This window comes from Mycobacterium sp. MMS18-G62 (assembly GCF_053877835.1).
Map to the genome: position 1 here is coordinate 4594027 of NZ_CM132662.1, position 115343 is coordinate 4709369.

At 65.5% G+C, this 115343-nt stretch carries 107 protein-coding genes, 1 tRNA gene and 3 rRNA genes (2 of these 111 only partly in view); 65 read left to right on the plus strand and 46 right to left on the minus strand.

Annotation, left to right across the window (positions count from 1 at the left end):
* Positions 1–329 carry the 5' end (the start) of a hypothetical protein gene (locus ACWW36_RS22875; RefSeq protein ID WP_456138246.1) on the minus strand. Its footprint begins 1615 nt before the window's first position, so 329 of the gene's 1944 nt are visible here — the first part of the coding sequence; its start codon is at positions 327–329; the stop codon falls past the left edge of the window.
* A gap of 278 nt (positions 330–607) precedes the next feature.
* On the opposite strand from ACWW36_RS22875, the gene ACWW36_RS22880 reads away from it, so the two are divergent.
* The 3 genes from ACWW36_RS22880 (at position 608) to ACWW36_RS22890 (ending at position 3000) form a co-directional block, all read left to right on the plus strand.
* The gene (locus ACWW36_RS22880) at positions 608–1585 is read left to right on the plus strand and encodes a hypothetical protein (RefSeq protein WP_456138247.1); all 978 of its coding nucleotides are present in this window, start codon (positions 608–610) and stop codon (positions 1583–1585) included.
* A 249-nt stretch (positions 1586–1834) separates the two neighbouring features.
* On the plus strand, positions 1835–2137 hold the full coding sequence (locus ACWW36_RS22885; protein WP_456138248.1) for a hypothetical protein: 303 nt from the start codon (positions 1835–1837) through the stop codon (positions 2135–2137).
* A gap of 71 nt (positions 2138–2208) precedes the next feature.
* Positions 2209–3000, plus strand: a complete 792-nt coding sequence (locus ACWW36_RS22890) for a nitrilase-related carbon-nitrogen hydrolase (RefSeq protein WP_456138249.1) — start codon at positions 2209–2211, stop codon at positions 2998–3000.
* Here ACWW36_RS22890 and ACWW36_RS22895 read toward each other — a convergent pair.
* Genes ACWW36_RS22895 through ACWW36_RS22905 form a run of 3 tightly spaced genes read right to left on the minus strand, consistent with a single transcriptional unit; the run spans position 2997 to position 6103 of the window.
* Entirely contained in the window at positions 2997–3809 is an 813-nt protein-coding gene (locus tag ACWW36_RS22895) for an alpha/beta fold hydrolase (protein ID WP_456142588.1), read from the minus strand. The genes ACWW36_RS22890 and ACWW36_RS22895 overlap by 4 nt on opposite strands.
* Positions 3810–3864: 55 nt before the next feature.
* Complete coding sequence (locus tag ACWW36_RS22900) at positions 3865–4527, minus strand: UdgX family uracil-DNA binding protein (protein WP_456138250.1); 663 nt, start codon at positions 4525–4527, stop codon at positions 3865–3867.
* Between the two features lie 37 nt (positions 4528–4564).
* On the minus strand, positions 4565–6103 hold the full coding sequence (locus ACWW36_RS22905) for a glycosyltransferase family 39 protein (RefSeq protein WP_456138251.1): 1539 nt from the start codon (positions 6101–6103) through the stop codon (positions 4565–4567).
* 375 nt (positions 6104–6478) lie between these two features.
* Here ACWW36_RS22905 and ACWW36_RS22910 point away from each other — a divergent pair, with 375 nt between their 5' ends.
* A complete protein-coding gene (locus ACWW36_RS22910; RefSeq protein WP_456138252.1) occupies positions 6479–6925 on the plus strand; it encodes a universal stress protein in 447 nt (148 codons plus the stop codon).
* A 13-nt stretch (positions 6926–6938) separates the two neighbouring features.
* Here the strand turns inward: ACWW36_RS22910 and ACWW36_RS22915 are convergent, their stop codons facing one another.
* The 3 genes from ACWW36_RS22915 to ACWW36_RS22925 are packed head-to-tail and all read right to left on the minus strand — an operon-like array spanning position 6939 to position 13152.
* The gene (locus ACWW36_RS22915; RefSeq protein WP_456138253.1) at positions 6939–7949 is read right to left on the minus strand and encodes a dihydroorotate dehydrogenase-like protein; all 1011 of its coding nucleotides are present in this window, start codon (positions 7947–7949) and stop codon (positions 6939–6941) included.
* Entirely contained in the window at positions 7949–11521 is a 3573-nt protein-coding gene (nifJ, locus tag ACWW36_RS22920; protein WP_456138254.1) for a pyruvate:ferredoxin (flavodoxin) oxidoreductase, read from the minus strand. Before nifJ ends, ACWW36_RS22915 begins: the two co-directional genes overlap by 1 nt.
* Positions 11518–13152, minus strand: a complete 1635-nt coding sequence (locus ACWW36_RS22925; RefSeq protein WP_456138255.1) for an NAD(P)-binding protein — start codon at positions 13150–13152, stop codon at positions 11518–11520. Before ACWW36_RS22925 ends, nifJ begins: the two co-directional genes overlap by 4 nt.
* A gap of 127 nt (positions 13153–13279) precedes the next feature.
* Here ACWW36_RS22925 and ACWW36_RS22930 point away from each other — a divergent pair, with 127 nt between their 5' ends.
* On the plus strand, positions 13280–14095 hold the full coding sequence (locus ACWW36_RS22930) for a lysophospholipid acyltransferase family protein (RefSeq protein WP_456138256.1): 816 nt from the start codon (positions 13280–13282) through the stop codon (positions 14093–14095).
* A gap of 12 nt (positions 14096–14107) precedes the next feature.
* Here ACWW36_RS22930 and ACWW36_RS22935 read toward each other — a convergent pair whose 3' ends face one another.
* Positions 14108–14992 carry a fructose bisphosphate aldolase gene (locus ACWW36_RS22935; RefSeq protein WP_456138257.1) on the minus strand — a complete coding sequence of 295 codons (885 nt, stop codon included), beginning with the start codon at positions 14990–14992 and terminating at the stop codon, positions 14108–14110.
* 65 nt (positions 14993–15057) lie between these two features.
* On the opposite strand from ACWW36_RS22935, the gene ACWW36_RS22940 reads away from it, so the two are divergent.
* A complete protein-coding gene (locus tag ACWW36_RS22940) occupies positions 15058–16365 on the plus strand; it encodes a cytochrome P450 (protein WP_456138258.1) in 1308 nt (435 codons plus the stop codon).
* Between the two features lie 6 nt (positions 16366–16371).
* Here the strand turns inward: ACWW36_RS22940 and ACWW36_RS22945 are convergent, their stop codons facing one another.
* A complete protein-coding gene (locus ACWW36_RS22945) occupies positions 16372–17052 on the minus strand; it encodes an MBL fold metallo-hydrolase (protein WP_456138259.1) in 681 nt (226 codons plus the stop codon).
* Positions 17053–17149: 97 nt separating this feature from the next.
* On the opposite strand from ACWW36_RS22945, the gene uvrA reads away from it, so the two are divergent.
* Positions 17150–20059: an excinuclease ABC subunit UvrA gene (gene uvrA / locus ACWW36_RS22950; protein WP_456138260.1), complete on the plus strand. Its 2910-nt coding sequence runs from the start codon at positions 17150–17152 to the stop codon at positions 20057–20059.
* A 51-nt stretch (positions 20060–20110) separates the two neighbouring features.
* Here uvrA and ACWW36_RS22955 read toward each other — a convergent pair whose 3' ends face one another.
* Positions 20111–21274 carry a winged helix DNA-binding domain-containing protein gene (locus tag ACWW36_RS22955; RefSeq protein ID WP_456138261.1) on the minus strand — a complete coding sequence of 388 codons (1164 nt, stop codon included), beginning with the start codon at positions 21272–21274 and terminating at the stop codon, positions 20111–20113.
* A 119-nt stretch (positions 21275–21393) separates the two neighbouring features.
* Between ACWW36_RS22955 and ACWW36_RS22960 the strand changes: the two genes are divergently transcribed.
* The 3 genes from ACWW36_RS22960 to ACWW36_RS22970 are packed head-to-tail and all read left to right on the plus strand — an operon-like array spanning position 21394 to position 24742.
* Positions 21394–21864: a lipoprotein LpqH gene (locus tag ACWW36_RS22960; RefSeq protein ID WP_456138262.1), complete on the plus strand. Its 471-nt coding sequence runs from the start codon at positions 21394–21396 to the stop codon at positions 21862–21864.
* A 59-nt stretch (positions 21865–21923) separates the two neighbouring features.
* Positions 21924–23546, plus strand: a complete 1623-nt coding sequence (locus ACWW36_RS22965) for a hypothetical protein (protein ID WP_456138263.1) — start codon at positions 21924–21926, stop codon at positions 23544–23546.
* On the plus strand, positions 23537–24742 hold the full coding sequence (locus ACWW36_RS22970) for a CHAT domain-containing protein (protein ID WP_456138264.1): 1206 nt from the start codon (positions 23537–23539) through the stop codon (positions 24740–24742). The genes ACWW36_RS22965 and ACWW36_RS22970 overlap by 10 nt, the downstream gene beginning before the upstream one ends.
* 3 nt (positions 24743–24745) lie before the next feature.
* Here ACWW36_RS22970 and ACWW36_RS22975 read toward each other — a convergent pair whose 3' ends face one another.
* Positions 24746–25066 carry a hypothetical protein gene (locus ACWW36_RS22975; RefSeq protein WP_456138265.1) on the minus strand — a complete coding sequence of 107 codons (321 nt, stop codon included), beginning with the start codon at positions 25064–25066 and terminating at the stop codon, positions 24746–24748.
* Between the two features lie 55 nt (positions 25067–25121).
* On the opposite strand from ACWW36_RS22975, the gene ACWW36_RS22980 reads away from it, so the two are divergent.
* Both ACWW36_RS22980 and ACWW36_RS22985 read left to right on the plus strand, forming a co-directional pair.
* On the plus strand, positions 25122–26441 hold the full coding sequence (locus tag ACWW36_RS22980) for a hypothetical protein (protein ID WP_456138266.1): 1320 nt from the start codon (positions 25122–25124) through the stop codon (positions 26439–26441).
* Entirely contained in the window at positions 26438–27538 is a 1101-nt protein-coding gene (locus ACWW36_RS22985) for a hypothetical protein (protein ID WP_456138267.1), read from the plus strand. The genes ACWW36_RS22980 and ACWW36_RS22985 overlap by 4 nt, the downstream gene beginning before the upstream one ends.
* Here the strand turns inward: ACWW36_RS22985 and ACWW36_RS22990 are convergent.
* The 4 genes from ACWW36_RS22990 to ACWW36_RS23005 all read right to left on the minus strand — a co-directional run bounded on the left by ACWW36_RS22990 (position 27532) and on the right by ACWW36_RS23005 (position 33009).
* A complete protein-coding gene (locus tag ACWW36_RS22990) occupies positions 27532–27822 on the minus strand; it encodes a hypothetical protein (RefSeq protein ID WP_456138268.1) in 291 nt (96 codons plus the stop codon). The genes ACWW36_RS22985 and ACWW36_RS22990 overlap by 7 nt on opposite strands.
* 24 nt (positions 27823–27846) lie before the next feature.
* Positions 27847–29220 (minus strand): alpha/beta hydrolase-fold protein, encoded by a 1374-nt coding sequence (locus ACWW36_RS22995; RefSeq protein WP_456142589.1) that lies wholly within the window; start codon positions 29218–29220, stop codon positions 27847–27849.
* 87 nt (positions 29221–29307) lie between these two features.
* Positions 29308–32604 (minus strand): bifunctional lysylphosphatidylglycerol synthetase/lysine--tRNA ligase LysX, encoded by a 3297-nt coding sequence (gene lysX / locus ACWW36_RS23000; RefSeq protein WP_456138269.1) that lies wholly within the window; start codon positions 32602–32604, stop codon positions 29308–29310.
* Positions 32605–32649: 45 nt separating this feature from the next.
* Positions 32650–33009 (minus strand): DUF1844 domain-containing protein, encoded by a 360-nt coding sequence (locus ACWW36_RS23005; RefSeq protein WP_456138270.1) that lies wholly within the window; start codon positions 33007–33009, stop codon positions 32650–32652.
* Positions 33010–33229: 220 nt separating this feature from the next.
* Here ACWW36_RS23005 and infC point away from each other — a divergent pair, with 220 nt between their 5' ends.
* The 5 genes from infC (at position 33230) to ACWW36_RS23030 (ending at position 35643) form a co-directional block, all read left to right on the plus strand.
* The gene (gene infC, locus ACWW36_RS23010; protein ID WP_456142590.1) at positions 33230–33841 is read left to right on the plus strand and encodes a translation initiation factor IF-3; all 612 of its coding nucleotides are present in this window, start codon (positions 33230–33232) and stop codon (positions 33839–33841) included.
* A 6-nt stretch (positions 33842–33847) separates the two neighbouring features.
* Complete coding sequence (gene rpmI, locus ACWW36_RS23015) at positions 33848–34042, plus strand: 50S ribosomal protein L35 (protein ID WP_456138271.1); 195 nt, start codon at positions 33848–33850, stop codon at positions 34040–34042.
* Between the two features lie 33 nt (positions 34043–34075).
* Positions 34076–34465, plus strand: a complete 390-nt coding sequence (rplT, locus tag ACWW36_RS23020) for a 50S ribosomal protein L20 (RefSeq protein ID WP_110318797.1) — start codon at positions 34076–34078, stop codon at positions 34463–34465.
* 23 nt (positions 34466–34488) lie between these two features.
* Complete coding sequence (locus ACWW36_RS23025; RefSeq protein ID WP_456138272.1) at positions 34489–35235, plus strand: TrmH family RNA methyltransferase; 747 nt, start codon at positions 34489–34491, stop codon at positions 35233–35235.
* A gap of 63 nt (positions 35236–35298) precedes the next feature.
* Positions 35299–35643 carry a hypothetical protein gene (locus ACWW36_RS23030; protein ID WP_456138273.1) on the plus strand — a complete coding sequence of 115 codons (345 nt, stop codon included), beginning with the start codon at positions 35299–35301 and terminating at the stop codon, positions 35641–35643.
* Here the strand turns inward: ACWW36_RS23030 and ACWW36_RS23035 are convergent.
* Complete coding sequence (locus ACWW36_RS23035) at positions 35640–36863, minus strand: acyl-CoA dehydrogenase family protein (protein ID WP_456138274.1); 1224 nt, start codon at positions 36861–36863, stop codon at positions 35640–35642. The genes ACWW36_RS23030 and ACWW36_RS23035 overlap by 4 nt on opposite strands.
* 4 nt (positions 36864–36867) lie before the next feature.
* Entirely contained in the window at positions 36868–37881 is a 1014-nt protein-coding gene (locus tag ACWW36_RS23040) for an oxygenase MpaB family protein (protein ID WP_456138275.1), read from the minus strand.
* 145 nt (positions 37882–38026) lie between these two features.
* On the opposite strand from ACWW36_RS23040, the gene ACWW36_RS23045 reads away from it, so the two are divergent.
* From ACWW36_RS23045 to argH, 13 genes are all read left to right on the plus strand, one after another.
* A complete protein-coding gene (locus tag ACWW36_RS23045; RefSeq protein WP_456138276.1) occupies positions 38027–38932 on the plus strand; it encodes an adenylate/guanylate cyclase domain-containing protein in 906 nt (301 codons plus the stop codon).
* A gap of 9 nt (positions 38933–38941) precedes the next feature.
* The gene (locus ACWW36_RS23050) at positions 38942–39766 is read left to right on the plus strand and encodes a rhomboid-like protein (RefSeq protein ID WP_456138277.1); all 825 of its coding nucleotides are present in this window, start codon (positions 38942–38944) and stop codon (positions 39764–39766) included.
* Between the two features lie 7 nt (positions 39767–39773).
* Positions 39774–40817 (plus strand): phenylalanine--tRNA ligase subunit alpha, encoded by a 1044-nt coding sequence (gene pheS, locus ACWW36_RS23055; RefSeq protein ID WP_456138278.1) that lies wholly within the window; start codon positions 39774–39776, stop codon positions 40815–40817.
* Complete coding sequence (gene pheT, locus ACWW36_RS23060) at positions 40817–43303, plus strand: phenylalanine--tRNA ligase subunit beta (RefSeq protein ID WP_456138279.1); 2487 nt, start codon at positions 40817–40819, stop codon at positions 43301–43303. The genes pheS and pheT overlap by 1 nt, the downstream gene beginning before the upstream one ends.
* A gap of 69 nt (positions 43304–43372) precedes the next feature.
* On the plus strand, positions 43373–44758 hold the full coding sequence (locus tag ACWW36_RS23065; RefSeq protein WP_456138280.1) for an alpha/beta hydrolase: 1386 nt from the start codon (positions 43373–43375) through the stop codon (positions 44756–44758).
* A gap of 65 nt (positions 44759–44823) precedes the next feature.
* Complete coding sequence (argC, locus tag ACWW36_RS23070) at positions 44824–45873, plus strand: N-acetyl-gamma-glutamyl-phosphate reductase (protein WP_456138281.1); 1050 nt, start codon at positions 44824–44826, stop codon at positions 45871–45873.
* Entirely contained in the window at positions 45870–47084 is a 1215-nt protein-coding gene (gene argJ, locus ACWW36_RS23075; RefSeq protein ID WP_456138282.1) for a bifunctional glutamate N-acetyltransferase/amino-acid acetyltransferase ArgJ, read from the plus strand. The genes argC and argJ overlap by 4 nt, the downstream gene beginning before the upstream one ends.
* A complete protein-coding gene (gene argB, locus ACWW36_RS23080) occupies positions 47081–47953 on the plus strand; it encodes an acetylglutamate kinase (protein ID WP_456138283.1) in 873 nt (290 codons plus the stop codon). The genes argJ and argB overlap by 4 nt, the downstream gene beginning before the upstream one ends.
* The gene (locus tag ACWW36_RS23085; protein ID WP_456138284.1) at positions 47950–49119 is read left to right on the plus strand and encodes an acetylornithine transaminase; all 1170 of its coding nucleotides are present in this window, start codon (positions 47950–47952) and stop codon (positions 49117–49119) included. The genes argB and ACWW36_RS23085 overlap by 4 nt, the downstream gene beginning before the upstream one ends.
* Positions 49116–50042 (plus strand): ornithine carbamoyltransferase, encoded by a 927-nt coding sequence (gene argF, locus ACWW36_RS23090; protein ID WP_456138285.1) that lies wholly within the window; start codon positions 49116–49118, stop codon positions 50040–50042. Before ACWW36_RS23085 ends, argF begins: the two co-directional genes overlap by 4 nt.
* Positions 50039–50533 carry an arginine repressor gene (locus tag ACWW36_RS23095; RefSeq protein WP_456142591.1) on the plus strand — a complete coding sequence of 165 codons (495 nt, stop codon included), beginning with the start codon at positions 50039–50041 and terminating at the stop codon, positions 50531–50533. Before argF ends, ACWW36_RS23095 begins: the two co-directional genes overlap by 4 nt.
* Complete coding sequence (locus tag ACWW36_RS23100) at positions 50533–51735, plus strand: argininosuccinate synthase (RefSeq protein WP_456138286.1); 1203 nt, start codon at positions 50533–50535, stop codon at positions 51733–51735. The genes ACWW36_RS23095 and ACWW36_RS23100 overlap by 1 nt, the downstream gene beginning before the upstream one ends.
* Positions 51736–51763: 28 nt before the next feature.
* Positions 51764–53176 (plus strand): argininosuccinate lyase, encoded by a 1413-nt coding sequence (gene argH, locus ACWW36_RS23105; protein ID WP_456138287.1) that lies wholly within the window; start codon positions 51764–51766, stop codon positions 53174–53176.
* Here the strand turns inward: argH and ACWW36_RS23110 are convergent.
* Positions 53173–53727, minus strand: a complete 555-nt coding sequence (locus ACWW36_RS23110; protein WP_456138288.1) for a hypothetical protein — start codon at positions 53725–53727, stop codon at positions 53173–53175. The genes argH and ACWW36_RS23110 overlap by 4 nt on opposite strands.
* A gap of 8 nt (positions 53728–53735) precedes the next feature.
* Positions 53736–55481 carry an ABC-F family ATP-binding cassette domain-containing protein gene (locus ACWW36_RS23115; protein ID WP_456138289.1) on the minus strand — a complete coding sequence of 582 codons (1746 nt, stop codon included), beginning with the start codon at positions 55479–55481 and terminating at the stop codon, positions 53736–53738.
* Positions 55482–55560: 79 nt separating this feature from the next.
* Between ACWW36_RS23115 and ACWW36_RS23120 the strand changes: the two genes are divergently transcribed.
* From ACWW36_RS23120 to ACWW36_RS23130, 3 genes are read left to right on the plus strand one after another with little or no spacing between them, the layout of a single operon-like run.
* The gene (locus tag ACWW36_RS23120; protein ID WP_456138290.1) at positions 55561–58530 is read left to right on the plus strand and encodes an acyl-CoA synthetase; all 2970 of its coding nucleotides are present in this window, start codon (positions 55561–55563) and stop codon (positions 58528–58530) included.
* A 41-nt stretch (positions 58531–58571) separates the two neighbouring features.
* Positions 58572–59048: a hypothetical protein gene (locus ACWW36_RS23125; RefSeq protein ID WP_456138291.1), complete on the plus strand. Its 477-nt coding sequence runs from the start codon at positions 58572–58574 to the stop codon at positions 59046–59048.
* 8 nt (positions 59049–59056) lie between these two features.
* Positions 59057–59272 carry a Trm112 family protein gene (locus ACWW36_RS23130; RefSeq protein ID WP_456138292.1) on the plus strand — a complete coding sequence of 72 codons (216 nt, stop codon included), beginning with the start codon at positions 59057–59059 and terminating at the stop codon, positions 59270–59272.
* Here ACWW36_RS23130 and ACWW36_RS23135 read toward each other — a convergent pair.
* From ACWW36_RS23135 to ACWW36_RS23145, 3 genes are read right to left on the minus strand one after another with little or no spacing between them, the layout of a single operon-like run.
* On the minus strand, positions 59255–59869 hold the full coding sequence (locus tag ACWW36_RS23135) for a TetR/AcrR family transcriptional regulator (protein ID WP_456138293.1): 615 nt from the start codon (positions 59867–59869) through the stop codon (positions 59255–59257). The genes ACWW36_RS23130 and ACWW36_RS23135 overlap by 18 nt on opposite strands.
* 1 nt (position 59870) lies before the next feature.
* The gene (locus ACWW36_RS23140; protein WP_456138294.1) at positions 59871–60689 is read right to left on the minus strand and encodes an ABC transporter permease; all 819 of its coding nucleotides are present in this window, start codon (positions 60687–60689) and stop codon (positions 59871–59873) included.
* On the minus strand, positions 60623–61387 hold the full coding sequence (locus tag ACWW36_RS23145) for an ABC transporter ATP-binding protein (RefSeq protein ID WP_456138295.1): 765 nt from the start codon (positions 61385–61387) through the stop codon (positions 60623–60625). Before ACWW36_RS23145 ends, ACWW36_RS23140 begins: the two co-directional genes overlap by 67 nt.
* 57 nt (positions 61388–61444) lie before the next feature.
* Between ACWW36_RS23145 and ACWW36_RS23150 the strand changes: the two genes are divergently transcribed.
* From ACWW36_RS23150 to ACWW36_RS23230, 17 genes are all read left to right on the plus strand, one after another.
* A complete protein-coding gene (locus tag ACWW36_RS23150) occupies positions 61445–62056 on the plus strand; it encodes a DNA-3-methyladenine glycosylase (protein ID WP_456138296.1) in 612 nt (203 codons plus the stop codon).
* A 17-nt stretch (positions 62057–62073) separates the two neighbouring features.
* The gene (gene tyrS, locus ACWW36_RS23155) at positions 62074–63348 is read left to right on the plus strand and encodes a tyrosine--tRNA ligase (protein ID WP_456138297.1); all 1275 of its coding nucleotides are present in this window, start codon (positions 62074–62076) and stop codon (positions 63346–63348) included.
* A gap of 393 nt (positions 63349–63741) precedes the next feature.
* A 16S ribosomal RNA gene (locus ACWW36_RS23160) occupies positions 63742–65264 on the plus strand.
* A gap of 401 nt (positions 65265–65665) precedes the next feature.
* Positions 65666–68794 (plus strand): 23S ribosomal RNA (locus ACWW36_RS23165).
* Between the two features lie 108 nt (positions 68795–68902).
* Positions 68903–69017: ribosomal RNA gene (rrf, locus tag ACWW36_RS23170) — 5S ribosomal RNA — on the plus strand.
* Together the 16S, 23S and 5S rRNA genes form the textbook arrangement of a ribosomal RNA operon.
* Positions 69018–69119: 102 nt before the next feature.
* Positions 69120–69947, plus strand: coding sequence for a tetratricopeptide repeat protein (locus ACWW36_RS23175; protein WP_456138298.1), 828 nt, complete (start codon positions 69120–69122; stop codon positions 69945–69947).
* Positions 69948–69954: 7 nt separating this feature from the next.
* Positions 69955–70977 carry an HAD-IIA family hydrolase gene (locus tag ACWW36_RS23180; protein WP_456142592.1) on the plus strand — a complete coding sequence of 341 codons (1023 nt, stop codon included), beginning with the start codon at positions 69955–69957 and terminating at the stop codon, positions 70975–70977.
* Between the two features lie 8 nt (positions 70978–70985).
* On the plus strand, positions 70986–71171 hold the full coding sequence (locus ACWW36_RS23185) for a hypothetical protein (RefSeq protein WP_325334459.1): 186 nt from the start codon (positions 70986–70988) through the stop codon (positions 71169–71171).
* 6 nt (positions 71172–71177) lie between these two features.
* Positions 71178–71987 carry a TlyA family RNA methyltransferase gene (locus tag ACWW36_RS23190; RefSeq protein ID WP_456138299.1) on the plus strand — a complete coding sequence of 270 codons (810 nt, stop codon included), beginning with the start codon at positions 71178–71180 and terminating at the stop codon, positions 71985–71987.
* Positions 71984–72907 carry an NAD kinase gene (locus tag ACWW36_RS23195; protein WP_456138300.1) on the plus strand — a complete coding sequence of 308 codons (924 nt, stop codon included), beginning with the start codon at positions 71984–71986 and terminating at the stop codon, positions 72905–72907. The genes ACWW36_RS23190 and ACWW36_RS23195 overlap by 4 nt, the downstream gene beginning before the upstream one ends.
* On the plus strand, positions 72907–74667 hold the full coding sequence (gene recN / locus ACWW36_RS23200) for a DNA repair protein RecN (RefSeq protein ID WP_456142593.1): 1761 nt from the start codon (positions 72907–72909) through the stop codon (positions 74665–74667). The genes ACWW36_RS23195 and recN overlap by 1 nt, the downstream gene beginning before the upstream one ends.
* A 126-nt stretch (positions 74668–74793) precedes the next feature.
* Positions 74794–75978: a putative cytokinetic ring protein SteA gene (steA, locus tag ACWW36_RS23205; RefSeq protein ID WP_456138301.1), complete on the plus strand. Its 1185-nt coding sequence runs from the start codon at positions 74794–74796 to the stop codon at positions 75976–75978.
* 9 nt (positions 75979–75987) lie between these two features.
* The gene (locus ACWW36_RS23210) at positions 75988–76929 is read left to right on the plus strand and encodes a copper transporter (RefSeq protein ID WP_456138302.1); all 942 of its coding nucleotides are present in this window, start codon (positions 75988–75990) and stop codon (positions 76927–76929) included.
* A gap of 149 nt (positions 76930–77078) precedes the next feature.
* The gene (locus tag ACWW36_RS23215) at positions 77079–78839 is read left to right on the plus strand and encodes a CTP synthase (protein WP_456138303.1); all 1761 of its coding nucleotides are present in this window, start codon (positions 77079–77081) and stop codon (positions 78837–78839) included.
* Positions 78832–79452: an NUDIX domain-containing protein gene (locus tag ACWW36_RS23220; protein WP_456138304.1), complete on the plus strand. Its 621-nt coding sequence runs from the start codon at positions 78832–78834 to the stop codon at positions 79450–79452. Before ACWW36_RS23215 ends, ACWW36_RS23220 begins: the two co-directional genes overlap by 8 nt.
* The gene (xerD, locus tag ACWW36_RS23225) at positions 79449–80396 is read left to right on the plus strand and encodes a site-specific tyrosine recombinase XerD (RefSeq protein ID WP_456138305.1); all 948 of its coding nucleotides are present in this window, start codon (positions 79449–79451) and stop codon (positions 80394–80396) included. Before ACWW36_RS23220 ends, xerD begins: the two co-directional genes overlap by 4 nt.
* Before the next feature lie 33 nt (positions 80397–80429).
* The gene (locus ACWW36_RS23230; protein ID WP_456138306.1) at positions 80430–81545 is read left to right on the plus strand and encodes a flavin-containing monooxygenase; all 1116 of its coding nucleotides are present in this window, start codon (positions 80430–80432) and stop codon (positions 81543–81545) included.
* Here ACWW36_RS23230 and ACWW36_RS23235 read toward each other — a convergent pair.
* Positions 81542–82294: an O-methyltransferase gene (locus ACWW36_RS23235; RefSeq protein ID WP_456138307.1), complete on the minus strand. Its 753-nt coding sequence runs from the start codon at positions 82292–82294 to the stop codon at positions 81542–81544. The genes ACWW36_RS23230 and ACWW36_RS23235 overlap by 4 nt on opposite strands.
* A 138-nt stretch (positions 82295–82432) precedes the next feature.
* Between ACWW36_RS23235 and ACWW36_RS23240 the strand changes: the two genes are divergently transcribed.
* The 8 genes from ACWW36_RS23240 (at position 82433) to ACWW36_RS23275 (ending at position 88569) form a co-directional block, all read left to right on the plus strand.
* Positions 82433–83305 (plus strand): ParA family protein, encoded by an 873-nt coding sequence (locus tag ACWW36_RS23240; RefSeq protein ID WP_456138308.1) that lies wholly within the window; start codon positions 82433–82435, stop codon positions 83303–83305.
* Positions 83302–84117 (plus strand): segregation/condensation protein A, encoded by an 816-nt coding sequence (locus tag ACWW36_RS23245; protein ID WP_456138309.1) that lies wholly within the window; start codon positions 83302–83304, stop codon positions 84115–84117. Before ACWW36_RS23240 ends, ACWW36_RS23245 begins: the two co-directional genes overlap by 4 nt.
* Positions 84110–84811, plus strand: coding sequence for an SMC-Scp complex subunit ScpB (scpB, locus tag ACWW36_RS23250; RefSeq protein WP_456138310.1), 702 nt, complete (start codon positions 84110–84112; stop codon positions 84809–84811). Before ACWW36_RS23245 ends, scpB begins: the two co-directional genes overlap by 8 nt.
* Position 84812: 1 nt before the next feature.
* The gene (locus tag ACWW36_RS23255; protein ID WP_456138311.1) at positions 84813–85556 is read left to right on the plus strand and encodes a pseudouridine synthase; all 744 of its coding nucleotides are present in this window, start codon (positions 84813–84815) and stop codon (positions 85554–85556) included.
* Complete coding sequence (gene cmk / locus ACWW36_RS23260) at positions 85553–86239, plus strand: (d)CMP kinase (RefSeq protein ID WP_456138312.1); 687 nt, start codon at positions 85553–85555, stop codon at positions 86237–86239. The genes ACWW36_RS23255 and cmk overlap by 4 nt, the downstream gene beginning before the upstream one ends.
* On the plus strand, positions 86236–87639 hold the full coding sequence (gene der / locus ACWW36_RS23265; RefSeq protein WP_456138313.1) for a ribosome biogenesis GTPase Der: 1404 nt from the start codon (positions 86236–86238) through the stop codon (positions 87637–87639). Before cmk ends, der begins: the two co-directional genes overlap by 4 nt.
* Before the next feature lie 25 nt (positions 87640–87664).
* Complete coding sequence (locus ACWW36_RS23270; RefSeq protein WP_456142594.1) at positions 87665–88432, plus strand: sulfite exporter TauE/SafE family protein; 768 nt, start codon at positions 87665–87667, stop codon at positions 88430–88432.
* 60 nt (positions 88433–88492) lie between these two features.
* Positions 88493–88569, plus strand: a tRNA-Pro gene (locus tag ACWW36_RS23275).
* Between the two features lie 256 nt (positions 88570–88825).
* Here ACWW36_RS23275 and ACWW36_RS23280 read toward each other — a convergent pair.
* The 11 genes from ACWW36_RS23280 to ACWW36_RS23330 all read right to left on the minus strand — a co-directional run bounded on the left by ACWW36_RS23280 (position 88826) and on the right by ACWW36_RS23330 (position 98364).
* On the minus strand, positions 88826–89404 hold the full coding sequence (locus ACWW36_RS23280; RefSeq protein ID WP_456138314.1) for a TetR/AcrR family transcriptional regulator: 579 nt from the start codon (positions 89402–89404) through the stop codon (positions 88826–88828).
* Positions 89405–89483: 79 nt separating this feature from the next.
* Positions 89484–89627 (minus strand): hypothetical protein, encoded by a 144-nt coding sequence (locus ACWW36_RS23285; RefSeq protein ID WP_456138315.1) that lies wholly within the window; start codon positions 89625–89627, stop codon positions 89484–89486.
* A gap of 1 nt (position 89628) precedes the next feature.
* Positions 89629–90546 carry a dihydrodipicolinate reductase gene (locus ACWW36_RS23290; protein WP_456142595.1) on the minus strand — a complete coding sequence of 306 codons (918 nt, stop codon included), beginning with the start codon at positions 90544–90546 and terminating at the stop codon, positions 89629–89631.
* A gap of 500 nt (positions 90547–91046) precedes the next feature.
* Entirely contained in the window at positions 91047–91694 is a 648-nt protein-coding gene (locus ACWW36_RS23295; protein WP_456138316.1) for a cutinase family protein, read from the minus strand.
* 49 nt (positions 91695–91743) lie between these two features.
* On the minus strand, positions 91744–92142 hold the full coding sequence (locus tag ACWW36_RS23300) for a hypothetical protein (protein ID WP_456138317.1): 399 nt from the start codon (positions 92140–92142) through the stop codon (positions 91744–91746).
* A gap of 204 nt (positions 92143–92346) precedes the next feature.
* Entirely contained in the window at positions 92347–93150 is an 804-nt protein-coding gene (locus tag ACWW36_RS23305; protein WP_456138318.1) for a cutinase family protein, read from the minus strand.
* A gap of 238 nt (positions 93151–93388) precedes the next feature.
* Positions 93389–94849: an FAD-binding oxidoreductase gene (locus ACWW36_RS23310; RefSeq protein WP_456138319.1), complete on the minus strand. Its 1461-nt coding sequence runs from the start codon at positions 94847–94849 to the stop codon at positions 93389–93391.
* A gap of 23 nt (positions 94850–94872) precedes the next feature.
* Positions 94873–95850 carry a hypothetical protein gene (locus ACWW36_RS23315; RefSeq protein WP_456138320.1) on the minus strand — a complete coding sequence of 326 codons (978 nt, stop codon included), beginning with the start codon at positions 95848–95850 and terminating at the stop codon, positions 94873–94875.
* A 760-nt stretch (positions 95851–96610) separates the two neighbouring features.
* Positions 96611–97309, minus strand: a complete 699-nt coding sequence (locus ACWW36_RS23320; protein ID WP_456138321.1) for a cutinase family protein — start codon at positions 97307–97309, stop codon at positions 96611–96613.
* Between the two features lie 14 nt (positions 97310–97323).
* Positions 97324–97593: a DUF2510 domain-containing protein gene (locus ACWW36_RS23325; protein WP_456138322.1), complete on the minus strand. Its 270-nt coding sequence runs from the start codon at positions 97591–97593 to the stop codon at positions 97324–97326.
* A 75-nt stretch (positions 97594–97668) separates the two neighbouring features.
* A complete protein-coding gene (locus tag ACWW36_RS23330; protein ID WP_456138323.1) occupies positions 97669–98364 on the minus strand; it encodes a cutinase family protein in 696 nt (231 codons plus the stop codon).
* Between the two features lie 155 nt (positions 98365–98519).
* On the opposite strand from ACWW36_RS23330, the gene mbp1 reads away from it, so the two are divergent.
* Entirely contained in the window at positions 98520–98762 is a 243-nt protein-coding gene (mbp1, locus tag ACWW36_RS23335) for a microaggregate-binding protein 1 (protein ID WP_456138324.1), read from the plus strand.
* Positions 98763–98812: 50 nt separating this feature from the next.
* Here mbp1 and ACWW36_RS23340 read toward each other — a convergent pair whose 3' ends face one another.
* The 6 genes from ACWW36_RS23340 to ACWW36_RS23365 all read right to left on the minus strand — a co-directional run bounded on the left by ACWW36_RS23340 (position 98813) and on the right by ACWW36_RS23365 (position 104367).
* Entirely contained in the window at positions 98813–99451 is a 639-nt protein-coding gene (locus ACWW36_RS23340) for a class I SAM-dependent methyltransferase (protein WP_456138325.1), read from the minus strand.
* Entirely contained in the window at positions 99448–99888 is a 441-nt protein-coding gene (locus ACWW36_RS23345) for a DUF5078 domain-containing protein (RefSeq protein WP_456138326.1), read from the minus strand. The genes ACWW36_RS23340 and ACWW36_RS23345 overlap by 4 nt, the downstream gene beginning before the upstream one ends.
* Positions 99889–99898: 10 nt before the next feature.
* Positions 99899–100228 carry a DUF732 domain-containing protein gene (locus ACWW36_RS23350; RefSeq protein ID WP_456138327.1) on the minus strand — a complete coding sequence of 110 codons (330 nt, stop codon included), beginning with the start codon at positions 100226–100228 and terminating at the stop codon, positions 99899–99901.
* 16 nt (positions 100229–100244) lie between these two features.
* Complete coding sequence (locus ACWW36_RS23355; RefSeq protein WP_456138328.1) at positions 100245–103154, minus strand: MMPL/RND family transporter; 2910 nt, start codon at positions 103152–103154, stop codon at positions 100245–100247.
* Positions 103151–103579: an MmpS family transport accessory protein gene (locus ACWW36_RS23360; protein ID WP_456138329.1), complete on the minus strand. Its 429-nt coding sequence runs from the start codon at positions 103577–103579 to the stop codon at positions 103151–103153. The genes ACWW36_RS23355 and ACWW36_RS23360 overlap by 4 nt, the downstream gene beginning before the upstream one ends.
* A 113-nt stretch (positions 103580–103692) precedes the next feature.
* Positions 103693–104367, minus strand: coding sequence for a TetR/AcrR family transcriptional regulator (locus ACWW36_RS23365; RefSeq protein WP_456138330.1), 675 nt, complete (start codon positions 104365–104367; stop codon positions 103693–103695).
* A gap of 177 nt (positions 104368–104544) precedes the next feature.
* Here ACWW36_RS23365 and ACWW36_RS23370 point away from each other — a divergent pair, with 177 nt between their 5' ends.
* Complete coding sequence (locus ACWW36_RS23370) at positions 104545–104859, plus strand: hypothetical protein (RefSeq protein WP_456138331.1); 315 nt, start codon at positions 104545–104547, stop codon at positions 104857–104859.
* Positions 104860–104869: 10 nt separating this feature from the next.
* On the opposite strand, the gene ACWW36_RS23375 is transcribed toward ACWW36_RS23370, so the two are convergent.
* Positions 104870–105124, minus strand: coding sequence for a DUF6457 domain-containing protein (locus ACWW36_RS23375; protein WP_456138332.1), 255 nt, complete (start codon positions 105122–105124; stop codon positions 104870–104872).
* Positions 105125–105247: 123 nt separating this feature from the next.
* On the opposite strand from ACWW36_RS23375, the gene ACWW36_RS23380 reads away from it, so the two are divergent.
* Complete coding sequence (locus tag ACWW36_RS23380; RefSeq protein WP_456138333.1) at positions 105248–106597, plus strand: aromatic ring-hydroxylating oxygenase subunit alpha; 1350 nt, start codon at positions 105248–105250, stop codon at positions 106595–106597.
* Positions 106591–108282 carry an FAD-binding protein gene (locus tag ACWW36_RS23385; RefSeq protein ID WP_456138334.1) on the plus strand — a complete coding sequence of 564 codons (1692 nt, stop codon included), beginning with the start codon at positions 106591–106593 and terminating at the stop codon, positions 108280–108282. Before ACWW36_RS23380 ends, ACWW36_RS23385 begins: the two co-directional genes overlap by 7 nt.
* Positions 108283–108295: 13 nt before the next feature.
* On the opposite strand, the gene ACWW36_RS23390 is transcribed toward ACWW36_RS23385, so the two are convergent.
* Positions 108296–108562 (minus strand): helix-turn-helix domain-containing protein, encoded by a 267-nt coding sequence (locus tag ACWW36_RS23390; protein ID WP_456138335.1) that lies wholly within the window; start codon positions 108560–108562, stop codon positions 108296–108298.
* An 83-nt stretch (positions 108563–108645) separates the two neighbouring features.
* Between ACWW36_RS23390 and map the strand changes: the two genes are divergently transcribed.
* Positions 108646–109413 carry a type I methionyl aminopeptidase gene (map, locus tag ACWW36_RS23395; RefSeq protein ID WP_456138336.1) on the plus strand — a complete coding sequence of 256 codons (768 nt, stop codon included), beginning with the start codon at positions 108646–108648 and terminating at the stop codon, positions 109411–109413.
* A 41-nt stretch (positions 109414–109454) separates the two neighbouring features.
* On the opposite strand, the gene ACWW36_RS23400 is transcribed toward map, so the two are convergent.
* The 4 genes from ACWW36_RS23400 to ACWW36_RS23415 are packed head-to-tail and all read right to left on the minus strand — an operon-like array spanning position 109455 to position 113727.
* The gene (locus ACWW36_RS23400) at positions 109455–110303 is read right to left on the minus strand and encodes an enoyl-CoA hydratase-related protein (RefSeq protein WP_456138337.1); all 849 of its coding nucleotides are present in this window, start codon (positions 110301–110303) and stop codon (positions 109455–109457) included.
* 9 nt (positions 110304–110312) lie between these two features.
* Positions 110313–111533, minus strand: coding sequence for a CaiB/BaiF CoA transferase family protein (locus tag ACWW36_RS23405; RefSeq protein WP_456138338.1), 1221 nt, complete (start codon positions 111531–111533; stop codon positions 110313–110315).
* The gene (locus ACWW36_RS23410; protein WP_456138339.1) at positions 111530–112588 is read right to left on the minus strand and encodes an acyl-CoA dehydrogenase family protein; all 1059 of its coding nucleotides are present in this window, start codon (positions 112586–112588) and stop codon (positions 111530–111532) included. Before ACWW36_RS23410 ends, ACWW36_RS23405 begins: the two co-directional genes overlap by 4 nt.
* Complete coding sequence (locus ACWW36_RS23415) at positions 112585–113727, minus strand: acyl-CoA dehydrogenase family protein (protein WP_456138340.1); 1143 nt, start codon at positions 113725–113727, stop codon at positions 112585–112587. Before ACWW36_RS23415 ends, ACWW36_RS23410 begins: the two co-directional genes overlap by 4 nt.
* Positions 113728–113828: 101 nt before the next feature.
* Between ACWW36_RS23415 and ACWW36_RS23420 the strand changes: the two genes are divergently transcribed.
* Positions 113829–114968 carry a thiolase family protein gene (locus ACWW36_RS23420; RefSeq protein WP_456138341.1) on the plus strand — a complete coding sequence of 380 codons (1140 nt, stop codon included), beginning with the start codon at positions 113829–113831 and terminating at the stop codon, positions 114966–114968.
* Positions 114969–114981: 13 nt separating this feature from the next.
* Positions 114982–115343, plus strand: the 5' portion of a protein-coding gene (locus ACWW36_RS23425) for a mycofactocin-coupled SDR family oxidoreductase (protein ID WP_456138342.1). The gene runs 505 nt beyond the window's last position; 362 of the gene's 867 nt are visible here — the first part of the coding sequence; the start codon lies at positions 114982–114984; the stop codon falls past the right edge of the window.

The window sequence follows — 115343 nt, forward strand, 5'->3', positions numbered from 1 at the left end:
TTGCCCATTCCGGCCGTAAACGCTCGATACAACGGATACGTGGCGGAGGTCGGCTGGAACAACCGGAACAGTGTCGACCCACCCGCCGGCGACGGGGCATTGATGACTGTGGGCAGATTTTCGAGCTTTTCGAACCCACCCGTCGCCCGTCCAAGCTCTGCGGCGGCTGCGGCGGCCGCGGCGATGGCACCCGCCGAGGCTCCGCCCACTGACCGCAGGCGATATGTCGTGGCGAGTTGGCACACGGCACGTGGATAGATCACCCCGCTGGTGATGCCTCCCTTCATTACGACGTCGCACTCCAGCGGAGGGTTTTCGGGATAATCCATGAGGCTCTCCTAGCGGCCGAGCCGCGCTGCCAGCCAAAAGTGAGTTTGCTAGCAAACCATATTGAGCGACAAGGTGTTTGGTGTTGCGATCACCGGATCGCCTCCTCTTGGCATCGGTTCGGTAACCGTCACAAATATCACTTGAGTAACTTTCGTAACACCATGACGATCACTCAGTAGCCGCGCTGTCCGAGAGATCCGGGAACAACATGTCACGCACCACGAATCGCCTGGCGGTAACCGCCATGGCGACCGCGGGGTTGCTCTGGCCTGTTCTGGTGCTGAGCTGCACTGCCGCCGCCGACCCGGCGCTGAGTCCCGGTGTGCCGTGTCTCGACATGGTGCAACAATTTGCGGCGGCCCCGCCCAGCATTCCCGAGTCTCTGAACACTGCGGCCTCGGCGCTCAGCGCGCCCGCGCCGGCGGCATCGCTTCCGCCCGTCCCGCTCGAAAGCCTCGTCCAGGGTCTGACCGCCGCGGCGGCTCCGAATCCGATTCCGCCCGTCCCTGCCGCACCCATTCCCGACGTTGCCCCACCCGTTGCCGCCGCACCCATTGCTGAGGCGGCCGGTGTGGTGCCTGCGCCGGCACCGCCCGTTCCGGTTGTCGCCGCGCCGCTGGCGGGCGCGTTGCCGCCAGTCCCGCCGGTTCCCGTCGTCGCGGGCGTTCCACCCGCGCCGCCGGTTCCTCTTGCCGCTCCTCCGGTCGCGGCTGCTCCAGTCGTCGACGCAGCTGCCGTCGCACCGCCGCCCCCTCCGGTACCTGCTGCACCGCTCGAGGCGCCCGCCGAGGTCGCGCCACCCCTTCCGGCGGCGCCCGTCGAAGAGGCCGCGGCCGCAGCTCTGCCACCACCTCCGGTTGAAGAGGCGCCTGCTCCGCCGGTCGAGGCCGCGCCGCTCGCCGCTCCCGTTGAGGCCCCCATCGAGGCCGCTCCGCTTGCTGATGCGGCTCCCGTAGAGGCCGCTTCGATCACCGAGGCCGCGAGTGTCATGCCCGCGCCGGCACCGGCTGTACCGGTCGTACCCGCACCGGCTGTACCGGTCGTACCCGTACCGGCGGTGGCGGGCCTGCCGCCCGTGCCGCCGGTGGCCGTTCCGGTCGCACCGATCGCTGACGCCGTGCCTGGCTTTCCGCTGCTGCCGAGCTCACTGCCGCTGCCGCATGACTTCGTTTGCGAAGGCACCGCATGGTCGGCCAAGAGCACGCCACACGCTGCGGCACGTGCGGGTCTGACGCCGATCCGGCGCGAGTGGTGACGTCCCCGCACTATCTCAAGCGGCACCTTTTGCACTTCCCTCACGTGCGAGTTGCCGCGCAAACAAGTAATCGCCAAAGACGCTGTGACACGGCTACGTTCAGCGTGTAGCTGAGCGCAGGCCTTCCAATTTGCTGGTTGCAGCTGTCTGCATTCCGGCGACTCGCAGCGCTTACCCAGCGCATCGCCAGGGGGTAGGCTGATTTGCAGTTCGGTGAGCGGATTTGGCTGTGGTAGTAGGGGTTTCATCGTGAAGGTTAGGAAGATCGGGGCCGAAGCGGCGATCGCGGGCGTATTGGCATTCACCGCCCTCGGAATGGGATCGGGCGTGGCGAATGCCGATCAGCCCATTCCCGCCACACCGGGTGTGGCGTGGAAGTTGGACCGCGGTCACGGTCACGGCGGCGGGGATTGGGACGGCGGCGACGACTGGAACGGCGGGTGGAACGGCGGTCCGGCGTGGTATGCACCGCCCCCGGCGCCGTGCGGCGTGGGTTACTGGGTGCCCCCGGCGGTGTCGCAGTGGATCCCACCCGCGGTGTGGGGCTGCTGACGAGGTCAACGCCTCGTCCTTGATGGCGGTTTCGACGAGCCGCAACTCGCCGTATTCCGTAGCCTTTCTGCATGACCCGCATTGCGTGCTGCCAGTTTGCGCCGACGTTCGGTGACCACGCAGCCAATGCCCGGGAGATCGAACAGCAGATCCGCACCGCGGTGACCGCGGGCGCCGACGTGATCGTGCTGCCCGAACTGGCCACGTCGGGCTACATGTTCCGCGACGCCGACGAGGCGCGAGCCGTCGCGCTCACCGTCTCCGATTTCGCCAATTGGTCTGCCGCTGCGGGTAATTCGATAGTCGTCGGCGGATTCTGCGAACTGGGCGAGGACGGTGAACTGTACAACAGCGCCGTCATGGTCGACGGCGGCGGGGTCCTTGCGCACTACCGCAAGACCCATCTGTGGGATCGGGAGAAGCTGATCTTCACACCGGGCGCGACGCTGCCACCCGTCGTCAAGACCACGCACGGCGAGATAGCCCTGATGGTCTGTTATGACCTGGAGTTCGGCGAACTCACCCGTCGGGTGGCACTCGACGGCGCCGAGCTGATCGTCGCGCCGGTGAACTGGCCGCTGTTCCCGCGGCCCGACGGTGAACACCCGGGCGAAGTCATCACCGCGATGTCGACCGCCAGGACCAACAAGGTCGCGATCGCGTGCTGCGACCGGGCCGGAGTCGAACGGGACCAGCCGTGGACGGAGGGTAGCGCGATCATCAGTCCGGACGGGTGGGTCGTCGCCTCGGCCGATCCCGGAACGGCGATGGCCATCGCCGATATCGACCTTGCGGCCACCCACGACAAGACGCTCACGGAGCACGTCCACCTGTTCGACGACCGCCGCATCGACCTGTACTAGGCGCGCAGCGTCTCGAAGATCTCGCGGTAATGCAGGTGCGCCATGAAATGCCCACCGGGACGGATGTAGAGCGTCGCGCCGGGGATTCGCTCGGCGAGCCGGTGCGGCCAACTGTGGTTGACCAGTTCGTCCTCGCTGCCGAACCAGATGTCGACGGGCACGGTCAGGTCTTCGGGTGCAAAACCCCACGGCCGCATCCATGCCCGGTACTCCTCGACCTCTCCGGCAGGCTTGCGTAGCGCCTCGTACGTCATCTGTGCGAATGCGGCCAATCCGCCCTCGCGCAGCACGGCGGCGTCCGCAGGGCCCAATTCGCCTGCGGCCATCCGGCCGTACAGCGGGGGCGCGAACCCGGCCATCGACGCCATCACAAGAAAACCCAGCCCAGCCAACCACGGTGCCCGCTGGGACAGCCGCGTGTAGACGCGATCCATCGTCGGCAACTCGTCGAAGACACCCGGTTCGGTCAACGGCAAGGCGCCCGCGATGATCGCCAGTCGCGTAACCCGTTGGTGCAGAACATGTCCCACCGCAGCTGCGTACTGTCCGCCCATCGACCACCCCATCACCGCGAACCGGTCGATCTCGATCTGGTCCAGTAGCTCCGCCACGTCGCGCGCCCAGTCCGTGACGGTGCGGTCCGACTGTGGATCGGACAGGCCGATGCCCGGTCGATCGGGTGAGATCAGCCGCACCCCGGTCTTCTCAGCCACAGATGCCGCAGCGGCGACGTCGAGGCGACAGGCCATTCCGCCGTGTGCGTTGACGATTGGAAAACCACGGGCATCGCCGTATTGCGCGTATCCCATCGATCGTCCGTCCCTCAGCCGGATGACGTGATCGACGGTGGGCTGCACTACACGATCATGTCTGATGACGCAGCAAACCGGCGGCGAACCGCAGATCCGACACCAGGGCGTCGAATGCCTGCTCACGCTCGGACGGCGGGCCGCGCAGCACAGATGACGGGTGAACCGTGACCGCCACCTGTGGGTCGAAATCGAGGTTGGCGACTTCGTCGGCCGCGGGAAGGCGTAGGGCCTCGCCGCGGTGAGCCGTCAGCCGAAATGTGCTGCCCATCAACGACTGTGCTGCGGTCGCCCCCATCAGCACGACGACATCCGGTTGCACCGACAACATTTCGGCGAACAGCCACGGCCGGCAGGCCACCACCTCGGTGCGGCTGGGTGTCTTGTGGATGCGGCGCTTACCGCGTTCGGGCAGCGTGAACTTGAAATGCTTGACCGCGTTGGTGACATACAGCCGTTTCCGGTCGATCCCGGCAGCGTCGAGAGCCTTGTCGAGCAGCTTGCCCGCCGGCCCCACGAACGGCGCCCCGGCCTTGTCCTCCTGATCGCCGGGCTGTTCGCCGACGAGCATCATGCCGGCAGCCGGCGCGCCCGCCCCGAATACCGTCTGAGTGGCGTTCAGATACAAATCACAGCCCTTGCAGCTCTGCGCGGCGTCCGAAAGCTCATCCAAATCCTGCGTATCGGGGACGAACTCGGCGGCACTCTGCTTTGCCATGTCCAACCGGTTACCCGGCATCGGGCACCCTCATTCGCTACCGAGTGGACTTGACGACCTGGGCGAAGCTGAACTGCCAGCGTTCGACGATATGGAAGCCGAGGCCCTGCGGCACCTGGTACGCCGGTGCCCGCCGCAGGCGCGGTCCCGGATCCAGTCCTGGCCCGCTCTGGCGCTCCGGCACGGTGCCATCGCGCTCCGATACCGTCCACAGCACGGTGCACTGACGAACACGGTCTGCCACGCTCCATATCGCGATGTGCGCGTCCCACAACCGGTTGCGTTCGACGGCGCGCTGTCCGCGACCCGGATCGACGAGCTTCGCATAGGCGGCGGGGCGCGCCGCCGTCAACGGCCGGATCGGACCCGGCTTCCACGCCGCGGTGTTGTCGAGGATCAGACAGTCGCCGGGGGAGGCATGTGCGGTGATGACGTCGGCGACCTGACTGAAGTCCATGCCCTCCTTCGCGTACGGGCCGCGCTGCGTCAGCAGGTAATTCGGTGTCGCCGCCAAGGCGAATACGGCCAGCACCGCTGTCACCCGTTCGCGGGTTCGTGCCACAGCCACAAAGCAGACCGCCAACAGCAGCGCCATGGCCGGCGAAGTGAAGCACAGATAGCGCGGGTAGTAGATCGGCGACTGCCACACCGAATACGCCAGCAACACCGCCGTCGGCAGCGCGATCCACGCGACGGCAACGACCACCAGGTTTCGGGTGTCCCGCGCTCGGAACCGGCGAAACATCGCCGGGGCGACGAGAACGAGGGCCGCGAGAACCGCGAACGGGACACTGTCGTCGAAGTACTGCTGTTGCGCGATCTCGAGCACCGTGCCCGCGTCAGGCGGCGAGATCCATCTCACCTGGGCGATCTGCGTGCGGCAGAACACAAGAAACGGCGCCACGATGACCAGCGCGACTCCCGACGAGACGGCAAACCGGACCACCGCCGACCGCGCATCGGCCATCACCGCGATCACCACCGCGTGAGCCAGCACCATCAACACCATGAACACGTTGAGCAACGTCGCGAGCACCAGCGCCGCCGCGTACACCGGCCACAGCGCCGCGGCGTTGCGCCGCACCGCGGTCACCAGGAGCACGGTCAGCCACACCGCTGCGGCTGCCGTCAGCGCATACGACCTCGCTTCGATTCCGGCCCACGTGATCCGGGGGAGTATCGCGAAGACGATGCCGGCGCAGACCGCCACCGTGCGGCTGGAGAACTGCTTGCCCAGCACGACGACGCCGGCCGCCGCGACACCGACGGCAAGGCCACTGGACAGTCTCGACCAGAACTCGGTGGGCGGAAAGATCGCGAACCAGCCGTGCATGACGAGGTAGTACAGGCCGTGTACCGCGTCGATGTTGTGGATCAGCCGCCACAGTTCGGGCACAGACCGGGTCGACGCCGAGATCGTCGCGGCCTCGTCGAACCACAAAGACGGCCGTGCGGCGCCCGCTGCGCAGACAGCCGTCGCGAACACCGCGACCATCGCGGGATCGAATCGTCCGGCCCGAACCCGCTCTGCCTGTTGGACGCGCGCAAGGCGCTGCGGTCTGATTGAAAGATCCACGCGCTCGACCCGTACCCCTTTCAGCGACGGCAAAACGGTAACCTGCGCAAACCCGTCATGCGCGCCGAAATCCGGTTATGGCCGCCGATTTTGACGGCGCCGTAGAGCGTGTGACGACTCTTGTTGTGGCCGTAGCAAATTCGTTGGCCTCGGTAGGAGCATGCGGATTCGCGCTGTGCCGCTATTGATCTGGATCACTCCAGCAACGCCGCTGCGACGCAACCGGCTGAATGGGCAACGGCGTCATGTCCATCACTGTGGGCAGGCCAGCAGGGTCACCGGCGGTTACCATCGGGTGTCGTCAATCGCGCCCCTGGTCAACGGCAACGGGTTACTGTCTCGGGTGGCGATGCAACTGACAGTGGGAGGGTATGCATGAGCGCCTATCAGACCGTCGTGGTCGGCACGGACGGATCCGATTCATCGCTGCGCGCGGTGGACCGGGCCGGCCAGATTGCCGCCGGGTCGAACGCGAAGCTAATCGTGACAACGGCATACTTCCCGCAGAGCGAAGACCAGCGCGCAGCCGACGTCCTCAAGGACGAGGGCTACAAGATGTCCGGCAATGCGCCGATCTACGCAATCCTGCGTGAGGCCCGCGACCGTGCGAAGGCCGCCGGGGCCGAGAACATCGAGGAGAAGGCGATCGTCGGCGCCCCGGTGGACGCCCTGGTCGATCTCGCCGAGGAAGTCAAGGCCGATCTGCTCGTGGTCGGCAACGTCGGCCTGAGCACCATCGCCGGGCGGCTACTGGGTTCGGTGCCCGCCAACGTCGCGCGCAGGTCCAAGACAGACGTCCTGATCGTTCACACCACTCCGTAGTCGCTGCCCCTACTCACGGCTCGCCGTAGAAGCCGCTGTTCGCCCGCCGCAGTGCGGTGACGTACTCACCGCGTTCGCGGGCGGTGGCGTCATCTTCGGCGGGCCACGCGAGCATCCCGCGCACTTCGTCCAGATCCGCGAAACCCTTCTGGCGCATCCATTCCCGTAGTCCCTCGATCAGTACACCGGCATGTTCTGGCCCGTGCCGAAGCAGCGCCGACGCGGTTTGCACGACGTCTGCCCCGGCGAGCAGGTACCTGACCACATCTCCGGCATTGTCGACACCCGTCGTCGCGGCAAGGGACGCGTTGACGCGGCCCCGCAACAAGGCGATCCAGGTCAACGGCAAGCGGCTTTCGGCCGGCGTCGACAGGAGTACGGACGGTGTGACAGACATCGTCTCCGGATCGATGTCGGGCTGAAGGAATCTGTTGAACAGGACCAGCGCGTCGGCGCCCGCGGCATCGAGCCGCTGAGCCATCTGGGCGGTCGCACTGAAGTACGGGCTCAGCTTCACCGCCACCGGCACCGTGACCGAATCCTTGACGCGGGACAGCACATCAAGGTGGCGTTGCTCGACTTCACGAGCGTCGATCTGCGGGCCTCCGGGGAGGAAGTAGATGTTCAGCTCGATCGCCGCGGCGCCGGCGTCCTGCATTGAGCGTGCGTAGGTGGCCCAACCGCCGGGTGTGCTGCCGTTGAGGCTGCCGATGACGGGTACCGCTACCGCACCGGCCGCCCGTTCGAGGTGGCGCAGATACCGGCTGGCGCCGTGGTCGTCCTCGACTGCGGCGGGAAAGTAGCCCAGTGCCTCGGCGTATGCCTCGGCGCCCTGGGTGAACAGTCGGGAGTTTTGGGCAGCCTCGCGTCGGATGTCCTCCTCGAACAGGGAGTACAGCACCACCGCGCTGGCGCCGGCGTCGGCCAGCGCTTTGATGCCGTCGACCGTCCGGCTCATCGGTGAGGCCGCGGCCATCACTGGATTGGCCAAGGTCAGACCCAGGTAGCGGGTGGTGAGGTCCATCAGCGGTCCTTGCGGGCGTCGGACGGAAAATGCTGAGGCCCGCGTTCAGCCATGTCTTCGTAGGTGGCCCAGCGTTGATCGACGGCCTCCTGCGCAAGGGCCAGCAGCCGATCGGCCTCGTCGGGGTCGGAGTTCGCCAGGCTGCGGTAGCGCAACTCCCGGTAGAGGTAGTCGGTCAGGGCAATGCGTGGTCGGTGCGAGTCCAGCATGAACGGAGACTTGCCGGTGGCCCGCACGACCGGGTCATAGCGCGCCAGCGGCCAGTGCCCGCTGGCCACGGCGCGGTACTGCTGGTCGAGACCGTGGCGCATGTCGATGCCGTGGGCGATGCAGTGGCTGTACGCGATGACGATCGACGGCCCGTCATACGCCTCCGCTTCGCGGAACGCCTGCAGCGTCTGCTGTGGATCGGCACCCATCGCCACCCGTGCCACGTAGACGTTGCCGTATGCGATCGCTTGCAGCGCAAGGTCTTTCTTCGGCACGGTCTTTCCGGCCGCGGCGAATTTGGCGACAGCGGCCAGCGGTGTGGATTTGGACATCTGGCCGCCGGTGTTGGAATACACCTCCGTGTCGAGCACCAGCACGTTGACGTTGCGGCCGCTGGCCAGGATGTGGTCCAGCCCGCCTGCGCCGATGTCGTATGCCCAGCCGTCGCCGCCGACGATCCAGATGCTGCGCCGCAGGAGATGGTCGACGACGCTGCGCAGCTCGTCGGCCTGCGCGGGTTCGAGGCGGTTGAGGCGGGATACGAGGTCGGCCACGCGTCGTCGCTGCGCGTCCAGTTCGGATTCGCGCACCTGCGGCGCGGTCAGGATGTCGTCGACCAGGTCCGCGCCGAGGGTGTCGCGGTGTTTCTCGAGCAGCTGCCTGGCTTGCCCCGTGTGAGTGTCGGCGGCCAGGCGCAGGCCCAGGCCGAATTCGGCGTTGTCCTCGAACAGCGAGTTCGACCAGGCTGGTCCACGCCCTGCGGCGTCGGTCGTCCATGGTGTGGTCGGCAGGTTACCGCCGTAGATCGACGAGCAGCCCGTCGCGTTGGCGATCGTCAGCCGGTCGCCGAACAGCTGCGACAACAGCTTGAGGTAGGGCGTTTCGCCACACCCCGCACACGCACCCGAGAACTCGAACAGGGGCTGCAGGAACTGCGTCCCGCGCACGGTGCCGAAATCGACGCGCGACCGGTCGGCCGCAGGCAGCGTTTCGAAGAACGCGATGTTCTGCCTTCCGGCGGGCACGAGAGGTTCGCGCTGAGACAGGTTGATTGCCTTGGTGACTGGAACGCCGGGAGTCGTCGCGGGGCACGCCTCCACGCAAAGTCCGCAACCCGTGCAGTCCTCGACGTAGACCTGCAGTGTGTAGCGGGTGTCGGGCAGGCCGACGGCGTCCAGCGGTGCCGACGGGAAGCCATCCGGAGCCTCGTCGAGCCGGTCTTGGTCGTAGAGCTTGGTGCGGATCACGCTGTGCGGGCAGACGAAACTGCAGTTGCCGCATTGGATGCACGTATCGGGATCCCACACGGCGACGAGGTCGGAAATGTTGCGCTTTTCGTACGCTGTGGTGCCGCTGGGGTAGGTGCCGTCCACCGGCAGCGCGCTGACCGGCAGCGCATCACCGCGGCCTGCGATCATCTCTGCGGTAACGGTGCGCACGAATTCCGGTGCGCCAGCGGGCACGAGCGGTGCGAGGTCGCGCGTCGTGGTGACGTGGTCGGGCACGTCGATGCGGTGCAACCCCTCAACCGCGCGGTCGATCGCCGCGAGTTCACGCGCGACGACGTCAGCGCCCTGATCGCCGTACGTCTTCGCAACGGCATCCTTGATTCGGGCGATCGCGGTCTCGTAGGGGAGTACTCCCGAGATCGCGAAAAAGCACGTCTGCAGAACGACATTGATGCGACCGGCCAGCCCGACCTCCCTGGCGATCCGGCTCGCGTCGACGGCGTATACCTGGATGTGCTTGTCCACGATCTGCTTCTGTACGGGCCGCGGCAGCGCGTCCCAGACGGCGTCGGCGCCATGGCGGCAGTTGAGCAGCAACACCGCACCCGTCGCGGCACGACCCAGCACGTCGACCCTGTCCAGGAACCGGAACTGGTGACATCCCACGAAGTCGGCCTTCGAGACGAGGTACGGCGCACGAATCGGCTCGGGTCCAAAGCGGAGGTGCGAAACTGTTTGGGAGCCAGACTTTTTCGAGTCGTAGACGAAGTATCCTTGTGCGTAGAGACCTTCTTCGGCGCCGAGGATCTTGATGGTGTTCTTGTTCGCGCCGACGGTGCCGTCCGAACCGAGGCCGAAGAACACAGCGCGCACGGTGCCGGGGGATTCGGTGTCGAAGTCGGGGTCGTAGTCGATACTGCTGCCCGAGACGTCGTCGTCGATTCCTACGGTGAAGTGAGACCGTGGCGTCTCGCGGGCGAGCTCGTCGAACACCCCCGCGACCATGGCAGGCGTGAACTCCTTCGAAGACAGCCCATAGCGCCCGCCGTACACACGCGGCAGCGTCGATCGCTCGCCGCGACTGTACGCCTCGGTCAGCGCGCCGACGACGTCGAGATAGAGCGGTTCGCCGAATGAGCCGGGTTCCTTGGTGCGGTCCAGGACCGCGATCGTGCGCGCGGTTTTCGGGAGTGCGTCGAGTAGCGCCTCCGCGGGGAAGGGCCGGTACAGACGCACATACAGCACGCCGACACGCTCTCCGCGCCCAGTCAGCGCCGCCACCGTTTGTTCGGCGGCCTGCGCTGCCGAGCCCATCAGGACCAGCACCCGTTCGGCCTCGGGATCGCCGGTGTACTCGACGATCCGCATGCGCCGCCCGGTTCGCTCACCGAGCTGGCGCATCACGTCGTCGACCACCGCGGGAACTCGTGCATAGAACGGGTTCACGGTCTCGCGGGCCTGAAAATACGTGTCGGGGTTCTGCGCGGTGCCGCGGATGAACGGCCGCTCGGGCGACAATCCCCGCGACCGGTGAGCCCGGATGAGATCCTCGGGAACAAGCGCGTACAGGTCGTCGTCGGTGAGCGTCTCAATGGTGTTGAGTTCGTGTGACGTGCGGAAGCCGTCGAAGAAGTGCACGAACGGCACCCTCGTACGCAGCGTCGCCGCCTGCGCCACCAGCGCCAGGTCGTGCGCCTCTTGAACCGAACCCGACGACAGCAGCGCGAAGCCGGTCTGGCGCACCGCCATCACGTCCTGGTGGTCGCCGAATATCGATAAGCCTTGGGCAGCAATAGATCTCGCTGCGACATGAATCACCGCGGAGGTGAGCTCACCCGCGATCTTGTACATGTTGGGAATCATCAGCAGCAGGCCTTGCGACGAGGTGAACGTCGTCGCAAGCGCGCCGCCCTGCAGCGAACCGTGCAGCGCGCCAGCGGCGCCGCCTTCGCTTTGCATCTCCACCACCGTTGGCACGGTGCCCCATACGTTTTGGCGTCCCCGGCTGGACCACTCGTCGGCCAGTTCCGCCATCGGCGATGACGGCGTGATCGGGTAGATGCAGCACACCTCGTTGAGGCGATAGGCGACTGAGACGGCCGCCTCGTTGCCGTCGATCGTCGCGCGTGTCATCGCGGCTCCTGGACCATGTCGATGGCATGCACCGGGCACTGCTCAAAGCACGTCGCGCAGCCGGTGCATCGGTCGTAGTCGAATCGGTAGCGCTGTCCGGGGCCGAGTTTGATCACCGCGTCTTCCGGGCAGGCGCCGAGGCAGCCGTCGCATTCGAAACAGTTACCGCACGAAAGGCATCGGCGCGCCTCGAACGTCGCCTCGGCGGAGGACAGTCCACCGACGACCTCATCGAAACTCGAAATGCGTTGGGCTGGTTCCAGTTCAGTTTGATCACGTCGAGCGGCGTCGCCGAAGTACCACAGATGCAGCTTGTCGAAATCCGCGATTGGGTGTTTTGCCGACCGACCGGCCGATACCCCACGCAGCCAAGCGTCGATATGGCGTGCAGCCTTCTTGCCGTGGCCGACGCCGACGGTAACTGTGCGCTCACAGGGCACCATGTCGCCACCGGCGAAAACGCCCGCGCAGCCGGTCATCATCGTCGGCGAGACCCGGACCGAGCCGTCGTCGTCGAACTCCACGCCAGGCAGAGTGTGCATGAAGGCCGATTCCGTCACCTGGCCCAGCGCCATGATCACGGTGTCGGCACTCAGCGTCTCGAAGCGACCGGTCGGTTGCGGTCGTCCCGATTCGTCGAGTTCCATGACCTCGACCTGAAGCTCATGTCGATCGAACGCGGTGATTGTTCGCAGCCAATGTATTTGGACGCCCTCGGCTTCGGCTTCGGCGGCCTCGTCATCGTGTGCGGGCATCTGGCCCCGGGTGCGACGGTAGATGATGACGGCGTCGTCGGCGCCGAGTCGGCGTGCCACCCGAGCGGCGTCCATCGCGGTGTCGCCGCCACCGTAGACCGCAACGTGCCTGCCGAGCTCGGGCCTCTCGCCGGACGCCACGCCGCGCAAGAAAGTCACGGCGTCAAGCATCGAACCCGCGTCCTGGGTAGGAATATTCACCCGCTTGGCCAGATGCGCTCCGACTGCGACGAATACGGCGTCGAAGCCGCCGCTGCGGCGTTCGGCGTCCAGATCCTCAACGCGGTGTCCGCACGTGATCTGCACGCCGAGTGCGGCGATTCGCTCGATCTCGGAGTCGAGCACGGACCGCGGGAGCCGGTAGCTGGGTATCCCGTAGCGCATCATGCCGCCGGGTTGGTCTCCTGCGTCGCGGATCTCGACGTCATGGCCGAGACGGCGAAGGTGATAGGCGGCCGACAGCCCGCTCGGTCCCGCACCGACGACCAGAACTCGCTTGCCGGTCGATTGCACGGGCCGGTCGAACTCCCATCCATGCTCACGGGCCGAATCGCCGAGGAAGCGCTCGACCGCATGAATGGAAACCGCGGTGTCGAGAGCGGCACGGTTACACGCGGATTCGCACGGGTGATAGCAGACCCGCCCGTGGATCGCGGCGAACGGATTGTCCGCGACCAGCTGTCGCCACGCCTGTTCGTGACGTCCTTCGCGGGCGTGGCTCAGCCATGCCTGAATGTTCTCCCCGGCGGGGCAGCCGGCATTGCACGGCGGGAGGAGGTCGACGTAGATCGGGCGGCGGTCTCTGTCCGCTCCCGCGCGCGGTTGGCCGTGCAGCAGGTCGGGCAGCGGCGTGAGGTCCCGCCCCGCGGGGGTCATGGCTCCAGCATCCCGATCCGCCATGCCTGGCGAGTAGGGGACAAGGTCACCGGCAACTGCTGCTCTTCGACCCTGGCCGGGTCACGGCCTGCCGTCGCACCATCGCGACATACAGGTAGGAGCAGCCATGACACAAGCTCTTGCACACACAGACGTCGAGTTGTTCGACCGGGGCCTCACCGAGTGGGTGGTCGGACTTACCCGGCCAATTGTCAAGCGCTACTTCCGTTCTGAAGTTCGCGGCCTTGCCAACATCCCGCCGGGCCCGTCGCTGGTGGTGGGCAATCACTCCGGTGGCCTTCTCACACCGGACATGTCGGTGTTCGCCGTCGGCTATTACGACAAGTACGGCTATGACCGTCCGCTCTACACGCTGGCCCACGACATGTTGTTCAACACGCCGGCCGCCGAGCTGTTGAGGCGGACCGGAGTGGTCCGGGCGACTCGCGAGAACGCCGCGGCGGCGCTGGACCGCGGTGCCGTCGTGATGGTGTTCCCCGGCGGTGATCATGACGCATACCGGCCGACCGTGGAGCGCAATCACATCGGATTCGGCGGCCGCACCGGCTACGTGGCCACTGCCCTCGAGGCGGGCGTGCCGATCGTCCCCGCGGTGTCCGTGGGCGCGCAGGAGACCCAGCTCTACCTCACGCGCGGCACATGGCTGTCGCGAGCGCTCGGGTTGAGCGGACTCGGGCGCAAGATCGCCAGGAGCGACATGCTGCCGATCACGCTTGGCTTCCCGTTTGGCCTGAGTGTGCTGTTGCCGCTCAACATGCCGCTGCCCACCAAGATCGTGACCCAGGTACTGCCGCCGATCGACATAGCCGCCCGGTTCGGCAAGCACCCGGATCTGGATGCCGTCGACGAGCACATCCGCTGGGTGATGCAGTCCGTCCTCGACGAGCTGGGCCGCCGGCGCCGGTTGCCGATCGTCGGCTGAGGCCGCTGAGGTCTAGGTGCTCGACGCCTTGGCGATCTCGGCGATCGCCGCGTCCAGCGTCGCGTTGAATTCCTCGTCGCTCTGCTGAGCGGTCAGTCCCTCCGTCAGCGCCCGCGAGAAGCTCGCGATGACGCCGTTGTTGCGGGCCAGGCGCTCGCATGCCTCGTCCCGGCTGTAACCGCCGGACAGCGCCACCACGCGAAGCACCTTCGGGTGGTCGACCAGCTGCTTGTACAGATTGTCGGTCTCGGGCAGCGTCAGCTTCAGCATCACGACCTGGCCGTCGGGGAGCTTGTTGACGCCCTCGAGCAGCGCATCGTTCAGCTGGTCTTCGGCTTCGGCCTTGCGCGGGCTCTTGATGTCGACCTCGGGCTCGATGATCGGGACAAGGCCCTTGGCGATGACCTGCTCAGCGACCTCGAACTGCTGCGCCACGACCGCGTCCAGGCCGGCGCCCGGCAATTTGATGACCGATCGTTCCTTGGTGCCGAAGACGCCGTTCTCGGCCGCGCGGTCGAGCAGCGCGTCGAGGCCCGGCATCGGCTTCATCACCTGCGCGCCGTCCTTCTCCTCGGCCAGGCCCTTGTCGATCTTCAGGAACGGCACGACGTTCTTGACGTTCCACAGGTAATCGGCGGTGGGCCTGCCCTCGATCGTGCGGTCCATCGTCATCTCGAACAGGATCGCGCCCATGATGCGGTCGCCGCCGAACGCGGGGCTGGTGATGATGCGGGTGCGCATCTCGTGCACCAGGTCGAACATCTGCTCGTCGTTCGAGTACGCGTCCTCGGCGATGCCGTAGAGCTTGAGCGCCTTGGGGGTGCTACCACCGCTTTGGTCGAGCGCCGCGATGAAGCCGGCACCGGTCTTGGCCTTGTTGAACTGGTCGTTGTTCATTTCCGCCCTTTCTCCTTCCCAAGCAATCTACTAATGCCACACTCGGGCTGACGGAGAGGTCAGTCATGACGGCAACGATCATCAAGACTCCCATCGCGCCCCGCAAGAACGGCGCGCCACCGCCGGATGTGCCCCTCGCGGACATCGACCTCGGGACTGTGGAGTTCTGGAATTGGGATGACGATCTGCGCGACGGCGCATTTGCGACGTTGCGCCGCGAGTCCCCGATCACCTTCTTCGAGGTCCCCGAGATCGCGGGTTTCGCACCGGGCGCCGGGCACTGGGCGCTTTCGACCTACGACGACGTGCACCACGCCAGCCGCCATCCCGAGATTTTCAGCTCGATCCCCACGAGCACGGCGCTCAACGACGTGCCCGCCGAGATCGCAGAGTTCGTGGGCTCGATGATCAGCCTGGACGATCCGCGGCACCTGCGGCTGCGCAAGATCGTCAACCGTGCGTTCACGCCGAAGGTGGTGGGCCGCATCGAGGACAGCGTGCGCGACCGGGCCCGCACGCTCGTGACGAACTTGCTCGCCAACCATCGCGATGCGCACGCCGACTTCGTTGCCGAAGTATCCGGTCCGCTGCCCCTGCAGATCATCTGCGACATGATGGGCATCCCCGATGAGGACGAGGAGAAGGTCTTCCACTGGACGAACGTGATCCTCGGTGTCGGCGACGACGAGCAGTCCGGTGAGTTCGACGAGGTCATCAAGACGGTCACCGAGATCGCCGAATACGGCGTCGCGTTGGCCGACGAACGCCGGGCCCGGCCCGGCGAAGACCTGACCACGAACCTGGTCAAGGCCGAGGTCGACGGTGAGCGGTTGACGTCGGCGGAGATCGCCTCGTTCTTCATCCTGCTGTCGGCGGCGGGCAACGAAACGACGCGAAATGCGATCAGCCACGGCATGGTTGCGCTCACCCGCTACCCCGAGCAGCGGGACATCTGGTGGTCGGATTTCGACGGTGTGGCCGCCACCGCCGTCGAGGAGATCGTCCGATGGGCTTCCCCGGTTATCTTCATGCGGCGCAATCTCACCGAGGACATCGAGATGCGCGGCATCCCGATGAAGGCCGGCGACAAGATCTCCATGTGGTACAACTCCGCCAACCGCGACGAGTCGAAGTTCGCCAATCCGTGGCTGTTCGACGTGACGCGGGATCCCAATCCGCATGTCGGCTACGGCGGTGGCGGCGCGCATTTCTGCTTGGGCGCCAACCTCGCCCGCCGTGAGATACGGGTGCTGTTCGAGGAGCTTCACCGACAGATTCCCGACATCGCCGCCGTCGAAGAGCCCGCGATCCTGCACTCGGCGTTCATCCACGGCATCAAGCGCCTGCCCGTCGAGTGGACAGTTCCGGCCTGAGCCGGTCTACCAGCCGCGCGCTTTCCACTCATCGAGTTGCGGCCGCTCCGTCCCGAGAGTGGTGTCGTCCCCGTGGCCCGGATACACGACCGTCGAGTCGCCGTAGACGTCGAACACGCGGCTGGTCACATCGCCGAGGAGTTGCTCGAAGTCGCCCTCTTTCCAGGTCTTGCCGACGCCGCCGGGAAACAGGCAGTCACCGGTGAACAGGTGGGTCGCCCCAGTTTCCGGGTCGGCGCCGTCAAGGGCCAGCGCGACCGATCCCGGCGTGTGTCCTCGAAGGTGGATGACGTCGAAGGACAGTTCACCGATCTTGATCGTGTCGCCGTTGGCCAGGATGCGGTCGGGATGGACCGGAAGCGGATCGGCGTCGAGTTGATGCGCGGCGGTCGGCGCACCCGTGGCCTTGGCCACCTCGGCCAGCGCCTGCACGTGATCCCAGTGCTGGTGGCTGGTGACGATCAGGGACAGCTTGGGGGCGTAGCGTTCGATGAGCTGGAGCAGGATCTCGGCGTCGTTGGCGGCGTCGATGAGTAGCGTCTCGCCGGTTTGGGAACACGTCACCAGGTAGGCGTTGTTGTCCATCTGGCCCACCGACACCTTGACGATCGACGCGCCAGGAAGGCTGCGACGGGCCGCGGTTCGGGGCTCCACATGGCCGGTGTAGTTGTCGTCGACGACTGTCATATGGCTCACGGTATCCGGCTTGGCTGGGGGTTGTCGGAGGGGCCACATAGCATGGGCATGAACTATGTCGTGCGGTAGGGACTGAGAAGGGACACAGTTGGCTGACCGCCTGATCGTCAAGGGTGCGCGCGAGCACAACCTGCGCAGTATCGACCTCGATTTACCACGCGATGCGCTGATCGTCTTCACCGGTCTGTCCGGGTCGGGCAAGTCGTCGCTGGCGTTCGACACGATCTTCGCCGAGGGACAGCGACGGTACGTCGAGTCGCTGTCGGCGTACGCGCGGCAGTTCCTCGGCCAGATGGACAAACCCGACGTCGACTTCATCGAAGGCCTGTCGCCGGCCGTCTCGATCGACCAGAAGTCCACCAACCGCAACCCGCGTTCGACCGTAGGCACCATCACCGAGGTCTACGACTACCTGCGTCTGCTGTACGCCAGGGCCGGGACTCCGCACTGCCCGGTGTGCGGGGAGCGGATCGCCCGCCAGACACCGCAGCAGATCGTCGACCAGGTCCTCGCCATGGATGAGGGCCTGCGGTTCCAAGTGCTCGCGCCGGTGGTGCGGACCCGCAAGGGCGAGTTCGTCGACCTGTTCGACAAGTTGCACTCGCAGGGCTACAGCCGGGTACGCGTCGACGGGGTCGTGCACACGCTGACCGATCCGCCGAAGCTCAAGAAGCAGGAAAAACACGACATTGAGGTGGTCGTCGACCGCCTGACCGTGAAGGCCAGCTCCAAGCAGCGGCTGACCGATTCGGTGGAAACGGCGCTGAACCTGGCCGACGGCATCGTCGTGCTGGAGTTCGTCGACCGAGAGGACGATCACCCGCACCGCGAGCAGCGCTTCTCCGAGAAGCTGGCCTGCCCGAACGGCCACCCGCTGGCGGTCGACGACTTGGAGCCGCGGTCGTTCTCGTTCAACTCGCCGTATGGCGCGTGCCCGGAGTGCACCGGCCTTGGCATCAAGAAAGAAGTCGACCCCGACCTTGTCGTCCCGGATCCGGACTTGACGCTGGCCGAAGGCGCCATCGCGCCGTGGTCGATGGGCCAGACGGCCGAATACTTCACCCGGATGCTCGCGGGGCTGGGCGATCAGCTCGGCTTCGACGTCGACACCCCGTGGAAGAAGCTTCCAGCCAAGGCGCGCAAGGCGATTCTCGAAGGCTGCGACGAGCAGGTGCACGTGCGGTACCGCAACCGCTACGGCCGAACCCGTTCGTACTACGCCGATTTCGAAGGCGTGATGGCGTTCCTGCAGCGCAAGATGGAGCAGACCGACTCCGAGCAGATGAAGGAACGCTACGAAGGCTTCATGCGCGACGTGCCGTGCCCGGAATGCAATGGCACACGGCTGAAGCCGGAGATCCTGGCCGTCACCATGGCCTCCGATCGGGACCACAAGTCGATCGCCGAGGTAGCCGAGCTGTCGATCGCGGAGTGTGCGGAATTCCTCAACGGGCTGACGCTGGGGTCGCGCGAGCAGGCCATCGCGGGACAGGTGCTCAAGGAGATCCAGTCACGGCTCGGGTTCCTGCTTGACGTCGGGCTCGACTACCTGTCGCTGTCGCGTGCCGCGGCGACGCTGTCCGGCGGTGAGGCACAACGGATTCGGCTGGCCACGCAGATCGGCTCCGGGCTGGTCGGCGTGCTCTATGTGCTCGACGAGCCGTCGATCGGGCTGCACCAGCGCGACAACCGTCGTCTTATCGAAACCCTGATACGGCTAAGGGATTTGGGTAACACATTGATCGTCGTCGAACACGATCTGGACACCATCGCGCATGCGGACTGGGTGGTCGACATCGGTCCTGCGGCCGGTGAGCACGGCGGCCAGATCGTACACAGCGGCCCATACGACGAACTGTTGAAGAACCCGAATTCGCTCACCGGAGCCTATCTTTCGGGCAAAGAGGAAATCGAGGTGCCGGGGATCCGGCGGCCCGTCGACCGTCGGCGGCAGCTCACGGTGGTCGGTGCGCGCGAGCACAACCTGCGCGAGATCGACGTGTCGTTCCCGCTCGGCGTCCTGACGTCGGTCACGGGTGTCTCCGGTTCGGGAAAGTCGACGCTGGTCAACGACATCCTGGCGTCGGTGCTGGCCAACAAGCTCAACGGTGCACGGCAGGTGCCGGGCCGGCATACCCGGGTCACCGGTTTGGACAAGGTCGACAAGCTGGTGCGGGTCGATCAGTCGCCGATCGGGCGCACGCCGCGGTCCAACCCGGCCACCTACACCGGCGTGTTCGACAAGATCCGTACCTTGTTCGCGGCCACCACCGAGGCCAAGGTGCGCGGGTATCAGCCCGGCCGGTTCTCGTTCAACGTCAAGGGCGGTCGCTGTGAGGCGTGCTCAGGCGACGGCACGATCAAGATCGAAATGAACTTCCTGCCCGACGTGTATGTGCCGTGCGAGGTATGCCACGGCGCGCGATACAACCGGGAAACGCTCGAGGTGCATTACAAGGGCAAGACCATCGCCGAGGTGCTCGACATGTCGATCGAGGAGGCGGCGGAGTTCTTCGCGCCGATCACCTCGATTCACCGGTACTTGCAGACGCTGGTCGACGTGGGCCTGGGTTATGTGAGGCTCGGGCAGCCGGCGCCGACGCTCTCTGGTGGTGAGGCGCAGCGCGTGAAGCTGGCGTCGGAGTTGCAGAAGCGGTCGACGGGTCGCACGGTGTACATCCTCGACGAGCCGACCACCGGCCTGCACTTCGAAGACATCCGCAAGCTGCTCGGGGTGATCAACGGCCTTGTGGACAAAGGCAATACGGTGATCGTGATCGAGCACAATCTCGACGTGATCAAGACCTCCGACTGGATCGTCGACATGGGCCCGGAAGGCGGGGGCGGCGGCGGCTCGGTGGTCGCAGCGGGAACGCCGGAGGACGTCGCGGCCAACACCGACAGCTACACCGGGCATTTCCTGGCGGGGATTCTCGACGTGCCGCGGCCAACGCCCAAGCGGCGCAACAGCCGCAACGGCCGCAAGGTCAGCGCCTAGTCTCTTCGCCGAGACTGCGCACAGATCGCGATCTGGCGCGAATGTGCGATCTCACCGCAGTTTCGACAGGGGCGACGGGAACCGCGGGCTGACGCGCACGCCGCCCAACCATTCGGTCAGCTCGTCGGCTCGCCGCTGCAGTTTCCGTTTGGCGTCGCGCCCCACGTCTTCGAGTAGCCGCACCTCGACGTGGCCGTCGTCGTCTTGGCCCCAGGCGCCGACGATCCGGCCGTTCCACCACGCCGTCGGGCCGCCGTTGCCGTTTCTGTCGAACACCTGATGACGGTGCTCGCCGACATACCACTCGCGCTCGTACCACCCCATCGTCGTGACATCCAAGCCCGGCAGCAGCGCGGCCCACGGCCCGACGTCCGGCTCGACCTCCAGATCGTCGGGCAGCACCCAACCGGCCACGCCGTCCAGATCGACCTCGACGGCGTCGATGTCGTTCAGCGCATGTCGCGCCCACGTCAAGGTGTTGCCGAACCACCACTTGATGTCGTTGACCGTCGCCGGTCCAAACGTCCGAAGCCAACGGCGGACCAGTTCGCGACGTGCAATCTCGGGCGCTGCGGGCTTCGACACCGACCTCAGCCAATCCGCCGCCACCACCCAGCGCGGCCGCGAAACCGTCCACGCACCGTCGTTTGGTCCGCGGACGATGTCACCGCGGACCGACAGCACCGTCAAAACCCTTGGCGCCAAAGGAGTTTCACCACCCCACCGCTTACCCGGCGCATAGTCGTACGTGCCCGCCAGCTCCGGCAGCGCCGCCCGCAGCTCCCTGGCGCTGGCAGGCCCGTGTTCGGACAGGTACCGCAACACCGCCTCGCACGCCGTGTCGAGCCACTTTTCACCGTCGGCCGTGAGCCCCGCTTTCACCGCGTCGGCCGCCAGACGCCGACGCTCGTTGTCGGCCACTCGATCACTGGCACCGGACTGGATCAACGGCAGGTCAACCGCCCGCACCGTCCATAGCGTGCGTCGCATCGCGAGATGCTTGGCCACGGTGCGGCGCTCATAGAGCTCCGCGTCCAGCGAGCCGACGACAAATCCCGGCAACCGCGCCCACAGCGACAAATACGGCGTGGCCGGGTCGGTGGTGTGCAACCCGATGAGGTCGTCGACCACGCCTTCGATCGACCCCGCCCGTTCGCCCAGGAAGTGCCGTCGCGCCAGCCGCGCCCGCCGCTCGGCAACCGTGAATGACCGCATCGCCTGCGAACCGTACCCGCGAGGCCCGACAAAGTTTGGGATCGGTAGCGATCCTGCCGATCTTGACTTGGCCCCACGACGGACGCCATCGGGGCGACGTACGACGAAGGGAAAGATCGATGAATCGAGTTGTCGTGGGTGTGGTCGGACTGGCCGCCGCCGCAACTGTGCTGGTGGGATGTTCTGACAACAAGGGCGGTCCCGCGTCGGGCACGGCCTCAGGGGTGAGCACGGGCGGCAGCACCGAGGTCAAGGTGGACGGCAAGGACCTGGCCGGCCTCGATCTGAAGTCGGTGACCTGCGTCAAGCAGGGCGGCAAGATCAACGTCGCCAGCGGCGCGGTCGGCGGCCAGCAGGGCCTGGGCATCGTGATGACCGACGAGGCCACTCCGAAGGTGGAGTCGCTGGGCATGGTCGTCGACGGCAACGCGCTCGCGGTCTCCAACATGGGTGCGCCGGTCGGCAAGGCCGACGTGAAGGTTGACGGCAGCACGTACACCATCACTGGTGAAGCCTCGGGCGCCGACATCAAGAACCCGATGGCAGGGATGATCACCAAGCCGTTCACCGTGAAGGTGACCTGCAGCTGACCATCCGAGGGGAAGTGACGGGCGTGCTCAGCACGTCCGTCACTTCCTATGATTCAACCGTGACGATCCCCGGCGAGCTCGAGCGTGCTCGCCACCTGACCTTCGCCGCCAACGAGGAAGCGGCGAAGGAGTTGCTGCTGTCCTTGATGCAGCAGATCGAACAGGCCGACCGGGACGATCTGATGCTGGAGGTTCTCGCTCAACTGGGCGAGATCTACCTGGTTCGCACCGCGTACGACGGCGTCGAAGAGGCTGTCCGACGCATCCACGACTGCCTGGCCGTCTACCGGGCTATCCGCGCGGGCACCAACCCTGAGGCCGCGGCACAAGTGACCATGTCCGACGAGGAGATCGACCACATGTTGTGCCGATACTCCCGTCGGGCCGGTTTTCTCCGGACCGGTCTGGCCGCCGCGCACGGCGACCACGAAGCCGCAGAGGCTGGGCTACTAGCCCTCACCGACGAAACCTCGCCCGGTTTCGCGGATCTGGAAGACGAACACAGGTTTCTGATCACCTACGCCCGAATTCTGTGCGCGGTCGCCCTGTGCGACGACGATCTCCACGTGCAGTCGGTTCCGCTCTGGGAGCAGGTGCTCGACGCCATCGAAAACCCTTGCGGAGACAGCGAATTCGATGATCACCTGCTCGTCCTCGGTTCTACCGGCTACGGCCGGTTCTGCGTCGAAACGGGCCGACTGTCCGAGGCCGAGCCGTGGCTGCAGCGCGCGGGCGCCCGCGCCAAGCGTCGTGAATGGAAATTGGCAACGGCCAGAACGCAATTGGAGCGGGCGACGGCGGCATGGGCGGCAAACGATCGTGCACAGGCCCAGAGCCTGGTCCACGGGGCCTATCCGTCGATCGCCGAGCACTTGCGCGCCCACGACGTGTCGCGGTGCTGGCTGTACTTCGGCCTGATCAGCATCTCGGTCGGGGCTTTCGACGATGCCGACGAGCGTCTTGGTCATGCCGAGCGGCACTGGCGCGAAGTGGAGAAGCCGCTTCACATCCACCGCATCCTGTTGCAACGCAGCTGGGTTGACATATTCCGCAACGACTTCGCGGCGGCTCACGAGCGGGTCGCGCAGGCCCGTGAGTTGCTGGACTCCTGGCCCCGCCACAGCTGGCTGCAGTATGCCCGGCTTGACGACCATCTCGGGAGCATCCTGCGCGCAGAGGCGCTGGCGGACCCCGGCACTGCCAAGGCCAAACTCGAGCAGGCCGCCGAACTCAAGGTACCCGCAGCCTTGGCGGTGGACTCGGTACGTCACGCGATGACCGACGCGGACGCGCGGATGCGATGGGCCAACCATGTTTCGGCGCGCATACTCGCCGGCGCCTTCGCGGTCGCCTGGGAGTGGGGTAACACCGAGCTGCTCGGTGAACTCATCGAATACCACAGTGCGCGAGGAAGTTTCAGCACCGAGCCGGACGCCCAGCCGCTCGACTGGACCGAGACCGCGACGGCCACGGTGCCGGTCGAAACGGTTGACGACTATGCCCTCGTCGCGGCTGGCTCTGCGATGGCGGGCGGTGGTGCGCTGACCCGGCTCGGGCCTCTTCCGCCGCTGCGGATGGATCCCGAAACGCCACCGATCCTGAGTCGCTATCGCGGACTGGCATCCGAGCGGTACGGCGCGGCCGTCACTGCCGACGAAGTCGCTTGGTCGACATGGCCGTAACCCTTCTTCTGCGCTTCGCCGACGTCGGCATCGCAACCTATGCCAGCCTGCGGGTCGTCGGCCAGCCATCCAAGACGGTCACCTGGGTGGTCGAGGAAGCCGATCTCGTTGCGGCGCTGGACGACCTGGCCGGCGCGCTGCCGGACCCATGCGGCTCGGAGACGCGGCGGGAGGCCGTCGACCGCGCCATCGCGAAAGGCCCGTTCTCGGCACCCAACACCGAACTGGCGCTCGCTTGCTCCTTGGGCCAACAATTGATTTCCGATGCGGCCTGGCAGTTGCTGACCGACTGCGTGTCGTCGCCGCGCGGCGTCCTATTCGTGTCGCCCAGCGCCCGCATGGCTCGTGTGCCGTGGGCACTGCTTGCGATGCCCGGCGACGACGGCCACCGCTTGATGGAACTCGTCGATGTGCTGATGGCCGCCCCGCCGAACATCGCGAACTCGCCGCGCACGGCCGCCGTGTGGGACAGCCGACGCGACGGCCCGCCGCTTCTGGTCCTCGACCCGCGAGTGCCGGGGCAGCGGCCCGACTCCGCACTCGGCTCGGTGCTGGGCAGGCCATCACCGGACACGCCGCTGGCACGGCATTTCGCTGCGCTGCTTGGCCGCAGAGCCGTGCTGCCCGACGTCTCCACGGCGGTCGAGCTGTTCCGGCGAAGCGACGCGGACCGCGACTGGTTGGCCTTCTTACTCGAGAAGGCGCCAAGCCGGCTGCTGTTCGTCGGCCACGCGACCGCGGCGGACGGAGACGTCGGCCACGCCGACCGGGCGGCCCTGCATCTCGCCGACGCGCGCCCACTCGCCGCGGCCGATCTGATGACCGCGAAGCTGCCGATGCCGCCGCGGGTCGCCCTGCTGGCCTGTGCATCCGGCGGTGACTACCAGTTCGACGAAGCGACCGGTCTGGTCGCAGCGATGATCCTCGGCGGCGCGCAACTGGTGACGGCCACGCTGTGGTCGTTGCCGACCGCGGCCGGCTACCGCCAGTTCGCCCCGAAAACGGTTGGGCCGGAGGCTGATCCGATGGCCGACGCGATCATCGCCGTCGATGATGCCCACGAGGAACCCGACGCGGGACGCGCAGTGAACCGCTGGCAACGGGAACGCATGCGCCAGTGGCGCGACGGCGACCTGGCCGCCAGCCCGCTCTACTGGGCGGCGCTGGTCAGCTTCGCGGTCGACGGTGCCCGGTGACAGTCAGGCCCGCGGCACGCAGACCGCGACCGCCGACTCGTCGCCACGGTGGTAGTAGGTGTCAATGATGTTGCCGGGGGAGACCTTGCTCAGCAGCGTCGCCGGGATCACGGCCCTTTCCCGGGCCGGGAATTGTCCACCCTCGGGCCTGCTGACCATCACATCGAGTTCGATCTCGCGGAAGTCCTGCCGCGCGGCACCGGCTATTCGGATGCCGACGACGACTCCCCGGGACTTCACGACCGACCGTTCCGGGGTGAACAGAACCAACGCGACGCTGAGGAAAACCAGGCCGGAAAGCGAGAGCAACAATGCATCGGACATGCGACGAGCGTCTACTGAGGCCCCGGCTACCGAACCCAACTTTTATGCTGTCCAGATGAGCACGCAAGCGGAGGCGGTGTCGGCGATCGCCGTCAGCCACCCGCGCCGCGCGGTTATCGACCGCGCATGGCGTGAAATCGGCCCCGGCGTCGAGCTGCTCAGCGGCGACGACGGCGGCCCGCTTCGTCGGACCGTGAAGCGCATCATCGACCCGCTGGTGTTGCGGCTGCGGTCGAACACCCACTACTCGGCACCGTTCGTCGACGCCGCGGTGGCTGCCGCGATGCACGAGGCGATCGTCGGTCAGAGCGCACAGTTGCGGGCCGCCGCGGCGTGGTTCGAGCTTCTCAAACGCGAACGGCGGCGGCTGCGTATCACCACAGGCAATGCGCAGGAGCTGTACTTTCCCGTGTGCTTCGAGTTGGCGGTGACCAAAGGGGCACCCACCCAACAGGATCAGGCCGGCGCCGAGGCAGTGCTGCGCGAAATCCACGGAGACCGCGACCGCACGGGTATCGAGGTGCTCAATCAGCACGTGTCGGATCCGCAGGTGATCGCCAAGCTCTCAGATCAATTGGATCGCAGCTGGCGCGACGTGCATGCCGGCACCGAGATCATCGGCCCGTTCATGGCCGGCCTGACGACGGTCCTCGGGCCCGCCGACAGCCATGGCGCGAAAGTAGCGCGGCAGCGCGTGTGGTCTGCACTGATCGCCGACGCGACCCCGTACAACCTCGGCGCGACGGCGCACGGCGACGCCGGACAGCTGCCGTGGTCGATCACTGACATCGGACTCAGTTCCGTTGAGCCGCAACCACAACCGACGATCCTCAGCGGACCGGACAATGATCGCCCGCTGAACCGCAGCGTCGTCGATCGCGTCCGCGCGACACTGCGCCGCGCGATGGACCGAGACGAGTTGCCCGATATCCCATTGCTCTGCGCGGAGGAGGTCGACCGGTCCTGTGCGCCATGGGGTCTGCTGGCCGAGGACAAACAGGCGACGCTGATCGCCGGGATCGAAATTGCCGTCGACCTTGCTCCTCTGACCGAATCCGCCGTCACGCGTTATCAATTGGCCGGCCTGATGCAGGCTCGGCTGCGCAAGGAAGCGTACGTGCTGCACGCTCGCCGCTACCTCGCCGACGGCGGGCCGGTCCATCCGCGCCAGCAGCAGGTGATCGACGATCTGGCAGCGTTCGCCCGGCCGTACTTGAGCCGGTTGTGGGCGCGACTGCACGGGCGCGATGTCTGGCAGGAGCCATGCGACGATGTCGACGACGTCCGCGCTCTGCTCGAAGGAGTGGCCAGGTCGGTGAGCCTTGACCATCGCCAGCGGATCAAGGCGATGCTCGAATTGCAGGTGGCCGGATGAAACTCGTTGCCGATTCCGGACTCTGGAGCACCGGCAGGCAGCTGGTGCCCACACCACTTGTCGCCGTGCTTGAGGTCAGCGGTGCCGTGCTGTCGTGGACGGTCGACGACCCCGCAGATGCAACCACTATCGCCTTCACCGATCTTGGCCGCGCCGACTGGCTGTGGCGAATCGTCGGCGAATCCGGACACAGCGCAGTGGCTTCCGCGCTGGAAGGGCTCACCCCCGACGATGCACAAACCATCGACCTCACGGGCGTCGGCCTGCGGCCCGGTGCAGTCGACCCGCTGCGAAGGCTGGCGGTAGGGCATTGGTTGCGTCGGTGGTGGCCCGCGAGTCAGCGTGACGGCATCGCCACCCTCGACAGTGCTGTGCTCGACGCCGAAGTCGCCCTGCTGACGGCAGGCGCCCAGGACTTCTTCACCGACGACACCTTCGATTCGGACGTGGAAAGCCTTCTGAGACCGCACGCGGCGACACTGAACTTGTATATGCGAGAGGCAGACCCGCGGGTCGTAGAACTGGTGCGGGCCTGCAGTGAACTGGCCGAAGACCTGGGTATCGCCATCGACGCAACGGAAACGGCCGCCGTGACCGGCCGCCGCGATGACTACGCGTTGGCCGCGGGATCGGCAACAGGCCGACGCTCCGGTGCGGTCGCAACGGGAACGACTTCGATCAACTGGTCAGCCGTGCCGCCCGGGATATTCGACGCCGCCGAGGACACCGTCGAATGGCGTATCGATGCGGGTGAGCCGGTGAGCGCCGTTGTGCGGGCCGAACTGACGGGCATGGGTTCGGCTGCAGGCATCGCGGTGCATTTACGTTCAGGGTCGATCAGCGGCGCGGGCATCCTCGACGCCGACGGCGCCTCAGCCTTCGAGCTGGTCGACGAGGATCAGCAGCCGATCACCGAAACCGTTGCATGGGACCATGATTGGCGCACGACGCGGGTTACTGTCGGCGCCGATCTGAACGATTCCGTGGAATCACCCGATATTCGGCAGCGGATCCGGGCTTTCGTGCGGGGGCGACTGAGCCAGCCCCCGAGCGACGCATTCCTGGCCGAGATCCTGGCCGCGGAATCGGATTACTGAGACTCGTTCTGCTCCGTGTGCATCGACTCCCGGATCTCGGCGAGTCGCTCGGCCGCAGCCCGCTGACGTGCGTCGTACTGCTCCTCGACGGTCCGGCCCTCGGGTGACTCCGCGGCGAGCTCGGCGGCGCCGATGGCCGTGCCGTACCGGGTTTCGATCTTCTCGCGCACCGAGTCGAAAGTCGGCACCCCGCCCTGCGTGTAGCCGGTATCGACAGGCGGTGTGGCCTGCGTGGCAGGCGCCTCGGCAGCGGATTCCGGTTCGGGCGTTGGTTCGTCCGGCATGCCGCTCACGGTACTCCCGAGCGGCTACTTCGACGCCGCCTGTTCATACGGTGCCGACGGCGGGGGCGCCGCGGGTGCGGAAGCAGGGGCTGGCGGCGCTGCCGGAAGCGGGACTGTGGGGATGCCCGGCGTGCCGATCTGACTGGCCATCCACGGCAGAGCGGCCGCGAATGCGTGTGCGGCAAACGGCCAGTCATGCTTGCCAGGCTGCATGACCACCGCGCAGCGGATGCCGTTCGCGCTGCCCAATGCGCACAGCGAGTTGGCCGCGGCGGTCTGGTCATTGGGGTTGTTCTTCGTCGGCGCAGCCGGTGGCGCGTTGTTGATGTCGAACCAGCCGGTCACCCCGGCATAGGGACCGTGGCGGGTGATCACCGTCGACGGGTCGAATGCCGCGTAGGCCGCCGCGTTACCACTGAACAGGCGGTCGATGGTCTGGGCTTTGTTCCCCGAATTGGGCGCCATATCGCCTGCGATGTCCTCGAACGCGCTGAACATGTCGGGATGCATCACCGCCAGGTCGACCGCACACGTGCCGCCCATCGACCAGCCGACGATGCCCCAGTTCGACGGCTTGGAGCTCACGCCGTACGCCGAAACCATAAACGGCACAACATCTTTGGTCAGATGATCGGCGGCCCTGCCGCGGGCCCCGTTGACGCATTCGGTGTCGTTGTTGAACGCCCCGCCGGAGTCGACGAAAACGAACACCGGCGCGTTGCCGCCGTGGGCTGACGCGAATTCGTCGATGGTCTTGATGGCGTTGCCCGCTCGCATCCAGTCGGCGGGGGTGTTGAATTCGCCGCCGATCATCATCACCGTCGGCAACTGCGGCGGCGGATTGCTCGCGTACCACGCGGGCGGAAGGTAGACCAGCTCACCGCGGTGTTTGAAACCCGATGTGGTCGAGGGAATGGTTACCGGCACGACGGTGCCCTTGGCCGGTATCGCATGCTGTTTCTGCATCGCGGTCACCGTCACCTGATCCGTCTGGTCGGGCAGCGGCCCGGCGGTCAGCTGATTCCACGCGGTCTGCACGGTGGGGAAGTAGCCGACCCACAGATTCAGCGCCAGGCCAGCGCACAACACGCACATCGGCAGCGCCAGCGCCGACACCGCGCGGCGCCACCACCGGGCGCCTCGCCAGCCCGCGACCAGCACGCCGGCGGCGACTCCAGACAAAGCAACCCAGATCCACAAGGAATGCGGTGCGGGGTTGGTGTCATCGCTCATTCCCTGAGAGGCGACGTACCAGTAGGCCGTCATCGCCAACGCAGCTCCGACCAGCGTGACCCACGGCAGCCAGACGACGCGCCAGCGGCGGTTGCGCCAGCCGATGGCCGCGATCAGCACGACCGCGGCGATGATCTGCACCGTTAGCGGAATCCAGCCGTGCATCAGCGAAAGATGGTGGCGAAACGGCTCGGGTAACGTCACGGAAACAATCGTGGACGCCAATCCTTGGGACTGCCTGTGAGTGGCCTACTAACGCGGTTTGGCCAACGGGAAAGGCAGCGTCTCCCGGATGCTGCGGCCGGTGATCAGCATGACCACACGGTCCACGCCCATGCCGAGCCCGCCGGTGGGGGGCATCGCGTATTCCATCGCCTGCAGGAAGTCCTCGTCGAGTTCCATCGCCTCGGGGTCACCGCCTGCGGCCAGCAGCGACTGCTCCTGCAGCCGCCGCCGCTGCTCGACGGGATCGGTCAGCTCGCTGTATGCGGTGCCGAGTTCGATGCCCCACGCCACCAGGTCCCAACGTTCGGCGACTCCGGGAATGCTGCGGTGCGGACGCGTCAGCGGCGACACGGACGTCGGGAAGTCCTTGTAGAAGGTGGGCGCCTCGGTGCGGTCCTCGACCAGCCGCTCGTAGAGCTCGAGGACCACCGCGCCGGCGTCCCAGTGCGTGAGGTACGGGATGTCGGCGGCGTCGCACAGTTTGCGCAGCGTGGCCAGGTCCGTGTCGGGTGCGATCTCTTCGCCGAGCGCCTCCGAGACCGCGCCGTGCACGGTCTTGACGGCCCACTTCCCGGAAATGTCGACAGGTTCGAATGTGCCGTCGTCTCTGGGCCGCAGGAACACATGCTCGCCGTTGGCGGCCTGCGCGGCGTTCTGGATGAGCTCGCGGCAGCCGTCGATCCACACGTTGTAGTCGGCGTGCGCCTGGTAGGCCTCCAGCAGCGTGAACTCCGGGTTGTGGCTGAAGTCGACACCCTCGTTGCGGAACGCCCGGCCCAGCTCGAAGACGCGCTCGACGCCGCCGACGCACAGCCGTTTGAGGTAGAGCTCCGGTGCGATCCGGAGATACAGATCCAGGTCGTAGGCGTTGATGTGCGTCAGGAACGGACGGGCGTTCGCACCGCCGTGGATCTGCTGAAGGATCGGTGTCTCGACCTCCAAAAACCCCTTGCCGACCAGGGTTTCGCGGATCGCATGCAGCACACCGCTGCGGGCCCTGATGAGGTCGCGTGCCTCGGTGTTGATCGCCAGATCGACGTAGCGGGCCCGCACCCGCGCTTCCTGGTCGGTCAACCCCTTCCACTTGTCGGGCAGCGGACGAAGGCACTTTCCGATCAGCCGCCAGCTGCGGACCATCAGTGACCGGATGCCCTTTCGGCTGAGCCCCATCGTCCCGGAGACCTCGATCAGGTCGCCCAGATCGATGGCGCCGGTGAAATCGGCGGTAGTCCCGTTGTCGAGCATCGAATTGTCAAGCAGCAGTTGCACTTCGCCGGACCAATCGCGAAGCTGGGAGAACAGCACACCGCCGTAGTCCCGAACCCGCAGCACGCGTCCGGCGACCGTCACCGGCGTGTCGTCGGCGGCGTCGATTGCCTGCGCAACGGTGTGGCTGGGCGCTTCCCCGACCGGATAGGCGTCGACGCCGCCGTCCTGCAGCGCCTTGAGCTTGGCCATCCGAACCCGCACCTGTTCCGGTATCCGGGGCTGGTCCTCCTCTTCGGGCAGGTCGACTTGCAGCTCGCTGAGGTCCGGAGCGCTCCCGTCGTGGCGCAGCACGCCGGTCGCCACCAGATTCTCCGGGGCCGAGATGTGATGGCCGGTGTGCGGCTGCTCGGTGCGCCGCGAAAACGGCAGCACCAGAAAGCCTTCGGCGATCACCGAGGCCACTCCGACCCGAGGGACCAGCCGGGCGTCCTCGTAACAGGCGTAGCGCGGCACCCACTCGGGCTGATATTTCATGTTCGACCGGTACAGCGTTTCGAGCTGCCACCAGCGAGAGAAGAACACCAGCAGCCCGCGCCAGAGCCGCGCCACCGGGCCGGCGCCGAGCTGTGCGCCCTGCTCGAACGCCGACCGGAACATCGCGAAGTTCAGCGAAATGCGGGTCACCCCAATGCCTTCGGACTGCATGCACAGTTCCGAGACCATCAATTCGATTGTGCCGTTTGGGGATTGGGGTGAGCGGCGCATCAGGTCCAGCGATACACCGTTGGTGCCCCACGGAACCAGCGAGAGCATCGCGACGACCTCGCCGCTTTGCACGGCCTCCACCAGCAGGCAGTCGCCGTCGGCGGGGTCACCGAGCCGGCCCAGTGCCATCGAGAAGCCGCGTTCAGTTTCGGTGTCGCGCCAGGCGTCCCCCCGCGCGATGACCTGGGCCATCTCCTCGCTGCCGATGTCGCGGTGCCGTCGGATCCGCACGGTGGCACCGGCCCGCCGCGCCCGCGTCACCGCCTGGCGAACCGCGCGCATGTCCGGCCCGGACAGCCGGAAGTTGTCCGGATGCAGGATGGCTTCGTCGCCCAGTTGCAGCGCGTTGAGACCGGCCTGGCGGAAGGCCTCCGCCGCAGTCGAACTGGCACCCATCACGCCCGGTGCCCAGCCGTAGGTCTGGCACAGGGTCAGCCACGCGTGGATGGCCGCCGGCCACGACTTGGGGTCACCGACCGGATTGCCGCTCGCGAGACAGACACCGACCTCGACGCGGTAGGTGATGGCCGCGCGGCCGTTGGGCGCGAACACCACCGCCTTGTCGCGGCGGGTGGCGAAGTACCCAAGCGAATCGTTCTTGCCGAACAACTCGAGCAGGCCGCGGATCGCCGACTCGTCCTCACCGGTGAGCGCGTTCTCGGCGCGCTGCGATTGGAACAGCACGATCGCCGCGACCATCAACGCCAGCGCACCGAACAACCCCAGTAGTGCGTTGACGAAGACGTGCGGATGGCCCGTGAAACTCGAGGAGTCGGCGCCGGCGAACGCGCTCACGCGGTTGAGCGCGTACAGGAATCGATCTTCGCGGGCCAGCGAGCCGGGGGAGAACTCCAACAGCGCCCACCCGATCAGCGTGCCGACCGCCATGCCGACGACGAGTGTGGCGGCCGCCTTCAGCAATGCCCCGCGCCGCACCTTCGCCCAGAACTCCTTGCGGGCCAGCACCAGGGACAGGATCGCCGCAACGTGAAAGCCGATGCCGATGACCTCGCCGACGTCATCGACGACCGACTCGTCGCCGGTGAGCAGGTCGGCGACGTTCCACACGATCGCGGCGACCATGTAGAGCACGAGGATCCACCACGCGATGCGCTTGCGGGCTGCCAGTGCCGCGGCCAGCAGGACCAGCACGAACGCCCACGCGAAGCTGGTATCGGGGAAGTTGAAGATGTAGTCGTTGACGAACTCGCGCGGCACCTTGATGAGCCAGCGGATGCCGGGCGAGACGCTGGCGATCAGCGACAGCGTCGCGATGACGCCGACAGTCCAGCCGGCCGCCGCGGGGACCCACCAGTAACGAGAGGTCCGACGGGTCAAGGTCACGGTCATAGGCCTGCGAGGATATGCGCTGAACCCGCGAAATGGGTGGGAGTACTACCAGACTGGGCCGGTGTACTTCTCGCCAGGACCCTGCCCCGGTTCATCCGGCGCGGCGCTGGATTCGCGGAACGCCAACTGAAGCGTCTTCAGCCCGTCGCGCACCGGCCCGGCGTGCGGACCGAGATATTCAGCGGATGCGGTGACCAGTCCGGCCAGTGCGGTGATCAGCCGGCGGGCCTCGTCGAGGTCGCGCTGTGGGCTCTCGTCCGGATCCTCGGCTGACAACCCGAGCTTCTCCGCGGCCGCGCTCATCAGCATCACGGCCGCCCGGGTGATCACCTCGACGGCGGGAATGTCGGCCAGCTCACGGACGGCCGAGCCGTCCATCCCGGCTGTGTTAGGAACCTCGGTCATGCCTGCTAGACTGGCATGCGCGACCGTCCCGGCGTACGCCAGGGACAGCAAGTGGAGTCCCACTCCCACCGCTCACCCTACCGGTGCAGCGGTCCGGTCACAGGCATCCGATGCCTGTCCTGGTCGGCTTTGGGCCCTGCTTTGAGCAGGGCCTTTCTGTTCGAAATGAGCAGAGTGCTGACGGTGTTTGGGGCTCCTGGAGGACAACATAGGAGGCCCCATCAGCACTGAGACCCGCGTCAACGAGCGCATTCGAGTACCTGAAGTCCGCCTGATCGGACCAGGTGGCGAGCAGGTAGGCATTGTGCGCATCGAAGACGCCCTCCGCGTCGCCGCGGATGCCGATCTCGACCTTGTCGAAGTAGCGCCGGACGCTAAACCGCCGGTCTGCAAGATCATGGACTACGGCAAGTTCAAATACGAGACGGCTCAGAAGGCACGCGAGTCTCGCAAGAATCAGCAGCAGACCGTCGTCAAGGAACAGAAGCTGCGACCGAAGATCGACCCTCACGACTACGAGACCAAGAAGGGCCACGTGGTCCGCTTCCTGCAAGCGGGGTCGAAGGTCAAAGTCACCATCATGTTCCGCGGACGCGAGCAGTCGCGGCCCGAGTTGGGCTACCGGCTGTTGCAGCGGCTGGGCGCCGACGTCGCCGACTACGGCTTCGTCGAGACGTCCGCCAAGCAGGACGGCCGCAACATGACGATGGTGCTGGCTCCGCACCGCGGCGCGAAGACTCGTGCCAAGGCGGCGCATGACGCAGACGCACCCGCCGCGCAGCGCGCCAGCGCTCAGCCCGGCGAAGCACAGACCGATACATCACAGAACTGAGGACATATGCCCAAGGCGAAGACCCACAGCGGCGCTTCCAAGCGGTTCCGGCTGACCGGGACCGGCAAGGTCGTGCGCCAGAAGGCCAACCGTCGGCACTTGCTCGAGCACAAGCCGACCAAGCGCACCCGGCGCCTTGATGGCCGCACCGAGGTGTCGGCCAACGACCGGACCCGCATCAAGAAGCTGCTGAACGGCTAAAGCACCAGCCCGTACGAGAAGAGGACTACTTTCATGGCACGCGTAAAGCGCGCAGTCAACGCCCAGAAGAAGCGGCGTACCGTACTCAAGGCATCGAAGGGATACCGGGGCCAGCGGTCCCGGCTGTACCGCAAAGCCAAAGAGCAGCAGCTGCATTCGTTGACCTATGCCTATCGTGACCGGCGTGCCCGCAAGGGCGAGTTCCGCAAGCTGTGGATCTCCCGCATCAACGCCGCGGCCCGGGCCAACGACATCACCTACAACCGGTTGATCCAGGGCTTGAAGGCCGCCGGTGTCGAGGTGGACCGCAAGAACCTTGCCGAGATCGCGGTCAGTGACCCGGCCGCCTTCACCGCGCTCGTGGAGGTCGCCAAGGGTGCGCTGCCCGAGGACGTGAACGCACCGTCGGGCGAGGCTGCCTGACGCTCACCGAGCGCTCTGCCCGGGTGGCGGCAGCGGTCAAGCTGCATCGCCACGTCGGACGTCGCCGCGCCGCACGCTTTCTCGCCGAAGGACCCAACCTCGTCGAGGCGGCGTTGCGGCGCGGACTCGTTTCGGAGGTGTTCGTCACCGAATCGGCGCTGAGCCGATTCGGATCGATGCTGACCGATGCGCCCGTGCAGTTGGTGACCGAGCGCGCGGCGAAAGCGTTGTCGGACACCGTTACTCCGGTGGGGCTCGTGGCGGTGTGTTCGGTCCCCGAAACCTCGTTGGATGACGTCCTCGCCGAGTCGCCGCGGTTGGTCGCGGTCGCGGTGGAGATTTCCGAGCCGGGGAATGCGGGCACGCTGATCCGCATTGCCGATGCGATGGGCGCCGACGCGGTGGTGCTGGCGGGGCACAGCGTCGATCCGTACAACGGCAAGTGCCTGCGAGCGTCGGCGGGCAGCATCTTCTCGGTACCGGTGGTTGCCGATTCCGATGCGGTCGCCGTCGCTGGCGCGCTGAGCGACGCCGGTATGCAGGTGCTGGCCACTACCGCCGACGGCGAGGTCAGCCTCGACGATGCAGCGTTGGAGGGGCCGACGGCGTGGCTGTTCGGGCCGGAAGCGCACGGCCTGCCAACAGAATTGGCGGACATGGCGACCCATCGAGTCCGGATCCCGATGCCGGGCAACGCCGAAAGCCTCAACGTGGCGTCGGCCGCCGCGATCTGCCTGTACCAAAGCGCACGGGCGCACCGATCCAGCTGACTCCTTGCCCGGCTCTGAGCGACAGGTCGGTTGGTTGTCAGACCGGCATGTCATGGTCTGGCCATGACCAAGTTGCTAGACGTGGGCGGAATCGAGCTGCGATACCTGCTCACCACCTATCTCTTCGATCATGGCCCGGCGACGGTCGGAGAACTCGTCGATGCGCTGGCTTATCACGGCTTCGGTGTCGGCGGGCGGCCATCGAAGTCGGTTTCTGATGCATTGCGTTGGGAAATGGCGCACGGACGGGTTCACCGGTTGCGCCGCGGGCGATATGGGCCGGCGTCGATGCCCCGCGCAACGGAGTACCGGATCCATCAGCGCGTCTTGGCGCTGCACGCCCGCGTCGCTGAATTGTCGCGCGGAGCCGGGCAAGAAGGGTCCTCCCCGGATCTCCCGGCCGCCTAGCCGCCGTTCAGCAGCCCGTTGGCCACATGCGTGATCTGCACTTCGTTGCTGCCGGCGTAGATCATCAACGACTTGGCGTCGCGTGCCAGCTGTTCGACCCGGTACTCGGTCATGTACCCGTTGCCGCCGAACAACTGCACGGCGTCCATCGCCACGTCGGTGGCCGCCTGCGAGCAGTACCACTTGATCGCCGACGCCTCCGACAGTGAGATACCGGCGCCGGACTGCATCGACTCGATCACGCGAAACAGCATGTTACGCACGTTCATTCGGGCGACTTCCATGTTCGCGAGCTTGAGCTGAATAAGCTGGAACTGCCCGATCTGCTGACCCCACAGCGTGCGGCTCTTGGCGTAGTCCACGCACAGCTGCAGACACTCCTCGATCACGCCCAGCGCCATCGCGGCCACACCTATGCGCTCGGCCGAGAAGTTCGCCCGTGCACTGGCACGACCGTCCCCCGCAGAGTTGTCCTCGGTCTCACCGAGCAGCCGGTCGCGGCCCAGCCGGACGTTGTTGAAGAACAGCTCACCGGTGCGCGAGCTGTGTAACCCCATCTTGCGGAACGGCTTTGACTGCACGAAGCCGTCCAAGCCGCGGTCCAGCACGAAAGTCAGCACCTTGCGGTCGCGTTTGTCGACGCCCGCTTCGTCGAGCTTGGCGTACACGACGACGACGTCCGCGTCGGGCCCGTTGGTGATGAACGTCTTCTGCCCGTTGAGGATGTAGTCCCCATTTCCTGAGCCGTCGCGCACCACGTACGACTTCATCCCGCCGAATGCATCCGAGCCCGAGTCGGGCTCGGTGATCGCCCACGCCCCGACCTTCTCATAGGTGACCAGCCCCGGCAGCCACCGTTCCTGCTGTGCGAGAGTGCCGCGCGAGGCGATCGTCGGCACGGTCAGCCCCAGGCTCACGCCCATCCCGGTAACCAATCCCATTGAGACGCGGCTCAATTCGCTGGCGACCACAAACGTCATGCTCGACTGACCGCCCGCTGGGCCCGAGTCGGTCGAACCGTCCCGCATCCGCGCCAACCGCTTCTGCAGCGATTCCCTGGCCATCGTGTCGATGCCAAACGTCGAGAAAAGCTTGCGGATGAAGGGGTAGGGCTCCATCTCGCCACTTTCGAGCTCGTCGATGTGCGGCCGGATCTCCTTGTCGATGAACTCACGCACAGCGTCGCGCACGGCAAGATCGACGTCAGACCATTCGAGCATGAACTCAGGCTGCCTTAGTTCGGCCCCGCGCGGGGCGTAAGCCGGCAAGCGAGAACGTGGTGTGCACCAGCGACCCGGCCCGATCGAGCAGCGATTTGCGCGGGGGGAAGTAGTGCACCGGCAGGTCGCGCCGGTCAGGAGGCGGCGCCATGAATCCCGGCGCCTCGACCAGCGGGGCGTCTGCGGGCACGCGTCCCTGGGCGCGGCGGTATGCGGCCAATGCGCGCGGATGCAGCCGGATCTCATCGGGCACGGCGACGAACGCCAACTCGACCAGCTTGCCGAACAACCGCAGCAGCACCTCGTCGCCCGGTGTCCACCGCATCCCGGCCTTCTCGCGGACGGCTTCGTCGAACAGACCGGCGGCGATCCAGCGCTGCGCGCCGACCATCGGTCTGAAGAGCTGGTCCCACACCGGGGTCGGCATCAACACGAACCACGGCTTGGGAATCCGGATCTTGAAGATGTCGAGTGTGGCCTTGTTGATCTCGAGTTCTTCGCGGCACTTGCGGTCCCAGTACTCGCAGAACTCCTCCCAGCTGTTCGGCACCGGCCGCATGCTCATTCCATACATCCGGTACCACTGCACGTGCTCTTCGAACAGCTGGCGCTTGTCGGCCTCGGTCAGGCCGCCGCAGAAGTATTCGGCGGTCTTGATGATCAGCATGAAGAACGTGGCGTGCGCCCAGTAGAACGTCTCGGGGTCCAGCGCGTGATACCTGCGGCCCGCGGTGTCGATGCCTTTGATCGTCTTGTGATAGCCCTTGATCTGCTGTCCGGTTTGGGCGGCGCGCTCGCCGTCGTAGACCACACCCATGATCGGGTAGACCGAGCGCGCGACGCGCTGCAAAGGTTCGCGCAGCAGAATCGAATGATCTTCGACGCCCGCGCCGAGCCCGGGATACATGTTCTGGATGGCGCCGATCCAGACGCCGAGCATTCCGGTCCGCAGGTCGCCGAAGTACTTCCATGTCAGCGAGTCCGGTCCGAGGGGTCCAGGGGAGGGCGCCATCGCCATGACCTCACGATAATGTTGACAACACATGTTGTCTATCATTTGCCGGGGGTGTCGCGGCGCAGTGTTACCCGGCGGCTACCGCGGTGCCACACGCTTGTGACCAGCCGGTTTATTGGGCCTCGGAAGCGCCACTTACGCTGACGGTGTGGATGTCGAGTCGTTCGAAGAACGATCCGGCGATGTCGGGGAAATCGAAGAAGCGCCGGATCTGCCGCGGCGTGCATCCGGACCGATGGCATGGCTGAAGAACACCAACCACAGCCCCGGTGTGGTCGCCTTCCTGCGGCGCGCGCGCCGAGCCCTGCCCGGTGATCCCGAATTCGGAGATCCGTTGTCCGTCGCGGGTGTTGGCGCGCCGAGCGCAGCGGCTCGCGCCGCCGACCGGCTGCTGGAGCGTGAGGCGGCGTCGCGTGAAGTGAGTCTGGGCGCACTCCAGGTGTGGCAAGCGCTGACCGAGCGAGTGTCGGGCAAGCCGGCCAATCGGGAAGTCACCCTGGTTTTCACCGACCTCGTCGGCTTTTCCGCATGGTCGTTGAGCGTCGGCGACGACGCGACGTTGAAACTGTTGCGCCGGGTCTCCCAGGTCGTCGAGCCGCCGCTGCTCGAGGCAGGCGGACACATCGTCAAACGGATGGGCGACGGCATCATGGCCGTCTTCTCGCATCCCGTCACAGCGGTGCGCGCGGCCATCGCCGCTCGTGACGCGGTGAAAGCCCTTGACGTGGACGGCTACACCCCTCGTATGCGGGTCGGAATCCACACCGGGCGCCCGCAGCGGATCGGTTCGGACTGGCTCGGCGTCGACGTGAACATTGCGGCGCGTGTGATGGAGCGGGCCACCCGAGGAGAGTTAGTCGTGTCACAGGCGACGCTGGAGCGGATTTCCGACGAGGATTTCGATTCGCTCGGTGTGACGGCCAAACGACTTCGCAGGCAAGTCTTTACGGCCAAGCAGGACGGCGTGCCGGCGGATTTGATCATGTACCGCTTGAGAACTCGCAGGCAGTTGGCAGGTGCCGAAGACGACGACCGGGACCCACCGGGGGCATAGTGGTATGCGATGGTGTTCGTTTTACTTGCCCGCGTGACGCGGCTTCGGATGACGCTGGCGTACGCGGCGATCGTGACGTGTATCACCACGACCATGCTCAGGCTGAGCCCGGACATGCAGGCCAGGGTCATTCGCCATGCCAGCACCAACCTGCACAATCTCAGCCACGGGCGGATCGGAACGCTGCTCGGCAGCGCCTTCGTGGTCGACGCCGGACCGGTCTATGTATGGCTTCCCGGCCTGGTCTGCCTGCTGGCGATGGGCGAGCTGTTGTGGCACAGCGGCCGGCTCATCGTTGCCTTCGCGGTGGGCCATCTCGGCGCAACACTGCTGGTGGCCGCCGGTCTGGCCGCGGCAGTCGAGTTCGGCTGGCTCCCCGGTTCGGTCACTCGTGCCACAGACGTGGGCATGAGCTACGGCGCCGCGGGTGTGCTGGGCACGCTAACCGCGGCCATACCGCGGCGCTGGCGGCCCGCCTGGATCGGCTGGTGGCTGGCGGTCGCAGTGGCGGTGGCGGCAGTCGGTCACGACTTCACCGACGTTGGCCACGCGGTGGCCCTGGTGCTGGGCATGCTCGTGTCGACACGTTTCGGCGCACCGGCGCCGTGGACTCGGGCGCGGTTCATCTTGTTGGGGGTCGGGGCGTCGTTCGGATTCCTGGTGCTGGCCAGCACGTCGCTTCTGGTGGCGACCGCCGCCGGTCTGGCGGGCGCTGTGCTCGCCGAGTGTTGGGTCAAGTCACGCATTCGCCGCAATCCCGTGCACCAAGCCGACACTCGAGCCGTCGTGCTGGAAGGAAACGCCTTCGAGGCGCAACTGGCGCATCGCCTATGATCGCCGGGTGGCTGAGCAGCCCGTAGACCTGTCAGAAGAAGCGTTGACCAAAGCTGTCAGCGCGGCCCGGCATGCGTTCGACCTTGCCGCCGACCTCGACGCGCTGGCGCACGCCAAGACCGAACATCTGGGCGACCGCTCGCCGATCGCGCTGGCCCGTCAGGCATTGGGCTCGCTGCCCAAGACCGACCGCGCGGATGCGGGGAAACGCGTCAACGTCGCGCGCGCCGAGGTCCAACAGAGCTACGACGAGCGTCTGGGGGTCCTGCGCGCCGAGCGTGACGCCGCGGTGCTTGTCGCCGAGCGCATCGATGTGACGTTGCCGACGACCCGCCAGCCGATCGGCGCCAGGCATCCGATCACGATCTTGGCCGAACACGTCGCCGACACCTTCCTCGCAATGGGCTGGGAGCTGGCGGAGGGGCCCGAGGTCGAGACGGAGCAGTTCAACTTCGACGCGCTGAACTTCCCGCCCGATCACCCTGCGCGCAGCGAACAGGACACCTTCTATATCGCGCCCGACGGCTCACGTCAGGTGCTGCGCACCCACACGTCGCCGGTTCAGATCCGGGCCTTGTTGGAGCGTGACCTGCCGGTGTACATCATCTCGATCGGCCGGACGTTCCGCACCGACGAGCTCGACGCCACCCACACCCCGGTGTTCCACCAGGTGGAGGGTCTGGCGGTGGACAAGGGCCTGACGATGGCGCATCTGCGCGGCACGCTCGACGCGTTTGCCCGCTCGGAGTTCGGGCCGCAGGGCCGCACGCGGTTCCGCCCGCACTTCTTCCCGTTCACCGAACCGTCCGCGGAGGTCGACGTCTGGTTCGCCAACAAGAAGGGCGGCCCCGGCTGGGTGGAGTGGGGTGGCTGCGGCATGGTCAACCCGAACGTGTTGCGCGCCTGCGGCATTGACCCCGAGGTCTACTCGGGCTTCGCATTCGGTATGGGGCTGGAGCGGACACTGCAATTCCGAAACGGTATTCCCGACATGCGTGACATGGTCGAGGGCGACGTTCGGTTCTCGCTGCCCTTCGGAGTAGGAGCCTGATGCGGCTTCCATACAGCTGGCTGCGCGACGTCGTCCAGGCCGGCACTCCGGGCTGGGATGTGCCCGCGGATGAGCTGGAGCAGACGCTGATTCGTATCGGCCACGAGGTCGAAGAGGTCATTCCGGTCGGGCCTGTCACCGGACCGCTGACGATCGGGCGCGTCACCCAGATCGAAGAACTCACCGAGTTCAAGAAGCCGATCCGTGCGGTCAAGGTCGACGTCGGCGAAGCCGAACCCCGCGACATCGTCTGCGGCGCAACCAACTTTGCGGTCGGCGACCTGGTTGTCGTCGCGCTCCCCGGCGCCGTACTGCCCGGTGATTTCACGATCGCGACGCGCAAGACGTACGGCCGGACTTCCGACGGGATGATCTGCTCGACGGCCGAACTCAACCTGGGCACAGACCATTCCGGCATCCTGGTGCTCCCGCCGGGTACCGCCGAACCGGGCGCACCAGCGGCCGACGTGCTGGGCCTGGACGATGTCGTCTTCCACTTGGCCATCACCCCGGACCGCGGCTACTGCCTGTCGGTGCGTGGCATGGCCCGCGAGATCGCATGCGCCTACGACCTCGACTTCGCCGACCCCGCCGACGTGCCGCCGCTGCCTGCCGACGGTGAAGCACTGCCCGTGACCATCCAACACGGCACCGGAGTACTGCGATTCGGTCTGCGGCCCGTCACCGGCATCGACCCGAAAGCGGTGTCGCCGTGGTGGATGCAGAGGCGGCTGCTGCTCAGCGGCATCCGCGCGATCTCCCCGGCCGTGGACGTCACGAACTACGTCATGCTCGAGCTCGGACACCCGATGCACGCCCACGACCGCAGCCTCATCACCGGCGGCTTCAAGGTTCGCTTCGCCGAGCCGGGGGAGACGGTCGTCACGCTCGACGACATTGAACGCAAACTCGATCCGCGCGACGTGCTCATCGTCGACGACGTCGCGACCGCGGCGATCGGCGGCGTCATGGGAGCAGGCACCACCGAGGTGCGTGACACCACAACCGACTTGATGCTCGAGGCCGCGGTGTGGGATCCCGCCGCGGTATCTCGGACTCAGCGTCGGCTTCACCTGGCCAGTGAATCGGGCCGTCGCTATGAGCGGACGGTCGACCCGGCCGTTTCCGTCGCAGCGCTGGACCGCGCAGCCACGCTGCTGGCCGATATTGCCGGCGGCACAATCGAACCCAGGCTCACCGATTGGCGCGGCGACCCGCCACGGGACGACTGGTCGCATCCGCCGATCAGCATGGCCGTCGATCTGCCGGACCGAGTGGCGGGCGTCGACTACGTCGAAGGCACCACACGAAAGCGGCTGACCCAGATCGGCGCCGACGTGGTGACCGATGGCGACCGCGTGACCGCGACCCCGCCGAGTTGGCGGCCCGACCTACGCGAACCCGCGGACCTCGTCGAAGAGGTGCTGCGGCTCGAGGGCCTCGAAATCATTCCGTCGGTGCTGCCGCTAGCGCCGCCGGGACGCGGCCTCAGCCCGATTCAGAAGCGCCGACGCGCAGTCGGAAAGTCATTGGCGCTCAACGGGTATGTCGAAGTTCTGCCGACGCCGTTCCTGCCTGCCGGCGTGTTCGACCAGTGGGGTCTGCCCGACGACGATCCGCGCCGCACTACCGCGCAGGTGCTCAATCCGCTGGAATCCGACCGCCCGCAGCTCGCCACCACGTTGCTGCCCGGCCTTCTAGAAGCGTTGACACGCAACGTGTCTCGCGGTGCGGTCGACGTGGCGTTGTTCGCCATCGCCCAGGTCGTGGAGCCGACATCGGAAACCCGCGCGATCGAACGAATTCCAAACGACCGCAGGCCCACCGAAGACGAGATCGCCATACTCGACGCGTCGCTTCCGCACCAGCCGCAGCACGTCGCCGCGGTGCTGGCCGGATTACGTGAGCCGGCAGGGCCGTGGGGTCCCGGCCGTCCGGTAGAGGCCCGCGACGCGCTGGAGGCGGTCCGCGTCATCGGCCGTGCGGCCGGTGTCGAGCTGACGCTGCGGGCCGCGCAATACCTGCCCTGGCATCCCGGCCGCTGCGCCGAAGTGCTGATCGGTGACACCGTCGTCGGCCACGCCGGCCAACTGCACCCCGCGGTCATCGAGCGTTCAGGCCTGCCGAAGGGCGCCTGCGCCGTCGAGCTGGACCTGGACGCCATCCCGATCACCGAGGCGATGCCTGCGCCGGCCGTCTCGCCGTTCCCTGCGGTGTTCCAGGACGTCAGCCTCATCGTCGGCGACGATGTGGCCGCACAGAGCGTGGTCGACGCAGTTCGAGACGGCGCGGGTGCGCTGCTCGAAGATGTGCGGCTGTTCGACGTCTACACCGGCCCGCAGATCGGGGAGGGCCGCAAGTCATTGACCCTGGCGTTGCGTTTTCGCGCCGCCGATCGCACGCTGACCGAGGACGAGGCCAGCGCCGCGCGCGAGGCCGCGGTGCAGCGGGCCGCTGAGCTGGTCGGCGCCGTCCAGCGCGGCTGAACGACACCGCATGTTTGCCAGACCTTGGGCGAAAGCAGCCGGTCGTCTTCCGCTCGCATACTGGGGATTATGAGATCGGGCCAGCACCTCGCCCTTCTCCTCGCGGACCCGGCCGGCGCTCCGTTCGGCGGGCAGTGGAGCCTGATGAGCGGTTGGTTGCCGACAGTTGCCCAGGCCCTGACCGCCGTCGTGTTGGTGGTTGCGGTGGCGCGCCGCGCCCGGCGCTGGCTGCAGCTGTGGATTCCACTGGCCGCGCTCATTGGTGCGGTCGTCGCCTACAGCACGAACCGCTACATGACCTCGCAGGGAATGCTCACAAAGCCGATTCCCGTGATGTTGTGGATCTGGCTCTTCTTGACCGGTGTCGCGGTCGTCTTCGCAGTGGCCGGATGGCCCCGCACGCGGTGGCCGTTCAGGGCGGCGTCGGTCTTGTCAGTGCCACTGTGCCTGCTGTGCGTCGCTATTGCGCTGAACATGTGGGTCGGCTATTTCCCCACGGTGCAATTGGCATGGAACCAGCTCACAGCCGGTCCGCTTCCGGACGAGATGGACGCAGCCGCACTGGACAACCGCCGGCAAAGACACGACACCTCCGGACATGGCGCGGTGGTCAGCGTCGAGATCCCCTCCCGCGCTTCTGGATTCCACCATCGGCGGGAACTGGTGTACCTACCTCCCATGTGGTTTGCCGCCACTCCACCGGTGGACCTGCCTGTGGTGATGATGATCGGCGCTGCCTTCAACACACCGCAGGACTGGCTACGTGCCGGTAATGCGGTCGCGACAGTGGATTCGTTCGCCCACGACCATGACGGCTATGCCCCCGTGTTGGTGTTCGTGGATGTCGCAGGGACATTCAACAACGACACAGAATGTGTCAACGGTCCGCGTGGCAATGCGGCTGACCATCTGATCAACGATGTACCGCCGTTCATGGTTTCGCGGTTCGGCGTGCGGCGGCCGGGTTCTGGCTGGGGCGTCGTCGGATTCTCGATGGGCGGCACCTGCGCCGTGGACCTGGCGGTCATGCACCCTGACGTATTCAACGCTTTTGTCGACATCGGCGGCGATATCGGGCCCACAGCCGGCTCGGTCGAGCAGACGACGGACCGTCTGTTCGCTGGCAGCATGCAAGCCTGGGAGACGTTCGATCCGAGGGCGGCGATGCACCGGCACGGGCAATACACGGGCCTTTCTGGATACTTCATCGCGATCTCTTCGACCCCTCCGAGCCGAATGTCCAGCACCGCTGGGCACGGCGCGCTTCGTCACTGCGAGTATCGGGGCGAAGCCGACAACCCGGCGGCAGCGGCGGTCCTGCTGTGTCTGAGCGCCCGCCGCTACGGCATCGACGCGAAGGTGTTCACGGTGGTCGGACAGCACGATTGGATCATGGCGGCCAACATCTTCGCCGGTGCGCTGCCGTGGCTCGCCAGACAGCTGGGCGTGCCGTAAGACCCGGCCTCGGGAACATGCAACGGTATGGCCAGCTAAATTGATTTGCAACGCATTGCATAACCATGCAAAATCGCTGCATGACTTCTGTCGCGGTGGCCGGTGCCAGCGGTTATGCAGGTGGAGAGATCCTGCGGCTGCTGCTCGGTCATCCTGCCTACGCCGACGGCAGGCTCGCCATCGGCGCGCTGACGGCGGCCGCGAGTGCGGGCACGTCGCTGGCCGAGCACCATCCGCACCTGTTGCCGCTGGCCGGCCGGGTATTGGAAGCCACCGACGCCGACGTGCTGGCGGGCCACGATGTCGTGTTCCTAGGGCTGCCTCACGGCCACTCCGCCACCCTGGCGGGCCAGCTTGCTCCCGACACCGTGATCATCGACTGCGGTGCCGACTTCCGGCTGACCGATTCGACGGTGTGGGAGAAGTTCTACGGCTCGGACTACGCCGGCAGCTGGCCCTATGGACTTCCGGAACTCCCCGGGGCACGTGACCGGCTGCGCGGGGCCACGCGGATCGCCGTGCCTGGCTGCTATCCGACCGCGGCACTGCTCGCGTTGTGGCCTGCGCTCGCAGAGGACCTGATCGAGCCCGCCGTCACGGTCGTCGCCGTCAGCGGAACGTCCGGTGCGGGCCGGGCCGCCAAGACCGACCTGCTCGGCTCGGAAGTCATCGGGTCAGCTCGTGCCTACAACATCGGCGGAAAGCACCGCCACACTCCCGAGATCGCGCAGGGCCTGAAGGCGGTCACCGACAAGGACGTCACCGTGTCGTTCACCCCAGTGCTCATCCCGACTTCACGCGGCATTCTGGCTACCTGCACGGCGCGCACCACCACGCCACTATCGCAGCTACGCGCCGCGTACGAAAAAGCCTATGACGCAGAGCCTTTTGTTCACCTGCTGCCCGAGGGGCAACTGCCTAAAACCGGCGCGGTGATCGGCAGCAACGCCGCCCAGCTCGCCGTGGCGGTCGACGAGGATGCCGAGACGTTCGTCGCCATCGCCGCCATCGACAATCTCGTCAAGGGCACCGGCGGCGCGGCTGTGCAGTCGATGAATCTCGCACTGGGCTGGCCCGAAACCGAAGGGCTGTCGATCGTCGGAGTCGCGCCGTGACGAACATCGCCGACTCGACGAGGCTGGTCCGTACCCAGGGTGTCACCGCGCCCGCGGGTTTCAAAGCCACCGGAATCGCCGCCGGGATCAAGGAATCCGGCGCGCTCGATCTCGCGCTGGTGTTCAACGAGGGCCCCGACTACGGCGCTGCCGGCGTGTTCACCCGCAATCAGGTCAAGGCCGCGCCGGTGCTGTGGAGTCAGCAGGTGCTCACGACCGGACGGCTGAGGGCAGTCATCCTCAACTCCGGCGGCGCCAACGCGTGTACCGGTCCGCAGGGTTTCCAGGACACCCACGCCACCGCCGAGGGCGTCGCGGCCGCGCTGTCGGACTGGGGCACCGAGACCGGCGCCATCGAAGTCGCGGTGTGCTCGACCGGACTGATCGGTGACCGGCTGCCGATGGACAAGGTGCTGGCCGGCGTGCAGGAAGTCGTACATGAACTGGCCGGCGGTCTGAGCGGCGGTGAAGAGGCTGCACGGGCGATCATGACCACCGACACCGTGCCCAAACAGGTTGCGCTGCACCACACCGACAAGTGGACGGTCGGCGGCATGGCCAAGGGGGCGGGCATGCTGGCGCCATCCCTGGCAACCATGCTCACCGTGATCACCACCGACGCCGTCGCCGACGCCGACGCACTCGACCAGGCACTGAGGAACGCGACCGCCGCGACGTTCGACCGGCTCGACATCGACGGCAGCTGCTCCACCAATGACACCGTGCTGCTGCTGGCCTCCGGGGCCAGCGAAATCCGGCCCAGCCAAAGCGAACTCGATGACGCGGTGCTGCGGGTCTGCGACGACCTGTGCGCGCAGCTTCAAGCCGACGCCGAGGGAGTCACCAAACGCATCGTCGTCACCGTCACCGGAGCGGCCCGTCAAGAAGACGCACTCACCGCGGCGCGCGTGGTTGCCCGCGACAGCCTGGTGAAGACCGCGCTATTCGGCTCCGACCCGAACTGGGGCCGCGTGCTCGCCGCCGTCGGGATGGTGCCGTTCGCCATCGACCCCGACCGGATCACCGTGTCGTTCAACGGGTATCCGGTCTGCGCCAACGGCACCGGTGCCCCGGGCGCGCGCGACGTCGACCTGTCCGGTGCCGACATCGACGTCACGATCGACCTCGGCGTCGGTGGGGAACAGGCGTCGATCCGGACTACCGATCTGTCACACGCATACGTCGAAGAGAATTCGGCCTACAGCTCATGACGCTCGCCACACCGCTCAAAGCCCAGGTGCTCGCCGCCGCGCTGCCATGGCTCAAGCAGATGCACAACAAGATCGTGGTCATCAAGTACGGCGGCAACGCGATGACCGACGACGTGCTCAAGGCCGCGTTCGCTGCCGACATGGTGTTCCTGCGCAACTGCGGAATTCATCCGGTCGTCGTGCACGGCGGCGGACCGCAGATCACTTCCATGCTGAAAAGGCTCGGAATTGCAGGCGATTTCAGGGGTGGCTTCCGCGTCACCACACCCGAGGTGCTCGATGTGGTGCGCATGGTGCTGTTCGGTCAGGTCGGTCGTGAGCTGGTCAATCTGATCAACGCGCACGGCCCGTACGCAGTCGGCATCACCGGCGAGGATGCCCACCTGTTCACCGCGGTACGCCGCAGCGTCACCGTCGATGGCGTGGCCACCGACATCGGCCTTGTCGGCGACGTCGAACGTGTCAACGCTGAGGCGCTGCGGGATCTTATTGCGGCAGGACGTATTCCGGTGGTCTCGACCATCGCGCCCGACGCCGACGGCGTCGTGCACAACATCAACGCCGACACCGCGGCGGCCGCGCTGGCCGAGGCGCTTGGCGCGGAGAAGCTGGTCGTGCTGACCGATGTCGAAGGGCTCTACACCCGCTGGCCCGACCGTGATTCGTTGGTCAGCGAGATCGACACCGCGGCCTTGACGCAACTTCTGCCGACGCTCGAGACCGGCATGGTGCCCAAGATCGAGGCGTGCATGCGCGCCGTATCGGGCGGTGTGCCAAGCGCACACGTGATCGACGGCCGTGTCGAGCATTGCGTGCTGGCCGAGCTGTTCACTGACGAGGGGACGGGCACGAAGGTGGTATCCGCATGAGCACTCTGGTTGAGCGCTGGTCGTCGGTGATGATGAACAACTACGGCACGCCGCCGCTCGCGCTGGCCACGGGTGACGGCGCGGTGGTCACCGATGTCGACGGCAAGTCATACGTCGACCTGCTCGGCGGCATCGCCGTCAACATCCTCGGTCACCGCCATCCCGCGGTCATAGATGCCGTGACGAGGCAGATGAACACGCTCGGCCACACGTCGAACTTGTATGCCACCGAACCGGGTATCGCGCTCGCCGAAGCGCTTGTCGGCCTGCTGGGGCTCGACGCCCGCGTGTTCTTCTGCAACTCCGGAACCGAGGCCAACGAGGTTGCCTTCAAAATCACCCGGCTCACTGGACGCACGAAACTCGTTGCCGCCGAAGGGGCTTTCCATGGCCGCACGATGGGATCGCTCGCGCTGACCGGCCAGCCGTCCAAGCAGGCTCCGTTCGCCCCGTTGCCCGGCGACGTCACCCACGTCCCGTACGGCGACGTCGCCGCGCTGGAAGCCGTGGTCGACAACGACACCGCGGCGGTGTTCCTCGAGCCGATCATGGGGGAGGGCGGTGTGGTCGTCCCACCCGCCGGCTATCTGGTGGCCGCTCGGGAGATCACGGCACGACACGGCGCGCTGCTGGTGCTCGACGAGGTGCAGACCGGAATGGGTCGCACGGGAGCATTTTTCGCCCACCAGCACGACGGGATCACCCCCGACATCGTGACCCTGGCGAAGGGGCTGGGTGGCGGATTGCCGATCGGCGCGTGTCTCGCCGTCGGTGAGACGGCCGAACTGCTCACCCCCGGCTTGCACGGCAGCACCTTCGGCGGCAACCCGGTGTGCACGGCGGCCGCGCTCGCGGTGCTGAAGGTACTAGCCGACGACGACCTCATCGGGCGCGCCGACGTGCTCGGCAAGACACTGAGCCACGGCATCGAGTCGCTGGGTCATCCGCTGGTCGACCACGTCCGTGGCCGCGGCCTGCTGCGCGGCGTCGTGTTGAGCGCAGACGCCGCCAAACCCGTCGAGGCGGCCGCCCGTGATGCCGGTTTCCTGGTCAATGCCGCTGCGCCGGACGTGATTCGGCTGGCGCCGCCGCTGGTCATCACCGAGGGCCAGATCGACGACTTCCTGACGGCCCTGCCCGGCGTGCTCGACAAGGCGGTGTCATGATCCGCCACTTCTTGCGCGACGACGACCTGACCCCCGACGAGCAGGCCGAGGTACTTGCGCTGGCCGCTGAATTGAAGAAGGACCCGTTGCGCGCTCGTCCGCTCGAGGGGCCCCGCGGCGTGGCGGTGATCTTCGATAAGAACTCCACCAGAACCCGCTTTTCGTTCGAGATCGGCATCGCCCAGCTCGGCGGGCACGCCGTCGTCGTGGACGGCCGCAACACCCAGCTCGGCCGCGACGAGACTCTCGAGGACACCGGCCGGGTGTTGTCCCGTTACGTGGATGCGATCGTGTGGCGGACGTTCGCCCAGGAACGCCTGGAGGCGATGGCGTCCGGCTCGACCGTGCCCGTCGTCAACGCCTTATCCGACGAGTTTCACCCCTGCCAGGTGCTCGCCGATCTTCAGACGCTGACCGAACGTAAGGGCTCGCTGAAAGGCTTGCGGCTGGCGTACTTCGGCGACGGCGCCAACAATATGGCTCACTCGCTGATGCTTGGCGGCGTCACCGCTGGCATGCATGTCACGATCGCAGCGCCGGGCGGATTCGAGCCGCATACCGACTTCGTCGTCGCTGCCGAGAAGCGCGCGCTGCAGACCGGCGGCACCGTCAGGGTGACCAACGTTGCTCAGGCCGCCGCCGACGGCGCTGATGTGCTGGTCACCGACACGTGGACGTCGATGGGGCAAGAGAACGACGGCCTGGATCGCGTGGGCCCCTTCCGGCCGTTCCAGATCAACGACGAGCTGCTCGAACTCGCTGACCCGAATGCTGTTGTCCTGCATTGTCTTCCGGCGCATCGCGGCGACGAGATCACCGACGACGTGATCGACGGTCCGCAGAGCGCCGTGTGGGACGAAGCCGAGAACCGGCTGCACGCCCAGAAGGCGCTGCTGGTGTGGCTGTTGGAGCGATCGCGATGACGTCGGCTGCCACCCGCGCCGGTAGGCAGGCGCGCATCGTGTCGATACTGTCGTCGCAATCAGTGCACAGCCAAAGCGAACTGGCCGAAATGCTCGGCGCCGAAGGCATCGACGTCACCCAGGCCACGCTGTCGCGGGACCTCGAAGAGCTCGGCGCGGTCAAGCTGCGCGGCGCCGACGGCGGCGTCGGCGTTTACATCGTTCCCGAGGACGGCAGCCCGGTGCGCGGCGTCTCCGGTGGGACCGAACGCATGTCGCGGCTGCTGGCCGAACTGCTCGTATCCACCGACGCCAGCGGCAATCTCGCGGTGCTGCGTACACCACCGGGCGCCGCCCACTACCTGGCCAGTGCGATCGACCGTGCGGCATTGCCGTACGTCGTCGGCACCGTCGCAGGCGACGACACCATCCTGGTGGTCGCCCGTGAACCGATGACCGGCGCCGAGTTGGCCACCAAGTTCGAAAGCATCCAACAAAAGGAGATTGGTTAATGTCCGAACGCGTCATTCTGGCGTATTCCGGCGGTTTGGACACTTCGGTGGCGATCAGCTGGATCGGCAAGGAGACCGGCCAAGAGGTCGTCGCCGTCGCTATCGACTTGGGTCAGGGCGGCGAAGACATGGAGGTCGTGCGCAAGCGAGCCCTGGACTGCGGCGCGGTCGACGCAGTCGTCGTCGACGCCAAAGACGAATTCGCCGACGAATACTGCTTACCGGCGATCCAGTCGAACGCGCTCTACATGGATAGGTACCCGCTGGTGTCGGCGCTCTCGCGGCCGCTGATCGTCAAGCATCTGGTCGCCGCTGCCCGAGAGTTCGGCGGCGGCATCGTCGCACACGGTTGCACCGGCAAGGGCAACGACCAGGTCCGCTTCGAGGTCGGATTCGCCTCGCTGGCACCGGATCTCGAAGTGCTCGCGCCGGTCCGCGACTATGCGTGGACACGCGAGAAGGCCATCGCGTTCGCCGAGGAGAACGCTATCCCGATCAACGTGACCAAGCGTTCGCCCTTCTCCATCGACCAGAACGTCTGGGGCCGAGCGGTGGAAACCGGCTTCCTGGAACACCTGTGGAACGCGCCGACCAAGGACGTCTACGACTACACCGAAGATCCGACCGTCAACTGGAGCACCCCGGACGAGGTGATCGTCGGATTCGAAAAGGGCGTGCCGGTTTCGATCGACGGCAGGGCGGTGACCGTCTTGCAGGCGATCGAGGAACTCAACGAGCGCGCGGGTTCTCAGGGCGTCGGCCGGCTCGACGTCGTCGAGGACCGGCTGGTCGGCATCAAGAGCCGCGAAATCTACGAAGCACCGGGTGCGATGGTGCTCATCACCGCACACACCGAACTCGAGCACGTCACGCTGGAACGCGAGCTTGGCCGCTTCAAGCGGACGACCGATCAGAAGTGGGGCGAGCTGGTGTACGACGGGTTGTGGTACTCGCCGCTGAAGACCGCGCTGGAGTCGTTCGTCGCCAAGACGCAGGAGCATGTGTCCGGCGAAATCCGGATGGTGTTGCACGGCGGGCACATCGCCGTCAACGGCCGGCGCAGCTCGGAGTCGCTGTACGACTTCAACCTTGCCACCTACGACGAGGGCGACACGTTCGACCAGTCGGCGGCCAAGGGCTTCGTCCACGTGCACGGCCTGTCGTCGAAGATCTCTGCGCGACGCGATCTCGCGGGTCAGTGATGAGCTGCTTGCGCGAAGAGCATCAACTATGAGCACCAACGAAGGCTCGCTGTGGGGCGGACGGTTCGCCGACGGGCCATCGGAAGCGCTCGCCGCGTTGAGCAAGTCCACCCATTTCGACTGGGTTCTCGCGCCGTATGACATCACCGCGTCAAAGGCCCACGCACGTGTGCTGTTTCGCGCGGGACTGCTGACTGAAGAACAGCGCGACGGTCTGATCACGGGACTCGACAGCCTGGCGCAGGACGTCGCCGACGGAAGCTTCGGCCCGCTGGTCACGGACGAGGATGTCCACGGGGCGCTGGAGCGCGGCCTGATCGACCGCGTCGGCGACGAGCTCGGTGGACGCCTGCGGGCCGGCCGGTCACGAAACGACCAGGTGGCCACGCTGTTTCGGCTGTGGCTGCGCGACGCGGTGCGGCGGGTCTCCGACGGGGTGCTCGAAGTCGTCGGCGCGCTCGCGACGCAGGCGGCCGCACATCCGACCGCGATCATGCCGGGCAAGACGCATCTGCAGTCCGCGCAGCCGATCCTGCTGGCACATCATCTTCTGGCGCACGCACATCCGCTGCTGCGCGACGTGGACCGGCTCGTCGACTTCGACAAGCGAGCCGCGGTGTCGCCGTACGGATCAGGTGCATTGGCAGGGTCGTCGCTGGGACTCGATCCCGACGCGATCGCCGACGAACTGGGCTTCGACGCGGCGGCGGACAATTCGGTCGACGCCACCGCGTCGCGTGACTTCGCCGCCGAGGCGGCATTCGTGCTCACGATGATCGCGGTGGACCTGTCGCGGCTCGCCGAAGACATCATCATGTGGAGCACAACGGAATTCGGTTACGTCACCCTGCACGACTCGTGGTCGACGGGTAGCTCGATCATGCCGCAGAAGAAGAACCCGGACATCGCCGAGCTTGCCCGCGGTAAGTCGGGCAGGTTGATTGGCAATCTCACCGGCCTGCTGGCCACTCTCAAGGCGCAGCCGCTGGCGTACAACCGCGACCTGCAAGAGGACAAGGAGCCGGTGTTCGATTCGGTCGCACAGCTCGAACTGCTGTTGCCGGCCATGGCAGGACTCGTCGGCACGCTGCGCTTCGACGTCGACCGGATGGCCGAGTTGGCCCCGCTCGGCTACACCCTGGCGACCGACGTCGCGGAATGGCTTGTCCGCAGGGGCGTGCCGTTCCGGGTCGCACACGAGGCTGCCGGCGCAGCAGTGCGAGCCGCCGAAGCCCGCGGCATCGGCCTGGAAGACCTCGCGGATGCGGAACTCGCTGAGATCCACCCGCAGCTGACACCGGACGTGCGCGAGGTGCTGACGATCGACGGATCGGTGAACTCGCGCGATGCCCGAGGCGGAACGGCACCAATTCAAGTGGCCAAACAACTCGGCGTCGTTCGCGACACCGCCGACAAGCTGCGGCTCAAACTGCGCCGCTAAGGCGTCACTCCGCCGACGATCGTCGCGGCGAGCGCGACCCGATGGTCCTTCGTCCACGGCGGTCCTAGGGTGGTCCGGGGACTACGCAGGACCTCGTCGGCGCGATCGGTCAGGATCGGGACCGCCTGCGCTTCAACTCGTTTGGCGTCGTACAGATGAACCTTCCATCCCCGCGCGACCGCGAGCTCGGCGAGTATCTGCCGATACATGATCGCGTCGGCGCGGGCCTCATACGGCGCCCGCAGCTGAATGGCGATGTCGTGTGGAAAGTTCGGCGGCCAGGTTCGCAGCGAGATCGACTCGACGGGTTCGGGCACAGCGGCGGCAATGTCATCCAGTGCGGCCGATGCCGCGCGAACAACTGAAGCTCGCACCTTCGCCACAAGCTCAGTCATCGCGGCGACATCGAGACGTCCGCGGTCATAGTGAATCGGGGCGGCGGTCAAGCCGGGCTCGACGAGCTCAATCCGTCGACGGTCGATGACCTTGAAGTCGGCTGACGCCGTGACGGCGACAGCCCATCCGAGGTGATCGGCGATGCCCAGACGCACACCGCCGATTATTCCTCGGCGGCCGCCAGCCACGCTTCCTCGAGTTCGTCTTTACGCGCCTGCAACTCGCGGAGTTCGGTGTTGAGCTCACCCAGCCGGACGTGGTCGGACGCCGCGTCGGCCATCGATTCGTGCAGCGCGGTGATCCGGTCGTCCAGCTTCGCGAGCTGTCCCTCGATCCGAGCCAACTCCTTGCCCGTCCGCCGTTCCCGCGCCGACGCCGACTCTGCGCGCGCGGGCTCAGGCCGAGCCGCGATATCAGATGCCGCTTCCCGGCCCGCCAGATACTGCTCGATGCCGCCGGGCAGCAGATCGCACCGACCGCCGCCGGTCAACGCATAGGTGACGTCGGTGACGCGCTCCAGGAAATAGCGGTCGTGTGTGACGACGATCAGCGTGCCTGGCCAGCCGTCGAGGTAGTCCTCGATCACGGTCAACGTGTCGATATCGAGGTCGTTGGTCGGCTCATCGAGAAGCAGCACGTTCGGTTCGTCGAGTAGCAGCCGCATGAACTGCAGCCGGCGCCGCTCACCGCCGGACAGGTCGGCAACGCGCGCGGTCAGCTTGTCACCGGTGAACCCGAAGTCCTTCAACAGGGTGTCGGCGCTGATTTCGCGCCCGCCCGCCAATTCGGTTATTCGCCGGTGATTTTCGACGGCGTCGAGGATGCGGTCGTCGCCGTCCATCTCGGCCAGCGCCTGGCTCAGATAGCCGATCTTCAGCGTCGCGCCCCGTTTGATCGTGCCCGCAGCCGGTTTCAGCTCGCCCGCCAGGAGTCGCAGCACTGACGTCTTGCCTGTGCCGTTCACGCCGACGAGCCCGATGCGCGCGCCCGGCCCGATGGACCAGTCGATGCGATCAAGCACCACATTCGGCCCCACCTCGAGCCGGACCCGATGCAGGTCGAACACGTCTTTGCCCAACCGCGTGGTCGCAAACCGTTGCAGCACAAGCGAATCGCGCGGTGGCGGTTCGTTGGCGATCAGTTCGTTGGCCGCCTGTATCCGGAACTTCGGTTTCGACGTGCGTGCCGGCGGACCGCGCCGCAGCCACGCCAGTTCCTTACGCATCAGGTTGCGTCGCCGCGCCTCGGTTCCTGCCGCCAATCGCATCCGCTCGGCACGAGCCAACACATATGCGGCGTATCCGCCGTCATAGGCGTCCACGGCGCCGCTGTGCACTTCCCATGTGCGGGTGCACACGGCGTCGAGAAACCAACGGTCATGGCTGACCACCACGAGCGCCTTGGCCCGGCGCGCATTCAAGTGAGACGCGAGCCAGCCGATCACTTCGACGTCGAGATGGTTGGTCGGCTCGTCTAGCACCAGCACGTCGTGGGCAGCCAGCAGCACCTCGGCCAGCGCCACTCGGCGCCGCTCTCCGCCCGATAGCCCCGCCGCGTCCCTGTCCAGGTCGACACCGCCCAGCAGATGCTCGACGACGTCGCGTGTGTTGGGCTCGGCCGCCCACACATGGTCCGGCCGGCCGCCGACGATGACGTCGCGCACGGTGGCGCCGATCAGTTCGTCACCCTGCCGCAGGTATCCGACCGACAGTCCAGAGGTGTGCGTGACCCGGCCCGAATCCGGCTCCCTCGTTCCTGTGAGCACCTGCAGCAAGGTGGTCTTACCGTCACCGTTGCGGCCGACGACGCCGATCGCATCGCCGTCCTCGACGCCCAGGCTGACCCCGTCGAGGAGCGTGCGGGTGCCGTAGCCGACCGTTGCGCGCTCGACGTTGATCATGTTCGCCATCAGCCGCGATGATAGGGCGGCGGCGTGCCATGATGATCGGCGGCAGTCGGGGGACTGACGGCGCAAAGGGGAGTAGGTCGTGGTGGACCTTTCGGCATTTACCAGGCCAGTGGGACGGCTGGTGGCCACCGCGCAAAACGGGCTGGAAGTGCTGCGTTACGGCGGCCTGGAGACCGGCGCGGTGCCCTCGCCGTTCCAGATCATCCAAAGCGTGCCCATGTACCGGCTGCGGCGCTACTTCCCGCCGGATGCGCGGCCAGGGGCGAGGCTGCCAGGACCGCCCGTGCTCATGGTGCACCCGATGATGATGTCGGCCGACATGTGGGACGTCACCCGCGACGACGGGGCCGTCGGCATCCTGCACAACGCCGGCATCGACCCATGGGTCATCGACTTCGGCTCACCCGACAAGGTCGAGGGCGGCATGCAGCGCAACCTCGCCGACCACGTCGTCGCATTGAGCGAAGCCATCGACACCGTCAAAGAGGTGACCGGCCGCGACGTGCATCTGGCCGGCTACTCGCAAGGCGGCATGTTCGCCTACCAGACCGCCGCCTACCGGCGGTCGAAGGACCTCGCCAGCATCGTCGCGTTCGGCGCGCCGGTCGACACTTTGGCGGCGCTGCCGATGAATCTGCCTGCCGCCCTCGCGCCCGCCGCCGCGGAGTTCATGGCCGACCACGTGTTCAGCCGCATCGATATCCCTGGCTGGCTGGCCCGCACCGGCTTCCAGATGCTGGATCCGATCAAGACGGCACAGTCGCGGCTGGAGTTCCTGCGTCAGCTGCACGACCGCGAGGCGTTGTTGCCCCGCGAGCAGCAGCGGCGGTTCCTCGCGTCAGAGGGCTGGATCGCCTGGTCGGGTCCGGCGATCGCAGAACTGCTCAAGCAGTTCATCGCCCACAACCGGATGATGAGCGGCGGTTTCTCGATCCACGGCGACCTGGTGACGCTGTCCGATATCAACTGCCCGGTGCTGGCCGTCATCGGCGAGGTCGACGACATCGGCCAGCCGGCATCGGTGCGGGGCATCAAGCGTGCCGCCCCACAGGCCGATGTCTTCGAATACTGCATCCGCGCAGGGCATTTCGGTTTGGTCGTCGGTTCTAAGGCGTCGACGCAGACCTGGCCGACGGTCGCCAAGTGGGTGAGGTGGCTGGACGGCCAGGGCGACCTGCCCGACGCCGTGACGCCGATGGCGCTGCAACCCGCCGAGCACAGCGAGAGCGGTGTGACGCTCAGCTCGCGCGTCGCGCACACCACGGCGGCGGCTACCGAGATGGTCTTCAGCCTGGCCCGGTCCGCTGCCGACGCGCTCGTCGCGGCCAACAAGTCGGCGCGGACGCTGGCGGTCGAGACAGCCCGCACGCTGCCGAGGCTCGCCCGTCTTGGCCAGATCAACGACCACACCAGGATGTCGCTCGGGCGGATCATGTCCGAGCAGGCCCGCGACGCCCCCAACGGCGAGTGCCTGCTGTACGACGGCCGTGTCCACACCTATGAGGCCGTGGACCGCCGAATCAACAACGTGGTCCGCGGCCTGATCGACGTCGGCGTCCGACAGGGCGTGCACGTCGGCGTGCTGATGGAAACCCGGCCCAGCGCACTCGTCGCGATCGCGGCGCTGTCACGCCTCGGTGCGGTCGCGGTGTTGATGCCGCCGGACGTTGATCTCGCCACCGCGGCCCGCCTCGGGGCGGTGTCCGAAATCATCGCCGATCCAAGCAACCTCGACGCCGCCCGCAGGCTCAATATGCGGGTGCTTGTTCTCGGCGGCGGCGAATCTCGCGACCTGGACCTTCCCGAGCACGCCGACGTCGTCGACATGGAGAAGATCAACCCCGACGTGATCGACCTGCCGGGCTGGTATCGGCCGAACCCCGGGCTCGCGCGGGACCTGGCTTTCGTCGCGTTCAGCAACATCGGCGGCGAACTCATCGCGCGCCAGATCACGAACTACCGCTGGGCACTTTCGGCGTTCGGCACCGCGTCGGCCGCCAACCTCGGCCATGGCGACACCGTCTACTGCCTCACTCCACTGCACCATCAATCCGGGTTGCTCGTGGCGCTGGGCGGCGCGGTCGTCGGCGGTGCCCGCATCGCACTGTCGCGAGGGCTGCGCCCCGATCGGTTCCTACAGGAAATCCGCCAGTACGGCGTCACGGTGGTGACGTACACCTGGGCCATGCTGCGGGAGGTCATCGACGACCCGGCGTTCACGCTCACCGGCAGCCACCCGGTACGCCTGTTCATCGGTTCCGGCATGCCGAGCGGACTGTGGAAACGGGTCATCGAGGTCTTCGAGCCGGCGCACATCGTCGAGTTCTTCGCGACGACCGACGGCCAGGCCGTGCTGGCCAACGTGTCCGGCGCCAAGATCGGCAGCAAGGGCAGGCCGCTGCCAGGCGGCGGCGAAGTCGAACTGGCCGCCTACGACGCCGAAGACGACCTGATCCTCGAGGACGACCGCGGATTCGTCCGCAGGTCCGAGCCCAACGAGGTCGGCGTGCTGCTTGCCCGCCCGCGCGGCCCCGTCGATCCGACGGCCTCTGTCAAACGCGGCGTCTTTGCGCCCGCTGACACCTGGGTGTCGACCGAGTATCTCTTCCGCCGGGACGACGACGGCGATTATTGGCTCGTCGACAATCGCAGCGCGGTCATCCACACGGCCCGCGGCCCCGTCTACGCGTCGACGATCAACGACGCCGTCGGACGGCTGGGGGCGGTGGATCTGGCCGTCACGTACCCCGTCGAGGTAGGCGGCCACCAGCTCGCGATCACCGCGCTGGAGTTGTGCCCCGGCGGCAGCATCCCGTCCGCCGATCTGTCCGAGGCGCTGGCCGATCTGCCGGTGGGCAACCCGCCCGACATCGTCCACGTGGTGTCCGAGATGAAGCTCAGCGCATCGTATCGACCGCTGATCAGCCCGCTCCGAGCAGAGGGAATCCCGAAGCCGTCGCGTAACGCCTGGTATCTGGATCCCGATACGAATCGATACAAGCGGTTGACGGTGGCGGTACGTACGGAGATTGCCAGCGCGGGGCAGTAAGGCGTGATCACTGTTAGGCTCCCCGCTGGTGGCAGGAGGAGATGACATTGCAGACCGGTAAATTGCGTCGCGCAGCCGCGGGGGCGGTGGCCAGCAGCGCTATAGCCATCGGGCTCCTGATGGGCGTCGGATCGACCACCGCGCACGCCGACATCCTCGATGACGTGGGTGCGAAGTACATGGAGGGTGCAGGCGGCGGCCAGATCTCCAACTTCGTCAAAGAGGCGCTGACGCTGCGGGCCCTGGGCTTCAGGCCGTCCAAGTCCAACCTCGATGCGCTCCAAGCCGGCTGGGATTACCTGCCCAACCAGACGCGACTTGTCGACGCGTTGAAGAGCACGATCGCCTACCAGCGCAAACTGCAGGCCCAAATGCAGAACTCCAATAACCCCTCGCAGCCCGGGTACAGCTTCGGCGTCGGCCAGCCGCCGCCCGGTGTGCCCCAGGATCCCACTGACCCTGGTGGCGGCATCTACATCGGTGGCCCTAGCAACACGATCAACCAGCCCATCGGCTAGCGGCGGTCGTGCTCGACGAAAAGCTCCTCAGCATTCTCGTGTGCCCGCAGGACCGCGGGCCGCTGCTTCTCGTAGACGGCGAGTGCCTCTACAACCCGCGGCTTCGACGCGCATACCGGATCGAGGACGGCATCCCGGTGTTGCTCGTCGACGAGGCGGTCGACATCACCGACGATGCCGAACACCAGCGGATGCTCGACTCCGCGTCAGGTCAGTCCGGGTAGGTCGCCGGTCAGGTAGCGCTGCAAGTTCGGCGCGATGGTCTCGGCGATCTGCTCGACGGGCAGCGACTTGAACGGCTCGAGCTCGAGGATGTAGCGAGCCATCACCACACCCACCAACTGGGACGCGACGAACTGCACGCGGATCCTTCCACTTCCCGGCGGATTGTCGACCCGCGATCCGACCTCGGCGGTGATTACCTCCTGCAGGAACGACCGAATGAGGGACGCATCGGAACCCGCCAGTATCGACCGGAGCGTCGCGATGAATCCCTTACCCATCTCGGAATCCCAGAGCGGCAACAGGATCGACGGCAGTGTGTAGCCGATCTGTTCGACGGGCACCGCCCGTAGCGGGCCGATGACGTCCATCGGGTCAATCGGAATGTGGATAGCGGCGGCGAACAGTTGGGTTTTGGTGCCGAAGTAGTGGTGCACGAGCGCAGGGTCCACACCCGCGCCCGCAGCGATCGAACGGATGGATGTCTTGTCAATTCCGTTGCGGGCGAACAGATTTCGTGCGCTGGCCAGGATTCGTTCGCGGGTATCCGACGTCCCGGGCGGGCGCCCGGGACGTTTGCGTTCGACCTCAGCGGTCAATTTACGGCGTCCGTCGGCGCAGTGTCGCAGCCGCCAAACCCAGTGCGATGACTGCACAGCCCATGACGACGATGATGTCGCGGACGGCGGTTCCGGTCAGCTCCGGGTGCGAGCCGACCTGTTGCAAGGCTTCCAGCGCATAGCTGGCCGGCATGACGTTGCTGATCCATTCCAACCAGTTTGGCATCAGTGACCTCGGCACGATGATGCCCGCCAGTAACAGCTGCGGCGCGATCACCAACGGCATGAACTGCACGGCCTGAAACTCGGTGCGGGCGAACGCACTACACAGTAGGCCGAGCCCGACGCCGAGCACCGCGTTGACGATCGCGATGACGAACACCCAGATCGGGCTGCCGGCAGTGTCGAATCCGAGCAACCAGAATGCGGTGATGCACGTCAGCGTCGCCTGGACCGCCGCGGCGATCCCGAATGCGGTGCCGTACGACGCGAGCAGGTCGAGTCGCCGCAGTGGCGTGGTCAGGATGCGTTCCAGCGTCCCGGACGCCCGCTCCCGCTGCATCGTGATCGACGTGATCAGGAACATCACGAACAGAGGGAAAAGGCCCAACAGGATCAGGCACGCGTTGTTGAACCCGGACGGCACACCAGGCCGCGTGGGGACGTTCTGGAACATGAAGTACATCAGCGTGATGATCAAACTCGGCACGAGCAGCATCATCGCGATGGTGCGATGGTCGGCGGCGAGCTGTCGCAGGATCCTCGCGGTTGTGGCGGTGTAGCCCTGAACAGTTATCCGGCTGCGGCTGCGGTGCTGCGCCTGATGATGGACAGAAACGCGTCCTCCAGTGACGTGCATCCTGTTTCCTCTCGTAGTCGGTCCGGGGTGATGTGGGCCAGTAGATGGCCGTCGCGCATCAGCAGGAGATCCCCGCAGCGGTCGGCCTCGTCCATGACGTGGCTGGACACGATCAGCGTTATTCCGCTCCTGGCCAGTGCGTGGAACTGATCCCAGAGGTCAGCGCGCAGCACCGGGTCCAACCCGACGGTGGGTTCGTCGAGCACGAGCAGATCGGGCTGGCAGACAAGCGCGCAGGCCAACGATGCGCGCGTACGCTGCCCGCCAGAAAGGTTGCCGCACAATGCTGTTCGATGGTCGTTCAAGCCGACAGCGTCGATGGCAGCGTCGGCGGCGCCGGAATCCATTCCGTACAGCGCAGCGAAATAGCGGACGTTGTCGATGATTCTCAGGTCGTCGTAGATCGTCGGATCCTGGGGCATGTATCCGACCCGTCGACGCAAGGCGGCCGAACCGGCGGGCTCTCCCAGCACAGTGACCGACCCGGCGGCGAGGATCTGCGTGCCGACGATCGATCGCATCAACGTGGTCTTGCCGCACCCCGACGGTCCCAGCAGGCCGGTGATGGTGCCACGGGCGATTTGGACCGACAGATCGTGGATCGCGGGCCGCTTACCGCGGATCACGCGGAGATTGTCGATGGCGATGACCGGTTCGACACCATGTCGCAGTAATTCATCACTCGATGAAGTCATCATGTGATGAATATGCTCCCGCCGGTGGTGTGTGTCAAGGGCACCGGCAGAATCGCTGAGGTGAGTGCAGAGCTGCTGGCCGTCGACCCGGTGGCCGCGGCGCGGCGGCTGCTCGGAGCGGCACTTACCGGGCGCGGAGTGAGCGCGATGATCGTCGAGGTTGAGGCGTACGGCGGCCCTCCCGATGGACCGTGGCCGGACGCGGCGGCGCATTCTTTTCGCGGCCCGACCGGGCGCAACAAGGTGATGTTCGGCCCGGCCGGGCGGCTCTACACCTACCGAAGCCACGGTATTCACGTCTGCGCCAACGTCGTGTGCGCCACCGATGGAGTTGCGGCCGCGGTCCTGCTGAGGGCTGCCGCGGTCGAGGCGGGCGTCGGGGTCGCACAGGCCCGCCGCGGCGAACTCGTTCGCCCTGCGGCACTGGCCCGTGGGCCCGGCAATCTCTGTTCTGCGTTGGGAATCACCATGGACGACAACGGAATTGATCTGTTCGACCCGAGGGGTCCGGTGCGGCTGACTCTCGGCGAGGAACATGTCGCCGTGGAAGGCCCGCGGGTCGGCGTGAGCCAGGCGGCCGACCGGCCGTGGCGATTCTGGCTGGCTGGCCGTCCGGAGGTGTCGCTGTATCGACGCAGTCCGCGAGCGCCGGTTCCCGGCGAAAGCGATTAGTACGAGAAGATCAACGTGTGGGTACGAACATTCTGGAGGAATTGGACTGGCGCGGGCTGATCGCGCAGTCCACTGACCGCGACGCGCTGGCGGCCGAGCTGGCTACCGGCCCGATCACGGTGTACTCCGGCTTCGATCCGACCGCGCCGAGCTTGCACGCCGGGCATCTGATTCCGCTGTTGGGGCTACGTCGATTTCAGCGCGCCGGCCACCGGCCGATTGTGCTGGCCGGCGGGGCTACGGGCATGATCGGTGACCCGCGCGACACCGGCGAGCGCACGCTGAACACAGCTGACACCGTCGCCGACTGGGCCAACCGCATTCGCGGCCAGCTTGAGCGGTTCGTCGACTTCGACGATTCCCCGACCGGCGCCGTGGTGGAGAACAACCTGTCGTGGACGAGCGAGCTGTCCGCGATCGAGTTCCTGCGCGATGTCGGCAAGCACTTCTCCGTCAACGTGATGCTCGACCGCGACACCGTCCGGCGCCGCCTCGAGGGCGAAGGCATCTCCTACACGGAGTTCAGCTACATGCTGTTGCAGGCCAACGACTACGTCGAATTGCATCAGCGCTACGGATGCGCGCTGCAGATCGGCGGTTCCGACCAGTGGGGCAACATCATCGCCGGCGTGCGGCTGGTCCGTCAGAAGGTCGGCGCGACGGTGCATGCCCTGACCACACCGCTCGTCACGGACTCCGAAGGAAAGAAGTTCGGCAAATCCACCGGCGGCGGCAGCCTCTGGCTCGACCCGGAGATGACCAGCCCGTACGCCTGGTATCAGTACTTCATCAATACGGCCGACGCCGATGTGATCCGGTATCTGCGGTGGTTCACCTTCCTTTCGCCCGGCGAACTCGCCGAACTCGAGCAAGCGACCCAGGAGCGGCCGCACGAGCGAGCGGCGCAGCGTCGGCTGGCCCGTGAGCTCACCACGCTGGTGCACGGAGAAGCTGCGACGGCTGGGGTCGAACTGGCCAGCCAGGCGCTCTTCGGTCGGGGCGAGCTGGGGGAGCTGGATGAGCCGACGCTCGCGGCGGCACTGCGGGAAGCGTCGGTCGCCGAGCTGAAACCGGGCGGCGCGGATTCGATCACTGACCTGCTGGTGGCCAGCGGTCTGTCTGGCAGCAAGGGCGCCGCACGCCGGACGATCGGCGAGGGCGGTGCGTACGTCAACAACGTTCGCATCGACAGCGAGGAGTGGGTGCCGCAGCCGTCGGACTTCCTGCACGGACGCTGGCTGGTGTTGCGTCGCGGCAAGCGGAATATCGCCGGGGTCGAGCGCGTTGGATGATCTGTCGGAGTCGACGCACGCTTGCGTGCGCGCGATGGGCGCTGATTCGAAAAACACGCCCTATCAGGCCATTTGACTCCGAGTTTTCCCTCACGTAACTTGTTGAAGTCGTCGCGACGCGGCCAAGCCGCAGAGCGCGACGGCGTCCCAGAGGGAAACCCCACTTCGGTGGGTTCCTGACCGTCCGCACTACAAGTACGCGGCCAAAAGCCGCGGGCTAGTCGCGCGGCTGGGTGGGTGTGTTGTTTGAGAACTCAATAGTGTGTTTGGTGGTTTTTGTTTGTTGTTGTTTTTTGCCGCACTTCTTTTTCCCGTTTAGGGGTGTGGTTTTTTTGATTGCCAGTTTGACTGGTTGCTTTGGTCAGATGTTTCCTGATTGGCCTTTTTAGGTTTTGTTTGGAGAGTTTGATCCTGGCTCAGGACGAACGCTGGCGGCGTGCTTAACACATGCAAGTCGAACGGAAAGCCCCTTTCGGGGGGACTCGAGTGGCGAACGGGTGAGTAACACGTGGGTGATCTGCCCTGCACTTTGGGATAAGCCTGGGAAACTGGGTCTAATACCGAATACACCTTGCTGGTTGCATGACTGGTGGGGGAAAGCTTTTGCGGTGTGGGATGGGCCCGCGGCCTATCAGCTTGTTGGTGGGGTGATGGCCTACCAAGGCGACGACGGGTAGCCGGCCTGAGAGGGTGTCCGGCCACACTGGGACTGAGATACGGCCCAGACTCCTACGGGAGGCAGCAGTGGGGAATATTGCACAATGGGCGCAAGCCTGATGCAGCGACGCCGCGTGAGGGATGACGGCCTTCGGGTTGTAAACCTCTTTCACTAGGGACGAAGCGCAAGTGACGGTACCTAGAGAAGAAGCACCGGCCAACTACGTGCCAGCAGCCGCGGTAATACGTAGGGTGCGAGCGTTGTCCGGAATTACTGGGCGTAAAGAGCTCGTAGGTGGTTTGTCGCGTTGTTCGTGAAAACTCACAGCTTAACTGTGGGCGTGCGGGCGATACGGGCAGACTGGAGTACTGCAGGGGAGACTGGAATTCCTGGTGTAGCGGTGGAATGCGCAGATATCAGGAGGAACACCGGTGGCGAAGGCGGGTCTCTGGGCAGTAACTGACGCTGAGGAGCGAAAGCGTGGGGAGCGAACAGGATTAGATACCCTGGTAGTCCACGCCGTAAACGGTGGGTACTAGGTGTGGGTTTCCTTCCTTGGGATCCGTGCCGTAGCTAACGCATTAAGTACCCCGCCTGGGGAGTACGGCCGCAAGGCTAAAACTCAAAGGAATTGACGGGGGCCCGCACAAGCGGCGGAGCATGTGGATTAATTCGATGCAACGCGAAGAACCTTACCTGGGTTTGACATGCACAGGACGTGCCTAGAGATAGGTATTCCCTTGTGGCCTGTGTGCAGGTGGTGCATGGCTGTCGTCAGCTCGTGTCGTGAGATGTTGGGTTAAGTCCCGCAACGAGCGCAACCCTTGTCTCATGTTGCCAGCACGTCATGGTGGGGACTCGTGAGAGACTGCCGGGGTCAACTCGGAGGAAGGTGGGGATGACGTCAAGTCATCATGCCCCTTATGTCCAGGGCTTCACACATGCTACAATGGCCGGTACAAAGGGCTGCGATGCCGTGAGGTGGAGCGAATCCTTTCAAAGCCGGTCTCAGTTCGGATCGGGGTCTGCAACTCGACCCCGTGAAGTCGGAGTCGCTAGTAATCGCAGATCAGCAACGCTGCGGTGAATACGTTCCCGGGCCTTGTACACACCGCCCGTCACGTCATGAAAGTCGGTAACACCCGAAGCCCGTGGCCTAACCCCTTGTGGGAGGGAGCGGTCGAAGGTGGGATCGGCGATTGGGACGAAGTCGTAACAAGGTAGCCGTACCGGAAGGTGCGGCTGGATCACCTCCTTTCTAAGGAGCACCACGAGACTTGAGCCCGCCCGCATCGTGTGGGGGTTCGGTGACTCAAGCGATTCGTTGGATGGCCTTTCGCCTGTAGTGGGTGGGGGTCTGGTGCACAACAAACAACTGACCGGTTCGGGAAGCCCTTCGGGGCGCCGGTCGAAAATGATTGCCAGGCACACTATTGGGCTTTGAGACAACAGGCCCGCTATCTCTTCGTCCCGAGTGGGAAACCGGAGATAGGGAGTGTTGTTGCCCCGAGTTTTGGTGGTGGGGTGTGGTGTTTGATTTGTGGATAGTGGTTGCGAGCATCTCGCAGTGAATTGCTGGCTCTCTTTTTTGGGGGGTTGGTGGTTTGTTGTGGGTGTTAATGCAATTTTCTTGTTTTTCCGAGAATGTAATTGTTTTGTGTGTAAGTGTTTAAGGGCGCATGGTGGATGCCTTGGCACTGGAAGCCGATGAAGGACGTGGGAGGCTGCGTTATGCCTCGGGGAGCTGTCAACCGAGCGTGGATCCGAGGATGTCCGAATGGGGAAACCCGGCGCGAGTGATGTCGTGTCACCCGGCACTGAATACATAGGTGTCGGGGGGGAACGCGGGGAAGTGAAACATCTCAGTACCCGTAGGAAGAGAAAACAAGTGTGATTCCGTGAGTAGTGGCGAGCGAAAGCGGAGGATGGCTAAACCGTGCATATGTGATACCCGGCGGGGGTTGTGTGTGCGGTGTTGTGGGGCGTTTCTTTCTCCGGTCCGCCGACCGGGGCGGAAGTGATAAACCGTTGGGTTAGTTGAAGTGGCCTGGGATGGTCTGTCCGTAGAGGGTGAGAGCCCCGTAGACGAAAACTCAACGGCTTTCGTGGAACGTTTTCCCCGAGTAGCAGCGGGCCCGTGGAATCTGCTGTGAATCTGCCGGGACCACCCGGTAAGCCTGAATACTTTCCAGTGACCGATAGCGGATTAGTACCGTGAGGGAATGGTGAAAAGTACCCCGGGAGGGGAGTGAAAGAGTACCTGAAACCGTGTGCCTACAATCCGTCAAAGCCCTCGCTTTGCGTGGGGTGATGGCGTGCCTTTTGAAGAATGAGCCTGCGAGTCAGGGACATGTCGCGAGGTTAACCCGGGTGGGGTAGCCGCAGCGAAAGCGAGTCTGAATAGGGCGTATCACGTCAGTAGTGGCGTGTGTAGTGGTGTGTTCTGGACCCGAAGCGGAGTGATCTACCCATGGCCAGGGTGAAGCGCGGGTAAGACCGCGTGGAGGCCCGAACCCACTTAGGTTGAAGACTGAGGGGATGAGTTGTGGGTAGGGGTGAAAGGCCAATCAAACTCCGTGATAGCTGGTTCTCCCCGAAATGCATTTAGGTGCAGCGTTACATGTTTCTTACCGGAGGTAGAGCTACTGGATGGCCGATGGGCCCTACTAGGTTACTGACGTCAGCCAAACTCCGAATGCCGGTAAGTCAATAGTGTGGCAGTGAGACGGCGGGGGATAAGCTCCGTGCGTCGAGAGGGAAACAGCCCAGATCGCCGGCTAAGGCCCCTAAGCGTGTGCTAAGTGGAAAAGGATGTGCAGTCGCGAAGACAACCAGGAGGTTGGCTTAGAAGCAGCCACCCTTGAAAGAGTGCGTAATAGCTCACTGGTCAAGTGATTGTGCGCCGATAATGTAGCGGGGCTCAAGCACACCGCCGAAGCCGCGGCAACGTACTTGTACGTTGGGTAGGGGAGCGTCCTGCATCCGGTGAAGCCACGAAGTGATTCAGTGGTGGAGGGTGTGGGAGTGAGAATGCAGGCATGAGTAGCGATAAGGCAAGTGAGAACCTTGCCCGCCGGAAGACCAAGGGTTCCTGGGCCAGGCCAGTCCGCCCAGGGTGAGTCGGGACCTAAGGCGAGGCCGACAGGCGTAGTCGATGGACAACGGGTTGATATTCCCGTACCCGTGTGTGCGCGTCCCTGACGAAACAATCCTGCTAACCACCCAAAAGGTGACCGATCCGATCCTTCGGGAAACGACGGTCGCCGGCTGCGTGGGACCCGGGTTGGTAGTAGTCAAGCGATGGGGTGACGCAGGAAGGTAGCCGTACCAGTCAGTGGTAACACTGGGGCAAACCGGTAGGACGACATCTAGGCAAATCCGGATGTCACAAAGTCCGAGAGGTGATGCATAGCCGAGTGAGGCGAATTCGGTGATCCTATGCTGCCAAGAAAAGCCTCTAGCGAGCACACACACGGCCCGTACCCCAAACCAACACAGGTGGTCAGGTAGAGAATACCGAGGCGTACGAGTGAACTATGGTTAAGGAACTCGGCAAAATACCCCCGTAACTTCGGGAGAAGGGGGACCCACACGGTGTGACAGACCCTCGCGGTCTCGAGCACAAGTGGGTGGCACAAACCAGTGAGAAGCGACTGTTTACTAAAAACACAGGTCCGTGCGAAGTCGCAAGACGATGTATACGGACTGACGCCTGCCCGGTGCTGGAAGGTTAAGAGGACCCGTCAACCCCTTTCGGGGGGTGAAGCGGAGAATTTAAGCCCCAGTAAACGGCGGTGGTAACTATAACCATCCTAAGGTAGCGAAATTCCTTGTCGGGTAAGTTCCGACCTGCACGAATGGCGTAACGACTTCTCAACTGTCTCAACCATAGACTCGGCGAAATTGCATTACGAGTAAAGATGCTCGTTACGCGCGGCAGGACGAAAAGACCCCGGGACCTTCACTACAACTTGGTATTGGTGCTCGATACGGTTTGTGTAGGATAGGTGGGAGACTATGAAGCAGCCACGCCAGTGGTTGTGGAGTCATTGTTGAAATACCACTCTGATCGTATTGGGCCTCTAACCTCGAACCGTCTATCCGGTTCAGGGACAGTGCCTGGCGGGTAGTTTAACTGGGGCGGTTGCCTCCTAAAATGTAACGGAGGCGCCCAAAGGTTCCCTCAACCTGGACGGCAATCAGGTGTTGAGTGTAAGTGCACAAGGGAGCTTGACTGCGAGACGAACATGTCAAGCAGGGACGAAAGTCGGGACTAGTGATCCGGCACCCCCGAGTGGAAGGGGTGTCGCTCAACGGATAAAAGGTACCCCGGGGATAACAGGCTGATCTTCCCCAAGAGTCCATATCGACGGGATGGTTTGGCACCTCGATGTCGGCTCGTCGCATCCTGGGGCTGGAGCAGGTCCCAAGGGTTGGGCTGTTCGCCCATTAAAGCGGCACGCGAGCTGGGTTTAGAACGTCGTGAGACAGTTCGGTCTCTATCCGCCGCGCGCGTCAGAAGCTTGAGGAAACCTGTCCCTAGTACGAGAGGACCGGGACGGACGAACCTCTGGTCCACCAGTTGTCCCACCAGGGGCACCGCTGGATAGCCACGTTCGGACAGGATAACCGCTGAAAGCATCTAAGCGGGAAACCCCCTCCAAGACCAGGCTTCTCACCCATCAAGTGGGATAAGGCCCCCCGCAGACCACGGGATCAATAGACCAGACCTACACACTTAGCAATAAGTTCAGGGAACTGGCACTAACCGGCCGAAAACTTACCCACAAACTCGCAACCACACCAAAAATCCACGCGCATCAAACCACTGCGCCCCACCACCAAATAACACCACCCACCACACACAGTGGGCACTTCAAAAAAAGTGAATAAAGTTACGGCGGTCAATAGCGGCAGGGAAACGCCCGGACCCATCCCGAACCCGGAAGCTAAGCCTGCCAGCGCCAATGATACTACCCAACCCGGGTGGAAAAGTAGGACACCGCCGAACACAAATTAGGATCACCCCCCACAATTGCGTGGGGGGTGATTCTATTTGGCCGCAATGGATTTCGAATTCTCAATTCCGGCCTCATCAGGTAGAAAGGCATACGTGGTCCACGACAGGCAGGGCGGAAGCAACGAGCGCCGTCCAAGACGCGGCTCAGACGCCGGCGCGCCGCGACGAGGGCCGCGTGATCAACGTTCGGCTCCCCGTTCGTCGGGCCCCGACCGGGCCCGCCGCTCGCAGCCGAATCCCGAGGGCGACACCGCGCGCCACCAGGGTCCGCCGATTCCTCCCGAAGTTGAAGCCAAGCAGCTGTCGCCCGAAATCCGCGGCGAGCTAACCACTTTGGATCGCACCACGGCCGATATCGTGGCGCGGCACCTGGTCGCTGCCGGTGAACTCCTCGACGAGGATCCCGAGGCCGCGCTCGAGCACGCGCGTGCTGCCCGCGCCCGCTCTGGTCGCATCGCGGCAGTCCGCGAGGCCGTCGGAATCGCGGCCTACCACTGCGGCGACTGGGCCCAAGCCCTCGCTGAACTACGTGCTGCACGCCGAATGGGCAGCAGGTCTCCGTTGCTGCCGCTGATCGCCGACTGCGAGCGCGGCGTCGGCCGTCCCGAACGTGCAGTCGAGCTGGCCCGCACTCCCGAAGCCGCAGCGCTTACCGGCGACGCCGCCGACGAGTTGCGCATCGTCGTGGCCGGCGCGCGCTCCGATCTTGGACAACACGAGCAGGCCTTGGCGATCCTGTCGACGCCACAACTCGATCCGGCGGGCACTGGGCAGACTGCGGCGCGGCTGTTCTACGCATACGCCGAGACGCTGCTGGCGCTGGACCGCAAGGAAGATTCACTGCAATGGTTCCTCAAAGCCGCGGCCGCGGACATCGACGGCGTGACCGACGCCGAGGACCGGATCACGGAGTTGTCCTGACGTGAGCGTGAGCACCCTTGCGCTGGAACATGATTGCCTACTGCTCGACCTCGACGGCACCGTGTTCCGGGGCCACGAACCGACGGACGGTGCCGTCGAAACCCTCGCCGTAGTCCGATCGCGCACGCTGTATGTCACCAACAACGCCTCGCGCGGACCCGCCGAAGTCGCTCAACATCTTTGCGAGATGGGCTTCTCGGCCCAACCCGACGACATCGTCACAAGCGCTCAGACCGCGGCGCGACTGCTTCAGGAGCAGTTGCAGGCGGGCGCGCGAGTTCTCGTCGTCGGCACCGATTCCCTTGCCGCCGAGGTACGGCGGGTCGGGCTCAAACCCGTCCGGCAATGGTCTGACGGTCCCGTCGCCGTCGTCCAGGGACATTCGCCACAGACCGGATGGTCGGACCTCGCGGAAGCGGCGCTGGCCATTCGCAGCGGCGCACTGTGGATAGCGGCGAACGTCGACAAGACGCTACCGTCCGAGAAAGGCCTGCTTCCCGGAAACGGTGCGATGGTCGCGGCCCTGCGCGCGGCCACCGACAGCGAACCGCAGGTCGCCGGCAAGCCGGAGCCGACGCTGCTCACGGATGCGTTGGCGCGCGGAAAGTTTCGCACGCCGCTCGTGGTCGGTGATCGCCTCGACACCGACATCGCCGGCGCCAACGCCGCTGGCCTGCCCAGCCTGCTCGTGCTCTGCGGTGTCAGCACTGCGCTCGACACTGTCCGCGCGACGGTCGGCCAGCGGCCGAACTACATCGCCGAAGACCTCCGCTCGCTGTACGCCCGGGCGGACAATCTGCGGATTGCGCCTCACCCGGCCTGGTACGTCGACGTGGGCCCCTCGGCCGTGACGGTGCAATCAACCGGCCGGGACCCAGGCGACCCGCTATCCGTCGTGCGCGCCACCGCCAGCGCAGTCTGGAACGCCAACCTCGACGGGCGGCCCGTGACGCTGCTGGCGGGCGACGACACCGCGCGACAGGCCATGCAACGCTGGTCCCTGCTCACCCCGTCAAATCGGCTAGCGTGAACACCGATATGAGTACCGACCCCGATCAGATTCGCGCCCAGATCGCGGAACTGCTGGCAGACGTGCCAGACCCCGCGCAGGAGGGCTCGAACTTCGACCAACTCGCCGAATCCGACATCGACACCATCGCGGCGCGGCTCGAGGAAGCCCACGACTTGCTGGTGCGAGCGCTGGAATCGGTCGAGAAAGGCTGAACCCACGTGACCCGGCGCGCACGTGTTGACGCCGAACTGGTGCGGCGCGGCCTAGCGCGATCTCGCCAACAGGCCGCGGAGTTGATCGGCGCCGGACGCGTCACCATCGATGGAATGCCCGCGGCCAAGCCCGCAACCGCGATCGCGGTCAGCGCCGCCCTCACGGTGGAGGGAGCCGACGAGCGCTCATGGGTGTCGCGCGGCGCCCACAAACTCATCGGGGCGCTCGACGCCTTCGGCTTACCCGTCGACGGCCTACGCTGCCTGGACGCCGGCGCCTCGACAGGCGGGTTCACCGAGGTACTGCTCGATCGCGGCGCCCGCGAGGTGGTCGCCGCCGATGTCGGCTACGGCCAGCTGGCCTGGTCCCTGCGCAACGACCCACGCGTGACGGTGCTCGAGCGCACCAACGTCCGGGAGCTGACCGCAGAAGCGATCGGCGGCCGTGTCGACCTGGTTGTTGCCGACCTCTCATTCATCTCGCTGGCCACTGTGCTTCCAGCGCTGACCGCGTGCGCGTCAGAGGACGCCGATATCGTTCCGATGGTGAAGCCGCAATTCGAAGTCGGCAAGGACCGCGTGGGGGCGGGTGGCGTCGTCACCGACCCGCAGTTGCGGGCGGACGCCGTGCTCGCCGTCGCTCGGCGGGCCGCCGAACTGCACTGGCACACCGTCGACATCACCGCCAGCCCGCTGCCTGGCCCGTCCGGCAACGTCGAATACTTCTTGCGGCTGCGTGCCAGCACCGAAAACCCGCTCCGTGGTGAGCATCTCGAACACGCGGTGCGTAAGGCAATCGCGGAGGGTCCCCAATGACCTGTGAGCGCAACATTCTGCTCGTGGTGCATACCGGCCGCGATGAGGTCACCGAGGTCGCTCGCCGGGTGGAAAAGGTGCTCGGCGACAACGGAATTGGGCTGCGGGTGCTGTCGGCCGAAGCCGTCGATCGTGGGCCCGTACACCTGTCGCCCGACGATATGCGGGCGCTCGGTGTCGAGATCGAGGTCGTCGACGCCGATGAGCGTGCCGCCGAAGGGTGCGAACTGGTCCTCGTTCTCGGCGGTGACGGAACGTTTCTGCGCGCCGCCGAGCTGGCCCGCAACGTCGAAATCCCGGTGCTGGGCGTCAATCTAGGCCGTATCGGCTTCCTTGCCGAGGCCGAGGCCGATCACATCGACGCGGTGCTCGAGCATGTCATCAAACGCGATTACCGCGTCGAAGAGCGTATGACCCTCGACGTCGTGGTGCGCGCAGAGGGCAACATCGTCGACCGCGGTTGGGCGCTCAACGAGGCCAGCCTGGAAAAGGGGCCGCGGCTCGGTGTGCTGGGCGCTGTCTTGGAGGTCGACGGACGGCCGGTGTCGTCGTTCGGCTGCGACGGCGTGCTGGTGGCGACGCCCACCGGGTCGACCGCGTGGGCCTTCTCCGCCGGCGGCCCCATCGTCTGGCCGGACCTAGAGGCAATCCTGGTGGTGCCCAACAACGCCCACGCGCTGTTCGCCCGGCCGATGGTCACCAGTCCGGATGCCGCGATCGCGATCGAGGTGGAGCCTGGCGGGCACGACGCGCTGGTGTTCTGCGACGGGCGGCGCGAGATGGTGGTACCCGCCGGCGGCCGGCTGGAGGTCACGCGCTGCGGCACTCCGCTCAAGTGGGTGCGGCTGGACAGCGCGCCGTTCACCGACCGGCTGGTGCGCAAGTTCCGGTTGCCGGTCACGGGGTGGCGCGGACAGTAGTGCTAGCCGAGATTCGCATCGAGTCGCTGGGCGCGATCAGCACCGCCACTGCCGAGTTCGACCGCGGGCTGACCGTGCTCACCGGCGAAACGGGCACCGGCAAGACGATGGTCGTGACGGGTCTTCACCTACTCGGCGGCGCCCGCGCCGACGCCACCCGGGTGCGCTCCGGCGCCGCCCGCGCGGTAGTCGAAGGACGGTTCACCACAACAGAACTCGCCGACGGCGTGGCTGAGCACGTCGACACGATCCTCGATTCCTCAGGCGCCGAACGCGACGACGACGGCAGCATCATCGCCGCGCGTTCGGTCAGCCGTGACGGGCCGTCGCGCGCTTACCTCGGCGGTCGCAGTGTGCCGGCGAAGTCGCTGTCCACGTTCACCACCGAATTGCTTGCACTGCATGGCCAGAACGACCAGCTGCGGCTGATGCGGCCCGACGAGCAGCGCGCAGCACTCGACCGGTTCGCCGACGTCGAAACGCAGCTCAAGCGCTACCGAACCGTACGCGACGACTGGCTCGCCGCCCGGCGCGACCTCGAACACCGCAAGCAGCGGGCGCGCGAGCTGGCGCAGGAGGCCGACCGCCTCAAGTTCGGCCTCGACGAAATCGACGCCGTCTCACCGCAACCCGGTGAGGACGATGCGCTCGTCAGCGACATCCGGCGGCTGTCAGAACTGGACGCACTGCGCGAAGCCGCTCAAACCGCGCGCGCTGCGCTCTCCGGCGCCGACGACTCCGACACCGGCAGTGCCTCTGCCGTCAACGGTGTCGGCCAAGCGAAGTCCGCCCTGGACGCCACCGACGACGACGCCCTGCGTGCGCTGGCCGAGCAGCTCACCGGCGCGCTGGCGATCATCGCCGACGTGTCCACCGAACTCAGCGACTATCTCGCCGAATTGCCCAGTGATGCCAGCACTTTGGAGAACAAGCTCGCCCGGCAGGGCGAACTGCGCACCCTGACCCGTAAGTACGCTCCCGATATCGACGGTGTCCTGGAGTGGGCGCGCGAGTCACGCGAACGTCTGGCGCAGCTGGATGTGTCCGAGGAGGCGTTGGCCGAGCTCGAACGTCGCGTCGGTGAACTCGAGGCAAAAGTCGTCAATGCCGCAACCGAACTCACCAAGGCGCGGACCAAGGCCGCCAAGGGTCTCGCGAAGGCCGTCACCGGCGAGCTGTCGGGCCTGGCGATGGCCGATGCCGCATTCACGGTCTCCGTCGACACGCTGCCCGCCCGTGCTGAGGACTCCGCGCCGCTCACCCTGCAGTCGGGCACGGTCGTGCACGCGGGGCACGATGGTGTCGATGCCGTCGAGTTCGGCTTCGCCGCACACCGCGGCACCGACGTGCTGCCGTTGAGCAAGAGCGCTTCCGGCGGCGAGCTATCCCGCGTCATGCTCGCGCTGGAGGTCGTCTTGGCCGCGTCCGCCGAAGGTACGACGATGGTGTTCGACGAGGTCGATGCCGGGGTCGGCGGCCGCGCTGCGGTGCAGATCGGGCGTCGCCTGGCCCGCCTCGCCAGGACCCACCAGGTCATCGTCGTCACCCACCTCCCGCAGGTTGCTGCGTACGCCGACGTTCACCTCGTCGTTGACAGTGGGAGCGGCCGTAACAAGTCGAGCGGGGTACGCCGCCTCGACGACGACGACCGCGTGGCCGAACTGGCGCGCATGCTCGCCGGCCTCGGCGAATCCGACAGCGGTCGCGCGCACGCCCGCGAGCTGCTTGACGCCGCGCAGGCAGACGCCAACGCCGACTAGAGCCCCGTATTGCCGCTCACGACGGCGTAGCCAGGCCTGTTGCGGATGTGACAATAGATACCTATGTGACTGGTGTTACGGCGCGCCTCCCAGTTTTGGGAGTCGTTCCTCGACAGAATCGGCCCCATGAAGATGTCAGCGCTGCTTACCCGTACTGCGAGCTCACGGCCGGGCATCACCGGCACGGCCCGAGTGGACCGCGACATCGACCGACTTCTGCGACGTATCGGCGCCGGCGACATCGTCGTCATCGACGCCCTGGATCTGGACCGGATCACCGCCGATGCGCTCGTGGAAGCCGACGTCGCCGCGGTCGTCAACGCGTCCCCGTCGATTTCCGGCCGTTACCCCAACCTCGGCCCTGAGGTGCTGGTCGCCAACGGCATCACGCTGATCGACGACACCGGGCCTGAGGTGTTCAAGAAGGTCAAGGACGGCGCACGCGTCCGCCTGCACGACGGCGGTGTGTACTCCGGCGATCGCCGGCTGATCCGGGGAACCGAGCGCACCGATCACGAGATTCACGAGCTGATGCACGAGGCCAAGAGCGGTCTGGTGGCCCATCTGGAGGCATTCGCCGGCAACACGATCGAGTTCATCCGCAGCGAGAGCCCGCTGCTGATCGACGGCATCGGCATCCCCGACATCGATGTGGACGTCAACCGCCGCCACGTCGTGATCGTCGCCGAGGAACCCAGCGCCGCGATCGACCTGAAGGCGCTCAAGCCATTCATCAAGGAGTATCAGCCGGTTCTGGTGGGTGTCGGTACCGGCGCCGACGTACTGCGCAAGGCCGGGTATCGCCCGCAGCTCATCGTCGGGGACCCGGACAAGATGAGCGCCGAGGTGCTGCGGTGCGGGGCGCAGGTGGTGCTGCCGGCTGACGCCGACGGGCATGCCGCCGGGCTGGAACGGATCCAAGACCTCGGCGTGGGAGCGATGACGTTCCCCGCCGCAGGATCGGCCGCCGACCTGGCGCTGCTGCTGTGCGATCACCACGGCGCTGCGTTGATCGTCACCGCCGGCCACTCCGCGAGCATCGAGGAGTTCTTCGACCGGTCGCGGCAGCAGAGCAACCCGTCGACCTTCCTGACCCGGCTCAAGGTCGGCGAGAAGCTGGTCGACGCCAAGGCCGTCGCCACCCTGTACCGCAGCCGGGTGTCCGGAGGGGCCATCGCCATGCTTGTGCTGGCGATGCTCATCGCGGTGATCGCCGCATTGTGGGTTTCGCGTGCCGACGCCGCGGTGCTCGACTGGGTCGTCGACTACTGGAATCGGTTCTCGCTGTGGGTTCAGGGTCTGGTCACCTAAGGGGTCACAGTGATTTCCCTACGGACACATGCGATTTCGCTTGCAGCGGTGTTCCTCGCCCTTGCCATCGGGGTAGCTTTGGGCTCGGGTCTGCTGTCCAACACGCTGCTCTCCGGGCTGCGTGACGACAAGCACGAGCTGCAAAACGAGATCAACACGCTCACCGACGACAAGAATGCGCTGAACGAAAAGCTCAATGCTGCAGGCGATTTCGACGCGCAGATGTCACCGCGCATATTGCATGACGCGCTCGCGGGTAAATCCGTTGTGCTTTTCCGTACTCCGGACGTCCATGACGACGACGTCGACGCGTTGTCGCGGATGGTCGGCCAGGCAGGCGGAACGGTCACCGGGACGATCGCGTTTACGGAGGAATTCGTCAACGCCAACTCCGCCGAGAAGCTGCTGTCCGTGGTGAACTCGCCGATCGTGCCCGCCGGCACACAGCTGAGCACGAAGTCGGTCGATCAGGGGTCGCAGGCCGGCGATCTGCTGGGAATTGCGTTGCTGATCAACAGGGATCCGAAGGTGCAGGTCGTTGACGACGCTGCCCGTGACACCGTGCTGGCGGCACTGCGCGACACCGGTTTTGTGACGTACGGCAATCAGCGCATCAGCGCGGCGAACACCGCGTTGATCGTTACCGGTGGGGGACTGGCTGACGACGCAGGCAACCAGGGCGCCACCGTCGCCCGCTTCGCGGCCGGACTGGCTCCCCACGGCGCAGGCACCGTGATCGCCGGGCGGGACGGCTCGGCATCCGGCACCGCTGCGGTGTCCGTGACGAGGTCCGACCCCGGCCTTAGCGCCGCGGTCAGCACGGTCGACGACGCCGACAGCGAAGCAGGCAAGATCACCACAGTGCTCGCGCTGAGCGACCTGATCAGCGGCGGCCGATCCGGTCAGTACGGCATCGGCCATGGCGCATCGTCGGTAACCATCCCGCAATAGTCCCCTAGCGAGCTGGGGTCCCCAGTCAATGGCGTGTCAGCGACGCCTTGTCGGCGTCGGTGTTAAGGTGGGGTTCCGTGGGTCGGCAGGCCCCGAGCTGGGCTCCCGCTCAGAAAAGTAAGCCCTGCCCGTCGTCACGGAGGTTGCTCTTGCCAGCGCTACGCAAGCACCCGCAAACCGCCACCAAGCACCTTTTCGTCACCGGTGGCGTCGTTTCTTCACTCGGCAAGGGCCTGACGGCATCTAGCCTCGGGCAGCTGCTGACCGCGCGGGGCCTGCAGGTGACGATGCAAAAGCTCGACCCCTATCTCAACGTCGACCCGGGCACCATGAATCCGTTCCAGCACGGCGAGGTGTTCGTCACCGAGGACGGCGCTGAGACGGATCTTGACGTCGGACACTATGAGCGGTTCCTCGACCGCAACCTGTCGGGGTCGGCCAATGTCACAACGGGACAGGTGTATTCGTCGGTGATCGCCAAGGAACGCCGCGGCGAATACCTCGGCGACACGGTCCAGGTGATCCCGCACATCACCGACGAGATCAAGAGCCGCATCCTGGCGATGGCCGCGGCCGACTCCGATGGCAACCGGCCCGACGTGGTGATCACCGAAATCGGCGGCACCGTCGGCGATATCGAGTCCCTGCCATTCCTGGAAGCCGCCCGGCAAGTCCGGCACGAGGTTGGCCGCGAGAACTGCTTCTTCCTGCACTGCTCGCTGGTGCCCTACATGGCGCCCTCGGGCGAACTCAAGACCAAGCCCACGCAGCATTCGGTGGCCGCACTGCGCAGCATCGGTATCACCCCCGACGCGCTGATCCTGCGCTGCGACCGTGACGTCCCCGAGCCGTTGAAGAACAAGATCGCGCTGATGTGCGACGTCGACATCGACGGCGTCATCTCGACGCCCGACGCCCCGTCGATCTACGACATCCCCAAGGTCTTGCATCGTGAAGAGCTCGACGCGTACGTGGTTCGCCGGTTGAACCTGCCGTTCCGTGACGTCGACTGGACCCAGTGGAACGACCTGCTCGAGCGTGTGCACGAACCGCAGGAGACTGTGCGGATCGCGTTGGTAGGCAAGTACATTGACCTCTCCGACGCCTACCTTTCGGTTGCCGAGGCACTGAGGGCCGGCGGGTTCAAGCATCGCGCCAAAGTGGAGATGCGGTGGGTGGCGTCCGATGACTGTGAAACCGAGAACGGCGCCGCCGCCGCCCTGTCCGATGTCCACGGAGTCCTGATCCCCGGCGGCTTCGGCATCCGCGGCATCGAAGGCAAGATCGGCGCCATCCGCCACGCCCGCAAGCGCGGCCTGCCCGTGCTCGGACTGTGTCTCGGCTTGCAGTGCATCGTGATCGAGGCGGCCAGGTCGGTGGGTCTGACCGAGGCGAACTCCGCCGAGTTCGATCCGAAGACACCCGATCCGGTGATCTCCACGATGGCCGATCAACGCGACGCGGTCGCCGGTGAGGCCGACCTGGGCGGCACTATGCGGCTGGGCGCCTATCCCGCGGTGCTAGAGCCGGATTCCATTGTGGCGCAGGCCTATGGCACGACGGAGGTGTCGGAGCGGCACCGACACCGCTACGAGGTGAACAACGAATACCGTGACCGCATCGCCGAAAGCGGGTTGAGGTTCTCCGGCACGTCACCGGACGGACACCTGGTCGAGTTCGTCGAATATGCCGCCGACGTCCATCCCTTCATCGTCGGCACGCAGGCGCATCCTGAGCTGAAGAGCCGGCCCACCCGGCCGCATCCGCTTTTCGTCGCGTTCATCGGAGCGTCGCTGGAGTACAAGGCCGAAGAGCGGCTACCGGTCGAGATTCCCGAACAGCGGTCCAACGGCGCCGAGCATCCCGACAATGTCGGGCAACTGCTGCAAGAGCCGGCGGCCCGTGGCTGAGCACGATTTCGAGACGGTCAACTCCCAAACCCTCTACATCGGAAAGATTTTCGCCCTTCGCATCGACGACGTGCGCATGCCACACGGCAACGTCGCGAAGCGGGAAGTCATCGAGCACTACGGCGCGGTGGCCGTCCTCGCGATGAACGAGGACAACAACGTCGTCATGGTCTATCAGTACCGCCATCCTGTCGGTCGACGGTTGTGGGAACTGCCCGCCGGCCTACTCGACCTGGGCGGTGAACCGCCGCACATCACCGCCGCCCGCGAACTCGAAGAAGAGGCGGGGTTGGAGGCCGCTGAGTGGCGGGTCCTGGTCGATCTGGTGTCGGCGCCGGGCTTCAGCGACGAAAGCGTGCGGGTGTATCTGGCGACCGGTATCACCGACGTCGGGCGCCCGGACGCCCACGACGAGGAAGCCGACCTGCAGGTGAAGTGGTTTTCCCTCGAAGAGGCCAGGCGAATGGTGCTGGACGGTGAAATCGTCAATTCCATTGCGGTGGCTGGCATTCTGGCCGCCCACGACGTCGAGGATCCGTCGTCGCTGCGCCCCGTCGACACCCCGTGGATGGACAGGTCGAAGGCGTTCTCCGGTCGACAGGCGCACAAATGACCACATTCCGCTCCGCGCTCGATGACCAGCTCCAGGGCTACCTCGACCACCTGACCATCGAACGCGGCGTCGCCACCAACACGTTGAGCTCGTACCGCCGCGACTTGCGCCGCTATGCCGAACATCTGACGTCGCGGGGGATCGACGATCTGGGTCGGGTCACCGAATCCGACGTCAGCGATTTCCTCGTCTCGCTGCGCCGCGGCGACCCCGATACCGGAGCCACGCCGCTGTCGGCGGTGTCCGCGGCCCGCGCGTTGATCGCCGTACGAGGACTGCATCGCTTCGCCGCGTCCGAGGGCCTCACCGAGGCGGACGTGGCCCGCGCGGTCAAGCCACCGACGCCGAGCCGGCGTCTGCCCAAGAGCCTGACCATCGACGAGGTGCTGGCCCTGCTCGACGGCGCCGGCGGAGACAGCGAGGCCGACGGGCCGCTGACACTTCGCAACCGGGCGCTGCTCGAGCTGCTGTATTCGACCGGTGCGCGAATCTCCGAAGCCGTCGGCCTCGACCTCGACGACATCGACACGACCGCCCGGTCGGTGCTGCTGCGAGGCAAGGGCGGCAAGCAGCGGCTGGTGCCGATCGGCCGCCCGGCCGTCACCGCGCTCGACGCGTATCTGGTTCGCGGACGCCCGGATCTGGCCCGTCGCGGCAAGGGAACACCGGCGATCTTCCTCAATGCGCGAGGCGGACGGCTGTCGCGCCAGAGTGCGTGGCAGGTGCTGCAGGACGCCGCGGAGCGGGCAGGCATCACCGCCGCGGTTTCGCCGCACGTGCTGCGGCATTCGTTCGCGACCCATCTGCTGGACGGCGGCGCCGACGTACGCGTCGTGCAGGAGCTGCTCGGCCACGCGTCGGTGACGACCACGCAGATCTACACGATGGTGACCGTGCATGCGCTGCGAGAGGTCTGGGCCGGCGCGCATCCACGGGCGCGTTGAACGGCTTGTAGCCGTCGATCGTTGGAGTCGGGTATGACCGATGTTGCCGTCATTGGAGCCGGCCCTGCAGGCGTAGCGGTGGCGGTCAGCCTGCGAGACCGGGGCGTGCGACCGCTGCTGATCGACCGGGCCGACGAAGTGGGTTCGGCGTGGCGCGGGCGATACGACCGGCTCAAGCTGAACACCGGCAGACCGTTTTCACACTTGCCGAATCGGCGGTATCCACGGGGAACCCCGATGTTCCCCAGCCGCGACGACGTCGTCGCCCACCTCGACCGGCATGCCCGTGAACAGGGAATCGACTTGCGGTTGGGCATCGAGGTCGAGCGTATCGATCGCCGCCGCGACGGATGGAAGCTGTCGACCTCGGCAGGCGATATCGACGCCCGTCAGGTCGTGGTGGCCAACGGCAATGCGCACACTCCGCGGTTGCCACAATGGCCTGGGCAGTTCGCGGGCGAGGTGCTGCATTCGTCGGCGTACCGCAATCCGGAGCCCTTCCTGGGCCAGAACGTGATGGTGGTCGGCTGCGGCTCATCGGGTATGGAGATCGCACACGATCTCGCCACCGGCGGAGCGGCCAAGGTGTGGCTGGCGGTCCGCACTCCGCCGAACATCATGCTGCGGTCGCTGCCCGGTGGGCTGCCGGGCGATCTGATCGCGCGTCCGCTGTTTCGGGCACCGGTCCGGATCTCCGACGCGATCAGCCGCAAGGCGCGTCTCGCGGATCTCGGCGATCTCAGCGAATTCGGATTGCCTATCCCCGACGAGGGCCTGTTCTCGCTCGTGAAGCGCCTCGGCCAGGTGCCCGCGATCGTCGACATGGACGTGATCGACGCGGTCAAGGACGGATCCATCGCAGTGACCGCGACCGTCGACTCGTTCGACGGCGACAAGGTCGTCTTGGCGGACGGATCCCGGCTCGACGCACACGCCGTCGTGCTTGCGACGGGCTACGGGCGCGGTCTGGAGCCGTTGGTCGGACACCTCGGCGTGCTCGACGCGAACGGCAAGCCGGTCGCTCAGGGCCACCGCCCTGCGGCGCAGGGGCTGCGCTTTCTGGGCTACGACACCCGGCCGTCGTTGATCGGCTACATGGCCAAGCAGTCCAAGCGGATGGCCAAACGGATCGCCAACGAACTGCGCTAGCCGAGATACTCCGACTCCAACACCAGGTCGCCGAGCAACGTCTGGTACTCGACGTGGGTCTTGTGCTCGACGGTGTTCCACAGCTTGCCCTGCTGCTCGCGCATGTACTCGCGGTACTTGGGCGCGCCGGGAATCCGGACGTTGTCGGCCACGACGATCGAACCCCGATGCAGCCAGCCGCGGTCGAGGATGCTCTGCAGATCCGGCAAGTACGCGGCCTTGTCGTGGTCGATGAACAACAGGTCAACGGTGCCTTCAGCGAAACCATGCTCGGTGGCAAGCGCTTGGAGCGTGCGGCCACCGTCGCCGATGGTCCCAACCACACACGTGATGCGGTCATCGACGCCCGCGTGCCTCCAAATACGCTGGGCCACTTCGGCATTCGCGGCGGCGAATTCGACCGAATACACCGTGGCCGACGGCGCCGCACGGGCAATGCGCAGCGAACCGTAGCCGCAGTAGGTGCCGAGTTCCAGGGCGATGCGAGCGTCGGCGCGGCGCACAGCGGCGTCGAGCAGTGCGCCTTTCTCGTCGCCGACGTTCATCAACAGTGACTTCTCGTACGCGAACTTGTCGATGGTTGCCAGCACGTCGTCGATGTCACCGCGGCGGGCATGCGCCTCGACGAACGCGGCACACGCCTCCTCGCGGCCGTCGCCGATCTGACCGCTCTTGAGGAAGCCCGGCATCCCCAGCGCGCCTCGCCACAACGACCAGCGAAGGAACGGCAACCGTGTCTTCAGGCTCATGGCTGCCACCCTAGGCTTCGGGCCAGGCAGATTGGTTACAGGTTGCCCGCGGGTCTGCCAGACCAGGAAAGCGCGCACCGTTAAACTTGCCCGGATGTTCGCGATGTCTGTGGGTTGTCTGACCAGCGATGGTCGGGTATGACCGACGACGGAGCGAGCGCCGGAACGGCAGACACCACGAGTCTGACCGGCCGCCCGCCGCGGACCATTCCCGAGCCCAAGCCGAAGAATGTGCACGGGCCCGCCAAGGTCATCGCGATGTGCAACCAGAAGGGCGGCGTCGGCAAGACGACCTCGACGATCAACCTGGGCGCCAGCCTCGCCGAGTACGGCCGCCGGGTGCTGCTGGTGGACCTCGACCCGCAGGGCGCGCTGTCGGCGGGGCTGGGCGTGCCGCACTACGAGCTCGAGCACACCATCCACAACCTGCTGGTGGAGCCGCGGGTATCCATCGACGATGTGCTGATCCACACCCGGGTTCCAGGTATGGACCTGGTGCCCAGCAACATCGACTTGTCGGCCGCGGAGATTCAGCTGGTCAACGAGGTGGGCCGCGAGCAGTCGCTGGCGCGCTCGCTGTATCCGGTGCTGGACCGCTACGACTACGTCCTGATCGACTGCCAGCCGTCGCTCGGCCTGCTCACCGTGAACGGGCTGGCGTGCAGCGACGGCGTCATCATCCCGACGGAGTGCGAATACTTCTCGCTGCGCGGGCTGGCCTTGCTGACGGACACCGTCGACAAGGTGCACGACCGGCTGAACCCGAAGCTGTCGATCAGCGGCATCCTGATCACCCGCTACGACCCGCGCACCGTGAACTCTCGCGAAGTGATGGCTCGTGTGCTGGAGCGGTTCGGCGACCTGGTGTTCGACACTGTCATCACCCGTACGGTGCGTTTCCCCGAGACCAGTGTCGCGGGCGAGCCGATCACCACGTGGGCGCCGAAATCCGGTGGGGCCGAAGCGTATCGATCGTTGGCACGCGAGGTCATCGACCGGTTCGGCGCGTGAACGCAGAAGCAGAACCGGATCAGCAGACAGGCTTCCAGGTCCGGCTCAGTAATTTCGAGGGCCCATTCGATCTGCTGTTGCAGCTGATCTTCGCGCACCGCCTCGACGTCACCGAGGTGGCGCTGCACCAGGTGACCGACGAGTTCATCGCGTACACCAAGGCAATCGGTCCGCAGATGGAGCTCGATGAGACGACGGCGTTCCTCGTCGTCGCGGCCACGCTGCTGGACCTCAAGGCCGCGCGGCTGCTGCCGGCGGGCGAGGTGCACGACGAGGAGGATCTCGCGCTGCTCGAGGTCCGCGACCTGCTGTTCGCGCGGCTACTGCAGTATCGGGCGTTCAAACACGTCGCGGTGATGTTCGCCGAGCTGGAGGCGGCGGCGCTGCGCAGCTATCCACGATCGGTATCGCTGGAGAAGCGCTACGAAGAGCTGCTGCCCGAGGTGATGATCGGCGTCGACGCCGAGGCGTTCGCGCAGATCGCGGCGACGGCGTTCACCCCGCGACCGGTGCCCACCGTGGGCACCGAGCATCTGCACCAGGTCGTCGTGTCGGTGCCCGAACAGGTCGCCAACCTGATGTCGCTGCTGGAGAGCCGCGGGATCGGGCAGTGGGCGTCGTTTCGCGACCTGGTGGCCGATTGTGCGGCGCCGATCGAGATCGTCGGCCGGTTCCTGGCGCTGCTCGAGCTGTATCGGGCCCGGGCGGTAGCATTCGAACAATCAGAACCGCTTGGTGTGCTCCAGATTTCGTGGACCGGCGAACGGCCAACCAATGACCACCTGGCGGCGGAAGTAGACCAATATGAGTGATGACGTGCCCACCGAGATTCCCACGGACTTGGACCTGGGCATCGACGTGGCAACCGCGCCTGAGCTCGAGGATTCCGAACTAGGCGCGGCGCTCGAAGCTCTGCTGTTGGTGGTTGACACGCCCGTGACCGTGGATCAGCTCGCCGTGGCGACCGAGCAACCGGCGTACCGGGTCGCGGCCAATCTGCAGCTGATGGCCGAGGAGCTCAACGCCCGCGAGAGCGGCATTGATTTGCGTGTAGCCGGCGGGGGGTGGCGGATGTACACCCGCGCGCGGTTCGCGCCTTATGTCGAGCGTCTATTGCTCGACGGCGCCCGCTCGAAGCTGACCCGGGCGGCGCTGGAGACATTGGCCGTGGTGGCGTACCGGCAGCCCGTGACACGGGCGCGCGTCAGCGCGGTGCGGGGCGTGAACGTAGACGCGGTGATGCGCACGCTGCTGGCACGCGGGCTGATCACCGAGGCGGGCACCGATCCCGATACAGGCGCGGTGACGTTTGCGACGACGGAGCTGTTCTTGGAACGGCTGGGGTTGACGTCGCTGGCCGATCTGCCGGACATCGCCCCGCTGTTGCCTGACGTCGACATGATTGACGATCTGAGCGAAACCCTCGGTGAAGAACCACGTTTCATGAAGCTCAGCGGTGCACCGGCCGCCGACGCGCCGATGTCGTTCGACGTGGACCAGGAGTGAGATGACCGACTCCGAGGGCGTGCGTCTGCAAAAAGTGCTGTCGCAGGCCGGAATTGCGTCGCGCCGGGTCGCCGAGAAGATGATCCTCGACGGCCGTGTGGAGGTCGACGACCGGGTCGTCACCGAGCTTGGTACGCGCGTCGACCCGGAAGCGTCGGTGATCCGCGTCGACGGCGCGCGCGTGACGCTCGACGACACCTTGGTGTATCTGGCGATCAACAAGCCGCGGGGCATGCACTCGACGATGTCCGACGACCGCGGCCGGCCGTGTGTCGGCGATCTGGTGGAGCACCGAGTTCGAGGGAACAAGAAGCTTTTTCACGTCGGCCGTCTCGATGCTGACACCGAAGGACTGATGCTGTTGACCAACGACGGCGAGTTGGCGCACCGCTTGATGCACCCGTCGTTCGAAGTGCCGAAAACCTACCTGGCCACGGTGACCGGCAAGGTTCCGCGGGGGCTGGGCCGAAGGCTGCGAGACGGTGTCGAGCTGGATGACGGGCCCGCGCGTGTCGACGATTTCGCGGTGGTGGACGCGGTGCCCGGCAAGAGCCTGGTGCGGGTGACGTTGCACGAGGGACGCAAGCGGATTGTGCGCCGGCTGCTGGCGGAGGTTGGCTTTCCGGTGGAGGAATTGGTGCGAACCGATATCGGTTCGGTGTCCCTGGGTGATCAGCGACCTGGCAGCATCAGGGTGTTGAGCCGCAAGGAGATCGGCGAGCTGTACAAGGCGGTGGGTCTGTGAGCGGGTCGCTGGTGATCGCGATTGACGGGCCCGCGGGAACCGGGAAGTCTTCGGTGTCACGGGGTTTGGCACGATCGCTAGGCGCGCGCTATCTGGACACCGGCGCGATGTATCGCATTGTGACGCTGGCGGTACTGAGAGCCGGAGTGGCTTTGGAGGACACGCCGGGGATCGAAGCGGCCGCAGCAGATGTACCGCTGTCGGTCGGCTACGACCCCGACGAAGACCGGGCTTACCTTGACGCAGAAGATGTTTCGGGTGAAATCCGCGGCGACGAGGTAACCAAAGCGGTGTCGGCGGTGTCGGCCGTTCCGGCCGTGCGTGCGCGTTTGGTGGGTCTTCAACGCGAACTGGCCGCAGGCCCGGGAAGCGTCGTCGTCGAGGGCCGCGATATCGGCACGGTGGTGCTGCCCGATGCGGACGTGAAGATCTTCCTGACGGCGTCGGCCGAGGAGCGGGCGCGACGGCGCCACGACCAGAACATCGCGTCGGGGTTGCCTTCTGACTACGACGCGGTGCTGGCCGATGTGAAGCGGCGGGACCATCTGGACTCGACGCGTGCGGTGTCGCCGTTGCGGGCGGCCGATGATGCATTGGTGGTCGACACCAGCGACATGACCGAGCCTGAGGTCGTCGCGCATCTGCTCGAGTTCGTGAAGCAGCGCGCCGGGGCGTCGCGATGACCGACGGAACCTGGTCGGAAGAAAGCGATTGGGAGCTCGGCGCGGAAGACGTCGCCGAAGCTATCGAGGAAGCCGCTGCGCCGCCGCCGGTGGTGGCCGTGGTGGGCCGGCCGAATGTCGGCAAGTCGACTTTGGTGAACCGAATCCTGGGTCGCCGTGAGGCGGTCGTGCAGGACGTGCCTGGAGTCACCCGTGACCGGGTCTCGTACGACGCGTTGTGGTCGGGGCGACGGTTCGTCGTGCAGGACACCGGCGGATGGGAACCGGACGCAAAGGGCCTGCAGCAGTTGGTGGCCGAACAGGCATCGGTGGCGATGCGCACTGCGGACGCGATCATCTTTGTGGTCGACACGATCGTGGGCGCGACGACGGCCGACGAGGCGGCGGCGCGGTTGCTGCAACGGTCAGGCAAGCCAGTGTTCTTGGCGGCCAACAAGGTTGACACCGAACGCGCTGAGGCCGACGCCGCAGAATTGTGGTCGTTGGGGCTGGGGGAGCCGCATCCGGTCAGCGCGATGCACGGCCGCGGCGTGGCGGACCTGCTCGACGCGGTGGTCGATGCGCTGCCGGCGGTGTCGGAGATGGCATCCGGCGGGGGAGGTCCGCGTCGAGTTGCGTTGGTGGGCAAACCGAATGTGGGCAAGAGTTCGTTGCTGAATCGCCTTGCCGGCGATGAACGTTCGGTGGTGCACGATGTCGCGGGCACCACCGTGGACCCCGTCGACTCGCTGATCGAAATGGACGGCAAGATTTGGCGGTTCGTCGACACGGCTGGTTTGCGCCGCAAGGTCGGGCAGGCCAGCGGGCACGAGTTCTATGCATCGGTGCGAACGCATGGTGCGATCGACGCGGCCGAGGTGGCCATCGTGCTGATCGACGCGTCGCAGTCGTTGACCGAGCAGGACCAGCGGGTGTTGTCGATGGTGATCGAGGCGGGCCGGGCGCTGGTGCTGGCGTTCAACAAATGGGACTTGGTCGACGAGGACCGTCGCTATCTGCTCGATCGAGAGATCGACCGTGAACTGGCGCAGCTGCAATGGGCGCCGCGGGTGAACATCTCGGCGAAGACGGGCCGGGCGGTGCAGAAGCTGGTGCCGGCGTTGGAGACGGCCCTGGAGTCGTGGGACACGCGGGTGTCGACGGGTCGGCTCAACACGTTCTTGAAGGAGGTCGTCGCGGCTCACCCGCCGCCGGTGCGTGGTGGCAAGCAGCCGCGCATTTTGTTCGCGACCCAGGCGACTGCGCGGCCGCCGACGTTCGTCTTGTTTACGACGGGCTTCTTGGAGGCCGGGTATCGCCGGTTCCTGGAGCGGCGGCTGCGCGAGACGTTCGGATTTGAGGGCAGCCCGATCAGGATCAACGTCAGGGTGCGGGAGAAGCGGGGCGCGCGCTCTCGCTAGGGTTGCACAAGTGCCCGTCATCGACATGATCCTGATCGCGTTGGCGGGCGTCGGAGCAGGTGCCATCAACGCCGTCGTCGGCTCGGGCACGCTCATCACATTCCCCACACTGGTCGCGCTGGGGTATCCGCCGGTGACGTCGACGATGTCGAATGCCGTGGGTCTGGTCGCCGGCAGCGCATCGGGCACTTGGGGCTATCGGCGCGAGCTTCGGGGCCAGTGGAACCGGTTGGCATGGCAGCTCCCTGCATCGCTGACGGGCGCGGCGCTGGGCGCATGGCTGCTGTTGCACCTGCCGGAGAAGGTCTTCACGCAGGTCGTGCCGGTGCTGCTGATCATCGCGCTGATCTTGGTAGTGGTCGGGCCGCGGATTCAGGCGTATGCACGCCGGCGAGCCGAGGAGGCGGGCAGGTCGGCGGAGCACATTTCGCCGGGGCGGATGGCGACGTTGGTCTTCGCGACGTTCGCGATCGGGGTCTACGGCGGATACTTCACGGCGGCGCAGGGCATCATGCTGATCGCAGCGATGGGCGCGCTGCTGCCGGAGGACATGCAGCGGATGAATGCGGCGAAGAATCTGCTGTCGTTAGTCGTGAATATCGTTGCGGCGGTGGCCTACACCGTCGTCGCGTTCGACCGGATCAGCTGGCTGGCAGCGGGATTGATCGCGGCGGGGTCCCTCGTGGGCGGGTTCTTGGGGGCACACTACGGCCGGCGGTTGTCACCGAATGCACTGCGCGGAGTGATCGTCGTGGTGGGCTTGATCGGGCTCTATCGACTCGTGACCGTTTAGTGAGGCGCCTGGGGTTTGCGGTAGGCTTTCGAGTCGCTGCCGGCGATCCCGGCAGCACCGCGGGCTGTGGCGCAGTTTGGTAGCGCACTTGACTGGGGGTCAAGTGGTCGCAGGTTCAAATCCTGTCAGCCCGACCAAGGTCAGAAGCACTTTCCGGAGCTCGGATGGTGCCTATATCCATCTGATACCCCAATGCGTACCCCATCGCCCTGACGTTCGCAGGCGTCCGCTGGTTTTCGAATCGTCGGCGTCGGCTTTAAGGAGGTGGTGACGATGCTGAAGCTCAACTTGAGTTCCACCCGGAGGGTTCACCGCCCCTTCGCTCGAAGCGCTTCGAGCTGCTGCCCTTCGGTTATCTCTGTCTTAGCTGCTTAGACCGAGACGCCCGGCGACTTACTCAATGATCCGACGAGGAACGTTGGCGAGCACGGACGTCAAGAGGAGCTCGAACGCTCGATCGTCTTGTGACAGTGCGGCATCAGCGAACCCGCCGTCATCGGCGTCTTCCACCACACGTACTGCGCTGTGCCTCTGCGCCAACCGCGCTAGAAGTACCGAACCCCGGACGAGCTCCGAGACGGCCGAGTAGGTTTCCTGAGCCGTATGCTCATCGAGCCCGCCTTCGATCATGCTGGCGATCGCTTTCTTCGTCTCCTGTGCGCCGAGCCGTCGGGCCAAAGGGCTCAGGGCCCCTCGAATGAGTATCAGATCCGTCAACACCGGATTACCGAGGAACGTCTGCCGCACTCCGCGGGCGTGCTCCATCAACGACTCGCGCCAATCGTCCGACTCGACAAAGGCCGGCAACCCGCTGCGGCGCAACGCGCGATCGGTCATGGCGTCGAGAAGCTCTGACTTGTTGCGAACGTGCCAATAGATGCTGGTTACCCCTACGCCCAGCGATTTGGCGACCAATGGAATGCTCAGCTCGTCGATTGATGCGTCTGCTGCTACCGCGAAGGCGGTCTCCACGATCGCGTCCGCGGTCAGCGAGCCTCGGGCTCGTCGGCGAGATTGTCGCCGCGGCGTTGCACCTTGCACCTCCACCTTCTTACTCCCGCCAGATCGCGCGAACGCCTCGCCGCTGCCTCATCGCGTCCTGATCGGCACCTTGGCCCACCCCGCGCAACAGGTCGTCGTCGATCTCGTAATCGAACGGGTCGTAATACACGTCAACGGTTTTCGGCTTTGTCATGTCAGCGGCGGGTTTGGCGGGTGACGATCGAGGGACCGGCCAGTGGCTCGGGCACGAGTCCGGGCGGGGCATCGATGACCGCAGGTATCGCGTTGATCGCTGCCATCGCCGTTGCAGCGACGCCGGGGTTGGTGGCGTCGTCTTGTGCCGGGTCGAGACGGAGGTCGAGGGTCATGTTGGGGTTTCCTTCGATGCGGAACACCATTCCGCCCCGGCCGGGTTGCGCTGGACGTGGCCAGGTGTCGGGCCACGGTGTCGAGGTCACCGTCGCGAAGTATTGAACCGACACCACGGGCCGCTCGTCGTGCATCGCGGCCAGCTGCCAGCGGTGAGCGCAGATCGTGTTCTCCGGGATCACGCCGAGCGCAGTGTCGAGGTCGTGTGGGGCGAGGATCGTTTCCCAGTGCAACGCCACCCTGTCGACGTCGACGGACAACGTGTCGGCGATGTAGCGCACGACGGGTTCCCAGTCGTTGTTCACCTTGCCTACCGCAATGCGGATGGGAACGTGGCCGTCAGGTTTTCCGAAACCCATCGACTCATGGAGGACTTCCCAGATCGGGTAGGCCAAGTCGAGGTCGAGCGCGTACTCGTCCATGCGGTAGGAGTCGATCACACCGGCACCCGACAGCAAGGCGGTCGGCAGGTTCAGGCTCACGAAACCGGGTTCGCACCCCGTCGCGTAGAAGGTCGCGCCGCCCTTGCGAGCCGCACGCTCGATCGGATCGCGCCATTTGGCAGGGGCTGCTTGCGGATACACCATCGGGATCGCGGCGATGGTGACGACGTTGATGCCGGCTTCCAGGTAGCCGACGATGTCGGCGATCACCTCGTCTTCACGTCGAACGGCTGTCGCGCAGTAGGCGACGCAATCCGGCTTGGCATCCAGAACTGCCGCCACGTCGCCCGTCGCCGCGATGCCCACATCGGGGCGGCCGCACAGTTGACCGGCGTCGGTGCCGATCTTCGTCGGCGACGACACCTTGACCCCGATCAGGTCCAGTGCGGGGTCGTCGATGATCGCGCGGAGTGCCACGCTTCCGGTCATGCCGGTGCCGACATGAACCACGCGGCGCTTATCGGTGCCAGGAGCTGAAGTCACAGGCATTGCCTTTCGATGAGTAGCGGACCGTACTTACTGTAGATATAACCAGTAAGGGTTACCAGTAGACGGTTCAGTTCGGCGGGCGGCGATCGAAGGGTGCGATCGAGGTGCTGAAGCGGACCATCGTCATCACCGGGGCGAACGACGGCGTCCAAGACAAAGGCGGTCGCCGAGGAGCTCGAAGCCGACTACATCTGCGAGGATTTCGCGGCGGCGTTACCCGCGAATCGACGTGTCGGCCAGTAACGCCGGAACATGCGGGCGGCCTGGGGGTCAAGTGGTCGCAGGTTCAAATCCTGTCAGCCCGACAATGGTCAGAGGCGACTAGCGGCGAACGTTGCGGCCTGGTTGACCATCCCAGTCTCGATGTATGCAACGTGCGCGCGCATGTCCCAGCCGTCGGAGCAGATCGGATCGTTGGGCACGCACAAGTCAATCGTCTTGGCCGCGTAGAGAGCACCGATCGTGGGCAGCGGTCCGGGGGACAGTGAGTCCGCGAATGCACTCTTAGGCGCCCCAAACAGGGCGGCGGCAGCGACATGGTTGGCAATCTCGGGTGGCATTGCCGAGGTGGATAGATCTATGACCCCTGCGCCTTGGGAGTATCCGCCGAGCACCATGCGGGTATTGGGGCAATTCGCGGCCACCGACTGGATGTGGGCGCTCGCGTCTCTTGCGCCGGCGGGTGTGCTGGTGTCGAAATCATTGCTCGCCGGGTAATCGACGGCGTACACCCCAACAGATCGCCCAGCCAGTTGCGAACCAAGCGCGTCGACAAGCGCCTGTCCGACACCGCCCACACCGGGCGGCTCGGTTGTGCCTCGCGCGAACACGATCTCGACGTCAGGGCACGGCTCCGCAGCTGCCGTCGGCAGGTTCATCATTGCAATCGGCAATGCCGATCCCGTCGCCACCAACGCCCCGACTAATCGTGTGACCCGGTATGCCTTCGATGTCTCCATGTCCGTATGTCGCACGACGGCACACAGATGTCACACGTCCGTCGTCCTGCTAGCCGCCCGGGCAGGGTCCTGGAATCCACATGTTCCAGCACATACCGGGAGGTGGAGGCAGTCCGGGAGGCGCAGGAGGCGGCGGAGCTGCAGGCGGCGGGGGATTGTCACCCTCCCAGACGTCGCTGGCATTGTTGGGGCCCTCGGGAACATTGCCGGCGCCCTCGGCCACCCTGTACCAGGTGTGGCAGACATTCATATCCCACTCGACACCCTGGTATGGCCCACCCCGGTCCATGTACAGGGAATCCCCTGGGCACCACTGATTTGGGCCGTAGCCGCACGGACCCCAGGCGCCATTGCACGCCTGCGCGGTACCCGCTACCCCCAAACCGGCCACACCCAGACCACCAGACACCAACGCAGTTGTTGCTAACCCGATGAAGACTCGGTTCATCGTTCTTCCTTTCGCCGCTGCCGGCCCGAGGGCAGTCACGGAAAAGGTCGCGGCAAACGCCTTGGAGGATTCTGCGGCGCAGCTCAGCCTGGTTGAGACTCCCTCATTCGATGATGATGAACCCTCAGCAGGCTCGAATAGCCAGAAACGCGCAGCCTGTAAGACCGCTGTGGACAACCTGGCAACTATCGCGGCGACTGCGAGTCAGGCCAGCGGCTGAACTGGTGCGGGCGGCGACACTGGGGCAGTGGGTCCGGGCAAGGGCCCCGGCGCCGACGGCAGGTGCGGTGATGGCCCGGGGGTCGTCAGAGGTGCTTGCGCCGCGAGCGGCGAGGTGGCCGCGCTCTCGGCAGGCGGCGGCGGCGGCACCACCACATCGGCTGCCCAACTCGCCTGTAGTTGACGAACGACGAAATCCGCCGCCTGGTCGACCATGCCGGACTCGACGTATTGGTTGTGCGCCGAGAAGCTGCGCCCGTCCGAAGTGCAGACGAGGTCGTTGTCCATGCACAAGTCGATCGTCTTGGACACGTACTCGGGACCGATGGTGATTGAGGGTTCGCGGATCGCACGCATGAAGCGCGTCGACGGTTTTCCGAAGAGTGCAACGGCTGCGATGTGGTTGGCCACGTCGGGCGGCATCGGCGCCGGCACATCCGCAGGCGAAACACCATCGGGCACAGCGTTCGCCGTCATGAAGCCCATCACCGCAGCACCTTGCGAGAACCCGCCGAGCACGATCTTTGTGTGAGGACAGTTCGCCACCGTGGCAAGCACATGTGCGCGCGCGTCGGTGATCCCGTCGATGGCGGTGGGGAAGTCCGTGGTGGCAGGGTAGTCAACCGCATACACCCCGACTGACTTCGCGCCGACGCGAGCGCGAAGTGAGTCGATGAATGCCTGTCCAGTGGGACCAACGCCAGGATCTTCGGTGGTTCCACGAGCGAAGGTCACCTCGGCGTCGGGGCATGGCACGGCTTGCGCGGGGGGCATCGATGCAATCGGCATCGCCCAAGTTGCTATTACCGCGGCCCCGAGCGCTCGTCGACCCCACGTGCGCGCCGGCCCCGGTACCGATGACCTGCTGTGACCGACCAGGTCGACAGCATCGATTACTTTCGCCTCAGACATAGCCAACCTCCCCGACTGTCACAGTTGTCAACTATGTCGTCAGACAGGCGCGAACTATTACGAACCCAATCGATTCTTAGAAAAACTGAATACACCGACCGCTCGCCGGCGGACGTCAATAACTCATGCCCGAGTACATCAATTCATCAGGATCGAACTTCTGCCGAATGGATTTGAGCCGCGCCAGGTTGTCACCGTAGTAGCGCACCGCCGGCGTATCCGGCTCGACGTAGTTGACATAGCCGCCCACCGAATTCGCTTGCACCGCATGGTGTGCACCGGTCAACCAGTTCGTCGCAGTTTCGATCGTCGGCGTCTCTGTGTACCACTGAATGCAGACCGCCTGGCGTCGCCACGGGAAGGCGGTGTCACCCGAATTCACGTCCCGCACGGCTCCAGACAGCGACTCGATTACCGCAGTCGCGGAACCCGCTTCGTGCGGCCATGCCGAGGTTGCTGCGACGATCGATTCGGCTGCCCCAGTTGTCATTTCGCCGACGATGTCGGATCCCGCGACGAACGCCCGCGGCTGAGCAGCATCGGCACCCCCTTCGAAGTAGTGCACGAAATCCATGCGGCTCAGCGTTCGACTCGTTGTCGTGATCGGCCGGACGCCGATCGCAGCGCTGAGGTCGCGGGCGGTGCCCGGCCCGTCGCGAGGCGGAGTCGCCAACACGATAATGCAGCCACCGGAGCCGGAACCCACGGTGACGTTCACCATGCCCCAGATCGCCCGGTCGGCAGTGTCCAGCCAGTCGTGCCAGCCCACTATTGCCTGCTCAACCGATCCCTCCGGGAATTTCAGCGTGACGACGTCCCGGTCCGTCGTGGGAAAGGTGCGGAACGTCAACGACGTGACGACGCCGAAATTGCCGCCTCCGCCGCCCCGCAGTGCCCAGAACAGATCGGGATGGTTATCCGCCGATGCGGTGATCGCTTCGGCGCTGGGCAGCACGATGGAGGCCGACACCAGCGCGTCACATGTCAGACCCGATCGCCGGGCATCCGACCCGAGCCCGCCGCCCAGCGTCAAACCGGCCACGCCGACCGTCGGGCAGCTGCCGCTAGGAATCGATCGACTATGTGCTGCTAGCGCCGCCTGCACCGAATCCAGTTCTGCCGCAGGAGAAATCGTCACGTGGCCAGTGGCCGCGTCGTAGGTGGTCCCGCCCTGCAGCCGGCGTAGATCGACAACCATTGCGCTGTTGGCCGCTGACGCACCGACGTAGGAGTGTCCGCCACTGCGTGCGGCGATCTTTATGCCGTGATTCGCAGCGAAATCGACTGCCTTCTGCACATCGCTGATCGAATGCACCTGGACAACCGCTGCCGGTGCGGAATTCGAAAAACGTGTGTTGAAAAGGGCCTTCGCCGCCCCGTACTCGGCACTGGAGGGCAGGATGACTTGTCCGTCGATCGCATCGTCGAGGACGCTCCAGTCCTGCCGACCGGAGTCCGAGGGTGGCGTCTGCGAGCCAGACGTCTCGGTTCGCCGGCACGATCCTAAGAGTGCAGCGGCGGCAACCGCGCCCAGCGCGCCACGAACAAATTTCTGACGTGAGACTTTCCGCGTCACGAGTGAAGCGGCTCAGCCCGTTGCTACGCGACCTGCCCGAAACGATGCCCCGCCCGTGAATGGGCGCCGCGCGATGGCCGCGGTCGACGCAGGGCGATCATCGACCCCGTCCTGACGACACCTAGTGGCCCCGTGCCGGCGAAGCGCGCGATGCCCGAACTCCGCGCCGCCATCGCCGCTTTGGCCTGGCGGTAACCGACCCGCATCCCGGCCGCGCACGCAATCACCAGGGCAGCGAGACCGGGCAGAGCGAGAGCGGCGAGCGCCGACAGCGAAGCCGGCACCAGGATGGCGTCGATCGTGTGTTCCAGGAACGACTTCACACCTGTCGGACTGGCGCTTTCGGGCGCTAGTGTTTCCGCCCCCGAAATCGCGAAATCTCGACTCAATGCGGCGGTCTCGACGTCGAGCACTTTCACAGGCGCGGCGCCGTCACCGAGCGAGGGCATGCTCCAACGATCAGGAGTCGGCAGAGCCGCCGGCGGCATTGGATCCGGTGGCCCCGGGGCCACGACGGTCGTGAACGACCCAAGCGCGTGTGAGCGGCCCAAAACTCCGGTAGCCGCGGGAGCGTCTCCGGAAGCAGCCAGCAAGTTGAACAGATCGGATGGCAGTTGCGTGACCAGCGGCACGAACGCATCGCCAACCGTGGTGAGCATGGTCTGAAGCGACGCGATGACGTCGGCGACAGGGGTGGGAGAAGTCGGAAGCCCCGCAAGCACGCCTGGAACCGACTGGGCCACCATCACGACGGTGACCACCGCATTGGCAATCGGCTCGGCCACCTTAGATGCGGCAGCGGTTCGATCGAGGGGCGGCGGGGGGATTGTCGGCACGGATGCGGACACGTTTGCTTTTTGCTCGACCGTCTTCGAATCGGAGCCCAGCTTCGACGTTGACGCGACTACGTCCGATGTCGACGCGGCCTCGGTGGAGACGTCGGCGGGTTTTTCCGCCTCCTTCTTGACGTCCTCGACCTCGGTGGTCTCCGGCTTGGTCACGGGAGGCTTCGGCCCGGCTTGCTGACCTGGCCTGGCAAGTGAATTAAGCAGCGTGTTCGTTACGACGCGCTGGATTGTCTCTTTCAGCGTCTTTTGGAAGGTGGAGCTTGCACTCGCGACCGGTGCGCTCGCGGCCGGCCCGCTCGTGGCCGACGCGCTCGCCGGGCTGGCGTCCTGACCACTGCTGTCAGCACCCTGGCTCTGTGAGGATGAACCGCCGGAATCGGTGTCGGCTGAGGCGACCCCTGCGCCAGCACTGCCGATGAGCAGGCCGGTAGACAGCAGGAAGACCCCCGCTGCGAAGCGCAAATGCGTCGAAATCAGGATCTCCTCACGCCAGCAAGGAACTCATCGGCAGGTTATTAACGCCGATTGTCGCATACTCGGTCTACCAGCTACCACAATTTTGCTTCGGAAATCGGGCCAGAATATTTCACAGCAAACCCTTAATCCGACACCTAGTGCCACAGAACCTTTGCGGGGCCCTGTACTCAACCGTCCCGTGTCACAGTCGCTTTCGTCGATAGGTACTCCCACCGCCATTAGTTACACGAAGTCGGGCCTATGTGGAGTTCACCATGCGTTCCCTATTGGTTGATGAATGTGCTCGGCGCGCGTTACAAATGCGAACCACCGCATTCAGACGGGCATCCCGGTTTGCTAGCTAATACTAACGCCTACGTAACACGTGGTGTTTACACAAACAAGGCTCATGCATTGCCGATCTAGTTAATAGAACCGTCTGCCCTGCAGCCGCTTCTTAGAGACGACCAGCCGCGAAAGCCGCGGCGTCGTTGGTCATGCCGTTGATGCCATAAAGGGCATGCGCCATGGACGGGCCGCCGCCGGGATCGCCGTTGCAAATCGTGTCCGCGGGGTCGCACAACTGGATCGTCTTGGGAACATAGAGCGGCCCGATCACCACAGGCGGCGCCCCGTAATTTCGCATCCACTGTTCTGACGGCATGCCGAACAGCGTCACCGCGGCGACATGGTCAGCCACCGACGCTGGCATCGGCTCCGGTATGAACGGCCGGTATTCGGCGGGTACTGCGTCCGGAATGGCGGCCGACGTGACGAAACCCGACACGACGGCGCCTTGGGAATAGCCGCCGAGCACCATCCGGGTTTTGGGACAATTCGCGGCCGTGGCCTCGATATGGGTACCCGCGTCTCTGATGCCGTCGACGACGGTCCTGGCGAAACCGATGCGGTCGTTGAAGTCACCGCTCGCCGCGTAGTTGACCGCATAGACGTCAACGGACCTGCCGCCGGCCTGCGCGCGCAATGCATCGACGAATGTCTGACCGATTCCGCCGATGCCAGGTGGCTCGCCGGTCCCGCGCGCGAAGATCACCTCGACGTCGGGACATGGTTGCGCGGACGCAGTCGGATGGGGCAAGACCCACCAGGCCGCAAAGGCAGCCAGTACTGCAGCGACAAGTTTGATGACCGTCATATCTGATCCACCACTCAATTGCGAGGCTGCGTCCTTGACGTCCACACCTGGCCGTCGAAGTACCGCATCAACGTCTGATCGTTCTGGTCCGGATACCAGCCGGGCGCCAGGCCGCTCGTAGCCACAGGTGGTTGCACGACAGGCTGCTCCACCACCCGAGGTTCGGTGTACACCTCACCCCTAGGCGCGAACACTGCCTTCACCACCGCGACCACCGCCGCGATGATGAGGAGGACGACCACAAGCCAAATGAGCGAATTCAGCGAATTGAAGACCTCGGTCATCGTGACACCTCTTTCTCGTGTGTCCAACGCCGCGGTCCTTGTACCCTTGCCACCTGTCAGCCAAACGCGGGCTCCTTAGCCCAGGCGGCTTGCGGCAAACGCCGCGGCTTGGCTCGGCATCCCGGACTGCAGGTATTGAACGTGCGGCCCTGAAAACATTTCGTCTTGCTGCGGCGGCGACATCCCGCCGCCCGGGGTACAGACCGGATCTCCGGTGTTACACAGGTCGATGGCCTTGGGCCCGTACAGAGGGCTCACGGCGGTAAGCGGCCCCACATACCTTGCCGCGGGGTTTCCGAAGAGGGCGACCGCGGCGACGTGGTCAGCGACTTCGGCGGGCATCGGCGCAGGTGTGAAGCCCGCGATCGATAGGGGAATGGCCGTGATCAGGTCGACCACGAGCGCGCCTTGCGAGTATCCGCCCAGGACCATCTTGGTGTTTGGACACGCCGCGGCCGTGGCTTGGACGTGCGCACTCGCATCGTTGGCGCCGGTGGACGCGGATGCCGTGAAGTCCTCGGTGGCGGGGTAGTTCACCGCGTACACCCCGACCGATTTGCGCCCGGCCTGGGATCGCAACGAATCGACAAACGCTTGCCCGACCCCGCCGATGCCGGGCGGCTCGGTCGTCGCACGCGCGAACACCACTTCGACGTCGGGACACTCCGCAGCAAACGCGCTGGGAACATCGATCGTCGCATTTGCCAGCGCCGCACCGGCTGTCACCACCGCGGCGCCGTCCAGGAAACGAGCGACCTGGCGCGCGCTCATGGGTTCATGCTGACACATCCCAGCAAGCTGGGGACTTTATCGGCTGTCCGAGGTGTGACATCCCGCACGAAGACCGGTATGGCGTTTGGTCCGCGGCTGATCTTGGGAACACCTCCGCACAACCTCGACGTGAGGCCGAACGGAAGGACAGTGCGATGACAGAGAAGAACAGCGGACCCGAAGAAGCCGTCAAGGGCGTCGTCGAAGGCGTCAAGGGCAAGGCTAAAGAGGTGGCTGGAGCCGTCGCTGGTCGCGACGATCTCTTCCGCGAAGGCAAGGCCCAGCAGGACAAGGCCGACGCCCAGCGCAACGCGGCGAAGAAGGAAGCCGAAGCCGAGAGCGCCCGCGCCGCGGCCAAGACGGCCGAACAGCGGCAGAAGTCAGAACAGCCGACCTAGCCCTTTCGACACGGAAGGCCCACGCACACCAGCGTGGGCCTTTGGTGTCGTTAATCCCTGACGGCGACGGTGATCAGATCCGACAAGAGCTGCGTCCACAGGGGCCGTCGGACCCGGTGCTGGACGGTTACGCGGAATCCGGCGCCTTCGAAAAGCCCACGCAATTCCGACGGCGACGGATTGTGCGACGGATTCAACCGGTTGGCGAACAGCCGCTGCAGGGCCTCCGGTTGCGGCGCGCCAATCGTGGCCACCGCGGCCAAACCTCCGGGGGTGAGTACCCGGTGGAACTCGCGAAGCGCCGCAGGCTGATCGAAGAAGTGGAACGCCGATGTCGTCACCACGGCGTCGAGGGTGCCGTCATCGAACGGCAGGTGTTCGGCCGGCCCCTTCATCCACCGCACCACCGACGACCGGGCCTTGGCTTGCGCCAGCATCCCGTCGGACATATCGACCCCGTACACCTCATCGAGGCTCAGCTCTCGCGCGATACGGTCCGCGAGAATGCCTGTGCCGCATGCGATATCGGCGACGGCCTGAGCTCCGCTCGCTCGTAGCGCGGCGATCACCTCGTCCTGCGCAGGGCGGTAGACCCAGTGCTGCAGGATCGGCAGGTCATACACCGGAGCGGCGATACTCCAAAACCGGGTTACCGCCTCGTTCAGAGTTCGGCGAGGCGCCGACGTCACCAGTTCCAGACGCCTGGGTCGCTAGGCGGGTACTGCGCGCAGATGTCGGTGCCGTGTGCAGCGACACCCTTGTTGTTGAAGAACAACTTCGCCCAGTTCGGCCAGTTCCACGCCAGTTGTTCGTAGAAGGCGTTGGTCGCGGTGTCCTCCGAATATTGCCGCCGTCCCGCATAGTCCATCGAGAAGAACCAATAGATGCGGTCGCGGGCGGCCTGCTGAACGTCTGGCGACTTGTTGTTGTAGTCGATCATGTAGCGCTCGTAGTAGACCGGGTCGCTGTCGCGCACAGCGGCCATGTACTGGTCGACGGTGCACGTGGTCTTCAGTATCCGATTCGGGATCGGATAGTCGTCGGTCGCGTCCGCCGAGGCGACGGCCGGAAGGGCCATCGCCGCAACGCTTATCGCGGCCGCCGCGACACTCGCCTTCATCAACATTTCTGACTCCTTACTGTTGCGCGGCGGCTTCGAGGATTGGCAGCTTGTCAGGGCAGTAGGTGCGCAACGCAGCACCGAGGAACTGCCATGCCTGCTCGGTGGTGCTGCCCTTCTGCAGCTGCAGGAAGATGAACTTCGCTGACTTGTCGGCATCCTGGTCGACGCCGTTGTAGAGCCGCTTACAGGCGATCTTGGCGATCCAGGCGTTGTAGTCCTTCTGGCCGTAGATGCCGTACGAGTGCAGCTCCTTGGCGAAGTCGGCGTCGGGGTCGGCGTGCGCCGGCGCGGCAAAGATCATCGCAGGAGCAATCGCCGTGGCGACGATTGAAGCGATTCGCATTCCCTTCATGACATCCCTATCTGATTGGGCCCGTGGGGTTTTCATCGACCGGGCCGCCGCTCGGGGCGCCGACGCTCACTGGCTCAGCCGAGTGACGCGGCGGGTTGGGCCATGGCACCGGCTTGGGCCGCATCCGCACATTCTGCGGCCACCAGAACCACCGGCCCATCATCGCCGCGATCGACGGTGTCATGAACGATCGGATCACCAGCGTATCGAACAACAAGCCCAGTCCGATTGTCGTGCCGACCTGGCCGACCACGACGAGGTCCGATACCACCATCGACATCATCGTGAACGCGAACACCAAGCCGGCAGACGTCACCACCGCACCGGTACCCGCCATCGACCGAATGATGCCGGTCTTGATTCCGGCGTGGATCTCTTCTTTGAACCGAGACACCAACAACAGGTTGTAGTCCGAACCCACTGCCAGCAGGATGATCACCGACATCGCCAGGATCATCCAGTGCAACGGCATGCCCAGGATGTGCTCCCAGATGAGTACGGATAGCCCGAAGGACGTGCCCAACGACAACAACACCGTGCCGACGATGACCGCCGACGCGATCACCGCTCGGGTGAGCAACAGCATGATGATGAAAATCAGGCACAGCGAGGCTATTCCGGCGATCAGCAGGTCCCAGTTGGAACCCTCCTGCATGTCCTTGTAGGTCGACGCCGTACCCGCCAGGTAGATCTTCGAGCCTTCCAGCGGCGTGCCCTTGATGGCCTCGAAGGCCGCATTCTTGATCTGCGGGATCAACTTGATGCCTTCAGGGGTCGCGGGATCACCCTCGTGGGAGATGATGAACCGCACGGCATGCCCATCCGGCGACACGAACATCTTCAATCCACGCTTGAAGTCCGCGTTGTCGAAGACTTCCGGCGGCAGATAGAACGAGTCGTCGTTCTTCGAGGCATCGAAGGCCTCGCCCATCGCCGTCGAGTTCTCCTGCATGGCCTTCATCTGGTCCTGCTGGCTCTTCTGGCTCTGATACATCGTCAGCGTGATGTGCTGCATGCTCCGCATCGTCTCGATCATCTGCGGCATGATCGCGACCATCTGCGGCATCAGCGAATCCAGCCGCTCCATGTCCGGCATGAGGTTTTGGATGTCGTCGGTCATCGTGTCGATGCCATCGAGAGTGTCGAATACCGAGCGGATCGACCAGCAGATCGGAATGTCGAAGCAGTGCGGTTCCCAGTAGAAGTAGTTGCGCAGCGGACGGAAGAAGTCGTCGAAGTTCGCGATGTTGTCCCGCAATTCCGCGACGTCGAGCGTCATGTTCTTCATCTTGGTGACCATGCTGTGCGTGGTGGCCGCCATCTGCACCGTGATGTTCTGCATCTTCTCCATCGAGTCGATGGAGGTCTGCATGTCATTGGCCTGCTTGAGCATGTTGGCCATGACTTTGTCCATGTAGTCCTGATTCATCTGCTGGGTGGTGCCCTGCATGCTGATCAGGAATGGAATCGACGTGTGTTCGATCGGTGTGCCCTCTGGCCGGGTGATCGCCTGCACCCTACCGACACCCGGAATGTGGAAGATGCTCTTGGCGATTCGGTCGACGACCAACATGTCCGCCGAGTTGCGCACATCGTGGTTGGTTTCGATGAGCAGCATTTCGGGGTTCATCCGGGCCTGCGGGAAGTGCCGGTCCGCCGCGGCGTAACCCTGGTTGGCCGGGATGTCCGGAGGCAGGAATATGCGGTCGTTGTAACTGGGTTTGTACGACGGCAGCGCGAGCAGACCGACCAGCGCCAGTGCTACCGACGCCGCGAGGATCGCCCCGGGCCAACGCACCACCGCGGTGCCGACGCGGCGCCAGCCGCGAGTTTGGGTGGCCCGCTTGGGATCGAACAGACCGAAGCGACTGCCGATGGTCAGCAAGGCCGGCGCCATGGTCAGCGCCGCCGCGACAGCGACGAGCATGCCGATCGCAAGTGGAATACCCAGCGTTTGGAAGTACGGCAGCCTCGTGAAGTGCAGGCAGAACGTCGCACCCGCGATGGTTAGACCGGACCCCAGAATCACGTGGGCGGTGCCGTGATACATCGTGTAGAAGGCTGTTTCGCGATCTTCGCCCGCATTACGCGCCTCGTGGTATCGACCGACGAGGAAGATGGCGTAGTCCGTTCCTGCGGCGATCGCGAGCGTCGTGAGCAGGTTCACCGCGAACGTCGACAGCCCGATCAGGTCGTAATAGCCAAGGGCCGCAACGATTCCCCTCGCGGCCGCCAGTTCGATGAACATCATCACCAGCACGAGTAGCACCGTGATGATCGAACGGTAGACGAATAGCAGCATCACGAGGATGACCACGATGGTGAGCGCGGTAATCAGTTTGAGGCTCTTGTCGCCGGCGTGGTGCTGGTCATTGGTGAGCGGTGCGGGGCCGGTGACATAGGCCTTGATCCCCGGCGGCGGCGGTGTGCCGCTCACCATGTCGCGGACGGCCTGCACGGACTCGTTCGCCAGGCTTTCGCCCTGATTTCCGGCCAGGTTGACCTGGACGTAGGCGGCCTTGCCGTCTCCGCTCTGTGCGCCGGAGGCGGTCAGCGGATCGCCCCAGAAGTCCTGAATGTGTTCGACGTGCTTCTTATCGGCTTCGAGTTTGTCGACCAGACCGTCGTAATACTTGTGCGCCGCGTCGCCGAGAGGTTGGTCGCCTTCCAGGACGACCATCGCCGAGCTGTTGGAGTCGAACTCCTTGAAGTCTTTACCGATGCGCTGCATCGCTTCGAGCGACGGTGCGTCGTTGGGGGCCAACGACACCGCGTGCGCCTCGCCGACCTTTTCCAGCTGCGGGGCAATGACGTTCACGAGGACGACGATCGCGATCCAGCCCAAGAAGATGGGCACCGAGAACAGGCGGATGAACCGCGGGATGATCGGATGCGCGCCGACGTGGGTGTTGCTCATGCGTTCTTCACCAGGCAGAACGTCTGGGCGGCCACACCGTCAGTGGTCCTCTCGTCCTTGACCACGCCGTCCACGGTGATTCGGCAGGTGATGCTGTCACCGTCGCCCTGCGCGACGATGTTGGGGGTGGCGGCGGGAGCGGTCGTCGTCAACGTCAGCTCCCAGGGCATCGACGTGTTCACCACCTTCTGCGGTTTCGCGTCGAGGTCGAGGTAGTTGATCGTCGCAACCGATCCCGTGCCGAAGATCTCGTACTTCACGACCTTGGGGTTGAACGGTTCCGGGTCGTTGACCAATCCGGCGCCAGGCTTCGTGAGCACGGTATGGCCGAAGAAACCGCGGAAGCGGTCCACCACGAATGCCGCTACGGCCACCACCAGCAGGATGACCAGAACGACCCAGAGGCGCTTGGCTAAACGCAACATCAGACGATTCGCCCCTGACTTCCCAAACCCATGAATGCCCTCTTCTGTGCCGGTCGCACGCAGTTTCAGCCTTAACTTAGCCGGTATAACTTCTCACCGCGAAACAGATTAGCTCAAGTAATTGTGTTGCTGGTCACCTCCGCCTCGCCGATGCCGGTTGGATCACCGTTCTCGCCGGGAACTGGTTCCGGTCGGTCCCATGAGGGCATTTCGAAGCGCTCCAGGCAGCGATTGATGAAGGCCTTGGCTTCTTCGTGCCCGCGGGTGATGCCCAGCCCCTCTTCGTGATGCACCATGCGCGCCAGGCCGCCCATGATCATCGAAATGACGACCGGAGGAAACAACTCGAGGTCGATGCCGCGGGCCTTCAGGGCCAGCGTCATCGCACCCTCTTCCAAATCGCGGAAACGCATTGCGTACGAGGCAATTTCGCTTCGAATCGCCTTGCGATGATTGGACATCGCCAAGAACTCGGTGAACAACTGCGCGTCGTGCGCACTGCTGAGTTCCCACAACTTGTGAAGTGGTTGGGCGTCGGCGATCGCCTGCCGCTGGCGCTGCAGATTGTCCTCGGCGTTATGGCGCAGCACGGCCACGAACAGGTCGTCCATGCTCGGGAAGTAGTAGTGCACAAGAGCGGGCTTGACGCCTGCCTTGGCCGCCACCCGCCGCGAGGTCGCCGCGGCGTATCCCTCATCAAGCATGATTTGGGCGGTCGCCTCGATCAGCGCCTCCCGGGTAGCCTCGCGACCTACCCTTGACCGCTCGTCAGCGCGGCTGCTCGACATAGGCGGAGCCTAACGTTTGGGCGATCGCCCAACAACCCGAGAGCGCGAGAAACCAAAATTGTGCTCGCCCCACGCTACCGGCGAGTAACACCCACGGTGTTTGCTAAGGAGCGATGTGCGGCGTCCTTGCTCCGCGGCCGACGTGTGGAACGTCGCCGTGCGGGGGAGGATGACCACATGGTGAAGCCCATTGGTCGACTGATCACCGCCGTGACGCTCGCCTTCGCCCCATTGGCGGTCGTGACGCCGGCGCTCAGCTCAGCACAACCCCTTGCTTGTGAGAACGGCTACTGGTGGGACCCGGTCGCCGACGTGTGCCAGCCCCCGGTCGTCCCGCCGCCGCTGCTATGCGAGAACGGTTGGTGGTGGGACCCGGTGGCCAACGTGTGCCAGCCGCCAGTGGTGCCGCCGCCGCCGCTGTGCGACAACGGTTGGTGGTGGGACCCGGTCGCGAACGTGTGCCAGCCGCCGCTGATACCGCCGCCTGAGTAGCGTTTGCGGGTCAGCCCTCCGGGGCTTCGGCCGGGAGCGCAGCCGCGAGGTGGTTCAACACCTCATCGAGCGCCCCGGCGCGGTCCGCCCCGTCCGCGAGCTTGCGTCCGACGGCGCAACCCATGACGAACGCGGACAGCGGAGTCATCTTGCGCTCCACACGATGCGCGACATCGCGGGCCGCATCGAGGAGCCGCGTCGTCTCCGCCGATGACAATGGCTCCTCGCCAAGGCCACGCGCCAATTCTTCGAGCCAGTCGTCCATCGTTGCCTCCCGGTAGACACGTCCCTGTCCAGTTTCGCGCACCAATCGCTGAAGCCGAACTTGCTATTTTTGCTAAGATACGAACTCGCACGCCCATCGTGATTTCTCGACTCTGAGGCAGAAGTGACCTGGACTCCACTTCCCGTTCCGTGGGCGGTCCAGGCTGTGGACCGGATTCCCAAGCAGCGCTACTACGACGACGAGTTCTACGCGCTCGAGGCCGAGATGTTCTGGCCCCGGGTGTGGCAGATGGCATGTCGGCTCGAAGAGATCCCGTCCCGCGGCGACTTCGTGGAGTACGAGATCCTCGACCAGTCGATCATCGTCGTCCGGCTCGACGACGACACCGTTCGCGCCTACTACAACTCTTGCCGTCATCGCGGCATGAAACTCGTCGAGGGCAGCGGCTCGCGGCGCAGCTTCGTCTGCCCGTTCCACGGATGGTGCTGGGGTCTGGACGGTGCCAACACCTTCGTGTTGCGGCCCGAGGTATTCGACGAAAGCAATCTGGGCGCCGACGATCTCGCGCTCGCCCCGGTCAGGTGTGAGTTGTGGGGCGGCTGCGCGTGGATCAACCTCGACAACAATGCACCGCCGCTACGCGAGTGCATCGAGCCGTTCGCGTCGAAACACGACGAGTGGAAAGTCGATGCGCTGCGCACCGAGTGGTGGAAGTCCTGTCTGCTCCCCGTGAATTGGAAGTTGGCCACGGCGGCATTCATGGAGGGCTACCACGTGCCGCAGACCCATCCGCAACTACTGCCGTCGGCGCATTCCCCGGACCCGACGATCCATCCCCTCATCGAGACGAGCCTGCATTTCATGCGCACACTCGGCTCCGGTATGGGCGGAATGACCCACGAGAACGACGTCCGCATCGCCGAGGGCCTGCAGACCATGTCACTTCCGAGCGACCCGGCCGAAGCGATGGCGACGTGGCGCAGTGCGGTCAACGATGCTGTCACCGCGTGGCACCGCGCCCGCGGCTGCGACTTTCCCGACCTGAATGATCTGGATCGGCGCGGGGTCATCGACCCGATCGGGTTCTGCTTCCCGCACTACTTCATCCTGCCCACCTACAGCAGCGCGTCGTCGTACCGGATCCGCCCGCTTGGTCCTGAGCAGACGCTCTTCGAGATCTGGTCGCTCACCCGCTATCCGGGTGACCGCTCACCGGGGAGACCGACCCCACCAGAGCCGATGGCTCCCGACGATCCGAGCTGGCCGACCATCCCGGCGCAAGACTTCTCCAACCTGCCACGCCAGCAGAAAGGCCTGCACGCCAAGGGATTCGACTTCATGCGACTGTCGAACCAGATCGAAGGACTGATTTCGAACTTCGAGCGCGTCGTCGACGGATTCCTCGCCGGTCTGCCGCACGAGCAGCTGGTGGGGGCAATCCAGAAGACGAACACCACCATTGACGTACCCGTCGCCGACCTGGGGCTGTCCGAGGGCGTCGCGGCATGGTGACGTGGGACAAGTCCGTCGACCTGTTGATCGTGGGCAGCGGCGGGGGAGGGATGGTGGCGGCGCTCGCGACGCTCGATGCCGGACTCGAACCGCTGATCGTCGAAAAGCAGGCTCTGGTGGGTGGGTCGACGGGGCTGTCGGGCGGCATGGTCTGGCTGCCGAACAACCCGTTGATGCGCAGGGACGGCATCCCGGACTCGCACGAGGACGGCCTTGCCTACCTTGCCGACGTCGTCGGCGACATTGGCGCGCCCTCGTCGCCGGAGCGCCGCGAAATGTTCCTCTCGGCGGGCTCCGACATGATCACGTTCCTGCTGCGCAAGGGAGTTCGCCTCGTCCGCTGTCCGGGCTGGAGTGACTACTACCCGAATCACAAGGGCGGCAACGCCGCCGGCCGTGGGGTTGAAGGGATCCCGTTCGATGCGGCCGAGCTCGGAACCTGGAGCGACAAGGTCCAGCCGTCGATGGCCAAGAACTTCGGGTTCGTCGTGTTGACGAACGAACTGCGTTCGGTGCAGTACTTCAACCGTGCGCCGCGCGCGTTCGCCGTCGCGATGCGTGTCTTTCTGCGTACGTGGGCGGCGCGCGTCAGGCGTCGCGAGATGCTCACGAACGGCGCATCGCTGATCGCGCAGATGCTCAAGGCCTTGATCGAACTCGACAACGGCGAACCGCGACTGTGGACCAACGCCGCAATGGAGGATCTCATCGTCGAGGACGGCCGGGTCGTCGGCGCACGCGTCGCGCGCGAGGGTTCGTCGCTGAATGTCGAAGCGCGAAGGGGAGTTCTGCTCGCGGCCGGCGGCTTCGGCCACAACGCCGACATGCGACGCCGCTACAGCGGCGACCAGCCCAATGAAGGCAAGTGGTCGATCGCGAACGCGGGCGACACCGGCGAAGCGCTCGAGATGGCGATGCGCCTTGGCGCCAAGACGGATCTCCTCGACGAAGCCTGGTGGCTGCCATCGGTTTTCATCGCCGACGGCGGAAATGCCGCAAAGTCGCTCGGCTCGGGTCGGCAGCGGCCGGGCGCCATCTACGTCGACGGGACCGGCAGGCGGTTCTGCAACGAGTCCAACTCCTACGTCGAGGTGGGCAAGGCGATGTACGCCAACAAGGCGGTGCCGTGCTGGATGATCTTCGACGATGGCTACGTTCGCAGATATGTTTCGGGCGCCAACCCGCTGAAGCGGCGGTTGCCCGAGGAGCTGATCGATCGCGGCGCCGTTGTGCGGGGCTCTTCGATCAGCGACCTGGCCCGCCAAATCGGCGTTCCCGCAGACGAACTGGAGCACACGGTACAGCGCTTCAACCAGTTCGCGGCCAAGGGCCTCGACCCCGACTTCGGCCGCGGTCAGTCCGCCTACAACGACTGCCTCGGCGACCCGGGGTATCGGCCGAACGCCGCGATCGGCCCGCTTGATCGCGCGCCGTATTACGCGACCAGAGTCTTGCCTGCCGATGTCGGGACGTGCGGGGGAGTGATCACCAACGAGCACGCGCAGGTTCTCGACGAGCAGGACCGCGTGATCGATGGCCTGTACGCCACGGGTAACACCACCGCGACGGTGATGGGCCGAACCTATCCGGGTGCGGGGGCGAGCATTGCCAGCACGATGGTGTTCGGCTACGTCGCATCCCGCCACGCCGCCGGGCGCAAGCTTCCCGGCGAGCCAGGGCGCTGACTGAGCTGACGTTCTAGATAGCCATCCGTTGGTCGTTGGTCCCATGCCAGGCATCGACGGCATCCTGTAGGGACAAGCCGAGCGCGTTACAGAGTCCAATTACCGTGCCGAAGCTCGGGCTGGGCATCCGTCCGACCTCAATCTTGCGCAACGTCTCGGGTGAGATGCCGGCGGTACGCGCGATCATCTCAGGGTCGCGTCCGGCTCGGGCAGTCCTCATCAGCGCGCCGAGGCGTTGCCCGGCTTTCACCTGCTCTGGGCTCAGAGGTACACGGACCATGCCGGTCAGCATAGCCGGTATTTAAGTACCGGGACTGGTACCGTCGCAACGGTATAAGAATACCGATCAAACGAAGGTCGAACATGATCGAACTCAAGACCGTCGACGAGATCAACAAGATGGCGGTCACTGGTGAATTCGTCGCGGAAACGCTGGCGGCCTTGTCGATCGAGGCGCAGCCAGGAGTGAACTTGATGCAGCTCGAGCACCATGCCCGCGCGTTGATCAGCGACCGCGGCGCGACGTCGTGTTATTGGGATTACGCGCCATCGTTCGGTCGTGGTCCATTCCGCAATGTCATCTGTCTGTCCGTCAACGACGCTGTGCTGCACGGCATGCCACGCGACTACGTGCTACGCGATGGCGACGTCTTGAGTCTGGACTTTGCGGTGTCGATCGACGGTTGGGTAGCCGATTCTGCGGTCACGGTCATCGTCGGTGACAGGGCCGACGCCGCTGACAGAGCGCTAGTGGAGTCGACGCAAAGGGCTCTTGCCGCGGGTATCGCCGCAGCGGTGCCCGGCGCTCGACTCGGTGACATCTGCGCTGCCATCGGTGAAGTGGCCACCGACGCGGGATATCGCGTCAATTCCGAATTCGGCGGGCACGGAATAGGTCGCACCATGCACGAGGATCCCCACATTCCCAATCGCGGACGGCATGGGCGCGGATTGCTGCTGCGGCCGGGCATGACGTTCGCGCTTGAACCGTGGTGGGCACGAGGCAGTGATCGTCTGGTTATCGATGCCGACGGCTGGACCCTGCGCTCGGCAGACGGTTCGAACACGGCGCACTCCGAGCACACCATCGCCATCACCGAAACCGGCCCGCGAATACTGACTAAAGCATGATGCGCACAGCAGGCGAAGTGACGTGATGCACCGCGATGCTCCTAGCCACTGGCTCCTTCGTCGTCGCCCTTTCCGACGAAATCCCTTGGCTTCAAACCTGACTGCATGAGCTCGGCTCGCCGGGCCTGCACGTCGGTCGCAGCGCCGACCATGTTGGTCAGGATGTGGCTCACCTGAAGGTGAACACGCATGCCCATCAACTCCCAGGCCCGCTTGACGTTGTTCTTCACCGCCATCAACGTGGTCAGCGGAATCTGGCCGATCTTGCGGGCCATCTCCTCGACGGTCTCCTCGAGATCGTCACGCGGCACCACCTTGTTGAGCAACCCCCACGACAGGGCTTCCTGCGCGGAAAGCGTTGGCGCCAAGAGCAACCAGTCCATGGTGCGATGCCAGTTCATCATCAGCCACGGCTCGATCATGGTGTGGCCGCCCGGCTCGCCGAGGCTCTGCGCCAACGGCATCTGGAAATATGCGTCCTCCGATGCGACGCAGAAATCGGTCAGCAGGCCGAGGTAGATGCCGCCACCCATGCAATAGCCGTGAATCTGCGAAATTGTGGGCTTCGGAAACTCCCACAGGTACAGCGTCGGCCACAAGAACAGGTCGGCGGTTCCCTTGTACAGATCCTCGAAAGTGTTGCCGAAGTCCGGGTAGGGGTTCTCATCAGGACCCCAGCGCGCGACGTGTCCGCCGCAGAAACCCTTCCCATTCGCCTTCAGGATCACGACCTTGATGTCCTTGTCGCGGTCGGCTTCATGAAGGCAGGCGTCGACTTCTTGAACCAGTTGCGCGTCCTTGGTGTTGGCCTTGTCAGGCCGGTTGAGGATGATCCGCGCAATGGGTGGCTCGCGTTCATAGATGACGGATTCGAGGGTGCGCCGCTCCATGCTTATCTCCTACAGAATCGCGCCGCTGTCCTTGGCTTCCGAGATGTCGTCCCAGTCGAGGTCGAGCTCCAGCAGTATTTCTTCGGTGTGCTGTCCATGTTCGGGCGCACGCGCGGGTGGTGGCGGCGTTTCGTCGAATTGCACCGGGGCGGCGACAATCTGGTATGTGGTGCCCTTGTCGTCGACGTTGGCGATCGTGTATCCATTCGGCTCGACCTGCGGGTCGTTCAGGGTCTCCTTCGGCGTCGCCAACGCGGCCCAGACGCCGGGTTCGTCTTCAAGAGCCTTCCGCCAGTGCTCTAGGTCCTGCGATGCGATCGCCTCGCCGACGAGCGCGCACGCCTCGGCGGCGTTGGCGATCAGGTTGCTCGACGGCACAAAACGTTCGTCCGTTGCGAGCTCCGGCAGGCCGATCCGCTCGCAGAAGCCGGCCCAGAACCGATCCGGTTGCAGGAAGACCAACTGCAGCCAACGCCCGTCACGCGTCTTGTAGCGGTTGACCAGCGGATTGATCGCCAGACCCGGCGGCGCGCCCGGAATGCCGTCGATGTCGAACAAGTCGGCCACCGAGATCGACGGGGCGATCGTCCACATCGCCTGCGCTAACAGCGACGAGTCGACGACGGAGGGCTCGCCGGTGCGTTCCCGGTGAAAGAGCGCGGCACACACGCCGCCGGCCAGAGTGATACCGCCTTGCAGATCGCCGAACCCCGGCCCCTGCACAGCGGGAGTCTCTGTGCCGAACGGAGTGAGGGTGTAGGCCACCCCGCCGCGCGAAAGGTATGTGGCGGCGTCGAACCCGCCCTTGTTGGCGTCCGGTCCACGCACTCCGGTGGCGGTGCCGCGAGCGATGATGATGTTCGGGTTGAACGCCCGGATGTCGTCGACGGTCAACCGCGCACGCTCCAACGGGGCGGGCAACCAGTTGGTCAAGAAGACGTCGGCGGTGGCGAGCAGACGGCCGAAGTACTCGCGGCCGGTCTCGGATTTGATGTCGATCGCGATGCTTCGCTTGCCGCGATTGCCCAACTCGAGGATGAAGTCGACGTCGGCGCGGGCGTTTTCGCGAGTGAAGCCGCCGATCACCAGTGCACGGCCGGGATCACCGCCCTTGACGTCCTCTACCTTGATGACGTCCGCGCCCCAATCCGCAAGCGCCGCACCGGCAGACGGCACATATGTCCACGATGCCAGCTCGACGACGCGCACTCCGCGCAACACTTGTGTCATCGCAACGCCCTCCCGACTTCTTGTAGATATCTGTCGGTGCCGCCGAGGAAGGCGCTCCAGCCGAGCAGACGCTTCAGATACAGATGCGCATCGTGTTCCCACGTGTAGCCGATACCGCCGAACACCTGGATGGCCGTGTCGGCGACGGTCGCGAGTTTCCCCGCGAACGCCTTGGCGCGGATGGCGGCGAGGTGGCGTTCCTCGGGCGGTGCGGAATCCGCCGCCCACAGCGCATGCAGGACCCCGCTGCGCGCGAGTTCGACGGTTTCGTACATGTCGACGCAGAGATGCTGGACGGCCTGGAAACTCCCGATGGGTTGATCGAACTGCCGTCGCACTTTGGCGTATGCGACGGCGAGATTCATCACGGCGTTCGCGGCGCCTAGCGCGTCGGCCGCGCCTGCTATCAGCACGTCGTCGATGAGGCCTTCGATATCGTCCGCCGACGCGGACGCCAGCCGCTGCACAGCCACGCCGTCGAAAACGACGTCGAACAGCTTGCGGGTCGGATCGACGTGCGTCCGCTGCGTCACGGACACACCCGCCGAATCCCCGTCGACGGCGAAGAGTCCGGTACTTCCGTCGTCGTCGGCGAGCACGAGCATCACATCGGCCGCCGCCGCGTCCGGCAAGGCCGCGATCTCGCCGCGAAGGACGCCATCCTCGACGACGGGAGGCGGTCCAGTCAGCGGGCCGACCGTGGCCGTCGTGGAGCCGTCGGCGATGCCGGTCAACATGGTCTCGGCAGACATCCGCGTCAGCGCCCGCGTCGCGGCCACAGCGCTTGACATCCACGGTCCCGGGTACAGCGCGGCACCGAGTTCTTCGGCCACGATGCCCGCCTCGACCATGGTCATGCCGGAGCCGCCATACTCCGGCGGGACCAGTACACCCATGGCGCCCAGATCGGCCAACCCCGCCCATACTTCGTCGGTGGTGCCCGTCGGGTCGTCGAGCATCGGCCGCACATGGCTTGCCACACTTGCTTTTTCAGATAGATAGCGTCGCACGGTGTCCCGCAGCGCCATCTGCTCGGTGGTGAGGTCGAGGTTCATCGGCGCGGCAATCCAAGCACTCGCGTTGCGGTGACGCTCTTGTTGATCTGCGTCGTGCCGCCCGCGATCGTCAAAGAGCGCGACGTCAGTCGAGACTCCGACCACCGCCGGTGCCGACCGAGTGGTCCGAGCGCGTCGAACGCCAGAGCGGCAAGGTCTTGGCCGAGTTCGGCCCATACGCTTTTCGCCAGGCTTGCCGACCCGAGCGCGTCGCCGCCGTGCAGCGTCGCCGAGATCGACCGCTGACAGAGCACCTCCAGGTACTTGATGCGCACCGCCAGCTCGCCCAGGCGATGCAGGACTGCGGTGTCTTCGAGCAGCTCGGCGTCTGCCAGGTCGGCGACCAGGTCCTGCAGTTGCATCTCGAGCTGCGCATATAGGCGGGCCGCCCCCGCCCTTTCGTGGCTCAGTGTGGTGGTGGCTACCTGCCATCCACTGTTCAGCGGGCCCAGCAAGGCGTCAGCGGGCACCCGCACGTCGTTGAAGAAGATCTCGGCGAAGTCGGCGGCGCCGTTGAGTGTGACGAGTGGGCGCACTTCGATGCCGGGCAGCGTCATATCGACGATCAGGCACGAGATGCCCTTGTGCTTGGCGGCGTCCGGATCGGTGCGCACGTAGAGCTGGCACCAATCCGCGCGATGCCCCAACGACGTCCAGATCTTCTGCCCGTTGACCACGTATTCGTCGCCGTCAAGCGCGGCGCGGGTGCGCAGGGCGGCGAGGTCAGAACCCGCTTCGGGCTCCGACATGCCCTGACACCAGATGTCGTCGGCGCGGACCATGCGAGGGAGCAGCTCCCGTTTCTGGGTGTCGGTTCCGTACTGCATGATCGCCGGCGCAATGTTGTTCAGCCCGATTACGTTGAGTGGCACCGGTGCTCGCGCCCTGGTGGTTTCCTCGGCATAGGCGAGCTGCTCGAGCACGCTCGCGCCGCGGCCGCCGTACTCCTGCGGCCAGGACACCGCACCCCATCCCGCGTCGGCCACAGCGGCGTCCCATGCACGCAGCGTCTCGAACGTGTCGGGATCACGACCGCGACGGCGCCCGGCGGCCACGACGTCATCGGTCAGGTTCGCCGATAACCATGCGCGCAGCTCCTTACGGAACTGTTCGACCTCCGACGGGTATGAGAAGTCCACGGTGTCCTGTCAACTTGGTTTCTTTTCTATTTTAGTAGATATAGCTAGTCTCGAAGCTACAGTCGGCTCTGTTGCCGCACAACTTCGTGGATGGGCTTTCGATGGCGCGAACCCTGGGCAAGTCAGCCATCGTGGGCGTCGGTTACTCGAAGATCCTCCGAGATAAGGGCATTGACGGGCGGCCGCTGGCAGTACAGGCGTCTCGGGCTGCGATCGCCGACGCCGGCCTTTCCATTCGGGACGTCGACGCGGTGTTCGAATACGCGGGCGACGAGCAAGCCATGGATATCGCCCGCCTGGTGGGCATCGAGAACATGGTGGTCTACGGGGACTACACCCCGCGTGGCCCGTCCGGTCTCGCGGCGGCGATGGGCGCACACATGGCGGTCGTCTCCGGAACATGCGACGTCGCGTTGGTCGTGCGCTCGGTGACCCGGGAGTGGGGTCAGATGAGCGGGCGGGCTTTGCCCAAGGCTGCAGGGCCGTGGCAGTGGGAGTTCCCGTACGGTGCGGCCGGCGGCATCATCCCGGTCATGGGGATGAAGAAGCAGCGGCGCATGGCCACGCTGGGCACGAAAGAGGAAGAGTACGGCTGGATTTCGCTGAACGGTCGGCGGTGGTCATCGCTCAACGAGCGTGCGGTCATGCGGGACATGCTGACCATGGACGACTACCTGAGTTCGCGCTACGTCTCCGAGCCGCTGCGCCTGCTGGACTGCGACTATCCGGTCACCGGCGCCTGCGCGGTCGTCATCACGACGGCCCAACGGGCGGCTGACACGGCGAAAACGCCGGTGTGGATCGATTCCATCGCGATGGGGACCGGGTGGAAGCCCGACTTCACCTACGGTGACGACTTCTTGTTCGGTGGCACGCGGCCGTGCGCCGACACCATGTGGAAGCGCTCGTCGGTGACTGCGGCCGACGTCGATGTCGCACAGCTGTACGACGGATTCACCCATTTGGCGATGGCCTGGGTGGAGGCGATGGGCTTCTGCGGTATCGGCGATTTCGGGGACTGGGTGGACGGCGGCAAGACGATCGGACCCGGCGGCGCGCTGCCGCTGAACACCAGCGGCGGACAGCTCGCCGAAGGCCGACTGCACGGTCTCGGGTTCCTTGCCGAGGCGGTGGCGCAGTTGCGTGGGGAATGCGGCCAGCGCCAGGTGCCCGATGCGCAGGTCGCGGCCGTCGCGAATGGCTTCGGGCCGCAGTGCGGCTCATTGGTGTTGACGGTGTGAGAGGAGACCGGCAATGGGCAGGGTAGCGGGCAAGGTAGCGCTGGTCAGCGGGGCTGCTCGGGGTCAGGGGCGTTCACATGCACGGACGCTCGCAGCGGAGGGTGCCGACATCATCGCGGTCGACATCTGCGCAGACATCGAGACCAACGAGTATCCGCTCGCACGGCCCGAGGATCTCGACGAGACCGCACGGTTGGTCGAGAAGGAAGGCCAGCGGGCGTACACGGAGATCGCGGACGTTCGCGACCGCGCGGCGCTGTCCGCGGCGATCGATCGCGGGGTCGCGGAGTTCGGCCACCTCGACATCGTCGTCGCCAATGCCGGTATCTGCCCGATGACCGCCGGCCTGCCGCCGCAGGCGTTCGTCGACGCCGT

Bases quoted from the DNA above. Each gene is read 5' to 3' on its own strand.
- ACWW36_RS23145 (WP_456138295.1), bottom strand. From the start codon at position 61,387: ATGATGACTTCATCGAGTGATGAATTACTGCGACATGGTGTCGAACCG.
- der (WP_456138313.1), top strand. From the start codon at position 86,236: ATGACCGACGGAACCTGGTCGGAAGAAAGCGATTGGGAGCTCGGCGCG.
- argF (WP_456138285.1), top strand. From the start codon at position 49,116: ATGATCCGCCACTTCTTGCGCGACGACGACCTGACCCCCGACGAGCAG.
- ACWW36_RS23115 (WP_456138289.1), bottom strand. From the start codon at position 55,481: ATGGCGAACATGATCAACGTCGAGCGCGCAACGGTCGGCTACGGCACC.
- ACWW36_RS23065 (WP_456138280.1), top strand. From the start codon at position 43,373: ATGAGATCGGGCCAGCACCTCGCCCTTCTCCTCGCGGACCCGGCCGGC.
- ACWW36_RS22990 (WP_456138268.1), bottom strand. From the start codon at position 27,822: ATGCCGGACGAACCAACGCCCGAACCGGAATCCGCTGCCGAGGCGCCT.
- ACWW36_RS22960 (WP_456138262.1), top strand. From the start codon at position 21,394: ATGAATCGAGTTGTCGTGGGTGTGGTCGGACTGGCCGCCGCCGCAACT.
- argB (WP_456138283.1), top strand. From the start codon at position 47,081: ATGACGCTCGCCACACCGCTCAAAGCCCAGGTGCTCGCCGCCGCGCTG.
- ACWW36_RS23270 (WP_456142594.1), top strand. From the start codon at position 87,665: ATGATCCTGATCGCGTTGGCGGGCGTCGGAGCAGGTGCCATCAACGCC.
- ACWW36_RS23390 (WP_456138335.1), bottom strand. From the start codon at position 108,562: ATGGTCCGTGTACCTCTGAGCCCAGAGCAGGTGAAAGCCGGGCAACGC.
- ACWW36_RS22955 (WP_456138261.1), bottom strand. From the start codon at position 21,274: ATGCGGTCATTCACGGTTGCCGAGCGGCGGGCGCGGCTGGCGCGACGG.
- ACWW36_RS23030 (WP_456138273.1), top strand. From the start codon at position 35,299: ATGACCAAGTTGCTAGACGTGGGCGGAATCGAGCTGCGATACCTGCTC.
- ACWW36_RS23325 (WP_456138322.1), bottom strand. From the start codon at position 97,593: ATGACCGAGGTCTTCAATTCGCTGAATTCGCTCATTTGGCTTGTGGTC.
- ACWW36_RS23300 (WP_456138317.1), bottom strand. From the start codon at position 92,142: ATGAACCGAGTCTTCATCGGGTTAGCAACAACTGCGTTGGTGTCTGGT.
- ACWW36_RS22910 (WP_456138252.1), top strand. From the start codon at position 6,479: ATGAGCGCCTATCAGACCGTCGTGGTCGGCACGGACGGATCCGATTCA.
- ACWW36_RS22900 (WP_456138250.1), bottom strand. From the start codon at position 4,527: ATGGCAAAGCAGAGTGCCGCCGAGTTCGTCCCCGATACGCAGGATTTG.
- ACWW36_RS23385 (WP_456138334.1), top strand. From the start codon at position 106,591: ATGGTGACGTGGGACAAGTCCGTCGACCTGTTGATCGTGGGCAGCGGC.
- ACWW36_RS23360 (WP_456138329.1), bottom strand. From the start codon at position 103,579: ATGTTGCGTTTAGCCAAGCGCCTCTGGGTCGTTCTGGTCATCCTGCTG.
- ACWW36_RS22980 (WP_456138266.1), top strand. From the start codon at position 25,122: ATGAGCACGCAAGCGGAGGCGGTGTCGGCGATCGCCGTCAGCCACCCG.
- ACWW36_RS23230 (WP_456138306.1), top strand. From the start codon at position 80,430: ATGACCGATGTTGCCGTCATTGGAGCCGGCCCTGCAGGCGTAGCGGTG.
- ACWW36_RS22925 (WP_456138255.1), bottom strand. From the start codon at position 13,152: ATGACCCCCGCGGGGCGGGACCTCACGCCGCTGCCCGACCTGCTGCAC.
- ACWW36_RS23305 (WP_456138318.1), bottom strand. From the start codon at position 93,150: ATGCCGATTGCATCGATGCCCCCCGCGCAAGCCGTGCCATGCCCCGAC.
- scpB (WP_456138310.1), top strand. From the start codon at position 84,110: ATGAGTGATGACGTGCCCACCGAGATTCCCACGGACTTGGACCTGGGC.
- ACWW36_RS23235 (WP_456138307.1), bottom strand. From the start codon at position 82,294: ATGAGCCTGAAGACACGGTTGCCGTTCCTTCGCTGGTCGTTGTGGCGA.
- map (WP_456138336.1), top strand. From the start codon at position 108,646: ATGATCGAACTCAAGACCGTCGACGAGATCAACAAGATGGCGGTCACT.
- ACWW36_RS23085 (WP_456138284.1), top strand. From the start codon at position 47,950: ATGAGCACTCTGGTTGAGCGCTGGTCGTCGGTGATGATGAACAACTAC.
- ACWW36_RS23365 (WP_456138330.1), bottom strand. From the start codon at position 104,367: ATGTCGAGCAGCCGCGCTGACGAGCGGTCAAGGGTAGGTCGCGAGGCT.
- ACWW36_RS22940 (WP_456138258.1), top strand. From the start codon at position 15,058: ATGACGGCAACGATCATCAAGACTCCCATCGCGCCCCGCAAGAACGGC.
- ACWW36_RS23410 (WP_456138339.1), bottom strand. From the start codon at position 112,588: ATGAACCTCGACCTCACCACCGAGCAGATGGCGCTGCGGGACACCGTG.
- nifJ (WP_456138254.1), bottom strand. From the start codon at position 11,521: ATGACACGCGCGACGATCGACGGCAACGAGGCGGCCGTCTCAGTCGCC.
- ACWW36_RS23420 (WP_456138341.1), top strand. From the start codon at position 113,829: ATGGCGCGAACCCTGGGCAAGTCAGCCATCGTGGGCGTCGGTTACTCG.
- rpmI (WP_456138271.1), top strand. From the start codon at position 33,848: ATGCCCAAGGCGAAGACCCACAGCGGCGCTTCCAAGCGGTTCCGGCTG.
- ACWW36_RS22935 (WP_456138257.1), bottom strand. From the start codon at position 14,992: ATGAACAACGACCAGTTCAACAAGGCCAAGACCGGTGCCGGCTTCATC.
- ACWW36_RS23050 (WP_456138277.1), top strand. From the start codon at position 38,942: ATGGTGTTCGTTTTACTTGCCCGCGTGACGCGGCTTCGGATGACGCTG.
- ACWW36_RS23285 (WP_456138315.1), bottom strand. From the start codon at position 89,627: ATGACAAAGCCGAAAACCGTTGACGTGTATTACGACCCGTTCGATTAC.
- ACWW36_RS23100 (WP_456138286.1), top strand. From the start codon at position 50,533: ATGTCCGAACGCGTCATTCTGGCGTATTCCGGCGGTTTGGACACTTCG.
- pheT (WP_456138279.1), top strand. From the start codon at position 40,817: ATGCGGCTTCCATACAGCTGGCTGCGCGACGTCGTCCAGGCCGGCACT.
- ACWW36_RS22945 (WP_456138259.1), bottom strand. From the start codon at position 17,052: ATGACAGTCGTCGACGACAACTACACCGGCCATGTGGAGCCCCGAACC.
- rplT (WP_110318797.1), top strand. From the start codon at position 34,076: ATGGCACGCGTAAAGCGCGCAGTCAACGCCCAGAAGAAGCGGCGTACC.
- ACWW36_RS23345 (WP_456138326.1), bottom strand. From the start codon at position 99,888: ATGTTGATGAAGGCGAGTGTCGCGGCGGCCGCGATAAGCGTTGCGGCG.
- ACWW36_RS23195 (WP_456138300.1), top strand. From the start codon at position 71,984: ATGACCTGTGAGCGCAACATTCTGCTCGTGGTGCATACCGGCCGCGAT.
- ACWW36_RS22975 (WP_456138265.1), bottom strand. From the start codon at position 25,066: ATGTCCGATGCATTGTTGCTCTCGCTTTCCGGCCTGGTTTTCCTCAGC.
- ACWW36_RS23040 (WP_456138275.1), bottom strand. From the start codon at position 37,881: ATGGCGATGGCGCCCTCCCCTGGACCCCTCGGACCGGACTCGCTGACA.
- ACWW36_RS23035 (WP_456138274.1), bottom strand. From the start codon at position 36,863: ATGCTCGAATGGTCTGACGTCGATCTTGCCGTGCGCGACGCTGTGCGT.
- ACWW36_RS23140 (WP_456138294.1), bottom strand. From the start codon at position 60,689: ATGCACGTCACTGGAGGACGCGTTTCTGTCCATCATCAGGCGCAGCAC.
- ACWW36_RS23005 (WP_456138270.1), bottom strand. From the start codon at position 33,009: ATGACCGAGGTTCCTAACACAGCCGGGATGGACGGCTCGGCCGTCCGT.
- ACWW36_RS23370 (WP_456138331.1), top strand. From the start codon at position 104,545: ATGGTGAAGCCCATTGGTCGACTGATCACCGCCGTGACGCTCGCCTTC.
- ACWW36_RS23255 (WP_456138311.1), top strand. From the start codon at position 84,813: ATGACCGACTCCGAGGGCGTGCGTCTGCAAAAAGTGCTGTCGCAGGCC.
- ACWW36_RS23095 (WP_456142591.1), top strand. From the start codon at position 50,039: ATGACGTCGGCTGCCACCCGCGCCGGTAGGCAGGCGCGCATCGTGTCG.
- ACWW36_RS23185 (WP_325334459.1), top strand. From the start codon at position 70,986: ATGAGTACCGACCCCGATCAGATTCGCGCCCAGATCGCGGAACTGCTG.
- xerD (WP_456138305.1), top strand. From the start codon at position 79,449: ATGACCACATTCCGCTCCGCGCTCGATGACCAGCTCCAGGGCTACCTC.
- ACWW36_RS22895 (WP_456142588.1), bottom strand. From the start codon at position 3,809: ATGGGATACGCGCAATACGGCGATGCCCGTGGTTTTCCAATCGTCAAC.
- ACWW36_RS22930 (WP_456138256.1), top strand. From the start codon at position 13,280: ATGACACAAGCTCTTGCACACACAGACGTCGAGTTGTTCGACCGGGGC.
- argC (WP_456138281.1), top strand. From the start codon at position 44,824: ATGCAAAATCGCTGCATGACTTCTGTCGCGGTGGCCGGTGCCAGCGGT.
- ACWW36_RS23350 (WP_456138327.1), bottom strand. From the start codon at position 100,228: ATGCGAATCGCTTCAATCGTCGCCACGGCGATTGCTCCTGCGATGATC.
- ACWW36_RS23355 (WP_456138328.1), bottom strand. From the start codon at position 103,154: ATGAGCAACACCCACGTCGGCGCGCATCCGATCATCCCGCGGTTCATC.
- ACWW36_RS23240 (WP_456138308.1), top strand. From the start codon at position 82,433: ATGACCGACGACGGAGCGAGCGCCGGAACGGCAGACACCACGAGTCTG.
- mbp1 (WP_456138324.1), top strand. From the start codon at position 98,520: ATGACAGAGAAGAACAGCGGACCCGAAGAAGCCGTCAAGGGCGTCGTC.
- ACWW36_RS23125 (WP_456138291.1), top strand. From the start codon at position 58,572: ATGACATTGCAGACCGGTAAATTGCGTCGCGCAGCCGCGGGGGCGGTG.
- ACWW36_RS22970 (WP_456138264.1), top strand. From the start codon at position 23,537: ATGGCCGTAACCCTTCTTCTGCGCTTCGCCGACGTCGGCATCGCAACC.
- ACWW36_RS23375 (WP_456138332.1), bottom strand. From the start codon at position 105,124: ATGGACGACTGGCTCGAAGAATTGGCGCGTGGCCTTGGCGAGGAGCCA.
- ACWW36_RS23320 (WP_456138321.1), bottom strand. From the start codon at position 97,309: ATGACGGTCATCAAACTTGTCGCTGCAGTACTGGCTGCCTTTGCGGCC.
- argH (WP_456138287.1), top strand. From the start codon at position 51,764: ATGAGCACCAACGAAGGCTCGCTGTGGGGCGGACGGTTCGCCGACGGG.
- ACWW36_RS23405 (WP_456138338.1), bottom strand. From the start codon at position 111,533: ATGACACAAGTGTTGCGCGGAGTGCGCGTCGTCGAGCTGGCATCGTGG.
- steA (WP_456138301.1), top strand. From the start codon at position 74,794: ATGAAGATGTCAGCGCTGCTTACCCGTACTGCGAGCTCACGGCCGGGC.
- ACWW36_RS23400 (WP_456138337.1), bottom strand. From the start codon at position 110,303: ATGGAGCGGCGCACCCTCGAATCCGTCATCTATGAACGCGAGCCACCC.
- lysX (WP_456138269.1), bottom strand. From the start codon at position 32,604: ATGACCGTGACCTTGACCCGTCGGACCTCTCGTTACTGGTGGGTCCCC.
- ACWW36_RS23295 (WP_456138316.1), bottom strand. From the start codon at position 91,694: ATGGAGACATCGAAGGCATACCGGGTCACACGATTAGTCGGGGCGTTG.
- ACWW36_RS22915 (WP_456138253.1), bottom strand. From the start codon at position 7,949: ATGGACCTCACCACCCGCTACCTGGGTCTGACCTTGGCCAATCCAGTG.
- ACWW36_RS22985 (WP_456138267.1), top strand. From the start codon at position 26,438: ATGAAACTCGTTGCCGATTCCGGACTCTGGAGCACCGGCAGGCAGCTG.
- ACWW36_RS23330 (WP_456138323.1), bottom strand. From the start codon at position 98,364: ATGAGCGCGCGCCAGGTCGCTCGTTTCCTGGACGGCGCCGCGGTGGTG.
- ACWW36_RS22995 (WP_456142589.1), bottom strand. From the start codon at position 29,220: ATGCACGGCTGGATTCCGCTAACGGTGCAGATCATCGCCGCGGTCGTG.
- ACWW36_RS22890 (WP_456138249.1), top strand. From the start codon at position 2,209: ATGACCCGCATTGCGTGCTGCCAGTTTGCGCCGACGTTCGGTGACCAC.